This is a genomic window from Acinetobacter sp. 479375, from assembly GCF_000581715.1.
In the GTDB taxonomy this organism is placed as follows: domain Bacteria; phylum Pseudomonadota; class Gammaproteobacteria; order Pseudomonadales; family Moraxellaceae; genus Acinetobacter; species Acinetobacter ursingii.
In genome coordinates this window covers 56,473-171,815 of sequence record NZ_JEZN01000003.1, presented here as the reverse complement: position 1 = coordinate 171,815, position 115,343 = coordinate 56,473, and the positions used below count along the sequence as shown (strand labels likewise).

113 protein-coding genes and 1 other RNA gene (2 of these 114 only partly in view) are annotated in these 115,343 nt (G+C 39.4%); 38 read left to right on the top strand and 76 right to left on the bottom strand.

Annotated elements, in window-relative coordinates; genetic code table 11:
- Positions 1-1,107, bottom strand: partial view of a class II fumarate hydratase gene (gene fumC, locus J500_RS04575; RefSeq protein ID WP_004998003.1) — the 5' portion only. Its footprint begins 288 nt before the window's first position; the window shows 1,107 of its 1,395 coding nt (coding positions 1-1,107); its start codon is at positions 1,105-1,107; the stop codon falls past the left edge of the window.
- A 117-nt stretch (positions 1,108-1,224) separates the two neighbouring features.
- Positions 1,225-2,232, bottom strand: coding sequence for a UDP-glucose 4-epimerase GalE (gene galE, locus J500_RS04570; protein ID WP_004998005.1), 1,008 nt, complete (start codon positions 2,230-2,232; stop codon positions 1,225-1,227).
- Positions 2,233-2,305: 73 nt separating this feature from the next.
- On the opposite strand from galE, the gene tusD reads away from it, so the two are divergent.
- The 4 genes from tusD to J500_RS04550 are packed head-to-tail and all read left to right on the top strand — an operon-like array spanning position 2,306 to position 3,699.
- A complete protein-coding gene (gene tusD / locus J500_RS04565; protein WP_004987820.1) occupies positions 2,306-2,674 on the top strand; it encodes a sulfurtransferase complex subunit TusD in 369 nt (122 codons plus the stop codon).
- A gap of 45 nt (positions 2,675-2,719) precedes the next feature.
- Entirely contained in the window at positions 2,720-3,070 is a 351-nt protein-coding gene (locus tag J500_RS04560; RefSeq protein ID WP_004998009.1) for a hypothetical protein, read from the top strand.
- Positions 3,071-3,082: 12 nt separating this feature from the next.
- Complete coding sequence (locus J500_RS04555) at positions 3,083-3,364, top strand: hypothetical protein (protein ID WP_004998010.1); 282 nt, start codon at positions 3,083-3,085, stop codon at positions 3,362-3,364.
- 23 nt (positions 3,365-3,387) lie between these two features.
- Positions 3,388-3,699 (top strand): TusE/DsrC/DsvC family sulfur relay protein, encoded by a 312-nt coding sequence (locus J500_RS04550; protein ID WP_004987826.1) that lies wholly within the window; start codon positions 3,388-3,390, stop codon positions 3,697-3,699.
- Positions 3,700-3,713: 14 nt separating this feature from the next.
- On the opposite strand, the gene J500_RS04545 is transcribed toward J500_RS04550, so the two are convergent.
- A complete protein-coding gene (locus J500_RS04545) occupies positions 3,714-4,595 on the bottom strand; it encodes a DMT family transporter (RefSeq protein ID WP_004998014.1) in 882 nt (293 codons plus the stop codon).
- A gap of 137 nt (positions 4,596-4,732) precedes the next feature.
- Here J500_RS04545 and J500_RS04540 point away from each other — a divergent pair, with 137 nt between their 5' ends.
- Positions 4,733-6,112, top strand: a complete 1,380-nt coding sequence (locus J500_RS04540; protein WP_034698451.1) for a PLP-dependent aminotransferase family protein — start codon at positions 4,733-4,735, stop codon at positions 6,110-6,112.
- 11 nt (positions 6,113-6,123) lie between these two features.
- Here the strand turns inward: J500_RS04540 and J500_RS04535 are convergent, their stop codons facing one another.
- From J500_RS04535 to J500_RS04480, 12 genes are all read right to left on the bottom strand, one after another.
- Positions 6,124-6,609, bottom strand: a complete 486-nt coding sequence (locus J500_RS04535) for a winged helix-turn-helix transcriptional regulator (protein WP_004987835.1) — start codon at positions 6,607-6,609, stop codon at positions 6,124-6,126.
- 94 nt (positions 6,610-6,703) lie between these two features.
- Positions 6,704-7,465: a molybdate ABC transporter substrate-binding protein gene (gene modA / locus J500_RS04530; RefSeq protein WP_034698449.1), complete on the bottom strand. Its 762-nt coding sequence runs from the start codon at positions 7,463-7,465 to the stop codon at positions 6,704-6,706.
- Positions 7,466-7,480: 15 nt separating this feature from the next.
- Positions 7,481-8,704, bottom strand: coding sequence for a molybdopterin molybdotransferase MoeA (locus J500_RS04525; protein ID WP_004998022.1), 1,224 nt, complete (start codon positions 8,702-8,704; stop codon positions 7,481-7,483).
- Positions 8,704-9,627 carry a bifunctional molybdenum cofactor biosynthesis protein MoaC/MoaB gene (gene moaCB, locus J500_RS04520; RefSeq protein WP_004998023.1) on the bottom strand — a complete coding sequence of 308 codons (924 nt, stop codon included), beginning with the start codon at positions 9,625-9,627 and terminating at the stop codon, positions 8,704-8,706. Before moaCB ends, J500_RS04525 begins: the two co-directional genes overlap by 1 nt.
- Positions 9,628-9,662: 35 nt before the next feature.
- Positions 9,663-10,160 (bottom strand): molybdenum cofactor biosynthesis protein MoaE, encoded by a 498-nt coding sequence (locus tag J500_RS04515; RefSeq protein WP_004998025.1) that lies wholly within the window; start codon positions 10,158-10,160, stop codon positions 9,663-9,665.
- A 1-nt stretch (position 10,161) separates the two neighbouring features.
- The gene (locus J500_RS04510; RefSeq protein ID WP_004987846.1) at positions 10,162-10,413 is read right to left on the bottom strand and encodes a MoaD/ThiS family protein; all 252 of its coding nucleotides are present in this window, start codon (positions 10,411-10,413) and stop codon (positions 10,162-10,164) included.
- Between the two features lie 2 nt (positions 10,414-10,415).
- Positions 10,416-11,456, bottom strand: a complete 1,041-nt coding sequence (moaA, locus tag J500_RS04505) for a GTP 3',8-cyclase MoaA (protein WP_004998027.1) — start codon at positions 11,454-11,456, stop codon at positions 10,416-10,418.
- 113 nt (positions 11,457-11,569) lie between these two features.
- On the bottom strand, positions 11,570-12,178 hold the full coding sequence (gene mobA / locus J500_RS04500) for a molybdenum cofactor guanylyltransferase (RefSeq protein ID WP_004998030.1): 609 nt from the start codon (positions 12,176-12,178) through the stop codon (positions 11,570-11,572).
- Entirely contained in the window at positions 12,175-14,955 is a 2,781-nt protein-coding gene (locus J500_RS04495) for a nitrate reductase (RefSeq protein WP_004998032.1), read from the bottom strand. The genes mobA and J500_RS04495 overlap by 4 nt, the downstream gene beginning before the upstream one ends.
- 82 nt (positions 14,956-15,037) lie before the next feature.
- Complete coding sequence (nirD, locus tag J500_RS04490; RefSeq protein WP_004998035.1) at positions 15,038-16,684, bottom strand: nitrite reductase small subunit NirD; 1,647 nt, start codon at positions 16,682-16,684, stop codon at positions 15,038-15,040.
- 11 nt (positions 16,685-16,695) lie between these two features.
- A complete protein-coding gene (gene nirB / locus J500_RS04485; RefSeq protein WP_004998037.1) occupies positions 16,696-19,242 on the bottom strand; it encodes a nitrite reductase large subunit NirB in 2,547 nt (848 codons plus the stop codon).
- 42 nt (positions 19,243-19,284) lie between these two features.
- On the bottom strand, positions 19,285-20,634 hold the full coding sequence (locus J500_RS04480) for an MFS transporter (RefSeq protein WP_004987861.1): 1,350 nt from the start codon (positions 20,632-20,634) through the stop codon (positions 19,285-19,287).
- Between the two features lie 446 nt (positions 20,635-21,080).
- On the opposite strand from J500_RS04480, the gene J500_RS04475 reads away from it, so the two are divergent.
- Both J500_RS04475 and J500_RS04470 read left to right on the top strand, forming a co-directional pair.
- Positions 21,081-21,671, top strand: coding sequence for an ANTAR domain-containing response regulator (locus J500_RS04475; protein ID WP_004998042.1), 591 nt, complete (start codon positions 21,081-21,083; stop codon positions 21,669-21,671).
- Positions 21,672-22,700: an ABC transporter substrate-binding protein gene (locus J500_RS04470; RefSeq protein WP_004998045.1), complete on the top strand. Its 1,029-nt coding sequence runs from the start codon at positions 21,672-21,674 to the stop codon at positions 22,698-22,700.
- A 3-nt stretch (positions 22,701-22,703) separates the two neighbouring features.
- On the opposite strand, the gene J500_RS04465 is transcribed toward J500_RS04470, so the two are convergent.
- The 7 genes from J500_RS04465 to J500_RS04435 form a co-directional block, all read right to left on the bottom strand.
- On the bottom strand, positions 22,704-24,611 hold the full coding sequence (locus tag J500_RS04465; protein ID WP_004998046.1) for an esterase/lipase family protein: 1,908 nt from the start codon (positions 24,609-24,611) through the stop codon (positions 22,704-22,706).
- Between the two features lie 134 nt (positions 24,612-24,745).
- Positions 24,746-26,017: a D-amino acid dehydrogenase gene (locus tag J500_RS04460; RefSeq protein ID WP_004998048.1), complete on the bottom strand. Its 1,272-nt coding sequence runs from the start codon at positions 26,015-26,017 to the stop codon at positions 24,746-24,748.
- Between the two features lie 186 nt (positions 26,018-26,203).
- Positions 26,204-26,923, bottom strand: coding sequence for a 2-C-methyl-D-erythritol 4-phosphate cytidylyltransferase (gene ispD, locus J500_RS04455; protein ID WP_004998049.1), 720 nt, complete (start codon positions 26,921-26,923; stop codon positions 26,204-26,206).
- Entirely contained in the window at positions 26,889-27,278 is a 390-nt protein-coding gene (gene ftsB, locus J500_RS04450; protein WP_004987880.1) for a cell division protein FtsB, read from the bottom strand. The genes ispD and ftsB overlap by 35 nt, the downstream gene beginning before the upstream one ends.
- Positions 27,279-27,290: 12 nt before the next feature.
- Positions 27,291-28,580 carry a phosphopyruvate hydratase gene (gene eno / locus J500_RS04445; protein WP_004987883.1) on the bottom strand — a complete coding sequence of 430 codons (1,290 nt, stop codon included), beginning with the start codon at positions 28,578-28,580 and terminating at the stop codon, positions 27,291-27,293.
- Between the two features lie 97 nt (positions 28,581-28,677).
- Positions 28,678-29,535: a 3-deoxy-8-phosphooctulonate synthase gene (kdsA, locus tag J500_RS04440; protein ID WP_004998050.1), complete on the bottom strand. Its 858-nt coding sequence runs from the start codon at positions 29,533-29,535 to the stop codon at positions 28,678-28,680.
- Between the two features lie 25 nt (positions 29,536-29,560).
- On the bottom strand, positions 29,561-31,198 hold the full coding sequence (locus tag J500_RS04435; RefSeq protein WP_004987889.1) for a CTP synthase: 1,638 nt from the start codon (positions 31,196-31,198) through the stop codon (positions 29,561-29,563).
- A gap of 226 nt (positions 31,199-31,424) precedes the next feature.
- On the opposite strand from J500_RS04435, the gene J500_RS04430 reads away from it, so the two are divergent.
- Positions 31,425-31,868, top strand: coding sequence for a hypothetical protein (locus tag J500_RS04430; RefSeq protein WP_004987892.1), 444 nt, complete (start codon positions 31,425-31,427; stop codon positions 31,866-31,868).
- Between the two features lie 80 nt (positions 31,869-31,948).
- Here J500_RS04430 and J500_RS04425 read toward each other — a convergent pair whose 3' ends face one another.
- From J500_RS04425 to J500_RS04415, 3 genes are all read right to left on the bottom strand, one after another.
- On the bottom strand, positions 31,949-33,034 hold the full coding sequence (locus J500_RS04425) for a YheT family hydrolase (protein WP_034698440.1): 1,086 nt from the start codon (positions 33,032-33,034) through the stop codon (positions 31,949-31,951).
- A gap of 187 nt (positions 33,035-33,221) precedes the next feature.
- Complete coding sequence (locus tag J500_RS04420; RefSeq protein ID WP_004998058.1) at positions 33,222-33,629, bottom strand: nuclear transport factor 2 family protein; 408 nt, start codon at positions 33,627-33,629, stop codon at positions 33,222-33,224.
- Between the two features lie 63 nt (positions 33,630-33,692).
- The gene (locus tag J500_RS04415) at positions 33,693-35,717 is read right to left on the bottom strand and encodes an NADPH-dependent 2,4-dienoyl-CoA reductase (protein ID WP_004998061.1); all 2,025 of its coding nucleotides are present in this window, start codon (positions 35,715-35,717) and stop codon (positions 33,693-33,695) included.
- Between the two features lie 125 nt (positions 35,718-35,842).
- On the opposite strand from J500_RS04415, the gene J500_RS04410 reads away from it, so the two are divergent.
- The 5 genes from J500_RS04410 to putP all read left to right on the top strand — a co-directional run bounded on the left by J500_RS04410 (position 35,843) and on the right by putP (position 41,698).
- On the top strand, positions 35,843-36,385 hold the full coding sequence (locus J500_RS04410) for a PadR family transcriptional regulator (protein ID WP_004987904.1): 543 nt from the start codon (positions 35,843-35,845) through the stop codon (positions 36,383-36,385).
- A gap of 25 nt (positions 36,386-36,410) precedes the next feature.
- Positions 36,411-37,328: an alpha/beta fold hydrolase gene (locus tag J500_RS04405; protein ID WP_004998063.1), complete on the top strand. Its 918-nt coding sequence runs from the start codon at positions 36,411-36,413 to the stop codon at positions 37,326-37,328.
- A gap of 369 nt (positions 37,329-37,697) precedes the next feature.
- Positions 37,698-38,993 carry an MFS transporter gene (locus tag J500_RS04400; RefSeq protein ID WP_034698437.1) on the top strand — a complete coding sequence of 432 codons (1,296 nt, stop codon included), beginning with the start codon at positions 37,698-37,700 and terminating at the stop codon, positions 38,991-38,993.
- A gap of 114 nt (positions 38,994-39,107) precedes the next feature.
- Positions 39,108-39,824 (top strand): SIR2 family NAD-dependent protein deacylase, encoded by a 717-nt coding sequence (locus J500_RS04395; protein WP_373866498.1) that lies wholly within the window; start codon positions 39,108-39,110, stop codon positions 39,822-39,824.
- A 380-nt stretch (positions 39,825-40,204) separates the two neighbouring features.
- Positions 40,205-41,698, top strand: a complete 1,494-nt coding sequence (gene putP, locus J500_RS04390) for a sodium/proline symporter PutP (protein ID WP_034698431.1) — start codon at positions 40,205-40,207, stop codon at positions 41,696-41,698.
- 32 nt (positions 41,699-41,730) lie between these two features.
- Here the strand turns inward: putP and J500_RS04385 are convergent, their stop codons facing one another.
- Positions 41,731-42,219: an Lrp/AsnC ligand binding domain-containing protein gene (locus tag J500_RS04385; protein WP_034698429.1), complete on the bottom strand. Its 489-nt coding sequence runs from the start codon at positions 42,217-42,219 to the stop codon at positions 41,731-41,733.
- A gap of 134 nt (positions 42,220-42,353) precedes the next feature.
- Here J500_RS04385 and putA point away from each other — a divergent pair, with 134 nt between their 5' ends.
- The 4 genes from putA to J500_RS04365 all read left to right on the top strand — a co-directional run bounded on the left by putA (position 42,354) and on the right by J500_RS04365 (position 48,386).
- The gene (gene putA, locus J500_RS04380) at positions 42,354-46,136 is read left to right on the top strand and encodes a trifunctional transcriptional regulator/proline dehydrogenase/L-glutamate gamma-semialdehyde dehydrogenase (RefSeq protein WP_004998072.1); all 3,783 of its coding nucleotides are present in this window, start codon (positions 42,354-42,356) and stop codon (positions 46,134-46,136) included.
- Between the two features lie 138 nt (positions 46,137-46,274).
- Entirely contained in the window at positions 46,275-46,745 is a 471-nt protein-coding gene (locus J500_RS04375; protein ID WP_004998073.1) for a GrpB family protein, read from the top strand.
- A 76-nt stretch (positions 46,746-46,821) separates the two neighbouring features.
- Positions 46,822-47,907 carry a tRNA (uridine(54)-C5)-methyltransferase TrmA gene (gene trmA / locus J500_RS04370; RefSeq protein ID WP_004998074.1) on the top strand — a complete coding sequence of 362 codons (1,086 nt, stop codon included), beginning with the start codon at positions 46,822-46,824 and terminating at the stop codon, positions 47,905-47,907.
- Between the two features lie 251 nt (positions 47,908-48,158).
- Positions 48,159-48,386 (top strand): hypothetical protein, encoded by a 228-nt coding sequence (locus J500_RS04365; protein WP_004924955.1) that lies wholly within the window; start codon positions 48,159-48,161, stop codon positions 48,384-48,386.
- A gap of 26 nt (positions 48,387-48,412) precedes the next feature.
- On the opposite strand, the gene J500_RS04360 is transcribed toward J500_RS04365, so the two are convergent.
- Complete coding sequence (locus tag J500_RS04360; RefSeq protein ID WP_004998076.1) at positions 48,413-49,183, bottom strand: phosphodiester glycosidase family protein; 771 nt, start codon at positions 49,181-49,183, stop codon at positions 48,413-48,415.
- Positions 49,184-49,354: 171 nt separating this feature from the next.
- Here J500_RS04360 and J500_RS04355 point away from each other — a divergent pair, with 171 nt between their 5' ends.
- On the top strand, positions 49,355-49,885 hold the full coding sequence (locus J500_RS04355) for a lecithin retinol acyltransferase family protein (RefSeq protein WP_004998079.1): 531 nt from the start codon (positions 49,355-49,357) through the stop codon (positions 49,883-49,885).
- 16 nt (positions 49,886-49,901) lie between these two features.
- On the opposite strand, the gene J500_RS04350 is transcribed toward J500_RS04355, so the two are convergent.
- Together J500_RS04350 and J500_RS04345 are read right to left on the bottom strand one after the other, a co-directional pair.
- Positions 49,902-50,672, bottom strand: a complete 771-nt coding sequence (locus tag J500_RS04350) for a hypothetical protein (protein WP_004998080.1) — start codon at positions 50,670-50,672, stop codon at positions 49,902-49,904.
- Positions 50,673-50,822: 150 nt separating this feature from the next.
- Complete coding sequence (locus tag J500_RS04345; protein ID WP_004998083.1) at positions 50,823-52,550, bottom strand: glutamine--tRNA ligase/YqeY domain fusion protein; 1,728 nt, start codon at positions 52,548-52,550, stop codon at positions 50,823-50,825.
- 168 nt (positions 52,551-52,718) lie between these two features.
- Between J500_RS04345 and J500_RS04340 the strand changes: the two genes are divergently transcribed.
- The 3 genes from J500_RS04340 to nfsB all read left to right on the top strand — a co-directional run bounded on the left by J500_RS04340 (position 52,719) and on the right by nfsB (position 54,733).
- A complete protein-coding gene (locus J500_RS04340; protein ID WP_004987932.1) occupies positions 52,719-53,228 on the top strand; it encodes a peptidylprolyl isomerase in 510 nt (169 codons plus the stop codon).
- Positions 53,229-53,246: 18 nt separating this feature from the next.
- Complete coding sequence (locus tag J500_RS04335) at positions 53,247-53,966, top strand: UDP-2,3-diacylglucosamine diphosphatase (protein ID WP_004998086.1); 720 nt, start codon at positions 53,247-53,249, stop codon at positions 53,964-53,966.
- A gap of 113 nt (positions 53,967-54,079) precedes the next feature.
- Positions 54,080-54,733 carry an oxygen-insensitive NAD(P)H nitroreductase gene (gene nfsB / locus J500_RS04330; protein WP_004998088.1) on the top strand — a complete coding sequence of 218 codons (654 nt, stop codon included), beginning with the start codon at positions 54,080-54,082 and terminating at the stop codon, positions 54,731-54,733.
- Positions 54,734-55,289: 556 nt separating this feature from the next.
- Here nfsB and J500_RS04320 read toward each other — a convergent pair.
- The 4 genes from J500_RS04320 to J500_RS04305 form a co-directional block, all read right to left on the bottom strand.
- A complete protein-coding gene (locus J500_RS04320; RefSeq protein WP_004998092.1) occupies positions 55,290-56,144 on the bottom strand; it encodes a DMT family transporter in 855 nt (284 codons plus the stop codon).
- Between the two features lie 89 nt (positions 56,145-56,233).
- Positions 56,234-57,271, bottom strand: a complete 1,038-nt coding sequence (fba, locus tag J500_RS04315) for a class II fructose-bisphosphate aldolase (protein ID WP_004998097.1) — start codon at positions 57,269-57,271, stop codon at positions 56,234-56,236.
- A 137-nt stretch (positions 57,272-57,408) separates the two neighbouring features.
- On the bottom strand, positions 57,409-57,681 hold the full coding sequence (locus J500_RS04310; RefSeq protein WP_034698504.1) for a hypothetical protein: 273 nt from the start codon (positions 57,679-57,681) through the stop codon (positions 57,409-57,411).
- Positions 57,682-57,816: 135 nt separating this feature from the next.
- Positions 57,817-59,004, bottom strand: a complete 1,188-nt coding sequence (locus J500_RS04305) for a phosphoglycerate kinase (RefSeq protein ID WP_004987957.1) — start codon at positions 59,002-59,004, stop codon at positions 57,817-57,819.
- A 138-nt stretch (positions 59,005-59,142) separates the two neighbouring features.
- Between J500_RS04305 and J500_RS04300 the strand changes: the two genes are divergently transcribed.
- The 5 genes from J500_RS04300 to J500_RS04280 all read left to right on the top strand — a co-directional run bounded on the left by J500_RS04300 (position 59,143) and on the right by J500_RS04280 (position 63,801).
- Positions 59,143-59,526, top strand: a complete 384-nt coding sequence (locus J500_RS04300; RefSeq protein ID WP_004987958.1) for a DUF2237 family protein — start codon at positions 59,143-59,145, stop codon at positions 59,524-59,526.
- Positions 59,526-60,119: a Maf family protein gene (locus J500_RS04295; RefSeq protein WP_004998101.1), complete on the top strand. Its 594-nt coding sequence runs from the start codon at positions 59,526-59,528 to the stop codon at positions 60,117-60,119. The genes J500_RS04300 and J500_RS04295 overlap by 1 nt, the downstream gene beginning before the upstream one ends.
- A gap of 24 nt (positions 60,120-60,143) precedes the next feature.
- The gene (locus J500_RS04290; protein ID WP_004998103.1) at positions 60,144-60,740 is read left to right on the top strand and encodes a Type 1 glutamine amidotransferase-like domain-containing protein; all 597 of its coding nucleotides are present in this window, start codon (positions 60,144-60,146) and stop codon (positions 60,738-60,740) included.
- A 103-nt stretch (positions 60,741-60,843) separates the two neighbouring features.
- Entirely contained in the window at positions 60,844-62,016 is a 1,173-nt protein-coding gene (locus J500_RS04285) for a cupin domain-containing protein (protein WP_034698424.1), read from the top strand.
- Between the two features lie 114 nt (positions 62,017-62,130).
- On the top strand, positions 62,131-63,801 hold the full coding sequence (locus J500_RS04280; RefSeq protein WP_004987969.1) for an FMN-binding glutamate synthase family protein: 1,671 nt from the start codon (positions 62,131-62,133) through the stop codon (positions 63,799-63,801).
- Between the two features lie 200 nt (positions 63,802-64,001).
- Here the strand turns inward: J500_RS04280 and J500_RS04275 are convergent, their stop codons facing one another.
- From J500_RS04275 to J500_RS04260, 4 genes are all read right to left on the bottom strand, one after another.
- Positions 64,002-64,943 (bottom strand): Dyp-type peroxidase, encoded by a 942-nt coding sequence (locus J500_RS04275; protein WP_004987972.1) that lies wholly within the window; start codon positions 64,941-64,943, stop codon positions 64,002-64,004.
- 168 nt (positions 64,944-65,111) lie between these two features.
- Positions 65,112-65,894 (bottom strand): glutathione S-transferase N-terminal domain-containing protein, encoded by a 783-nt coding sequence (locus tag J500_RS04270; protein ID WP_034698421.1) that lies wholly within the window; start codon positions 65,892-65,894, stop codon positions 65,112-65,114.
- A gap of 15 nt (positions 65,895-65,909) precedes the next feature.
- Entirely contained in the window at positions 65,910-66,422 is a 513-nt protein-coding gene (gene rraA, locus J500_RS04265) for a ribonuclease E activity regulator RraA (RefSeq protein ID WP_004987975.1), read from the bottom strand.
- 11 nt (positions 66,423-66,433) lie between these two features.
- Positions 66,434-67,099 carry a nucleoside-diphosphate sugar epimerase gene (locus tag J500_RS04260; RefSeq protein WP_034698420.1) on the bottom strand — a complete coding sequence of 222 codons (666 nt, stop codon included), beginning with the start codon at positions 67,097-67,099 and terminating at the stop codon, positions 66,434-66,436.
- Positions 67,100-67,308: 209 nt separating this feature from the next.
- Here J500_RS04260 and rpsT point away from each other — a divergent pair, with 209 nt between their 5' ends.
- Together rpsT and J500_RS04250 are read left to right on the top strand one after the other, a co-directional pair.
- On the top strand, positions 67,309-67,578 hold the full coding sequence (gene rpsT / locus J500_RS04255) for a 30S ribosomal protein S20 (RefSeq protein ID WP_004987979.1): 270 nt from the start codon (positions 67,309-67,311) through the stop codon (positions 67,576-67,578).
- Between the two features lie 79 nt (positions 67,579-67,657).
- A complete protein-coding gene (locus tag J500_RS04250; RefSeq protein WP_004998115.1) occupies positions 67,658-68,650 on the top strand; it encodes an acyltransferase family protein in 993 nt (330 codons plus the stop codon).
- Here J500_RS04250 and J500_RS04245 read toward each other — a convergent pair.
- Positions 68,645-69,388, bottom strand: coding sequence for a histidine phosphatase family protein (locus J500_RS04245; protein WP_004998118.1), 744 nt, complete (start codon positions 69,386-69,388; stop codon positions 68,645-68,647). The genes J500_RS04250 and J500_RS04245 overlap by 6 nt on opposite strands.
- Before the next feature lie 59 nt (positions 69,389-69,447).
- Positions 69,448-70,308, bottom strand: coding sequence for a 3'(2'),5'-bisphosphate nucleotidase CysQ family protein (locus tag J500_RS04240; protein ID WP_004998122.1), 861 nt, complete (start codon positions 70,306-70,308; stop codon positions 69,448-69,450).
- Positions 70,309-70,321: 13 nt separating this feature from the next.
- Between J500_RS04240 and J500_RS04235 the strand changes: the two genes are divergently transcribed.
- The 4 genes from J500_RS04235 (at position 70,322) to J500_RS04220 (ending at position 73,196) form a co-directional block, all read left to right on the top strand.
- Positions 70,322-71,029 (top strand): HAD-IA family hydrolase, encoded by a 708-nt coding sequence (locus J500_RS04235; protein WP_004998123.1) that lies wholly within the window; start codon positions 70,322-70,324, stop codon positions 71,027-71,029.
- Positions 71,013-71,453 carry an RNA-binding S4 domain-containing protein gene (locus J500_RS04230; RefSeq protein ID WP_004987998.1) on the top strand — a complete coding sequence of 147 codons (441 nt, stop codon included), beginning with the start codon at positions 71,013-71,015 and terminating at the stop codon, positions 71,451-71,453. Before J500_RS04235 ends, J500_RS04230 begins: the two co-directional genes overlap by 17 nt.
- Before the next feature lie 159 nt (positions 71,454-71,612).
- Positions 71,613-72,659: a recombinase RecA gene (recA, locus tag J500_RS04225; RefSeq protein WP_004998126.1), complete on the top strand. Its 1,047-nt coding sequence runs from the start codon at positions 71,613-71,615 to the stop codon at positions 72,657-72,659.
- Positions 72,660-72,710: 51 nt separating this feature from the next.
- Positions 72,711-73,196, top strand: coding sequence for a regulatory protein RecX (locus tag J500_RS04220; RefSeq protein WP_004998127.1), 486 nt, complete (start codon positions 72,711-72,713; stop codon positions 73,194-73,196).
- 10 nt (positions 73,197-73,206) lie between these two features.
- On the opposite strand, the gene ffs is transcribed toward J500_RS04220, so the two are convergent.
- Positions 73,207-73,303: signal recognition particle sRNA small type (gene ffs, locus J500_RS16970), an RNA gene on the bottom strand.
- A 376-nt stretch (positions 73,304-73,679) separates the two neighbouring features.
- Between ffs and J500_RS04215 the strand changes: the two genes are divergently transcribed.
- Positions 73,680-74,570 carry a YbgF trimerization domain-containing protein gene (locus J500_RS04215; protein ID WP_004998132.1) on the top strand — a complete coding sequence of 297 codons (891 nt, stop codon included), beginning with the start codon at positions 73,680-73,682 and terminating at the stop codon, positions 74,568-74,570.
- Positions 74,571-74,634: 64 nt separating this feature from the next.
- Here J500_RS04215 and lpxA read toward each other — a convergent pair whose 3' ends face one another.
- The 12 genes from lpxA to rimO all read right to left on the bottom strand — a co-directional run bounded on the left by lpxA (position 74,635) and on the right by rimO (position 87,005).
- Positions 74,635-75,423 carry an acyl-ACP--UDP-N-acetylglucosamine O-acyltransferase gene (lpxA, locus tag J500_RS04210; RefSeq protein WP_004998133.1) on the bottom strand — a complete coding sequence of 263 codons (789 nt, stop codon included), beginning with the start codon at positions 75,421-75,423 and terminating at the stop codon, positions 74,635-74,637.
- Positions 75,420-75,905, bottom strand: coding sequence for a 3-hydroxyacyl-ACP dehydratase FabZ (gene fabZ, locus J500_RS04205; RefSeq protein WP_119686670.1), 486 nt, complete (start codon positions 75,903-75,905; stop codon positions 75,420-75,422). The genes lpxA and fabZ overlap by 4 nt, the downstream gene beginning before the upstream one ends.
- Before the next feature lie 7 nt (positions 75,906-75,912).
- The gene (gene lpxD / locus J500_RS04200) at positions 75,913-76,983 is read right to left on the bottom strand and encodes a UDP-3-O-(3-hydroxymyristoyl)glucosamine N-acyltransferase (protein WP_004998136.1); all 1,071 of its coding nucleotides are present in this window, start codon (positions 76,981-76,983) and stop codon (positions 75,913-75,915) included.
- Between the two features lie 3 nt (positions 76,984-76,986).
- On the bottom strand, positions 76,987-77,487 hold the full coding sequence (locus J500_RS04195; RefSeq protein WP_004998137.1) for an OmpH family outer membrane protein: 501 nt from the start codon (positions 77,485-77,487) through the stop codon (positions 76,987-76,989).
- 56 nt (positions 77,488-77,543) lie between these two features.
- On the bottom strand, positions 77,544-80,066 hold the full coding sequence (gene bamA / locus J500_RS04190; protein WP_004998138.1) for an outer membrane protein assembly factor BamA: 2,523 nt from the start codon (positions 80,064-80,066) through the stop codon (positions 77,544-77,546).
- 39 nt (positions 80,067-80,105) lie between these two features.
- A complete protein-coding gene (gene rseP, locus J500_RS04185) occupies positions 80,106-81,461 on the bottom strand; it encodes an RIP metalloprotease RseP (RefSeq protein WP_004998141.1) in 1,356 nt (451 codons plus the stop codon).
- A gap of 2 nt (positions 81,462-81,463) precedes the next feature.
- Positions 81,464-82,660 (bottom strand): 1-deoxy-D-xylulose-5-phosphate reductoisomerase, encoded by a 1,197-nt coding sequence (gene ispC / locus J500_RS04180; protein ID WP_004998143.1) that lies wholly within the window; start codon positions 82,658-82,660, stop codon positions 81,464-81,466.
- Positions 82,661-83,482 (bottom strand): phosphatidate cytidylyltransferase, encoded by an 822-nt coding sequence (locus tag J500_RS04175; protein ID WP_005004584.1) that lies wholly within the window; start codon positions 83,480-83,482, stop codon positions 82,661-82,663.
- A gap of 3 nt (positions 83,483-83,485) precedes the next feature.
- Complete coding sequence (gene uppS / locus J500_RS04170) at positions 83,486-84,235, bottom strand: polyprenyl diphosphate synthase (protein ID WP_004998147.1); 750 nt, start codon at positions 84,233-84,235, stop codon at positions 83,486-83,488.
- A gap of 4 nt (positions 84,236-84,239) precedes the next feature.
- Positions 84,240-84,794: a ribosome recycling factor gene (gene frr, locus J500_RS04165; protein WP_004988020.1), complete on the bottom strand. Its 555-nt coding sequence runs from the start codon at positions 84,792-84,794 to the stop codon at positions 84,240-84,242.
- Between the two features lie 80 nt (positions 84,795-84,874).
- Positions 84,875-85,603 (bottom strand): UMP kinase, encoded by a 729-nt coding sequence (gene pyrH / locus J500_RS04160; RefSeq protein WP_004988022.1) that lies wholly within the window; start codon positions 85,601-85,603, stop codon positions 84,875-84,877.
- A 58-nt stretch (positions 85,604-85,661) separates the two neighbouring features.
- On the bottom strand, positions 85,662-87,005 hold the full coding sequence (rimO, locus tag J500_RS04155; protein ID WP_004998149.1) for a 30S ribosomal protein S12 methylthiotransferase RimO: 1,344 nt from the start codon (positions 87,003-87,005) through the stop codon (positions 85,662-85,664).
- A 340-nt stretch (positions 87,006-87,345) separates the two neighbouring features.
- Between rimO and glnL the strand changes: the two genes are divergently transcribed.
- Positions 87,346-88,455, top strand: coding sequence for a nitrogen regulation protein NR(II) (glnL, locus tag J500_RS04150; protein ID WP_004998155.1), 1,110 nt, complete (start codon positions 87,346-87,348; stop codon positions 88,453-88,455).
- Positions 88,442-89,917, top strand: coding sequence for a nitrogen regulation protein NR(I) (glnG, locus tag J500_RS04145; RefSeq protein ID WP_004988027.1), 1,476 nt, complete (start codon positions 88,442-88,444; stop codon positions 89,915-89,917). Before glnL ends, glnG begins: the two co-directional genes overlap by 14 nt.
- Positions 89,918-89,985: 68 nt before the next feature.
- Here the strand turns inward: glnG and J500_RS04140 are convergent, their stop codons facing one another.
- Positions 89,986-90,333 carry a hypothetical protein gene (locus J500_RS04140; RefSeq protein ID WP_004988028.1) on the bottom strand — a complete coding sequence of 116 codons (348 nt, stop codon included), beginning with the start codon at positions 90,331-90,333 and terminating at the stop codon, positions 89,986-89,988.
- A gap of 263 nt (positions 90,334-90,596) precedes the next feature.
- Here J500_RS04140 and rbsK point away from each other — a divergent pair, with 263 nt between their 5' ends.
- The 3 genes from rbsK (at position 90,597) to J500_RS04125 (ending at position 92,712) form a co-directional block, all read left to right on the top strand.
- Positions 90,597-91,517 (top strand): ribokinase, encoded by a 921-nt coding sequence (gene rbsK / locus J500_RS04135; protein ID WP_004998159.1) that lies wholly within the window; start codon positions 90,597-90,599, stop codon positions 91,515-91,517.
- A gap of 59 nt (positions 91,518-91,576) precedes the next feature.
- The gene (locus tag J500_RS04130) at positions 91,577-92,002 is read left to right on the top strand and encodes a VOC family protein (protein ID WP_004998161.1); all 426 of its coding nucleotides are present in this window, start codon (positions 91,577-91,579) and stop codon (positions 92,000-92,002) included.
- A 224-nt stretch (positions 92,003-92,226) separates the two neighbouring features.
- Complete coding sequence (locus J500_RS04125; RefSeq protein ID WP_004998162.1) at positions 92,227-92,712, top strand: Lrp/AsnC family transcriptional regulator; 486 nt, start codon at positions 92,227-92,229, stop codon at positions 92,710-92,712.
- Positions 92,713-92,982: 270 nt separating this feature from the next.
- Here the strand turns inward: J500_RS04125 and J500_RS04120 are convergent, their stop codons facing one another.
- Positions 92,983-93,702: a hypothetical protein gene (locus J500_RS04120; protein ID WP_004998164.1), complete on the bottom strand. Its 720-nt coding sequence runs from the start codon at positions 93,700-93,702 to the stop codon at positions 92,983-92,985.
- A 74-nt stretch (positions 93,703-93,776) separates the two neighbouring features.
- The gene (locus tag J500_RS04115; protein ID WP_004998165.1) at positions 93,777-96,416 is read right to left on the bottom strand and encodes a bifunctional aconitate hydratase 2/2-methylisocitrate dehydratase; all 2,640 of its coding nucleotides are present in this window, start codon (positions 96,414-96,416) and stop codon (positions 93,777-93,779) included.
- Between the two features lie 285 nt (positions 96,417-96,701).
- Entirely contained in the window at positions 96,702-96,971 is a 270-nt protein-coding gene (locus J500_RS04110) for a hypothetical protein (RefSeq protein ID WP_004998167.1), read from the bottom strand.
- 146 nt (positions 96,972-97,117) lie between these two features.
- Entirely contained in the window at positions 97,118-97,477 is a 360-nt protein-coding gene (locus tag J500_RS04105) for a hypothetical protein (protein WP_171063837.1), read from the bottom strand.
- Positions 97,478-97,575: 98 nt separating this feature from the next.
- The gene (locus J500_RS04100; RefSeq protein WP_004998177.1) at positions 97,576-98,103 is read right to left on the bottom strand and encodes a DUF4124 domain-containing protein; all 528 of its coding nucleotides are present in this window, start codon (positions 98,101-98,103) and stop codon (positions 97,576-97,578) included.
- A gap of 1,006 nt (positions 98,104-99,109) precedes the next feature.
- Positions 99,110-99,577, bottom strand: a complete 468-nt coding sequence (locus J500_RS04095; RefSeq protein ID WP_034698417.1) for a hypothetical protein — start codon at positions 99,575-99,577, stop codon at positions 99,110-99,112.
- The gene (locus tag J500_RS04090) at positions 99,574-100,014 is read right to left on the bottom strand and encodes a lysozyme (RefSeq protein ID WP_034698415.1); all 441 of its coding nucleotides are present in this window, start codon (positions 100,012-100,014) and stop codon (positions 99,574-99,576) included. Before J500_RS04090 ends, J500_RS04095 begins: the two co-directional genes overlap by 4 nt.
- Positions 100,001-100,219, bottom strand: a complete 219-nt coding sequence (locus tag J500_RS04085; RefSeq protein WP_004724917.1) for a hypothetical protein — start codon at positions 100,217-100,219, stop codon at positions 100,001-100,003. Before J500_RS04085 ends, J500_RS04090 begins: the two co-directional genes overlap by 14 nt.
- On the bottom strand, positions 100,216-100,572 hold the full coding sequence (locus J500_RS04080) for a hypothetical protein (RefSeq protein WP_034698412.1): 357 nt from the start codon (positions 100,570-100,572) through the stop codon (positions 100,216-100,218). The genes J500_RS04085 and J500_RS04080 overlap by 4 nt, the downstream gene beginning before the upstream one ends.
- A gap of 59 nt (positions 100,573-100,631) precedes the next feature.
- Entirely contained in the window at positions 100,632-104,177 is a 3,546-nt protein-coding gene (locus J500_RS16895) for a phage tail protein (protein ID WP_052024126.1), read from the bottom strand.
- Positions 104,143-104,340: a hypothetical protein gene (locus J500_RS04070; RefSeq protein ID WP_228130665.1), complete on the bottom strand. Its 198-nt coding sequence runs from the start codon at positions 104,338-104,340 to the stop codon at positions 104,143-104,145. Before J500_RS04070 ends, J500_RS16895 begins: the two co-directional genes overlap by 35 nt.
- Before the next feature lie 11 nt (positions 104,341-104,351).
- Complete coding sequence (locus J500_RS04065; RefSeq protein ID WP_152877409.1) at positions 104,352-104,600, bottom strand: hypothetical protein; 249 nt, start codon at positions 104,598-104,600, stop codon at positions 104,352-104,354.
- Positions 104,601-104,607: 7 nt separating this feature from the next.
- Positions 104,608-105,597: a phage BR0599 family protein gene (locus tag J500_RS04060; RefSeq protein WP_034698406.1), complete on the bottom strand. Its 990-nt coding sequence runs from the start codon at positions 105,595-105,597 to the stop codon at positions 104,608-104,610.
- Entirely contained in the window at positions 105,594-106,757 is a 1,164-nt protein-coding gene (locus J500_RS04055; RefSeq protein WP_034698403.1) for a hypothetical protein, read from the bottom strand. The genes J500_RS04060 and J500_RS04055 overlap by 4 nt, the downstream gene beginning before the upstream one ends.
- Positions 106,758-106,833: 76 nt before the next feature.
- Entirely contained in the window at positions 106,834-107,520 is a 687-nt protein-coding gene (locus J500_RS04050; protein WP_171071571.1) for a hypothetical protein, read from the bottom strand.
- 83 nt (positions 107,521-107,603) lie between these two features.
- Positions 107,604-111,263: a transglycosylase SLT domain-containing protein gene (locus J500_RS04045; RefSeq protein WP_034698397.1), complete on the bottom strand. Its 3,660-nt coding sequence runs from the start codon at positions 111,261-111,263 to the stop codon at positions 107,604-107,606.
- A gap of 59 nt (positions 111,264-111,322) precedes the next feature.
- A complete protein-coding gene (locus J500_RS04040) occupies positions 111,323-111,739 on the bottom strand; it encodes a hypothetical protein (protein WP_005003638.1) in 417 nt (138 codons plus the stop codon).
- A gap of 200 nt (positions 111,740-111,939) precedes the next feature.
- Positions 111,940-113,265: an STAS-like domain-containing protein gene (locus J500_RS04035; protein ID WP_081402789.1), complete on the bottom strand. Its 1,326-nt coding sequence runs from the start codon at positions 113,263-113,265 to the stop codon at positions 111,940-111,942.
- 127 nt (positions 113,266-113,392) lie between these two features.
- Positions 113,393-113,611 carry a hypothetical protein gene (locus J500_RS04030; protein ID WP_171071570.1) on the bottom strand — a complete coding sequence of 73 codons (219 nt, stop codon included), beginning with the start codon at positions 113,609-113,611 and terminating at the stop codon, positions 113,393-113,395.
- An 11-nt stretch (positions 113,612-113,622) separates the two neighbouring features.
- Positions 113,623-114,156, bottom strand: a complete 534-nt coding sequence (locus tag J500_RS04025) for a phage tail assembly chaperone family protein, TAC (RefSeq protein ID WP_034698393.1) — start codon at positions 114,154-114,156, stop codon at positions 113,623-113,625.
- Between the two features lie 39 nt (positions 114,157-114,195).
- Entirely contained in the window at positions 114,196-114,660 is a 465-nt protein-coding gene (locus J500_RS04020) for a phage tail tube protein (RefSeq protein ID WP_034698392.1), read from the bottom strand.
- A 320-nt stretch (positions 114,661-114,980) separates the two neighbouring features.
- On the bottom strand, positions 114,981-115,343 hold the full coding sequence (locus J500_RS04010; RefSeq protein WP_034698390.1) for a DUF3168 domain-containing protein: 363 nt from the start codon (positions 115,341-115,343) through the stop codon (positions 114,981-114,983).
- A protein-coding gene (locus tag J500_RS04005) for an HK97-gp10 family putative phage morphogenesis protein (RefSeq protein WP_034698389.1) crosses the window boundary here: on the bottom strand, positions 115,340-115,343 show its end. 518 nt of this gene lie beyond the right edge of the window; only the last 4 of its 522 coding nucleotides appear in the window; its start codon lies beyond the right edge, outside the window — the gene reads right to left on this strand; its stop codon occupies positions 115,340-115,342. Before J500_RS04005 ends, J500_RS04010 begins: the two co-directional genes overlap by 4 nt.

Below are 115,343 nucleotides of genomic sequence, written 5' to 3'. Positions count from 1 at the left end.
TAATAAGTTAAATGCAATCACAGGCATAAACACATTCAGTTCAAAGTTACCTGATGCACCTGCGACATTGATGGTGGTATCGTTACCTAATACTTGCGCCACCACCATGGTCATGGCTTCACTTTGAGTAGGATTGACCTTACCCGGCATGATACTTGAACCAGGCTCATTTTCAGGAATGCGAATTTCACCAAAACCACAACGCGGGCCACTGGCTAACCAGCGAATATCGTTAGCAATTTTATTTAAGCTTGCAGCCAGAGTTTTTAATGCCCCTGATGCAAATACAGCAGCATCACGACCCGCCAGAGCTTCAAACTTATTCGGAGCAGTCACAAACGGCAGACCAGTCAAATTCGCTAATTGCGCAGCAGCTTTAACCGCATAATCAGGATGCGCATTTAAGCCTGTACCTACAGCTGTACCACCAAGAGGAAGCTCATAAAGACCTTCGAGTGCTTGTTGTAAACGTTTCAAGCCATGATCCAACTGAGAAACATAACCACCAAATTCCTGCCCCAAAGTCAGAGGCGTCGCATCCTGTAAGTGAGTACGACCAATTTTTACGATATCAGCAAATTCATCTGATTTCTTTTGGAGTGTCTCTCTTAAACTTTTTACTGCTGGAATTAACAGTTCATTGATTTGCAGAGAAGCTGCCACATGAATTGCTGTTGGAAATGAATCATTGGTCGATTGCGCGCGATTGACATGATCATTCGGATGGACAGGTGACTGAGAACCGAGTGCATTTCCCAATTTTTGATTGGCAATATTGGCAATCACTTCATTACAGTTCATATTACTTTGCGTACCAGAACCTGTCTGCCAAACCACTAAGGGGAATTGAGAATCCCACTGCCCTGCAATCACCTCTTCAGCAGCGCCCACAATATATTGACTCAAATCTTGAGGAAGTTGTCCTAATTCTGCATTGGTAATTGCAGCTGCTTTTTTGACTAAGCCCATTGCACGAATCATCGCGCGTGGTAATCGTTCCTGACCAATTTTAAAGTTTTGCAAACTACGTTGCGTCTGGGCACCCCAAAGTGCATCATTTGGGACTTCAACGTCACCCATGGTGTCATGTTCAATTCGAGTTTGCATAAAAACCTCTTTCATGTTGTTTAAGACAATACGGGCTGGAGCAATTACGTTTACATTGCTTGGCTAGTGGCAAGATACTAATCAACCTGTGCATTTTTGTAAATAAGAATCATTTTCTTATTGGCCTTTTAATGTATTTTGATAAAACCGCCATTCATCTTCAATCATTTTTTCCAAATTGCGTTTTGGTTTCCAGTTGAGTATTTGTTCTGCTTTTGAAATATCAACACCTAACTGTGCAAGTTCGTCATAAGTATATGAAGCGTCATACGTTTCGATCGGAGCATGGGTGACTTCACTGATCGCCTTAATTAAAGCTTCAATTGAAGTCAGATGTTCATGACCAATATTGAAACTTTCACAACAATGATCCTGATGATTTAACCAATATAAACTTGCAAATACTGCTTCACAAACATCCAGTACATGAATAAAACTTCGCTCTACCGTTTTGTCTTGTGTCTCGACATTTTTATATAGTTCCAAAGAATCTCGCTGCATGGCAGCCACTTGCAATGCCAAAGGCACAATATTCTTCGGTAATGGTGCTACATTTTCACCCAGAACCCCATGTTCAAATGCACCAACCACATTGCTTAGACGGAGTATGGCAACTTTCCATTCATTATCCGTCTTGATGGTGTCCCGAATGATTTCCTCAATCATTTGCTGCGACTTGATATAAGGATTATCGTAACTGAAATTAAAAAACTCATCCTCAGCTAATACTGTTCCACTTTTGCCGTAGACTGCTGCACTTGAAAGATGAACAAATCTGCGTACACCCGTACGTTGCATGGAACGAAGCAAACTCATAATACAACTAACATTATCATTATAATATTCAAGCGGTTTCAATCTGGACTCTTCCAAAGATTTAAAACCCGCAGTATGAATCACAGCATCTATCGAATATTGCTCAAATACTTTATTTAGTGCAGGTGTATTTCGTACATCCACTTTTACAAAGGGAACATACATTCCTGAAATATATTCCAGCCGTTCTAATGTTTGTAAGGATGCATTGGCCAGATTATCGACTAAAATAACCTCTTGACCTTGTGCCATCAGACTCAAAGCAATATGTGAACCGAGAAAGCCTAAACCACCTGTCACCAAAATCATTGTATACTTACCTACTTATTACGATGTGTATGATTCAATTCCTGACCAGACTCATGACCAAAGTGAAATTTCAATGAGTACATTACTGTTAATTACTTCTGCTCCTACATCTATTCATGCATGGCATGCTTTTGAATTAGCTCAAGCACTCCACACAAAAGGTGAAACACTTCATGTTTTCTTTTACCAAGATGCTGTGCAAGTTGCAAACAGTTTGCAATGGTTTCCCGATGATCAACGCCATTTAACCCATGAATGGCAAAAACTATCGATTCGTTTGCCCGTTTGTGTAAGCGCCGCACTGAACCGCGGGATTACAGATCAAGAAAATGCGAAACGGCATCAATTATCTAACTCCAACCTCGCACAGGGTTTTGAATTGGTTGGGCTTGGTGAACTTGCTGATGCCTTACAATCATCTGCACGTATTGTTCAATTCTAAACACGTTTTGTATTGTTAGAGTGTTGCTTTTAAAAGGTATATTGTGTGAAAACTGTACTCGTGATTTTAACACAGGCAAACTTAGGTGCTTTACAGATTAATGAAAGCCTATCGGCGACGATGGTTTTAGCGACATTTGGCAGCCCAGTAAAAGTACTTTTACAAGATGCTGCTTTAAGTCTGTTAAATTCAAATGTTGTATTTGATCAACTCAAACATGCTTTTAAACCCGCTTCCAATATGGTTGAAAGTTTTGAATTTTATGATCTAAGCCCCATTTTGATTGAGTCCAGATTGCAGAATCATCCTTTAGTTAGGGAAAGCCAACAGGACATTGAATTTATTGAATTTAATGCAGAGTTTATTCAATCTTTTAACTATGTTTTGTATTGGTAAGGAAATGCTGTCATGGATCATACACTTTATTTAATTCAATCTTCTGCCACTGCAACACACAGTATTTTAGCCAAACTTAAGCAGATATACAGTCCACATGACCATGTTGTTTTTTTAGGTGAATCTGTTGCCATTTTAAATCAAACAGATATAGAACTTTTTTCTTCATGTTATTGCCTAGAGACTGAACAAATGTTGTTAAATCCTGATTTAGTTTCCAATTTGACTATATTAGACTATGCGCAATTTGCGGATTTAGTTTTACAGTTTCAACGTTGTATTTCTCTTAAATAATTGATTTTTGCTTAGGCTATTTTATGCAGTTAGAACTTGATCAAGATGGACATCTGCTCGATTATACCATTTGGAATAATCAAGTTGCCCAACAACTCGCGAGCTCTTTGGATTTAGAATTAACAGATTGGCATTTTCAGGTTTTACACGCTGTACGCCAGTTTTATCAACAGTTTGGGCATTCCCCTGCCACTCGTCCTTTGATTAAATACTTAATGAAAACGGTTGGCCCTGAAATTGATAATGCCATGCTGCAACAACGATTTCATACAGGTTTGGTTGCTCGTCATCTAAGTCGGTTAGCTGGCATACCTAAACCTGCAAATTGTTTATAACTTGCTAGCTCTGTTCAGGCAAACTTTTTGGCAAATGCTACACAAGCAATGATGCCAAGCGTAATGATAAGCATGATCCAACTGACAGATTCATGCAATAACAATGCCGCCAGACCCAGTCCAAATAAAGGTTGTAACAGTTGTAATTGACCCACGGTTGCAATCCCACCATGAGCCAAACCATAATACCAAAAGAAAAATCCGATGAGCATACTAAATAGAGATACATAAAGTAATGCAAACAGCGATGATAAAGAAAGATGATTAAGGGTTTCGGTTGAATAACTCAAAATCATAATGATGAGCATAATGGGTAAAGCAATCGCCAAAGCCCAACAGATCACCTGCCAACCGCCTATTTTTCGAGATAACTTTGCTCCTTCTGCATACCCTAATCCACAGAGAATAATTGCTACAAACATAAATAAAATACTAAGCAACTGGCTAGAATGATATTCAGAGTTTGGCGTAGCTTGCAAAAAGATATAAAGGAGTACCAATGTACTTCCCAATAATGAAAAAACCCAAAAAATAGCTTTGGGTTTTTCGCCACCGCGAATCACAGCAAAAATTGCGGTACTTAAAGGCAATAATCCCACAAAAACGATTGAGTAAGATGCATTGATATATTGCAATGCCAGTGCAGTGAACAATGGAAAACCAATCACCACACCTAAAGTCACGTACACGAGTCCGATACTATCCTGTCGATCGGGTCGGTTGACCTTGAGATATTTTAATAAAATGACAGCAATCACACCCGCAATCACAGCACGACTGCCTGTTAAGAACCACGGATTCATATCCATAACAGCAATACGGGTCGCAGGCAATGAGCCAGAAAAAATAATAACGCCAACTAAACCACTGCACCAAGCCAAAACTTGCGGATTCATATCCCAATTACTCTTATTTTCATGACTGTATTTATAATTCTGTGTTATGTTTTTGCATAGAGACAATCCAATACAATTTTAAGTAACTGTATTGGGTAAAATTCCAGTACAGCCGAAATGTAATAGTGTGATAAGCCATGACCAAAATTGAACAGGTAATTGATTACATTGACACACAATTAAAAAGTCGGCGCTTGACACCCGGTATGCGTTTACCATCAGTCAGAACTTTAGCCAAACAGCTTCATTATTCAGTGTCAACGATTGTTGAAGCTTATGAACGTATGGCATCTATGGGCATTATTGAATCTCGGGCGGGTGCTGGTTTTTATGTCTGTGCGCCACTTGAACCGCTTATTCTTTCAAATATTGAACCTGTTCGAGAAAAAAATCTGGATCCGATATGGATTTCTCGTCGGCTACTGGAAGCTCCACCTAACTTGATAAAATTGGGATGTGGTTGGTTACCTGACGACTGGATGCCCCATGAAAGTTTACGCAAAGCCATTCGGGATGCATCTAAAAGCCCAATCTATGAGCTTGTAAATTATTCCTCACCTTTGGGTCTATTAGGTTTACGTGAATTATTGGCAAGGCGCTTATATAGCAAAGGTATTGAAGTTACACCTGATCAAGTTTTATTAACCGACTCTGGTTCATATTCGATCGATTTGATTTGTCGATTTTTATTAAAGCCAGATGATGTGGTATTGGTTTATGACCCATGTTATTTTAATTTTCGGGCTTTACTCAAAGTCCATCAGGTTAAAATTATTGGTATTCCCTATACACCTCAAGGCCCTGATATAGAAGCCTTTAAACAGGCGATTGAGCAACATCATCCGCGCCTTTATATCACTAACTCGGGTATTCACAACCCAACTGGTGCCACTCTATCTCAACCGACTGCACATCAATTGGCTTCTTTAATTGAACAAGCCAATATGATTGTGATTGAAGATGATATATTTTCGGATTTTGAAACAGCACATTCTCCACGGTTTAGTGCTTTAGATGGTCTTAAACACAGTATCTATATTGGCAGTTTTTCTAAAACGTTATCAGCTTCAGTGCGTTGTGGCTATATAGTGGCAAAAGCGGAATGGATTGATCATTTAGTTGATTTAAAAGTTGCGACCAGTTTCAGTCATAGTCATTTCTCAGCACAAATTTTATATAAAGCGTTAACTGATGGTGGTTATCGTAAACATATGGAACAACTCAAAATTAAGTTATCAGAATCTATGCGAATCGCCATCGAAATGCTTGAGAAACTAGAAATAAAGCCGTGGATCATACCTAAAGCAGGTATTTTTCTCTGGTGTGAATTACCTGCTGATGTTGATATAAAAAAAATGGCTGATGATTGCAATGAAAATGGTGTGATACTGGCTTTAGGAAATTCATTTAGTCAATCAGATCGATTCCAGCAATTTTTAAGATTTAATGTTGCACAGTGCATGCACCCAGATGCATTTGCTATTTTAGAAAAAGCGATGAACAATGCCCGTTCTTAACCAGTCTGAGGTTAAGCCTTCTTCTTTTGGGCTTGTCGTAGGTAATCAACATATAATGGACTTGGTTTAGCCAAAACTTGTTTAGCTTGAATTTCTTCGCCACATTCTGAACATGTCAAAATAGGTTTAAAGATTTTCCCGCAATTTTTATGATGATATAACATCGGCGCACCTGCTCCATCATCCATCCATTTATCGGCCCAATTTGCCATAGACAAAAGAACAGGATAAAGCTCCATTCCTTTTTCAGTCAACCGATATTCAAAACGTTCCTGTCGATCAACATAAGGAGTTTTGACTAATATATCGTGTTCAACTAAACGCTTTAAGCGTTCTGATAATACATGTCGGGTCACCCCTAAATGTGACTGAAAATCATCAAAACGGCGAGTCCCTAAAAAGCAGTTACGCAAAATAAGCATCGTCCAACGATCACCCATAATGGATAATGTTCGAGCGATTGAACATGGCTGTTCACCAATATCATCCCATTTCATCACTGCTCCCCAATATATTTAGCGTGTCCTTAATCATACGACTCATTACATAAAAATAGCTAGTCATAATCATATGTTCGATCAATTCACCAGACTATTTTTTGTTGCTAAAACCGTAGTTGAGCAATAATGCTCTTACTTTGGGACTGGTAAAAATAAAACGCTCAAACTGTGTTGCGTTTTTATTTTTTTCACCCTGCGTCGTCAAAGTTATATAGTAATCAATGGGATCATGTGATTTTGCAGGGAAAATCCCTATCATTTTTACTTTTTTGCTGGTTAGGGCATCTGTCTGAAAAGTAATGCCAACCTCGCATTTTCCATTTTGAACGGCATTTAAAAGGCTTGTATTGTCCGTTTTCTGACTAATCCGTTGCTGTAAATTTGAAAACCAACCTAAATAAGTCAAACTTTGTCTGGTATAAAGTCCCAAAGCACTCGTATCTAGTTGAGCTGTACACAAATTTCCTTTGAATACTTGAGCAAAATTAAACTGTTTAGACTGACCAAATGGGATATCCATATTGACAGAAGTGATCGCAACTAATTGATCGCTCATCAAGTATTTGGCACGCTTTTTGGTCACCAGCTTGTTTTGATTTAAAGCCTGCACACTATTTTTATCCGTCGATATATAAAGATCAGCACGACTTGCTTGTTGCATTTGCTTTGCCATTGTCACTGGATCTGCAAATACGGGAGTCACTTTACTGTCAGGATATTGCTGTTGATATAATTTTATAATATCAGTAAGTGCATTTGTTAAACTTGGTGCTGCATACACGTTTACTTCACCCGCCAAAGTGAAGGATGCCGTGGTGCATAAGCAGCAAAATAGACCAAATTGTTTTAACATGATTAACCTTTGTTTTTAAATAAATAGACCATCTACCAACTCACCTGCTTGTATCTGTTTCGCTGCTGGAATACGCACTAAGCAGTTGGTTTGCATAAGATTGCTTAGCATGTGTGATTGTTGCTTGCTTAAAGCACTGACTTCAAGTGTGCTTTGATTAAAAGTTGCAAGCATGCGTAAAAAACGCTCACGGTGATCTGCTTTTAGGTCATGTGTAATCCGTGCTGTAAATCCTGATGGTGATTCACGTTTATTTTGTAAGGCATCCAACAATAGTTTTCCATAGATCTGCATACACACATAGACCGCAGCAGGATTTCCCGGCAATCCCAGTAAGTAGCAGTTGTTTTGCTGATGTTCATATTTAGCAAAAAAAAGTGGTTTACCTGGTTTCTGTTTGACTTTCCAAAAAATTTGCTCAAAGCCGACGTCCATTGAACATGGACGTACAAAGTCATAATCCCCGACTGAGACACCACCTGTGGTAATGATCACATCATATTCAGACTTCAAACGTTCAAACAGCGCTGTCACAGAGCTTGCTTGATCTTCAACATGAATCACATGTGCATCTATTCCATATTGTTTAAGCCAATTTTCCAATAAAGGTCCATTGGCATCAAAGACTTGAGCATTACTTAGGCTATTTGGTGATTGAGCAATCTCATCCCCTGTAACCACCCCTGCAACTTTTGGTTGCTGAAATACTGTTACACTCTGAACACCTGCCATACTGAGCGCAGCAAGACTCCCGATATTCATATAATGCCCAGTATCCGCCAAACATTGCCCTTGCTTAACCTCTTCCCCTTTACGGCGAATATCAACTCCTGTTTGCAGACTTTCTACAATCTGGATATTTTGATCATCAATCTTTTTTACAATTTCCTGTCGAGCAATAGTCGTGGTGCCTTCAGGAATTTTTCCACCCGTAAATATACGAGTTGCTTGTCCCTCAGATAAAGCTAAGCTGCTTTCCTCACCTGCCCTAATTTCACCAATCAGTTTAAAACTCTGATCTTTTGCATCAGTTTGATTTGAACATAAAGCATAACCATCCACGGCGCTTTGATCAAAACTGGGCAAATTCACAGGAGAATAAACGGCTTCAGCCAAATACCTGCTTAGGCTATTTTTTAGTGCAATAGATTCTGTAGGCAAAGTTTTGGGCGTATGCAAAATATATTGAATTGCCTCATCTATGGTGATCAAACCTTGTTCATAACCACATGCCGACATTACTCATAACCTCCAGGATGTGGTAAATCACGGCAAACATCAAAAATATGCACAATTGCCGGTAAAAGTGCTGCCATAGATTCTGAAGCGCCACCACGACTTCCCGGTAAAGTCATGACCAAAGAACGATCGATAAATCCTGCAACGCCACGAGACATTGCAGCATAAGGAGTACGGCGCTGACCAAAGGCACGGGCTGCTTCCATTAGACCATCAAGTTTACGTTCGAGCAGAGGTTCTAAGGTATCTACGGTAATATCTCGTTTTCCAATGCCTGTACCCCCCACTGTAATAATACACGCATAGGATTTGCTTAATTCTAAAACCAAATCTTTGAGCTGATCAGACTCATCGGGCAAAATTTGGTAATGAACTGGGGTAAAGCCTGCCTCTGTCAATGTATCAAAAACAGATTTGCCAGCGGTATCAGGTTTTTTCCCCGCCGCTACGGTATCAGACAATACAATCACAGCAGCAGAAACAGGCTGACGTAATGTCCGTTTGAAATGTGATTTTCCGCCTTTTTTCTTCAGTAACTTACATTGATCTAGCACCAGATCTTCGGGTTCACAATGGGGTTTGAGCATATCGTATAACGTTAAACCCGCGATACTAGCGGCAGTTAATGCTTCCATTTCGACCCCAGTCGGCCCAATGGTTTCAACCGTTGTTAAAATTTCTACAAAGTTTTCATGTAACTCATATTCAACTTCGGCACGATAAATGGGTAACGGATGACATAGCGGAATCAATTCATCGGTACGTTTTGCTGCTAAAATCCCTGCGATACGACCTGTTTTCAGTGCATCGCCCTTTTCAGTATTTCCCTGACGTAATAACTCAATACAGTGTGGTGGCGCATATAGGATCGCTTGAGCTTCGGCAATTCGATAACTTTCAGGTTTCATGCCTACGTTTTTCATTTAAATTTCCGTAAATAACGTTAATGCTAATGTTGTCAATGTGAATGCTGATGATGTTTATGATGTGCTGAATGGGTATGAGTATGCTCGATTGAGTCATGATCTTTACGGATACAACACCCTTCTACAAATTGACTGCTTCCATCTGTATAAAACTCTTCCTTCCAGATGGGGACTTCATGTTTGACTCGCTCTACGGCTTCTTCACAGGCTTGAAAGGCTTCACGGCGATGTGCTGCGTAGGCCACTGCAATAATGGCTGTTCCTCCAATATCCAAAGCACCAATTCGGTGAATGACTCTCACATAAGGCACCCCGTATTTTTGGATAATATCCTGCTCAATCTGACGAATCATCTTTTCCGCAACTGGTGTATAAGATGTGTATTTTAAGGCAGTTACTGCTCGCCCTTCATGATGATTACGCACAGTTCCCTGAAAAATCCCAATTCCGCCACATTCAGGAAACTCGCTAATCGAATCAAAACTGTCCAAACTTAAATCTTGTGACTGTACCCGCTGAAACTCTTTCATCTCAACCTCCAGCCACAGGTGATAAAAGCACTAACGTACAATCATGTTTTAACGTGGTTTGACGCGGAATAATATCCTCACCAATTGCACAGGCACATCGTTCCAAGGCCTTTTCTGCTTGTGGATATTGCTGGCTGATTTGATCTAGCACATCACCGACCAAAATTTCAGTTGGATAATCCAATACTAATTGCGGAGGAAGTTGGCGTTCAATCGCACCATAAGCGTCAATTGTGACCTGAATACCCGACATGGTTATCCTCCTAACATGTGCATACTAATTTTGCGGGGTTGTTGATTTTGTGTTTGCTGGTTGAGGCTATGAAAACCTTTGGCTTTATGCCAGATATAAGTTGAAGTTTGCTGATACAACGCTTGATTCGCTACCTGCCTGATCACTTCATCCTTTTCAGTGACCAATTGATCCAGTAAGGGTTTAAGCATAAGACCCTGCCTTGCAAATAAGCAGTTATATAGCTCCCCTTGAGCCGTTAGACGGATACGATCACATTCACCACAAAAAGAATGGCTAATGGTGGAAATAATTCCGACATCATATTCATCATTTAGGCGATATAATCGGGCGGGCTCATGTTCCTGTTGTAATTCTTGAATTTGAAACTGACTGGATAAGGTATTAAGAATATCCTGTTCGGTAACCACATCGGCTTGTGTCCAGTGTTGATCACCATCTAACGGCATAAACTCAATAAATCGAAGTGGAATCTTATGCTGTTTTGCCCAGTTGACCATCGGTAAAATCTGGTCATCATTTTTACCTTTCATCAACACAGTATTAATTTTAAAGGGTAAACCCACGTCTTGTACCGCAGCAATTCCATCTAACACGGGTTTTAATTTTTTCTTGGTTAAAAATAAGAATTGTTCGGGATCAAGACTGTCCAGACTGATATTGAGATCATCCAGACCTGCAAGTTTTAATTCATGTGCATATTTTTTCAGATAGTGCGCATTGGTCGTGATTGAAATTCGTTTTAAACCTTTAACTCTGAGTTTTTGTAAATCACGGATAAAATGAACCACCCCTAAACGCATAAGGGGTTCTCCCCCTGTGATACGGATTTTTTCGATTCCGTTTTGCACCATAAAATCACAGAATTGATAGAGTGCTTCGAAACTCAGTAAATCTTGTTTTTTCATCCATTCTGGATGTTCAGGCATACAATACACACATTTGAAATTGCAACGATCCGTAACGGAAATTCGAAGTTTCCGTTTATTGCGCCCATATTGATCCTGAAAAATCGATGGGTTTAACGAAACGATTCCATTCATGTATTTATACTCTTGTCATCGTGTGAACGCATTGATTATCTCATGATTGATTAACAAATCAGGTTTATACTTTGTGTCACTTAAACCGCTATAAGTAATAAAGTATTCCATTGTTATGCCAGATAATTCAATTGTTTATATTGCTGTAATTCATCCAATGAATTAATACTATGAAAAAATAATCGATGTTTACGGAAATATGCAACCTGCGCATGTAAATCTTTTCGACATTTATTTAAACTCAGTTGATTTTCAAGTAAATGCTGTTGCAAAACTGTGCAACTTTCTCGTTTCATCAAACAAAACGGATAAAGCGCATCTCCATTGATATTCACATAAGACATCAAGGCATGTTGATCCTGAAGTAAGGTATCATGCAATGTTTGCAGCACTTTAGTGGGAATATAAGTTACATCGCAAGGAATAAACAATACATAATTCGCCTGTACATGCGACCACGCACTTTTCATTCCCATTAATGGCCCTAAAAAACCGGCCTGATCATCTGCATAGCATTGAATATTTGGAATAATCTGCTGATACAGCCGAGTATCTCGGTGGCTATTGATCCAGACTTCACCCACCTGATCTTTAAACGTGTTGTAGATTTTTAAAAGCTGCATTTGATCATCAAAAGTTTGCAATAACTTATTGACGCCATTCATGCGTCTTGCCTGACCACCCGCCAAAATGACCAAGTCTGTAAGAGGATATTTTTTCATATTTCAGCCTCCTGCTGACAACTTTTAATCAAACCACGAATTTCAGGTAAACACGAACCACAGTTTCCACCCGCTTTTAAACAGGCGGTGACTTGTTTTTCATGAGTGATATTTTGCGTTTTAATGGCTTCAATAATCTTGTTTTTACCGACTTTAAAGCAACTACATACCAATGGTCCATCGCTATTGGTAGCTGAAATTGGCGTACCCGCCAATAAAGCCTTACGGTGTAATGCACTCAAACGCTCACGCTTAAACAAACCTGCCACCCAATCTCGATCAGGTAACAAATCTGCTGGTGCGATATATAAACTAGCAATTAAGATGCCATCTTGCAAAATAACACTATGACTAAGTTGTGATGATCGATCTTCAAGGCTTAACCATTCATATGTTTCATCAATAAACGGTAAAAAATTTTTTAAATTATTTTGTGTTTGATCAAAACTTTGACGAGCCGCAATTTCATAACGAAAGGCTTTTGCCGTTTTAATTTTTGCCCACCACGCGCATTGTTGTAAAGAAGTCTGAATATGTTGCTCAATACCTTCACGGACGTATAACACGCCCTGCCAAGTGGTATGGAATGTTTGAATTGCAACTGGGGTATGTTTAAATTCAGGTTCACCAGAGATTGCATCGACCACTGGATTGACGACTTTACCAATACGAGCATCCGAAGCCACTTGTTCTGTCCAATGAATCGGTGCAAAAATTTGGCCACGGCGTACACCTTGATCAAGTGTTACACGCAATACGCAACTGCCCCATTCTGAACGGACTTCAACTAAGGCTTTATCTTGAATACCAAATTTTAGGGCGTCATTGGGATGGATTTCACAAAATGGTTCAGCACGGTGCGTGGTGAGATTGGCAGATAAACCTGTTCGGGTCATGGTATGCCATTGGTCACGAATACGCCCTGTATTCAAAATCAAAGGATAATCTTCTGAAATCGTATGGACAGGATCAATAGCAAGAGTTGCGATCATTTTGGCCTTTTTGTTTTTATGGCTAAAATCACCTCGATCAAATAATTGCTCAACCGCAATACGTTGACTTTTCTCCCAAACAGGCCATTGTGTGGGTGGCAGTTGGTGATATTCCTCTACACTTAAATTCATTAAACCTTTTAAGTTGAAATAACGAAAATGTTCAACTTGATCACGTTGTTCAATACTGGCATTTTGATAAGCTGACAAAGCAGCATGTTCATTAAAAATGTCACAGGCATTGTTAAAATCAAAACCATTAAAGCCGAGTTTCTTGGCAACTTCGCAGACTGCCCACCAATCCGCTTTAGCTTGTTTAGGTGAATCTAAAAATGCACGTTGCCGTGAAATACGGCGTTCCGAATTGGTGACGGTGCCATCTTTTTCGCCCCATCCTAATGCAGGAAGCAAAACATCTGCATATGCTGTGGTATCGGTTTGGGCACAAATATCAGAAATCACCACAAACTCACATTTTTCTAATGCACGTTTAACTTGCTCTGCATCAGGTAAACTTACGACAGGATTGGTTGCCATAATCCAGACGGCTTTGATCTTTCCACTTTCTATGGCCTGAAATAAATCAACCGCTTTTAAACCCGTTTGTGTTGCAATGGTTGGGCTTTTCCAAAAACTTTGTACCAGATGTTGATGTGATGGATTATCAATATCCAGATGTGCCGCCAACATATTTGCAAGACCACCCACTTCGCGCCCGCCCATGGCATTGGGTTGACCTGTCATTGAAAACGGCGCTGCACCTAATTTACCAATTTTTCCAGTGAGTAAATGACAATTGATAATGCTATTGGCTTTATTCACCCCTTGAGAAGATTGATTGACACCCATTGAAAATAGCGTCATGACTTTTTCAGTCTGGGCAAACCTATCAAAAAATAATTGTAATTTTTCTGCTGAAATTCCTGTACGTTTTACTAGTTCATGAATATCTTGTTCGCTTTCACTGGCAGCTAACAGTGCTTCCAGACCTTCGGTATGTTTTTCAACAAATTCATGATCTACATGATTATTTTGATATAAATACTGAAATAAACCATTAAATAACGCTACATCCTGACCAGGTAAAATCGGTAAATGTAAATCCGCTTGCTCACAAGTACTGGTAAAACGAGGATCGACCACCACTACAAATAAATCTGGATTTTTACTTTTGGCATGCATGATGCGTTGATACAACACTGGATGACACCATGCCGTATTGGAACCGACTAAAACCACCATATCGGTATGTTCAAAGTCTTCATAACTGGCGGGAACGATATCTTCACCAAAAGCACGTTTATGTGCAGCTACGGCGGAAGACATGCATAAACGTGAATTGGTATCGATATTGGCGGTGCCTAAATAGCCTTTAACGAATTTATTCACCACATAATAATCTTCTGTCAGTAACTGCCCTGAGACATAGAACGCAATACTGTCACGCCCATATTGATCTATACAGTGTTGGAACTGTGTGGCGATTTTCTCAATTGCGGCCTCCCAAATCGTGACTTGACGATGATCTTTACGACCCAACATAGGCTCCAATACACGAGTTTCTAAACCCAATGTATCGGCCAGATTACTGCCTTTAATGCAAAGACGTCCAAAATTTGAAGGGTGATCGATATCACCTGCCACTTTTACCATAGTGCCGTGCGCTTTATGTTGGACATTGACATCTACACCGCAGCCAACACCGCAATAGGGACATGTTGTTTTTGTAATAATAATTTCTGCTTGATCGGAGCGACTGTGTTCTAAATTTTGAATACTGTTCATGACTGCTCCTTTTACCCAATTTACCTATACCACATACACACTAATTTTGGCTTAGAAGCCATTGATCCTAAGCCAAGTTGAATCAACTCACCTTTTTCATAGCAAAATCCTTACCAAATAACAGCTTGTTTCTAAAGGTAGAAACAGGTGTTTGATCTGCAATGAGCTCGGCATACCACATGCCATCTTCGGTATCACCAAACAGAACTGCTCCAATTACCTTGTCTTTTTGGATGATGATACGCTTATAAATTTGACGTTTATCATCATTCAAAATGATGTCTTCATAATCTTCCTTGCTTATTGCAGATGCATCGTTCTGTTCTAAATCAATACGACCTGCCGAGAATACATCCACACCACTGACTTTTAGCTGAGTGGGAACGGTTGGTGATTTAAAAGTTAAGCTGCCATGTTCAGCCAAATGCGTTGCACAAATAAATGCTTGTCCCCAAAGTGGTTCCACCAAACCAAAAGTTTGACCACGATGCTCGATACATTCACCTACCGCATAAATACTTGGGTCAAAGGTTTGCATGGTGTCATTGACTAAAATCCCGCGATGACAACGTAGTCCCGCACTTTGCGCCAAAGCGATATTAGGACGAATCCCCACCGCAAAAATCACCAAATCTGCATCAAGAATTGTTCCGTCTTTTAAGCGAACCTGATTGACATGACCATCCTTGCCAAGTAAAGCTTCCGTGTTGGCTTGCGTGATGATCTGGATCCCTTTTTGTTCGATGCTATGACGTAACATTTCACTAGCACGTTTATCCAATTGACGATCCATAATTCGATCCATCAAATGTAATACGGTCACATTCATGCCACGTTGTTTCAAACCATAAGCGGCTTCAAGCCCTAACAATCCACCACCAATCACCACTGCATTTTTCTTGGTTTCGCAATATTTAATCATGGTATTTACATCATAAATATCACGGAAGCTGATCACACCGTTCAAATCAGCCCCTGGAACAGGCGGAATAAAAGGTTTCGAACCTGTGGCAATGATCAAACGATCATAATCAACACGCTCACCTTTCTCAGTGTGGACGACTTTTCGGGTACGATCAATCTTGACCGCAGGATCCTGAGCAATAAATTTAATACCCTTATCCTGATACCATGCATGCGGATGTAGCATAATATCTTCGATAGTTTTCTCACCTGATAACACAGGCGATAGCATGATACGGTTATAATTTCCCCATGGTTCTTCACCAATCACGGTCACTTCATAGCGCTCTGGTGCCATGTCCAATAAATCTTCCAGACAACGCATTCCTGCTAAACCATTTCCAATCAATACCAATTTCAGTTTGTCTTGAGAAATACCATTATTGGTAATGTAGGTTTTTTGTGGAACTGTGCCGACCCAAACCCGACCACTTTCAATTTTGGTTGGAAAAACCAGAAGTTTCTGGTCTTTATCTTCCAGACAGCGTCCTGTCGCTAAACTAAAATGTTGTTTGTAAATCGGCGATGCAATCACCCGCTCACCTTGTAAGTCACCAATAATGCCACGACACATGACATTGGCTTGGCTGAATGGGTCTTTGTTGCTGAGTGCATAGATCCGCTTTTCATGACCTACACGAAATAGCGCTACCGATTGACCTTCAACAAGGGCACCTACCCCTGTATTGGGCGTGATATCTTCTAAATTACAAACATCGACCCATTGATTTTCTGGAAGCATATTCATGTCTTTTAGATTTGTCATTTCTATTCTCCTTATGCTTCAACCATTGGAATACGATCTTCTGAACGTTCTGCATCATTCAAAGGGCGAATCTGATCGCGAACGTTAGTAAATTGAATATGTGGATCGGCTTGTTGATCTGCACTGGCATTAATATAAGTTTGGAAGCGTTTACGGATTTCAGGGTCTTCAACTGCGGTACGCCATTCATCCTGATAAGTTCCTACGACGTGGCTCATACGGCGTTCAAGCTCTTCAGCCAATCCTAATGAATCATTGACGATGACCGATTTCAGATAATCCAGACCACCTTCCATATTGTCACGCCACACGCTGGTCCGTTGTAAACGATCTGCGGTTTGGATATAGAACATAAAGAAACGGTCGATATAACGAATCAAGGTTTCGGTATCAAGATCAGAAGCCAATAATTCGGCATGGCGCGGTTTCATCCCACCATTCCCACACACGTACATATTCCAACCTTTTTCTGTGGCAATTACACCCACATCTTTGCCCTGCGCCTCAGCACATTCACGGGTACAACCTGAAACTGCCATTTTTAGCTTATGTGGAGAACGTAAGCCTTTATAACGATTTTCCAGTTCAATCGCCAAACCCACAGAATCATCCACCCCATAGCGGCACCATGTACTACCCACACATGATTTCACAGTACGCAATGATTTGCCGTAAGCATGACCTGACTCAAAACCTGCTGCGTTGAGTTCTTCCCAAATAAACGGTAATTGATGAATTTGCGCACCAAATAAATCAACACGCTGACCGCCTGTGATTTTGGTATACAGGTTGTATTTTTTGGCGATTTGACCGACGGCGATTAAACCATCTGGTGTGACTTCACCGCCTGCCATACGTGGTACGACAGAATAAGAGCCATCTTTTTGTATATTACCCAAGTAGTAATCATTACTGTCCTGTAGACCTGCATGACTTGGTTTTAGTACAAAGTCATTCCAGCACGATGCTAAAATATTTGCAGCCGTTGGTTTACAAATATCACAGCCTAAACCATGACCATGTTGTTGAATGAGATCATCAAAGGTTTTAATTTCATTGACACGAACCAAGTGATATAACTCTTGGCGCGAGTATGGAAAATGTTCACAAATGTGGTTATTGACGGTTACGCCTTGACGCTGTAACTCAGACTTTAACACTTGAGTCACTAGGGGCGCACATCCCCCACAAGCTGTTGCAGCTTTGGTACATTTTTTCAAAGCACCTAAAGACGTTGAACCATCAGCAATTGCCTGACAAATATCGGCTTTAGAGACGTTGTTACATGAACAGATGGTGGCGCTATCTGGCAATAAATCCACACCACTCCCACCTGCTTTTGCACCTGAATCGGCAAAACCCGGCATGATCAAACTTTCAGGCATTTCTGGAAGTGTTAAACCATTCAGCATCATTTGCAGCAGATCATTGTATTCTTTGGCGTCACCAACTAAAACTGCGCCCAACAATTTGCTTTTATCTGCATCAACCACGATTTTTTTATAAATCAAGGCATCTTCGTCAGCATAAAAATAGCTGAGTGAATTAGGCGTCATGCCATGTGCGTCACCCACCGATGCCACATCGACGCCCATTAACTTCAACTTGGTGCTCATATCTGCACCAGCAAAGCAATGAGTTTCTTCCGCCAGAATATGTTTTGCTGCAATGCGTGCCATGTCATAGCCCGGTGCAACTAAACCAAAGATTTTATTGTCCCAAAGCGCACATTCACCAATCGCATAAATATTGTCATCTGAGGTTTGACAATAATCATTGATTTTGATCCCGCCACGTTCGCCAATCGCCAATCCACTTAAACGCGCCAGTTCATCACGCGGACGAATCCCCGCAGAAAATAAAATAATATCGGTTTCAAGCTCGCTCCCATCGGCAAACTTCATGATGTGATGATGTGTTGTACCATCTTCAATACATTGAGTGGCTTTTTGGGTATGGACTTTTACCCCAAGATTTTCAATCTTACGACGTAGAACCTTGCCACCTAAGTCATCAATTTGTACCGCCATCAAACGCGGTGCAAACTCGACCACATGGGTTTCCAAGTTTAAATCTCGTAAGGCTTTGGCAGCTTCTAAACCCAGCAAACCACCACCGATTACCACGCCTGATTTGGCATTTAAGCTTGCAGCACGAATCGCATCCAAATCTTCAATGGTACGATAAACAAAACAGTTTTGACGATCATTGCCCGAAATTGGCGGTACAAAAGCGTATGAGCCAGTTGCTAAAACCAATTTATCGTAGTGAATCACATCACCCAAATTGGTTGTAATGGTTTGTTCAGCAGCATCAATAGCAACAGCTTTAGTATTGAGTCGTAAATCGATACCATGTGCATCAGCAAAGTCAAAACGTGCCAATGATAAGTCTTTCGCTGATTTTCCTGAGAAGTATTCAGTCAAATGTACACGGTCATAGGCAATACGTGGTTCTTCAGCAAGAATAGTAATTTCTAATTCGTCATCTGCTTTTTCTAAAATGGCTTCGATGAATTTGTGGCCGACCATACCGTGACCAATCATAACGAGTTTCATGGGCTGTCTCCTGAGAATGATGTCAAATTTGTTTGAAATGCTTTAAGAAGCAAGGTTGTTACGTTCAAGAACGGCCTGTTCAAATAGGCGTTGTTCTTTGACCTTATGCTCAGTCGAGAAACGAATCAGCATCACAAACCCTGCGGCAATAACCACCAAGCCACCCAGCACCATCAAACAGGTTTGAATATCCAACATTCCTTTAAGTAGAAAACCTGCTGCAACCGCACCCACATTGCCACCTGCACCAATAATTCCAGCTACACCACCTAAAGCGTCACGATCTATAAACGGCACTAACGCATAGGTTGCACCACAAGCCATATGTGTAAATAAAGCAAATACTGTCATCGCGATAATCGCCAGCATTGCACTATTCATTTGAGAGAATAAAATCAGAAATAACCCTTCACCTAAAATCATCACAAATAACACTTTAGTACGACCATCCAGACCTTTTCTAAGGGCAACTTTATCTGAGACAATCCCACCCAAAGCACGTGCAAATAAAGCCAGCAAACCAAAGATCCCTGCGGCAAAACCAGCCTCTTTTAGACTAAAGCTAAAGTTATTGACGTAATACATCGCGATAATGTTATGAATGAAAATTTCAATACCGAAACAAGCAGCGTAGGCACCAAACAAAATCCAGACCCGATAGTTACGTGCTGCATGCATCAAAATTGCCACACCGCCTTTTTTATCACTTCCAATTTGAACACCTTGCGCACGCAGTTCGGCAAAATTACCTTGGGGTGCATCTTGTGTAAGTTTCCAATACAAAATACCGACGATCACCATCATAATGCCAGGTACCAACAGGGCAATTCTCCAGCCCATTGCTTGCTCGACGCCGAACATCACTAAAGCCGAGAGCAATAATGGCATAATCGCTTGAGTTGCACCGCCGCCTGCATTTCCCCAACCCGCAGAAGCCGCATTGGCCGTACCAACAACATTCGGTGCAAACATAATACTGGTATGGTATTGAGTGATGACGAAACTTGCGCCAATGGCACCAATCAGTAAGCGAAAGAATAAAAAGGATTCATAACTATTGGATGCGGCAACCCCAAACACAGGAATACTACCGATCAATAACAAAGCGGTATAGGTTTTACGTGGCCCGTATTTATCACATAAAGGCCCCACAATTAAGCGCACTAAAATCGTAATTGCGACAGCGGCAATATTAATATTGGCAATCTGGTCTTTGGTCAGATGAAATTCACCTGCAATGACTGGCATAAGCGGTGCGCAAGCGAACCACGCAAAAAAGCAGACAAAAAAAGCGAGCCAACTCATATGGAAGGCTCGCATCGCTGGAACACTAAAATTGAATAGATTTATTTTAGTCGCTTTTTTTGCTGTTAAATCTAAATTTGAAGACATCGCCTTCTCTCCTGAACTGAACGTAATATGGGCTGTACAGCTAACGCTGCATTGGCAATCGATCAGAACGGACGTCGTTGGCCGTCTTACAAATTTTCAATTTGAGTCGTCTTTGACTCATTAAAGATACAGCAAGTGTTGTGCCAATTTTTAAAATAAAAGTATAAATAGTTTTAAGAATTTGAAATATATAAACAAAATTTAAATTTTTAAACTATGAATTACGTTAAACTCAAAAGCTTAATAATTTCATTAAGTAGATTGTGTCTCAGATTATTGCATCAAAATGATTCTGTTTTGCGCTATAAAAGGTCAAACTGATTTAAAAACTATATAAAATTGTTTTTAAATCGCTTCTTTTATGTATGGCATCGATTTTGCTAACAATTTTTTAATCTATTTCGCTTACAATATGTTAAGCGATCAATCCTCATATTCGATATCTTATGTCAAAACTAAAAATTGCACTGATTGATGATGATTTTGAACGTGCTGAATTTGTTCAGCAGAATTTACGTGCGCATGATTTTGATGTGGTTGCCTGTTTAACACTTGAACACTTAAACGACTTCCAACTTGAACAATTACAAGCCGATGTGATTCTTCTAGACATGGATCATCCACATCGTGATTTGATCGAGAATTGCGTCAGTCATTTTGATTTGCCTACTGTTCTATTTACCAAAAATACCCATAAAGATACGATCAAACAGGCGATTGCAGCAGGTGTAACCGCATATATTGTAGATGGTATTGATCCTGCTCGTTTAGACACTATTTTAGAAATTTCGATCGAACAATATAAAAAACATAAGCAGCTTGAAAGTGATCTTAAAGAAACCAAACTTAAATTGGCAGATCGCAAAGATATTGAAAAAGCCAAAGTATTATTAATGCAATTACATCATCTTGCTGAAGATACTGCTTTTCAGTTACTCAGGAAAAATGCCATGAGTCATCGTATTACGATGGGCGATATGGCACGACGGTTGATTGATGCGCAACAATTACTTCACCACCCATTGAAGGAGGATTGAATGAACCCGCTTGAAAAAACTAAAATCCAGCTCGGTTATATTCCTCTTTTGGACTGTATTGCACTACTTTGGGCCAAACAACGCGGTTTTTTTGAAGAGTTTGGCTTAGATGTAACACTGGTTAAAGAAGCGTCATGGGCGAGTTTACGGGATCGTCTTGCTTTTGGGGTATTGGATGCAGCACATTGTTTATCAGCCATGTTGCCTGCCGCTGCAATTGCGGATGACCAAATTGGCATACCACTCAAAACGCCTTTGGTTTTAAGTATTAATCGTGCATATATCAGTTTAAGTCAAAGTTTAAGTTATACCCTTTCTATTCAGAGCACTGATTCTGCCAAAATCACGGCGCAAAAGTTAGTAAAGCATATACATCAACAACAATCTATCGCCTTAGCACATGTATTTAAGCACTCGATTCATCATTATTGTCTACGCGAATGGCTGGCTTTAGCTGATGAAAACTTGGCTTATGATATTATGTTGAAAACGCTGCCACCGCCTTATTTGGTAGAAGCGCTTTCATCTGGTCATATTGAAGGTTTCTGCGTTGGAGAACCCTGGAACACACAAGGTGAAATAGAAGGTGTTAGTCAAATTGTCGCATCAAGTCGCGACATTATTCCTGCTATTGCTGATAAAGTTTTAGCCGTGACTGAAGAATGGGCACTTAAATATCCAAATAGCTTAACAGCACTGACTGCCGCCGTGATTAAAGCGCAAAAAGAGTTGGAAACTTTAGAAAATTTTGAACCCGTTTGGCAGTTATTAAACGAATTTAATATTATCCGTTTTGAATGTTCACCACAGGTTCATGTCCATCAGTATTATGCCATTGAATCCATTATTCGACATTTTGTAGAGGACTCAGCTTCACCCAATATTGAACACTTTGTCTGGCTCTTTGAACAAATGTACAAATGGAATCATCCAGTGAATGATTCAACGGTGGATCAGTCATTGATTAAACAATTTAGTCAAAAGTGTATTGATGATGTGACCTTTCAACGAGCACTTACATATATTTAAAATTTAGTCTTGCTCTAAATGCAGTAATAAAATCCGTCGCATTTCATTGATCGCAGAAGTGGTCATTTGTACATAATGATCACCGCGAATAATTTTTTCTGAGCTAGCACCTTCTAGATGTGAACTGCGATACGGCACGATGCCGTCATTCATAAATGAAGGTAATTCTGAATGCGTTACATTACCCATAATAGAATGATACTTGACTGATTGTGCAGGCATTACATTTTGAGTAAGAAGCATAAAATCTGAATTTTCACTGAGATTACTTGCTCCATTTTCAATTAAACCTCGATGCCGTACTGTTTTGGTTTTATCCAGTAAAGAATCCGATTGTACATTTTCAAAAAATTCATTGGGAATTTTAATAATATTCCGTGCTAAACGGGTGAACCAACGATCTGCATAATTTGTCCCACGATGTGGAGCCGCAATAAAAATCGCACGAGAAAAGTTTGGAATTGCTTTAAAAATAAATCGCTCACGAATCACTGGATGTTTATTCAACATAGCAGATTGTGATTTGGACATTTTGGCAATCGCGGCATTCGAAATATCTTGATTACTCACCAGTAATCGACTGATCACGCCGCCCATACTGTGCCCGATCAGCACAGCATGTTGTACAGGAGGATTATTTATCTCAATATTTTGAAAAGCTTGTGTCAATAAAGTATAAATCTGATAGCGACTTTCAAAAATGGGCATATTGGTTGAATAAAAAATCTGCCAGACTTGATAGTGATCACGAAGCTCCTGATCGCCCATAATATCATTAGTTAAAGAAACCCAAGCCTCTGGACTGCTGGCTAAACCATGAATAAAAACAATTACTTTTTTATTTGGATTGTATGGTTCCAGCATGTATAAATGTGGCATTAACAAGTCATTTTCTTTATTAAGTAATGTCCAATAACCCGCTTTGCCCAAATGATTTTGTGCGAGCCAATAGCCAAATGGCGCAGAATAATTTGCTGTTAACGTATAATCTGCCTGATTCACCTCAATTTGATGATAGAGATAAGGATCGATCAAGCGAATTTTAAAGTTAGTATTTTGAGTATCGTAAGCAATACGTTCATCTTCAGGCACCATCAAAGCGCTCAATGGCAATACTTTGGGAGCATGAATATTAGGAGAAAGTGAGTTTTGATAAAACGAGACTGGATCTAAAATAAAACCGTTATTTTTATACTGTTCTGCAAATTCAATCACAAATTCCGCACCTAAACCATCTGTACGGTTTACGGTATGAAAACCTGAAAAATTCATATTATAGCTAGATTTTAGTTTCGCAATACGATGATCTTTTAGATGTGGAAACTGTGAGGTATCAATTTTGTATTGGTGACCTGCAATCGAAATGCTATCAGGAATGTAGCTTTGTGGATGAAGCTCAGAATATCGAGACAATAATCTTGAAAGTGCAACATTGTAAAAAATACGAACCTGATTCTGACGATAGTCAAAAGCACGATGTGAAGGAGTATTTTTTGATGCAAATAAATAATGATAACTATGCCTTAAACTTTGATCAAGATAGCGCAATTCTTGATTACTGCATTGAGATGCTTTTGTCAGCTGACATTGCGACTCTAATTCAAGCGCTTTTGCTAAATAAAGCTCACTTAACGCCGCATGATAGGCATCTTTATCATTCGAGTGAATGCCATCGACTGCTTTTAAGCACTGATCAAATTCCGCCAAACATTTTTTTTGATTAAAATTCGTCAAGTAAATAATGTTCGCCGTTGCCGAACTTAAATGCTGACTGGTTAATATACTCGTCATCTTATCATCTAAAGACTGACTCAGTTGATTTTCACGTAATTGAACCAACTGACAGCCTGAACTTATCATTGTCACTATGACAAAACTTATTTTAGCTAGATGAATCACACAGTCACGCATGCTTTTTTCCCCAAATCAGCACGAGTTTATGAAATGAATGCTGGATTGACGTTGCAAAAACTCGAATCTAAATTGATCATAAAGCTCAACATCAAGATTTGAACTTTTGATTGTCTGACCAAAATTTAAAGGATCTAAATATGCGCAAGTTTTTCATAACGTTCAATACTTAAATCATCTGCCTGAATCTGTGGCGTTCGATTTGAGATCAAATCGGCTAAAAGTTTGGCAGAACCACAAGACATCGTCCAGCCAAGTGTACCGTGCCCAGTATTGGTAAATAAATTGGAATATTTAGTTTTGCCTACAATGGGTGTGCCATCTGGTGTTGCAGGTCGCAGTCCTGTCCAGAAACTTGCCTGATCCAAATCACTGGCATACGGAAATAATTGATGTAAAACCATCTTAAGGGTATCTTCACGCGAAGTATCCAAAGAGCGATCAAAACCATTAATTTCCGCCATGCCACCTACGCGAATACGATCGTCAAAACGGGTTAATGCGATTTTATAACTCTCATCTAAAATGGTCGAGACTGGAGACATAGCTGCATCAATGATGGGCGTCGTAATCGAATAGCCTTTCAGTGGATAAACAGGTGCAAAAATCCCAATCTGTTTTAGCATTTCATGACTATAACTTCCGAGAGCCATCACATAGGCATCGCCTTTGATTCTTTGACCATTTTGCAAAACAACTGCACTAATTTGATCAGCGTCTTTTTCAAGATAATCTATGCTGTGGTTAAACAAAAACTGCACGCCTTGCTTTTGCGCAAGTTCTGCCAGCTCTACAGTGAATTTTTGACAATCACCTGTTTGATCATTAGGTAAACGCAACCCACCAACAAAATCAACGGTTGCTTTGGCTAATGCAGGCTCAGCCTGAATCACGCCTTGTTTATCCAAAAGTTGATAAGGTACACCTTCTTCTTTCAGGACTTGAGTATCTTTTTCAGCCGAATCCAATTGCTGTTGTTTTCTAAAGAGTTGTAATGTTCCCAACTGGCGCTCATCAAAATGGATGCCTGTTTCATGACGTAACTCATCCAAACAGTCACGACTATATTCTGAAATTCTGACCATGCGTTCTTTATTAATTTGATAACGATGAATATTACATTCTGCCAACATACGCACCATCCAGTGATACTGGTACATATCCCCTGTGATTTTAATCGTTAATGGTGCGTGATGCTGAAACATCCATTTAAATGTTTTTAGTGGCACACCCGGCGCCGCCCACGGTGAGGCATAGCCAGGTGAAATTTGTCCTGCATTGGCAAAGCTGGTTTCTAGCGCAACGCCCGGCTGTCGGTCAATCACCGTGACTTCGTTCCCTGCCTGTTTTAAATAATATGCGGAAGTAGTTCCAATAACGCCTGCACCTAACACGATAATATGCATACAAGGCCTGCTTTTTTATCAATTGAATGGAAAATGCTGTTCTATATTTTTAGTAAGAAATAAATAGAAGTTAACAAGTTTTAAAATATAGATAATTAAAATTAATTCTGAATAAAGCGGATGACAAGCCGTGTTGTGTGAACGCTTGTCAATCATGATTACAATTCGGTTTTCTCTTTAGACGACTTACAAGACGTGTTGTGATGCCAGTATTAAACGTGCCAATTCTAGGTCATCTGTATAAGTGATTTTGATATTATCTGAACGTCCTTGTACCACATCGACTGAAATACCTGCATACTCAAGTGCACTGGCTTCATCTGTGATATTGATGCCCTCATTTAATGCTTTTTCAATGGCATCACGAAGCACACCCAGTTTCGCCATTTGTGGTGTTTGGGCTTGCCATAAATGATCACGGCTCACCGTGTTTTGAATATGTTGATCCGTGGCAAATTTTAAAGTGTCACGTACAGGAATTGCCAAGATAGCAGCAGTATCACGCTCAACACAGTAATCTGCCAATTCTTTTAAATTTTCAGCACTTACACATGGACGTGCAGCATCATGCACCAAGACATAATCATCATCCGATGCAATCTGAGCCAAATAACGCAAAGCATTTAAAACGGAATGCACACGCTCAGCACCGCCCAGACAAAAATGTGCTTTTTCAGATGCAGCGAAGTTTAAATTTTTAGCCACTGTATCTTGTGCACCAATCGCCAATACATAACCTTGTAAAGGTAATGCATTCAATCGATCAATCGTATGCTCAAGTACCGTTCGATCTTGAATCGTTTGATATTGTTTAAGCTCAGTTTTAGAAAAACGACTTCCTGAACCCGCAGCAGGAATCACTGCCCACAATTTAATCTGGGACATCTGGATTTGGCGGGGTTTCATTGGTTTCCATGTCGACTTTGGCATTTGGATCAATATAAATCGGTTTGTAATGGGTACTGATGGTACTCATTTGTACAAAAGTCTCACGAGGCTTAATCAGACCTAAATCCAAACGCGCATGTTCCTCAATGGCTTCGCTACCATTTTTAAGATCAAACACTTCTGCCGCTAAAATACGGTTTCTTTCTTTCAATTCTTCGTTTATTTCAGCTTGTTGTGTAATTTGCTGACGTAAAGTTTGGTGAGCAAAGTAACCACCTTCTCCCCACCAGAAACTGTACTGAAAACTCGCCACCAAAACGATGGCGAGTAACAGTATCAATTTGCTCGAAGTCGATTTAAATACTTCTAACATAGCACCCAAAGATTAGTTTAAACCCTTGAACTCAGCTTTACCGCGATATGCAGCATGAGTCAATTCTTCAATACGAAGTAATTGGTTATATTTTGCTACACGGTCAGAACGGCAAAGTGAACCAGTCTTGATTTGACCAGCTGCGGTACCCACTGCCAAATCAGCAATGGTTGAATCTTCTGTTTCACCAGAACGATGTGAAATCACGGTGCTATAACCATTCGCTTTAGCAAGATAGATCGCATCTAAAGTTTCAGTCAAAGTACCAATTTGGTTATATTTGATCAGGATCGAATTACCCACTTTCTCATCAATACCGCGTTGTAAAATCTTTGGATTTGTAACGAATAAATCGTCACCCACCAATTGGATTTTATCACCCAAAATCGAAGTTAAATAGCTCCAACCTTCCCAGTCAGATTCATCTAAACCATCTTCGATCGAAATAATTGGATATTGATTTACAAGTCCTGCTAAATAGTCAGAGAACTGGTTGCTTGTGAATGCTTTATTGCCTTCCCCTGCAAGAATATATTGACCATTTTTGTAGAATTCAGACGATGCACAGTCAAGTGCAAGCATAATGTCAGAACCCGCTTTGTAACCCGTTTGACCAATTGCTTCAAGAATCACCGTGATGGCTTCTTCATTTGAACGCAAGTTCGGAGCAAAACCACCTTCATCACCTACAGCAGTGTTTAAACCTTTTTTGTTTAAAACTGATTTTAAGGAATGGAAGATTTCAGCACCCGCACGTAATGCTTCAGCAAATGAAGTGAAACCCACTGGCTCAATCATAAACTCTTGAATATCAACATTGTTGTCTGCATGTGAACCACCATTAATGATGTTCATCATAGGTACAGGCATAGTCAAAGTGGTTTGACCACGTAAATCTGCGATATATTGGAAAAGAGGAATTTTCTTTTCAGTAGCAGCCGCACGTGCAGCGGCCAAAGAAACTGCTAAAGTTGCGTTAGCACCTAATTTTTCTTTGTTTTCAGTACCATCAAGCGTGATCATCGTGTTATCGATGTCTTTTTGTTCAAATACTGATTTACCCACTAAAGCGTCACGGATAATCGTATTTACGTTATTCACCGCAGTTTTAACGCCTTTGCCTAAATAACGTGCTTTATCACCGTCACGTAGTTCTAAAGCTTCACGAGAACCAGTTGAAGCACCAGATGGTGCACATGCACGGCCAACAACGCCAGATTCTAAAATGACATCAGCCTCGATGGTTGGGTTACCACGAGAGTCCAAAATTTCACGTGCACGAATGTCAACGATTTGGCTCATGAACAATTCCTCGGTTAAATGAATATGAAATAAGTGATTTACAGCTTAAACGATAATAAAAATATGATTGTCATCAATCGATCTAGATGTAAAAAACTTAGTGGGTGTCTAATTTTTTGAAACCTTTTACTAAGGTATCCAATTCTTTAATTTGTGCTAAAAATGGCTCTAGTTGCGATAAATGTAAAGCTGATGGCCCATCACATTTGGCAACGTCTGGATCAGGATGCGCTTCCAAAAACAAACCAGCCAAACCTGTTGCCATGCCTGCACGTGCTAAAGTCGTGATTTGTGCACGACGACCACCCGCAGAATCAGAACGACCACCTGGGGTTTGCAAAGCGTGGGTGACATCGAAAAATACAGGGACATTCATGTCTTTCATGATGTCAAAGCCCAACATATCGACAACCAGATTGTTATAACCAAACGCCGAACCACGTTCACACAAAATCAATTTGTCATTTCCTGCTTCAAGACATTTATGCAGAATATGACGCATTTCATGTGGGGCAAGAAACTGGGCTTTTTTAATATTAATAATGGCTTGAGTTTTTGCCATCGCTTCAACCAGATCAGTTTGACGACTTAAAAATGCAGGCAACTGGATAATATCAGCGACTTCAGCAACTGGTGCAGCCTGATATGGTTCATGCACATCGGTAATAATCGGCACATTAAACTGTTTTTTAATTTCACCTAACCATTCAATGCCTTTCTCTAGTCCTGGACCACGAAATGAATGCAGGCTAGAACGATTGGCTTTATCAAAGCTGGCTTTAAATACATAAGGAATATCAAGACGTTTGCAGATATCGATATAGGTTTCTGCAATTTCAAAGGCTAAGTCTTTTGATTCTAATACGTTCATACCGCCGAATAATACAAATGGCAAATGATTTGCCATTTGTATATCGCCTAAACGTACAATTTCTTGTGGTTTTAATTGTGACATTTAAACTTCCTAGTTCATGCGTCGATTACTTGCTCTTTTGATACTGTTTTTTCGCAGCATCAATAAAGCTTGCAAATAATGGATGTCCATCGCGAGGTGAACTTGTAAACTCCGGATGGAATTGTACAGCAATAAACCAAGGATGTTCAGGAATTTCCACTGTTTCTACCAAATGTTGTGCGGTTGAATAACCCGAAATCTTCATACCTGCTTTTTCAAGTGGCTCAATGAAACGGTTATTCATTTCATAACGATGGCGATGACGTTCAGTAATTTCAGCTTTACCATACACTTCACGTGTTTTAGTGCCTTCAACCAACTCGGATTTTTGTGCGCCTAAACGCATCGTTCCACCCAAATCCGACTCAAGACTACGTTGCTGCAATTCACCACGTTCATCTAACCACTCGGTAATCAAACCAATTACAGGGAATTTAGTGGTGCGATTAAACTCAGTCGAAGTTGCATCGGCCATGCCTGCTACATGGCGGGCATATTCCACCACTGCAAGTTGCATACCCAAACAAATTCCTAAAAATGGAACTTGTTTTTCACGTGCATATTGAATGGCTTTCATTTTGCCTTCAGTTCCACGCTCACCAAAACCACCAGGAACTAATATTGCATCAGCGCTGTCCAATACAGACGCGTCTAAATCTTCAAATTTTTCAGCATCAACATAGTCAATCTGAACTTTGACACGATTTTGAATACCCGCATGCAATAAAGCTTCATTGACCGATTTATAAGCATCTGGAAGCTCAACATATTTACCCACCATTGCTACACGAACTGTGTATTCAGGGTTAAATAATGCTTCACACACCTGATCCCAATCCGTCAGATCTGCTTCAGGTAATTCATTAAAACCAAAACGTTCACAAATTAAATCGTCAACGTTTTGCTCATAGAAATCACGTGGAATCTGGTAAATGGTTTTTGCATCTTTACACACCACAACCGCACGTGCTTCAACATTGGTAAACAATGCGATTTTACGTTTGGTGTCGGCGTCGACATCGTGTTCAGTACGACAGATCAAAATATCTGGCTGAATACCAATAGACAACAGCTCTTTTACAGAATGCTGTGTTGGCTTGGTCTTAAGTTCAGCAGCAGATTTAATATAAGGAAGCAATGTCAAATGCATCAACATCGTGCGCTTATGACCCAGTTCAACCATCAACTGACGTACAGATTCCATAAAAGGAAGTGATTCGATATCACCCACAGTACCGCCAATTTCAACAATGGCGACGTCATAGCCTTCACCTGCGGCTAATACGCGCTCTTTAATATTGTCGGTAATATGTGGAATCACTTGTACCGTACCACCAAGATAATCACCACGACGTTCTTTATTTAAAACATCTTGGTAAACTCGGCCACTGGTAAAATTGTTCAATTTGGTCATTTTCGCACGACGTAGGAAACGTTCGTAATAACCCAAATCTAGGTCAGTTTCGGCACCATCCTCTGTGACAAAAACTTCACCATGCTGGAAGGGACTCATTGTTCCCGGATCGACATTAATGTATGGATCCATTTTTACCATGGTCACTTTTAAACCACGGGCTTCTAAAAGTGCAGCAACTGAAGCAGCTGAAATACCTTTACCTAGTGATGAAACCACACCACCAGTCACGAAAATAAAATGGGTCATTGAGTTTCTCGTACAATCGAGCCTAAATCGGCCTACAATGTTGGGCAATTTTACTTTACTCTGTACCTATAAAGCAAAGTCAATCCGCCGCAATTCATAGAACAATAAACAATTGGCTATTCTATCAGCATTTTCGATAAAAAATTAGGTGGCATGACTAGGATTTTCAATCTTATATTTGCTGTTATAATGACTCCACCTCGATTAAGCATAGATTTGTGCAAGTATGAATAAGAAACTTTTAATTTGTGGCGCGATTGCAACAGGTCTCCTTTTAACTGCATGTGTTAAAAAAGAACCACCTAAAGAAGAAGAGCAAGAACAAGTGGAGACTACCACTCAGGAGCAACAACCTACTGAGTTTAAATCGCTTGATAGCGCAGAAACTCAACAAGACATTCCAACTCAGGTTCAAGTAGAACGTGAAGAAACACCAAATACGACCACAGAAGTGCGCCGTGAGGTTTCTTCTACATCTGCTCAAGGCAATACAGCAGCTCAAGAGACAGTTACACCAGAACCAAAGAAAGAAACCGTGAAAACCGAATCAGTTAAACCAACCACTGAGCAAACGGCTTCAGCTAAATCAAGCAGCAATAATAGCTCTCAAAGTGAAGATGATGCAGTTGCAGCAGCAATTGCAGCAGCTACACCTGCATTAAAAAACTAAGTTTTAATGCCGCATAAAAAAGCAGATAAGTCATGCTTATCTGCTTTTTTATTGTGCTCAATCTAAAAACAATATTGAATCTAATAGTTTTTCAAAAAATCTGCCATGAGTCGTGCCGCCCAAGATCGCGTAGCAAATCCCTCATAAAAACCACAATGACTGCCTTTTTTGGTGGTAATGACGGCAATATTGTCCATTTTCTGAATGACATCTTTATAGGGTTCTAAATTTTTAATTGAACACACAGGATCATCTTCCGCATTTAAAATGATCAATGGGATTTTCACATTTTCAAATACATAAATTGGATTGATAGCCTGACAATAGCTCTGATAATCCTCAAAGCCTGCCATTTCAAAATACTCTTTTTCGAAATCTTCAAGATTCGTGGTCGCCAATACCTTTTTGAGTGAAGCCGTTTGACTCCATGTCTGTTGATAAGGATCAATAAAATATTTAAATAATTTTTTGGTCATTATCTTGCTGTAAAAAGGATGAACATTTTTAAAGCCAATTTCAGTGTTATAACCTGGACACATGGCAAATGCTGCCTTAAATGGCGTATTTAAACCTTGCTCACCCAGATAACGCACCAAAAGCCCTGTCCCTGCGGAAGACCCCACGGCGTATAAGTTTGAGTCTGGAAATAAACGTTGGATATGCAACAGTTGCTCTTTCAAATCAGGGGTTGATCCAAACAATGAAATCTGCGGCACAGGCATAGCTAAACCGGCGTGACCACGTCGTAAACATAGTGCAATTCGCCAGCCTGTATATTCGTGCAAATCTTTGACCAATTCGCGCATGCTTTCAGGTGTTCCTGTAATGGTATGCATGATCACTATTGTCGGGGTTTCAGGTGGAAGATCATAACCGTACCAAGCAATTGCGGTAATGCCGCCATCTTGCATCGTGAGTTGATCAATCCGATCATAATTTAACTTTATAGTTTTCTTTTTAATGAGATCAAAATAAAGTAAATGAACATGGTGGTTACTCAACCACGGCGTAGGTCGATATTTTTGCTTTAGTTGAGGAAGTTTCCCCAAAACATCTTTAATCGTCCCATTCGGGTCATAATAGATTTTAGGTTGTTCAGCGCCAACAACCGAGTCAAATAATTCTGAACCCAAAATTTTGATTCTGTTTAAAATCGATAGACCCATATTCGATAACACCTTTGTCAATGAGTGAAATAGTTGTCGCCGTAACGTACAACCTTAACCATATTGCTTAGATTTTCTCACCCCAATGAACTCAATACTGTGTGGTCAATGATGGTATTGCCTTACAACTTTTAAGCGATATTGATATTAGATCGTTTAAAAATTGCTTTGGCTATTTCATTCTTCTTTAACTGACTTGATACTTGGCAAATCGTTCACCCATTTTTTCCGCCAAAGCGGCCAAACCAGTTTTTGGACGAATCATCACTTCAAAATCAACAATTTGACCTTGTTCATTAAAGCGAATCATATCAATGCCTTTTAATGATTTTCCACTGACATTGGCACTAAACTCAAGTACAACATTTAAACCGTCTTCAGTATAAAACTCTCGGTGATAAGTAAAATCTTCAAAAACCTGAATCACATTGGTCAAAATAAAATAAACCACTTGTTGCCCTTCGTAAGGCTGATAAGCAACAGGTGAACGAAACACGACATTTTCAGCCAATAGGTCATTTAAATCTGATAAATCACCTGACTTGACCATGTGATGCCATTTTTCCAAAGCTTGTTTTGTAGTTTCAATTATCATTGCATTTTCCTTGTCACTTAAAAAAGTAAAGAGCATTTTTCAAAAATGCTCTTTGTGATCCATTTATAGCTTCGCAGCTAACTCCGCTCCTTGACGAATTGCACGTTTAGCATCCAACTCACCCGCCTCTTTGGCACCACCAATGAGATGTACAGTTTTGCCACTTTGATGCAATGCGTCATACATGGCGGTATAAGACTCCTGTCCTGCACAAATCACCACATGATCGACAGCCAAAGTCATTGCTTTGTCACCGACCAAAATGTGTAAACCTTCATCATCTATTTTCTGATAATGCGCACCTGCAATCATTTTGACATTGCGATGTTTTAAACCTGTACGATGAATCCAGCCTGTAGTTTTACCTAAATTTGCACCCACAGAAGAATCCTTACGCTGTAATAAAAAAACTTCGCGTTCAGATGGCTCTAACTCGGGTTGTTTTAAACCACCCACGTGCGCATAAGTGGTGTCGATTCCCCATTCATCATAGAATTTTTCAGGATTCACACTAGCACTTTCACCATGTTGCGTCAGATATTCAGCAGTATCAAAACCAATACCACCAGCTCCTATAATGGCAACACGCTGCCCTACAGCTACTCGCTCACGTAACACTTGAATATAGCTCAACACTTTAGGATGATCGATTCCATCAATTTGGAGTTGACGCGGTGTTACCCCCGTTGCAACCACGATGTCATCAAATTGCGAATTGACCAGTTCATCAAACGTCGCAGTATGATTTAATACCAGTTGAATATTGGGTTGAAGTTCAATTTGACGCTTAAAATAGCGTAGGGTTTCGTAAAATTCTTCTTTGCCAGGAATGGTTTTAGCAATGTTAAATTGTCCACCAATTTGATGACTGGCTTCAAAAACTTTGACCTGATGTCCACGACTGGCGGCATAAACAGCAAAACTTAAACCTGCTGGACCTGCACCAATCACAGCGATTTGTTTTTTGGCTGATGCTTCTTTAAAAATCAGCTCCGTTTCATAGCAAGCACGTGGATTGACCAAACAAGTTGCTGTACGCATAGAAAAAATATGATCCAGACAGGCCTGATTACATCCAATACAAGTATTGATTTCATCACTACGCCCTTCTTTTGCTTTTAACACAAATTCAGAGTCGGCCAGCATTGGACGCGCCATTGAGATCATATCCGCATGACCTTGAGCCAAGATATGCTCTGCCATTTCAGGAGTATTGATACGGTTTGAAGTAATAAGCGGAACTTTAACCACACCTTTTAATTTTTCTGTCACCCATGTAAATGCAGCACGAGGAACTTTGGTCGCAATGGTTGGAATTCGTGCTTCGTGCCAGCCAATACCGGTATTAATAATGGTTGCGCCTGCTTTTTCGATTTCTTTGGCAAGTTGAATCACTTCTTCAAGCGTTGAACCGCCTTCAACCAAATCTAACATTGATAAACGATAAATGATGATAAAATTTTCACCCACTTCCTCGCGAGTACGTTTTACGATTTCGATCGGAAAACGAATACGATTTTCATAGCTTCCGCCCCATTCATCATCACGGTGGTTAGTACGTTGCGCAATAAATTCATTGATGAGATAACCTTCTGAACCCATGATTTCAACACCGTCATAGCCTGCATATTGAGCAAGTTTGGCGCAGTTCACAAAATCAAAAATCGTTTGTTCTACTTCAGCAGAACTCAAAGCTTTAGGTTTAACCGGATTGATTGGAGCCTGCATGGCTGAAGGCGCAACATTTTCTGGCTGATAAGAATAACGACCTGTATGTAAAATCTGCATGGCAATTTTACCACCTGCGTCATGTACCGCCTGTGTAATGACTTTATGATGTTCAGCCTCTTCAATGCTATCTAGCTTAGAACCACCCGCAAAAGTCACACCATCATCATTAGGTGAAATACCGCCCGTCACAATCAAGCCAACTTCGCCTTTGGCACGTTCTGCATAAAATGCCGCCATGCGTTCATATCCACCTGGCACTTCTTCTAAGCCCACATGCATGGAACCCATTAAGACACGATTTTTTAAAGTGGTAAAACCCAAATCCAGTGGGGCTAATAAATGCGGATATGACGACATAAAAACTCCTTCGCTTGCTATTCTGGCTTGCTTTATGCAATTTGTTGCATAAACTTATAATCAAATTTTATTTTTTATGCAACATATTGCATAATCCTATCAGTCACAAAATGTTATGGATTGCCATGTCACTGTCGCACGTTTTACTCACCAGCTTACTGGAAAAACCAAGTACAGGTTTTGAATTGGCACGTCGTTTTGACCGTTCCATGGGTTTTTTCTGGAATGCGAGTCATCAACAAATTTATCGTGAACTCAATAATATGTTAGGAAAAGGCTGGATTTCGACCATTGAGGAAGAAAGTGAACATAGCCGTAAAAAAACCTATCAGGTTGAACAGCCTGGACGAGTTGAACTGGCAGATTGGTTGATTCAAAAAAGTGAGCCTGCCCAACTACGTGAAGATCTGATGGTTCGACTTCGTGCCGAAGCACAATTAGGCGGAAATCAAATTCTGCTAGAACTGGAACGTCATCTATTCTTACATAAAAATAAACTTGAAATTTACCAAAATATGTATGAAAAAGACTTTAAGGATCAGAAGGAACAAGACCGAGTTTTATTTATTCATAAAAAAATACTCGAACTTGGGATAAACTTGGAAAAAGGCTGGATTGACTGGTTGGAGGATGTTATTCCACAGCTTCAACAATTTGAGAACAGTTAAATTATTTTGATACGAGGAATAAAACATGCCTTTTCATACCATGCCTGATCAGGAACAGTTATTTGTACGCCGTATTGGACGTGGAGAACCTGTTGTCGTTTTATCAGGACTCGGTATGGTCAGTTGGCAATGGCTTCCTTTTATTTTCACGAACTTAAATAAATACGAGTTTATTATTCCAGATTGGCGCGGTTTTGGTCGCTCTAAAAACTGTGCGATTCCCCAAGAATTAGATGCTATTTCTAGTCATTGGCGAGATATTGAGACATTAATACAACAATTAAATCTTCAGCAATTTATTCTAATCGGCTACTCAATGGGTGCGACCACAGCAATGCATGGTATGCAACATGGCAATCTGGCACAGCAGCTGAAAGCGTATTTACACATCGATCAGACCCCCAAAATTACAGTCGATAAATCATGGCAATTTGGCCTTTTTGGTGAAAAACATCAAGATTTTAAATTTTTACTGACCGCACTTGATGATTTATTGAATCAATACCCGAATGTGCTTGATTTAAATGACTTACCTTTTTTACAGCGACAGCAATTGGTACAACTGTGGTCAGAATTTATTGAACTACAAAGCAGCAATAAATATAGTCCGATGATCTTTAAACTGGCATTAAACAAACCACCCTTGCAAAAATATCTGCTTCCTATTCAACGGATAGACTACTTACACTGGTATGTAAAAAATTACTTGAATCATCAAGAAGATTATCGTCAAGCAATTGCTCAACTTGAATGTCCAACCACCTTTTTTATTGGTAAAAATTCGTCTTTATATCCTGTAACAGGTCAAACCATTATTGCCAAAAGCGTTAAAAAGTCCCAACCTATTTATTTTAAACGTTCAGGCCATACGCCTTTACTCACTGAACCCAAAAAGTTTAGTCAAGAAATTCGTAAATTTCTAAATCGACTCGAAGCTTTATAAGGAACACTTAGCTTCAAATCTTTCATAAAGCAACAAGCAGCTTGAGCAACCCTGATTAAAATCACTCAAATGATTGATCATGACAGAGTGAGCATTAATTTAAGCAAACAACATGATGCTTTATTATTCAAATAACGATCGATTCAACTAAAGCATTATAATTAACTCAAGATTTTGTTTTATAAAGTTTATTTTTGTGAATATTACCATATTTTTTAGATCACTGGATAAATTGTAATTTATTACTATAGAACCAAGCTTTACAACAGGAGTATCCTAAATCGTCGTTTATATTTTTTAGTTTTATTAAGGGCAAAAGCTTTGGCAACAAAGCAAATGATTAGGAATAAATGGACATAGGATATTTATATGAGCGAAGTCGTTTATACCAAAGAAGAGAAGAAAAAACGTGTACTAGGGATTGTGGGTGCTTCCTCTGGTAATTTAGTTGAATGGTTCGATTTTTATATCTATGCAGTTTTTGCGATGTATTTTCAGCATGCATTAACAGCGCCAGATATGAACTCCACTGCACAGGGAATTTATGTGTGGGGTGTATTCGCAGCAAGTTTCTTTATGCGCCCCATTGGTAGTTGGTTATTTGGGCGGATTGCAGATAAACATGGTCGAAAACAGTCGATGGTAATTTCGATTGCTTTAATGGCTGTCAGTTCCTTTCTTTTTGCATTATTACCCACTTATGAACAAGTCGGTATGGTTGCACCATTTTTATTACTCATGGTTCGGCTCTTACAAGGTTTATCGGTAGGTGGTGAATATGGTGCTGTTGCAACCTACATGAGTGAAATTGCACTCAAAGGTCACCGTGGCTTTTATGCTTCTTTTCAATATGTGACGCTTTCAGGTGGTCAATTATTAGCGAGCTTGGTAGGTGTGATTTTACTGGCCTTTATGAGTGAACAACAACTCATGGACGGTGGCTGGCGTATTCCGTTTGTGATTGGTGGTATTGCTGCCATTATTTCGTTATTAGCTCGAAGTAAACTCGAAGAAACACTTTCCCACGAAGACAGTGAAAAGAAAGAATCAGGTTCTTTACGCGAGTTGTTTAAAAAGCATTGGGCAACATTCTTATTGGTCGTGGGTTATACCTCAGCAGGTTCATTGACTTTTTATGTCCTTACTGTTTATTCAAAAACCTACATTACCAGCTTAGGCATTGACGGCAAAACCGTTGGCTATATGATGACCTGCGCCCTGTTTGTTTATATGATTGCACAACCTTTATTTGGAGCAATCTCAGACCGAATTGGTCGTCGTGCATCGATGTTGGCTTTTAGTGCAGGCAGTGCAATTTTGATCTATCCCGTGATGGTCATTGCCATGCGACACTTTAGTTACTCCCCTGTGATCGTGACCTTACTGCTCATCTTCTTGATGATGTTCCTCAGTTTCTACACCTCGATCAGTGGCTTGATTAAGGCTGAAATGTTCCCGCCGCATGTTCGTGCATTGGGTGTTGGTTTCTCTTATGCAGTGGCCAATGCAATCTTTGGCGGTTCAGCCCCTGCGGTTGCATTACAATTTAAACAGGCTGGCGTTGAAAATGAGTTCTTCATTTATGTAATTGTGATGTTGATTATCTGTTTCTTGTGTAGTTTTAGGCTGCCAAAAGAATCTGAATACTTACATCATGACAAGTAAGTAATTTGATCATTTTAAATATCCGCCAAAAGTGGCGGATTTTTTTCGGTATATCATCTTGTGACTTGTCGATCGATTCATTTGCTTATACCTTTATATAGTGAAGTAAATAAGATGCGGCGAAGCAAAATGAAAAAATTAATGGTTTTCTCTGGTGCAGGCATGAGCGCAGAAAGTGGCATTAGCACTTTTCGTGACAGCAATGGACTCTGGGAAAATTATCGAATCGAAGATGTTGCAACGCCCGAAGCATGGCAACGTCATCCTGAAATCGTTCAACGCTTTTATAATGAGCGACGAAAAACAATCATCTATGCCGAACCCAATATTGCTCATCAATATATTGCGCAACTCGAGCAATATTATGATGTTGAAGTCATTACCCAAAACATAGACGATTTACATGAACGTGCAGGCTCAAGCCAAGTTCTACATTTACATGGCAATATTCGTTTAGCCAAAAGTTCTGGGCCAACCGCACAATTTACTCAAGACTTTTATCCCATAGAAGGTTGGCAACTGGATTTAGAGCGCCATCAATGTCCTGAAGGTTATCCGCTTCGTCCACATGTGGTCTGGTTTGGTGAAGCGGTTCCTGCTTATGATGAAGCAATTCAACTGTTACAGGATGCCGATATTTTTATTGTGATTGGTTCGACTTTAACTGTTTATCCCGTCGCAGGACTGATCCATGAAATTCCAACTCACTGCGACGCTTTTTATATCGATCCACAAGCGGATTACTCAAGAGTACCTTCTCAATATCATTTAATTAAAAAAACTGCGTCTGAAGGGATGAAACAACTTTTTGAACAACTCAAGCAGGATTAATTTTTAGATTTGATTGAAAATTACAGGCCATTTTTACTTTTGAATCATTCATTCGTCTATTTTTTGCGTCACAATAAAATTACAAGATTGATCATTCGCTCAGCATTTTGCTTAAAATATATTCCAATTTTGCTTATTTGATCATCTATTCTAAAAACAGAATCAAGACAAAGTTTCCAATTGATTGAAATATAAAAGATATTAAATAATATTTTTGCACAAGATATTTTTACACAAAATTACATAAAATATACTTAAAATTAACAGTTATTATTTTGGCATCCGTGTTTGAATCAACGCCTTATTTTTAGGCAACCAAATTTTTTGTTTGGACTGGTTGATTACTCGCGTAAATGCACATATGGATATAGGTCCCACACATGAATTCTATCAATCCAACCATTATCACGTTTATATTCTACATCGTGGCAATGGTCTGTATTGGTCTCTACGCTTACAGAGCCACAAGAGACTTTTCAGATTATATTTTAGGTGGACGAAGCCTCGGTAGCTTCGTTACTGCATTATCGGCTGGCGCATCAGACATGAGTGGCTGGTTACTCATGGGCTTACCTGGCGCGATTTATTTGTCTGGGCTTTCAGAAGCCTGGATCGCCATTGGTTTGATTATTGGTGCTTGGCTCAACTGGTTATTTGTTGCGGGTCGTTTACGTGTACATACCGAAGTCCAGTCAAATGCGCTCACACTGCCAGATTATTTTACCAATCGTTTTCATGACACCAAAAAATTATTACGTGTCTCATCTGCCCTCATCATTTTGATTTTCTTCTCAATTTACTGTGCTTCAGGCATGGTCGCAGGTGCGCGTTTATTTGAAACCATTTTTGGTATGGATTATCACACTGCTTTATGGGTCAGTGCGATTGCAACCATCAGCTATGTGTGTATCGGTGGCTTCCTCGCCATTAGCTGGACGGATACCTTTCAGGCTGGCATGATGTTTTTTGCCTTGATGCTCACCCCGATCTTTGCGTATCTGGCGATTGGTGATGGTCAACAACATGTTTCTCAGCTTATCAATGAAGCACGTCCACATGCATACAACATGCTGTCCGGCGTGAGTTTTATTGCTATTATCTCTGCAACTGCATGGGGCTTAGGCTATTTTGGTCAGCCACATATTTTAGTCCGTTTCATGGCTGCCGATTCGGTTAAATCTATTCCCGCCGCACGTCGTATTGGCATGTCATGGATGATTTTATGTCTGGGTGGCGCAGTAGGTGCTGGTTTCTTTGGTATCGCATTCTTCCAATTGCACCCAGAACTTGCAGGCAAAGTTAGCAGCAATTCAGAATTGGTGTTTATGGAACTGGCCCAGATCCTATTTAATCCATGGGTTGCTGGAATTATCATGGCAGGAATTTTATCTGCGGTGATGAGTACCTTGAGCTGCCAGCTTCTGGTCTGTTCAAGTACCCTAACGGAAGATTTTTATAAATCTTTTCTGCGTAAAAATGCATCGCAAAAAGAGCTGGTTTGGGTCGGCCGTTTGATGGTACTTGCCATTTCAGTCTTTGCGATCTGGTTAGCCAGTAATCCTGAAAGTAAGGTGCTGGGCTTGGTTGCCTATGCATGGGCTGGTTTTGGCGCTGCTTTTGGTCCGCTGATTATTTTATCATTGTTCTGGAAACGCATGACCTTAAACGGCGCTTTGGCAGGCATGATCGTCGGTGCAGTCGTCGTCATTGGCTGGAAAAATCTGTTCGCTTCAACAGGGATTTACGAGATTATTCCGGGCTTCGTTTTAGCAACCATCACCATTATCGTGGTAAGCCTGTTAGGTAAAAAACCGGGTAAAGAAGTTACTGATCGTTTTGAAGAAGCAGATCGTTTGTATCATGCATCAAAATAATTGCTAAAAATTTATTTTTAAAATCAGGGACTTTACGAAGTCCCTTTTTTTATATTGCGCTTGGGTAATTTAATTTTTGAGGTTTCTTTTACCACTTGCATCACAGGATAACTCCGCGTTTCCTTCACACCAGGCAGTTGCCATAAAATCTCTCCTGCAAACTTACGGTATTCTTCCATATTGGCGCTACGCACTTTCATCAAGAAATCAAATCCACCACTGGTCATATGACATTCTACAATCTCAGGATACTCCGCTACCGCCTCAATAAATTCATTCAAACCGTTCGCTGTGGTCTTATCGAGCAAAACTTCGACAAAGACCAAAAAACTGGCATGCAGCTTCTCTGCGTTTAATTTTGCCTCGTATCCAATGATAAATTGTTCTTTAGTCAGCTTTTGGACTGGAGCCATAACAGCCGTTGCAGAAAGATTAACTTCCTCAGCCAATTTAGTATTTGAAATCTTTCCATCTTCTTGAAGAATATCAAGAATTTTTAAATCCACACGATCTAGCGACATAAATAAGCCCCAAAACAAAATATTTCACTAAAAAATACCCATATTATAGTGAGTTATTCGGTAATTATTTTGCAATGATAAATTATCTAAACCTATCTCACAAGATTTGAGTGAGATCGTCATTGGAATTTGACATGAACATGATGGATACCGACCCAAATATGGACACAGCAAAACCTCATTTCGGATATATCACTGAATTTAAAGAAAAAAGTGAACTGGAAGAGCGTATAAATACTGCATGGCGTCGTCCAGAACCTGAAGCTGTAGAAACACTGCTTGAAGCGACTGCAATTTCAGATGAACTTGACCATAAAATTTATGAATTGGCATTTGATCTTGCCAATGCTTTACGCGAACGCAAAACCTCTTCGGGCAAAGCAGGGATTGTTCAGGGTTTATTACAAGAGTTTTCGCTTTCGTCTCAGGAAGGCATCGCCCTCATGTGTTTGGCTGAGGCTTTGCTCCGTATTCCTGATGCAGCAACACGCGACTTACTGATTCGTGACAAAATCAATCAAGGCAACTGGAAAGACCATGTGGGTCAAAGTAGCTTGATGTTTGTCAATGCCGCAGCTTGGGGTTTAATGCTGACGGGTAAACTGATGGAAACACCGAAGCAAGGTAGTTTATCTGGTTTACTCACCTCAATTCTTGCACGTAGCGGTCGTGGTGTCATTCGTAAAGCAGTCGACGTTGCGATGCGTATGATGGGCGAGCAGTTTGTGACGGGCGAAACCATCGAAGAAGCACTCGACAACGCCAAATCTCTTGAACACAAAGGCTTTCGTTACTCTTACGATATGTTGGGTGAAGCAGCCCTCACCGATCATGATGCTGAGCGTTATTTTAACGATTATACGCAGGCGATTCATGCGATTGGACGCGCATCCAATGGCAAAGGCGTTTACGATGGTCCGGGTATTTCGATCAAACTCTCGGCATTGCATCCGCGTTACCAGCGTTCGCAAATTGCCCGTGTGCATGACGAACTCTATGGCAAAGTGTTTGAGTTGGCACAGCTTGCAAAAAAATATGATATCGGTTTAAACATTGATGCCGAAGAAGCAGATCGTCTGGAAATTTCACTGGAATTATTAGAGCGTCTTTGCTTTGAACCAGAACTTACAGGATGGAAAGGCATTGGTTTTGTGATTCAGGCTTATCAAAAACGTTGCTTCTATGTGGTTGATTATGTGGTTGATCTAGCCAAACGTAGTCAAAAGCGTTTAATGATTCGTTTGGTCAAAGGTGCGTATTGGGATAGCGAAATTAAAAAAGCTCAAATCGATGGTATGGATGACTACCCTGTCTTTACTCGTAAAGTCCATACTGATTTGTCTTATATTGCTTGTGCCAAAAAACTTTTGGCTGCACCTGAACAAATCTACCCACAGTTTGCGACTCACAATGCACAATCGCTTGCGACCATTTATCAATTGGCCGATCCAAGCAAATACTATGTGGGTCAGTACGAATTTCAGTGCTTACACGGTATGGGCGAACCTCTATACGAACAAGTGGTTGGCTCTCGGAGTGACAATAAACTCGGTATTCCATGTCGCATCTACGCACCTGTAGGTAATCATGAAACGCTACTCGCCTATTTAGTACGTCGTTTATTGGAAAATGGTGCCAATACTTCATTCGTGAATCGTATTGCCGATCAAAATTTAAAGATTGAAGATCTGATTCAATCGCCATTTAAAGACATTCAAAACATTGCGGCACGTGAAGGTCAAGTCGGTTTAAAACATCCTGCTATTCCATTACCGCTTAATATGTATGGAAATTCTCGCCAAAACTCTAAAGGTTTCGATCTTGCCAATGATGCAACTTTGGCAGCGTTAAATGAAACAGCACAGCAGCTTGAACATAAAGTCTGGGAAAGCAAAGCTTTACTTGCTCAAACTCTCAATCAGAGCGTTGATCAAATTGAAGTCAGCCCACAAGCGTTGCTGAATCCAGCCATTCATGCAGATATCGTTGGCTATGTTCAGGAAGCCACGCTTGAACATGTTGAAGTTGCATTAAATTCAGCAATTCAAGCACAGCAAACTTGGGCAAATACCGAAAAAAATCAACGTGCCGCAGCACTGAAAAAAGCGGCGGATGTGATGGAATCACAGGTGCAAGCGTTGATGGTTCTACTGTGCCGTGAAGCAGGTAAAACCTATGCCAATGCCATTGCAGAGGTCCGTGAAGCGGTCGATTTTCTACGTTATTACGCCACGCAGATTGAAAGCCTGAACCCCAACATTCAAATTCAGCCTTTGGGTACGGTGCTGTGTATTAGTCCTTGGAACTTCCCACTGGCAATTTTTACAGGTCAAATCGCAGCAGCCTTAGCTGCAGGCAACTGTGTGATTGCCAAGCCAGCAGAACAAACCCCACTGATCGCGGCACAAGCGGTTCAAATGCTACATGAAGCAGGTATTCCACCCGATGTATTACAGCTATTGCCCGGTCGCGGTGAAACTGTAGGTGCCAAACTGAGTGCTGATGATCGAATTCAAGGCATCATGTTTACAGGATCAACTGAAGTCGCCAAAATTTTGCAAAAAACTGTGGCTAAACGCCTATCACCAACAGGTCAAGCTATTCCCCTGATTGCGGAAACTGGCGGTCAAAATGCCATGATTGTTGATTCATCGGCATTGACGGAACAAGTAGTCATTGATGTAGTCAACTCAGCTTTTGACAGTGCAGGTCAACGTTGCTCTGCCCTACGTATTTTATGCGTACAAGAAGACAATGCCAAAACGCTCGTCACCATGCTTAAGGGTGCAATGCAACAATTGATCATGGGCAATCCATTTATCTTAAAAACAGATATTGGCCCTGTGATTGATTTAGAAGCAAAGCAAAGCATTGATCAGCATATCCAAAAAATGCGCAGCAAAGGCTATCCTGTACATCAGTTGATTTTAAATGATGACGCAACCCAACAATCCGAATTCAATCAGGGAACTTTTGTTGCACCGACATTGATTGAACTTCCAAATCTTGATGATCTTGAGCGTGAAGTATTTGGCCCAGTTTTGCATGTGATTACTTATAAACACGGCGAAGTACAACAGCTTCTTGAACGTATTAATGCCAAAGGTTATGGCTTAACTATGGGCTTGCATACTCGTATCGATGAAACTATCAATACGGTGGTGCAACATGCAGAAGTGGGTAATTTATATATCAACCGCAACATCGTAGGCGCTGTGGTCGGTGTACAGCCTTTTGGTGGTGAAGGTTTATCAGGTACAGGCCCTAAAGCGGGTGGCCCACTCTATCTTTATCGTTTAATGGCCGATTGTTCTGAAAAAGCTTTGCAAATTCCATTTGGCGTGAAGGCAGAGAAAATCTCTGAACCATTACCACAGTTGGCGTTATTCCGTGAATTTTTTGCATGGGTAAAACAACAGTATCCAGAGCAAAAGTTTCCAAATGTCGTGCCGATGAGTGTCGGTCATACTTTTGACTTACAAGGCCCGACAGGTGAAACTAATCGCTATATGATGTTACCGCGAAAACACGTGTTGGCACTTGCGCAAAATGAACTGGATTTGATTCATCAAATGCTGGCGATTTTTGCAGTCAACAGTCAGGTCGCGTTATTGGAGAATCATCCATTCTTGCAAAGATTTGAACAACTGTTACCTAAAGCCGTACGCCAATCGATCATTGAAATTAGTCATGTCGAGCATGGGGATTTTGATGCAGTGCTTCATCATGGTTCGATTGAGGAATTGCAGACATTACAAACGCAAATTGCCAATCGTAAAGGTGCAATTGTAGGCATTACTCATCTGCAAAATTCAGAGCAAGTCATTCCGCTTGAACGTCTTGTGATTGAACACGCCATCAGTGTCAATACTGCTGCCGCAGGCGGTAATGCAAGTTTGATGACCATGTCTGAGTAACTGTATCTGAGTAACTACATCGAAATATCTGGGTCTGAATGAATCAGACCTGTATCATCAATTACGATTAAATGCCCTGAATGTTTAACATTTGGGGCGTTTGCTTTAAGATGATAATTTCTTTTTATAAAAATAAAGATGAAATTCTACAACGCTCAGGATTATCAACTTCAATGTGAAGATCGTTTTCGCCATTATCAAACATGCATTCATGAAATACTTCCTTTAGCCAAAATTGAGCATATTGGTTCATCCTCAATACCTCATGCAATGTCCAAAGGTGATTTGGATATTTATGTAGAAGTGGAACAAGCTCAATTTGATCATGCAATTCTAGCTCTTAAAAAAATTGGATTTGTCGAACAGCAAGATACTTTAAGAACAAATGAACTTTGTATGCTGATTTCACCACATGAAGAAGTTGCATTACAGGTCGTTGTTCAAAACTCTGTATTTCAATTTTTTCTCAGTTTTCGAGATAAATTACGTGCAAATTCTCAATTAATTAAACAATACAATCGATTGAAAATTCATTGTTTAGATTCAGATCCAGAAATCTATCGAAGATACAAATCTGCATTTATTGAACACGTTTTACAAATGGATTAAATCCAAGTTTTCTCGCGGTTCATCGGTTTTTTTGCTACTATTTACGCTTTGACTCATCTTGTTATTTTTCCTATTTATGTCGCAAACTTACCAGCAACAGCTTCAAAGTAAAATTGAAAGGATCACGCAGCAATTTGCAGAATTTAATGCGCCTAAACTTGAAGTATTTGAATCTCCTGAGCAATATTTCCGAATGCGTGCAGAATTTCGGATCTGGCATACCGAAGATGATCTGTTCTATGCCATGTTTGAACGTGCTGAAGAAGGCAAACAAAAAGAAGTCGTGCGGGTAGATGAATTTCCAATTGCAGATACAAGCATCAATGAACTCATGCCAAAATTATTACAGGAATTAAAAGCCAATCCTGTTTTATCGCAACGGATTTTTGAAACTGATTTTTTAGCCACCTTAAGTGGTGAAATGCTGGTGACCCTGATTTATCATCGTAAACTCAATGCTGAATGGGAAATTGCGGCGAAATCACTTGCTGAAAAACTCAATATTAAAATTATGGGTCGTAGTCGTGGCCAAAAAGTCATTATGGGTGATGACTATGTGGTTGAACAACTCGATGTGCATGGTCGTACTTTTAAATACAAACAAATCGAAAGTAGCTTTACCCAGCCCAATGCACACGTCTGCCAAAAAATGCTGAGCTGGGCATGTGATGTCGTCAAAGGGTCAAATCGGGATTTACTCGAGCTGTATTGTGGTAATGGCAACTTTACCCTGCCGTTGTCCTTACATTTTCGTCGAGTACTGGCAACAGAACTGGCTAAAAGTTCAGTCTATGCCGCCCAGTGGAATATTGAACAAAATCAGATTGAGAATATTCAGATTGCTCGACTCTCTGCCGAAGAGTTTACTCAGGCGTATCAAGGCGAACGTGAATTTAGGCGTTTACAAGAAGCCAACATCTATATTCAAAGCTACGAGTTTGATACGATATTTGTTGATCCACCACGTGCAGGCATTGACGATGAAACCCTGAAACTTTTGACCGGTTTTAAGCGGATTCTCTATATTTCCTGTAACCCTGATACGCTGTATGACAATTTAAAAACTTTAAGTAAAACGCATCGTATCACTCGCTTTGCTTTGTTTGATCAGTTCCCTTTTACCCACCATGTTGAATCAGGCGTATTGCTCGAATTAATTTAAACAAATTATTGCAATGTAACTTTTAGAATAAAGGGTGTTTAGATAACCCTTTATTCTTTATACATATTTAAATATAAAAATATGATATAAAACAAAGATCAAGTCATCAATCCTGTCATAATTTCGTTAAACCTGAATGTTATCATCGGAAAATTTAGAGTTTATTTGCTGCTTTTATCACTTTAGTTGACTTGTATTTTATTTTATTTTGGCTATATTTCGAGCTATGTTAAGTTGAATGTGAAGGCTCTATGAGTTTTTGGCAAAAGCTGTTTTCAGCAGATGAAATCAATAACGAGCATAAGAACCAGATTGCTTGTGTTGAAAATGATTGTTCATGTAAAACCAACGAGCAGTTAGTCTCTGCGTTAGCAAAAGCGACTGATGAAGATATCATCAAAGGGATTAAGAAAGTACTGGTATCTCGTGGGTACAGCCGCAAAGAGTTGAACGAGATTAACCATCATCCCGTACAGTAAAATGAAACCGCCATTAGGCGGTTTTTTTATGATCTGCAAACTTTAGAATTAAGTAACCCTATCATCGGCCCCAAACTATAACGACGATCTTCTCGGTAAATTTTAGGTAAATATAAACTTGAGATTGAACCATCCAAATACAGCGCATTGTCGATATTCAACTCATCCTTAAAAAACTGGGCAAATTGATAAAAATTAACGCGATTTCGGGTAATCACAAAATACAGCGTATTATCTTTTACACCGACACCATTTCTGATTTTTAACGAATCAGAATCGGCTAAAAACTTCGGATTGATTTTTCCATCAATGATTAACATTGGTCCAGATTGGGTGGCATAATTGGCGTTAAAATGGCTGATTTTAAAATCTTGCGTGGTTTTGATTACAGCCTGCTGATCATTCCATGCCAACACCCCATTGGGCTGCATAAAAAAGTTTCCAAAACCTTGTTGTTCATTCAGCGCTATCAGTTGTTTTCGATTTTCAATATACAATCCGACGGGAGCATAATCTGGATGATACATGCCTGCATTCATGGCAAATTCTAAGCGCTGACAGGAATGAAGCTGTTTTTTAATATTTTCAAATTTCAATAAGGGCTGCTGTGATGAATCATTTAAAAATAATTGAAGATCGGATAATTTTTTGATGTGTATAACATCCGCATCGACCCCTTGAGCAAGCTGCATCCGTTGATAACTGATCGCGTCATTTGCAAAGCTAGATTGAGCAAATAAAGCCGATAAGATGGGTAAAATCACTCCAGATTTGACTCTTTTTATCCACTTGGACATATCGCTACTCTTTTTTATTGCTCGATTACTGGGAAACCATAATAGGCAAAATATGCTCAATATAAGTATATTTGCACTTTTATAGAACACTTTTACACGATTATCGCTATAATCAGACCAGTATCATCGCAATACAATGCTGTTTTGTTTATTTTATTGGATCTGGTGGATATGCAGCATTCAATCAAACGCTTTCCGATCGGCTCTCATCTTATTGTGAAACATCTAGGTTATAGCCACCACGGAATTTACGCAGGTCGTGGACGTGTCATCCATTATTCAGGATTGGCACATCTTTTTAAAAAGAAACCGATTGAGATCACCACGCTCGAACAGTTTTCTCACGGCAAAAAAATCCATGTCCGTTATTACCATCATCCAAAATATAAAGGACGTGTCGTGGTACGGCGTATGCGTTCGCGTATGCACGAAAATTATTATCACTTGATTATCAATAACTGTGAACATCTCTGTAGTTGGGCAATCACGGGGATTGAAAGCAGTCCTCAAGTAGTGAAAATGATGAATCGACTGACCACATTGGGTTATATCAGTTCAATGATGAGTTATATGAATAGTTTTTACCTGACCATTGCCACCACATGCTTTGCTCTGGTTTTATACATCAAGAAAAAACTACGTGATAAAGCGAAAATGCAAATGCCCACTTATTTATTTTATAAACAAGATCATAAAGAATGAATGATCAATACTGATATTAGGTTTTGATCATAATTGTTGATATTCGAGCGATACCATAAAAAACCAATTGAACCAAAATCGCCATAAAAACACCCACTGCAACCACTTGCCAAAAATCAAAAGATGCCCAGCCAGCAGCTAAAACGATAAAGAAGACTGTTAAGGAATATAACCCCCTTACTGTTCCATGATAAAGCATGGTAACGGCTTCACTTCCCTGCATGATATGCGTGAAAATAGCCATGACAGAACCAATAATAGGAAATACCGCAAGCAGCCCACTCCATTGAGTACTGAGAACATAGGCCAATGCGGTCACCACTAGGGTAAATAGACCACCAGCCAACATTCTTAAAGGTAAATCATTAAACTGACGTGCAGGGACAACAATAGTGGTTAATGCAGGTAAAAGAAATGGAGCAAGCATTAACCCCAGTATCGCCACCAAACTCACCACATAAAGGTTCTGAGGTAAAAAAGTCAGTAAAGTCGCAGTGATTGTCCATACAAGGATACCTCCCAGAAATGAAACACTCCAGTGACAAGATCGACTGAGCCAACAATAGGCAATACCAAAACTTAGTAAAGAGACAACACCTGAAATACCCGCTATCGCTGCATTTAAACCAAATACCATCCCTTGATCAATTGCCATGAGTACCACGATGGGACCTGCAACTACAGGCATTCCACTCAAAATACCAGCGACTTTAGTTCCCCAGCTCCGCCCCGCTAGACTCACCAAAAGAATAAAAAAAGGAACAATCAGTAATTTTGCAATAAACATTTGATAACCATAAAAAAGCCTCTACATGTAGAGGCTTGATTGAACTGTAAAAATAAACACTATTTTTGACGATCTAGCACTAACAACATCATAAATCATGAAAAACTAGCGTTCATCTACTTGGAGTCTGACGAAAAATAAGGCGTTGCCTTATTTTTTCTCAGCTTTAAAGCTATCTTTAAGGTCTAAGATACGGTTAAACACAGGTTTTGCTGAAGTATGATCATATTGATCTGCCACAAAATAACCTTCGCGCTCAAACTGAAAACGATCTTCAGGTTTTGCTTGAGCCAATGCAGGTTCAATATAAGCTTGAACCACGTTTAAAGATTCAGGGTTTAGATGTGCCAAAAAGTCATCATCTGCATCTGGAGCCGCTTCGGTAAATAAACGCTCATAAATACGGACTTCAGCAGGAACACCTTTAGTTGCAGAAACCCAATGAATCACACCTTTGACTTTACGGCCTTCTGGATTTTTGCCTAAAGTTTCAGGATCAATTGAACATTTCAGCTCAATCACTTCACCATTGGCATCCTTGATCACTTCGTCACATTTAATGACATAGGCATGGCGCAAGCGCACTTCTCCGTCAGGAATCAAACGTTTAAAGCCTTTAGGCGGTACTTCTTCAAAATCCTTACGGTCAATATAGATTTCGCGTGTCAAAGGAATCACACGTTCACCCATGTCTACATTCGGATGACGCGCATGTTTTAAATCCAGTTCTTCTGGCAAATTGGTCAAGGTGACTTTAAGTGGATTTAGTACAGCCATACCACGCGCTGCGGTATTTTCCAAAGACTGACGGATACAAAACTCAAGCATCGCTACATCGACAATACCATCGGTTTTAGACACGCCAACACGGCGGCTAAAGTCACGCAATCCTTCTGGTGTAAAGCCACGACGACGCATTCCGACCACAGTTGGCATACGTGGATCATTCCAACCATTGACATAACCACCTTCAACCAAACGGCGTAATTTACGTTTAGAGGTGATGGTGTAATCAATATTTAAACGTGAAGATTCGTATTGACGTGGCACATCTGGTGAATGTACTTTTTCAATGACCCAGTCATAAAACGGACGATGATCCTGAAACTCTAGTGTACACAGTGAATGTGTGACTCCTTCAATGGCATCTGACAATGGATGCGCATAGTCATACATCGGGTACATTTTCCATTTATCACCCGTTTGGTGATGTTCAGAATGCAAGACACGATACAAAATCGGATCGCGCATATGTACATTGGTACTTGTCATATCAATCTTGGCACGAAGAACAGCTTCACCTTCTTTAAACTCACCATTACGCATTTTTTCAAAACGCGCAAGGTTTTCAGCAATGCTTGTATCGCGATACGGAGAGTTTTTACCAGGTTCAACAAAATTGCCACGATTCAGCTTAATTTCTTCAGGGCTTTGCAAATCGACATAAGCATCGCCTTGTTCAATCAGTTGAACTGCCCACGCATACAGTTGATCAAAATATCCCGATGCATAACGTGGCTCGCCTTGCCATTCGAAGCCAAGCCATTTCACATCATTTTCAATACCATCGACATATTCTTGTTCTTCTGCATCTGGGTTGGTATCGTCAAAACGCAGATTACAATACCCATCAAATTCTTCTGCAACACCAAAATTTAAACAAATCGCTTTGACGTGACCAATATGTAAATAACCATTTGGCTCTGGCGGGAAACGAGTCACCACTGTTTTAGTTTTGCCACTGGCTAAATCATCAGTAATCACCTGACGTACAAAATCTAAGCCCGCCTGTTGTTCTTGCTGCGCAGAATCGACAGATGCATGAGTATTCGATGTCGGAGAATTGGGCACAGTTGAAACAACATCATTTGGCTTCATATAAATATTTCACTTCTTTACAGTTAAAATTTGACTGAATGAAACGCAATCTTTGTTTTTTAACAAAGAAATTTACGTTTTTTACTTGCTATGTAGTTTACAGTTTGCTTATGCTTCTCTCAACCAAAAAACCCATGGCTTTCATGTCCATGATTAGGAGATTATGTAATGAGTTTTCCTCAAGTCGAATTAAACACCAACAAAGGTCGTATTGTTCTTGAGCTTAACACTGAAAAAGCGCCTAAAACAGTTGCTAACTTCTTGGAATATGTTCGTGATGGTTTCTATGATGGCGTAATTTTCCATCGTGTGATTGATGGTTTTATGATCCAAGGCGGCGGCATGGATGAAAACTTCAAAGAAAAAGCCACTCGTGACTCAATTGAAAACGAAGCGGATAACGGTCTAAGCAATGACGAAGGTACCATTGCGATGGCGCGTACTCAAGCACCTCACTCTGCATCTGCTCAATTCTTCATTAATGTGAAAAACAACTCATTCCTTAACCATACCGGCAAAACAGCTCAAGGTTGGGGTTATGCAGTGTTCGGTAAAGTTGTTGAAGGAATGGATGTGGTAAGCGACATTAAAAATGTTCGTACAGGTAACCGTGGCTATCACGCTGATGTTCCTTTAGAAAATGTTGTGATCGAATCTGCTAAAATTATTTCTGAATAATTTTAAACGGCATTTTTTGTGACTTATCTGTTTATCTCAGATTTACATTTGTCACCTGAACACCCTCGATTGATTCGGGGGTTTTTAGATTTGTTACGCCATTATCAGTATAAAAATACCCAACTCTATATCTTAGGTGATTGGTTTAATGCCTGGATTGGTGATGACTATACTGCCCCATGGTTAGATGAAATTATTGATGCATTAAAAAAATTTGATGATTCAGGTAATCAAATTTATTTCCAAGTAGGCAATCGTGATTTTGCCTTAGGTCAGGATTTTTTAAAGCAATTTCATGGAATTTTACTTCCAGATATTTACACGCTTGAAATTGCAGGTCAACAGTATCGGCTCGAACATGGCGATGCCTTATGTACCGATGATCTAGCCTATCAACGCTTTAAAAAAATTATTCGCAATCCTTATCTGGTCGCATTTTTGAAGAAAACGCCACTCAGTTTTAGACAAAAGCTCGCCAATGGCTTTCGAAAAAAAAGTCGAGAAAATAAGCAACAAAAATCTTATGAAATCATGGATGTGAATGATCAGGCGGTTATCGAAGCTTTAGAAAATATTAATTATCTGATTCATGGGCACACCCATCGTCCTGCAATTCATCCAGTACAAAACAAACTTAGAATTGTGTTAGGCGACTGGCGCGAACAAACCAGTGAAGCCATGATTTTAGAAGTCGATGAGTACGGACAACCACACTTTATCAAATGGCAAATCGCTTAAGTTTTATTCATTTTTTTTGTTCCGTTGATTTTTATTGAAAAATATTTCATCTGTTTAAATTTCGATTTATGATCATCAGCTATGTATATCCCTTACAAATTAGGTGAATGATCATGAACTTATTAGATACCGCAAAAAGTCGCTATACCACCAAAGCTTATGATCCATCAAAAAAAATACCGAGCGAACAGTTTGAGCGTTTATTGGAAGTTCTACGCCTAACCCCATCTTCAGTCAATATTCAACCTTGGCATTTTTTAATTGCTGAAAGCACAGAAGCGAAGCAACGTGTTGCTAAGGCCATGACTGGACGCTATGCCTATAATACTCCCAAAGTTTTGGATTCATCCCATACGATTGTATTTTGTACCCTTATTGATGCAACACCTGAACATTTAGAACAACTACTTGAACAGGATGATCTCAACGGTCGTTTTAAGGATGAAAAAGCCAAACAAGGTCAACGTGAAACACGTGCAGGTTATGTCGATTTTTATCGTAACGAACAAAAAAATCTGTTTGGCTGGATGGAAAATCAAACTTTTATTGCTCTCGGCCAGTTACTCCTCGCAGCGGGACTCGAAGGCATTGATGCCACACCAATGGGTGGTTTTGATGAAGATGTGCTAAATGAAGAGTTTGGCTTAACAGAAAAAGGCTTTCGTGCTTCAGTGGTCGTTGCCTTAGGTTATCGAAGTGAAACTGACTTTAATGCCAAATTACCAAAATCGCGTTTAAGTGATGATGTTATTTTTACTCAACTTTAATATTTTATAATTCTGTCATCATTGGCTTAATAAACGCTAATGATGACATTTAATAAATGTATAATAATGAAATATCGTCTTAAAATTATTAAATAATCATCCCAACTCCACTTTTAGTTTTTCTGTTCATTTATTTTACTTCAGTCAACTCTCCATATACACTACAAAATATTGGATTTTTTTGATGGGTACAATTATTGTTTACTTCATTTATTGTATTATCGTCGCGCCGATTGCTTTTTTGATTTCCGTCATTTTAAATCATTATCATATTTTAAACTTATTCACGATTTTTATCAGTGCTTTCGTTATAGCTACACCCTTTTATTTATTCATCAACTTTTTGCATGCAGCGAGCATTCCAGATCCGTGGTGGAAAATGTATAGTCAATTTTCCACCATTTTACTGACTATTAGACTTTTTTCATAATTGTTTGCACCCTCTTTATTTTTCTCCCATAGGGAGAAATAAAAAGGACTTATGAAAGAAGTCTATTCTTCCTGCACTTTTCTACTGCATTTGTTTGAAATGGTTTGTAAGAAAAATATGAGATTATTACATCGCTTGCGCTAAACAAACCACACCAGCAACCCCTAAAACCAAACCTAGCACTGTCATCCAGTTTGTTTTTTCTCTAAATAGAATCAAGCCACTCAAAATACCAAATACCACGACTAAAATATTCATTCCTGCAAAAACAATCGCAGGAGAATCTTTCAGTAACATATGTGCCTTAACGTATAGCGCAATATTACTAAAGTTTAAAACACCTAAGACTAAACCAGCCATCATATTCTTGGTCAACCATGGCTGTTTTAAGATAAAACCCACATAAATAAATGAAAATATAAATGATGTAATAAAAATCAAATTTAACGTGACTGAAAATTGTAGACCTAAACTACTGGTATATTTAAGCAGAATATCGACCAGTGCATAACCTAACCATACACCGATTAAAGCCATGATCGATTTATGATAATGACTGGAATTTTGGGTTTTCACTTTTGCCAAAATAATACTTAGAACTGCGGCTAAACCTAAACCAATACCCACAATTTTTAAGGTATTAAAATTTTCATGAAAAATAAAATATGCAGCCAACAAAGACCATACCACGGATAAACGCTGTGCCAGTTCTGTTTTTATAATTCCTGCAAATTGTAGAGATTTTGCCAAACATAAAAATATACTGGGTAAAATTAAACCCAAGATAATAATTAACCACCACGGCGTATGCTGTAAAGATAAATGACTCAGATCAGGCTTAAACCAGAAAAAGCAAAGTAGACTTGCACTAAGGTAGTTCCAGACAATTATCTGAATCGGCTCAAATCCTTTTTCTTTGAGCCATTTCAGTAAAATAGAAACAGATACACTACATAATGCTGATAATGCAATTAATTCCATCTTGCTCTCGCGTGGTTTTTATCTTTTTTGTGGATAAAAGAAAAGCCCACGTATGGGCTTTTTCCAGAATCGAATCATTAAATAATCAATTATTTATAACGATCGACCATGACTTCTAAAGAAATTGGACGAATCTTATCGGCATTACCCGCTGTACCAAATGCTTCGTAACGATCGATACAAATTTGTTTCATTGCATCAACTGTTTTAGCGAAGTATTTACGTGGATCAAATTCGGCTGGATTTTCCGCCATAAAGCGACGAATTGCACCAGTCGAAGCTAAACGTAAATCGGTATCAATATTGATCTTACGTACACCGTGCTTGATCGCTTCTACAAGCTGATCAACTGGTACACCATAAGTTTCCCCGATATTACCGCCGTATTCATTAATGATTTTTAACCATTCCTGAGGTACAGAGCTTGAACCATGCATCACCAAATGTGTATTTGGTAGTGCAGCATGGATTTCTTTAATACGATCAATCGCAAGAATATCGCCTGTCGGTGGACGAGTAAACTTGTATGCACCGTGAGAAGTCCCCACAGCAATTGCTAGAGCATCGACATTGGTATCTGCAACGAATTGTGTTGCTTCTTCAACAGAAGTCAAAAGCTGAGAATGATCAAGGACACCTTCCGCACCCACACCATCTTCTTCACCAGCCAAACCAGTCTCAAGACTACCTAAACAGCCGATTTCACCTTCTACGGATACACCACAAGCATGTGCCATTTGTACCACACGGCGAGTGACATCGACGTTGTAGTCATACTCCATTGGGGTTTTACCATCTGAACCCAATGAACCGTCCATCATCACCGAGCTAAAGCCCAACTGAATAGAACGTTGGCAGACATCTGGGCTTGTACCATGATCCTGATGCATCACCACTGGAATGTGTGGCCATTCTTCAACTGCCGCCAAAATAAGATGACGCAAGAATGGTGCACCTGCGTATTTACGCGCACCTGCCGAAGCTTGCACAATAACAGGTGAATTGGTTGCATCCGCGGCCAACATGATTGCGCGCATTTGTTCTAAGTTGTTTACGTTAAACGCTGGTACGCCATAGGTATGTTCTGCGGCGTGATCCAAGAGCTGGCGCAATGAAATAAGTGCCATAATATCCTCCCAGGTAGTGCGACATATTCTACCTTGTCATTTGTTTCAAATCAGCAACAAATCACAGGATTTCAAAAAAAATCCCTGCATAGGCAGGGACTTTTAACAAAAGCCTACATAACTTACTGTGCTTTGTCTTATTTTTGTTCAACAGCGGCTGCTTCTTCTTCAGTTGCTGGTGTTGCAGCATCCGCAGGAGCATTAGCAACAGATTCAGGAATATCTGTATTTTTTTCATCCATCACAGGTTTGTCGAGTGCATCAATAGCCGCTTGTTGTTCTGGAGTGACTTTTTCTTCAACAGGTGCAGCTTGACCTTCATGCGATGCAGGTGCATCATTTTTTTTAGCACAAGCCGTTAAAGTTAAAGGGATAACAACGATTGCTGCTAAAACTAATTTCAATTTCATCATGTTTTCTCACAACTGATTACTAATCGCGTTTAGTTTATTGCAACTTTGTGACAGTTATATGAATCTAAAATGAAAAAACAGGCCGATATCAATCGACCTATTTCAAATTTATGACAGTAAATCTATATGTGCTTAAGCACGTTCAAGCAATACAGCAACCGCAGGAAGCGTTTTACCTTCTACAAACTCAAGGAAAGCACCACCGCCTGTGGAGATATAACCAATTTTATCTGCAACTTCATACTTATCAATTGCAGCCAAGGTATCACCGCCACCTGCGATAGAGAATCCTTCAGATTCAGCAATTGCCAATGACAGTGTTTTGGTTCCTTCGCCAAACTGATCGACTTCAAACACACCCACTGGGCCATTCCAAAGAATGGTTTTAGCCGTTTTTAAGATTTCAGCAAAGGCTTTCGCCGTTTCAGGACCAACATCTAAAATCATGTCATTGTCTGCAATATCTTCAACTTTCTTCACAACAGCTTTTGCTTTAGCTAATGAGCCGAGGAAGTCAGCAAAATCAATTTCTGCTACATCAGCAACCACCACATCTGTTGGAAGTGGAACGGATACTTTGGCTGCGATTGCTTTGGCTGTATCGATTAGATCATTTTCGCACAATGATTTGCCCACATTGAAACCAGCGGCTGCCAAAAAGGTATTGGCAATCCCACCACCGACGATCAATTGACCGCAAATATCAGAAAGTGAAGTTAAAACATCCAGTTTTGTGGAAACTTTAGAACCTGCAACAATCGCAACCATTGGCTTTTCAGGAGTTTGAAGTGCGCGACCTAAAGCATCTAATTCAGCTGCAAGTAATGGCCCCGCCGCAGCTACTTTTGCGTAACGCGCTGCACCTTCGGTGGAAGCTTCTGCACGGTGTGCAGTACCAAATGCATCCATCACGAATACATCACAAAGCGCAGCGTATTTTTGTGCCAATTCTGCGTTGTTTTTCTTTTCGCCGTGGTTAAAACGTACATTTTCAAGTAAAACCACCTGACCTGCGTCGACGTCAACGCCATCTAGATAGTCTGTATAGAGTTTTACTTCTTGACCCAATGCTTTGCTTAAATATGCTGCAACGGGTGCAAGAGATTGTTCTGGTTTTGGCTCACCTTCCACTGGACGGCCTAAATGAGAGAACACCATGACCGCAGCGCCTTTTTCTAAAGCAGCCTGAATCGTTGGTAATGCAGCACGTAAACGTGCATCGCTGGTAATTTCCCCATTTTTGACAGGTACGTTTAAATCTTCACGAATAAGGACACGTTTGCCTGCTAAATCTAGGTCAGTCATGCGCTGAAAATTCATGTATTGCTCTCTTTATAGATTTAAAAACGCGCCAATTTTAAATGATTGCACTAAAAAAAGTTAGTTTTTTTGTAGAAAAGCTGTAGAAAGATAAACTTTTGATTATGATAGGTTCAGTTGTTTTTATGACGAAGGCCTATGTCTATTCATCCAGATCCAAAAATTAATCGCTTGAATGTTTTAGGCGAACCACTTGCAAGCTGTTGTTTTGATCCGATAACAGGATATTTTCGTAATGGTTTTTGCCATACTGCGGTGAGTGATCTTGGGCAACATACCGTATGTGCAGAAATGACTTCAGAGTTTTTAAGTTACTCACAAAAAGTGGGCAATGATTTAACTACGCCACTTCCAGAAGTGGATTTCCCTGGGGTGAAGCCAGGTGATTTTTGGTGTATTTGTGTGACCCGTTGGGTCGAAGCCTATCAGGCAGGTTTTGCACCGCCGATTAAGTTACAGGCATGTCATCAATCGGTTTTAAGCTATGTACCTTTAGATGTCCTGATGGAATACGCGGTTTAATGAGTCATTCTGAACTTATATTGGCCTCTGGTAGCCAAACACGTAAAGCATTAATGGATCGGCTAGGTCTTGTTTATCGCTGTATTTCACCAGATATTGATGAATCAGCAAAAGGCGAAACACATGCCGATGCGCTTGCACGACGTTTGTCTTTTGAAAAGGCTAAAGTGATTTCAGAACAATATCCAGATGCGATTGTACTTGGTTCTGATCAGGTCGCTTGGCGAAGCCATACACCACAGGATTTTATAGGCAAACCCTTAACTACTGAAAATGCCATTACACAGCTTATCGCGAACTCTGGTCAAAGCCTATGTTTTAGTACTGGACTTAGTATTCAGCATTTACATAGTGGTTTTGAACACACTCTGGTTGAACATTATCAGGTTAAATTTCGTGAGCTTACACTGGATGAAATTCAGCGTTATGTCGCGATTGAACAACCTTTGCAATGTGCAGGAAGTTTTCGCTGCGAAGGTTTGGGCATTAGTTTATTTGAGTCAATGTCGGGCAATGATCAAACGACACTGATGGGACTACCTTTAATTCAGCTATGCTATTATTTGAGGCAATTAAATATTGTGATTCCATAACTTTAACTAAAATGGGAACGAATCATGAAAAAAATATTTTTAGCTGCATCATTTGCTGATGTTTCATCACATTTAGCTGTCTTTTTAAATGAATCATTACAGGATAGATCTGTCGCATTTATTGCAACCGCATCTTTAGTCGAAGACTATCGTGGATACGTTGAAAATGACAGACTTGCCTTTAAAAACTTAGGTTTAAATATTAACGAACTTGATATAAGTTGTTCTACATTTGAATCAATGAAAACCATATTGTCAGAAAGTGACTACATCTTCATCTCTGGAGGCAATACATTTTATTTGTTGCAAGAGCTGAGACGTACGGGTGCAGATCAGCTTATCTCTGATTGGATTAATCGAGGAAAACCCTATATTGGAAGTTCGGCAGGGAGTATTGTTTTAGCCCCAGATATTGATTATATCCAGTTGATGGATGATATAAAAAAAGCACCACAGCTTAGTGATACACAAGGTTTGAATTTAATCGATTTCTATCCGCTTCCTCATTTCAACAATGAACCTTTTATTGAGGTTGCTCATCAAATTTACACCAACTATTTCTCACAATTAAGCTTAAAACCAATAGATAACGATCAATTTATTATCGTTGACGACCAATAAATACTTTAAAAAATTGATATCTGTTTACCCACTCAATCTTGCATCATCTTGTAACTTGATAACGATTATTGAACAATATACAAAATATTTTGGTTTTTGTGTTATGTCCAAATCTCTTGATGTCTTAGGCGGAATTACCGCAGAACAATTTTTAACTGAATACTGGCAAAAAAAACCATTACTGGTTCGTAATGCTATGCCAGAAATTATCCATATTCTTGAGCCTGATGATGTTAAAGAACTGGCTTTAGAGGAAATGGTTTCTGCGCGTCTACTTAAACAAAAAGATAAAGACCCAAATCAATGGACTGTCAAATCCTCCCCATTGATCAAAGGTGATTTTCAGAAGATGCCAAAACTGTGGACTTTATTGGTTCAGGCGGTCGATCACTATTCTTTTGATCTGGCAGAACTCTGGAACAAGTTTCCATTTATCCCCCAATGGCGACGTGACGACATTATGGTGTCTTATGCCCCGAAAGGCGGTTCTGTAGGCCAACATTTTGACTTTTATGATGTTTTTCTAGTTCAAGGTTATGGTCATCGTCGTTGGCAACTCGGGCAAATGTGTGATGCTTCAACTGAGTTTGTGCCAAATCAGCCGTTAAAACTCCTTCCAGAGATGGAAATTGATTTTGATGAGGTGTTGGCTCCAGGCGATTTACTCTATGTGCCGCCCGGTTTGTCACATTACGGTGTCGCAGAGGATGATTGTTTAACCTTTTCCTTTGGCTTTCGTATGCCAAATATCGCGACCATGATGGATCGTGTCAGTGACAAATTTGCCGATAATAGTTTATTAAAAAATCCATTATTGGATATTGTTCGCGATCAAAGCTCTGCTATTGGAGAAATCACGGCAAATGAGCTGGCTTATCTCAAAGCCAAAGTACTGGAGCAATTACAACATTCCAGTGACTTTGAACATGCGCTGATGTCGCTCATGTCTGAACCTAAATATCCAGACAATATTCCAGAAGCAGATGAAATTGAAGCCGATGATTTGCTTGAAATTCTGGATACTGGATATGAGCTGCGACTGGAACCCGCTTCACGGCTTTTATATACTGAAGAAGATGGACAATTATTATTTTGGGCAAATGGTGAAGAATGCTGTATTTCAGAAGTCTTTGAACAAAGCTTAAAACGATTGGCCGACGGTGAAATTCTGAATTTTGATCAATCTTTGAATCAACAAGAGATACTTGAGGATATTATCCAGTTACTCAATGACTCAGTTTTAATGTTGCTGCCACCCGAAGAAGAAACAGAGTAAGTTATTTTTTGAGCTGGGAGTTTAGAATAATTCTCAGCTCTAACAATTCGTTACTTGAGCTTAAGCTGGCTTGTTGGCTAATTTAGATAACAATAAAAAAGGAATATTGTTTTAATGGCCAATCTCACCCAAAGTATTCGACATAAGTTTTTAAATACTTTTTTTTCGCGGCATTCAGTCTGGTTTCTATGCATCATTGTTGCCATCAGCATTAGTTGGTTTCGCATCTCTTATGCACCGCATTATATTTATTATTTTGTTTCTGATACTTTTCTAAATGGATTGTGGCTCATTACAGGTTTACTCAGTCTGCTGGGGCTTTATGATGTTTTGCAAAATAAACATTCAATTCTAAGAAACTACCCGATCATGGGGCATTTTCGGTTTTTCTTTGAAGATTTTCGTCCTGAAATTCGCCAATATTTTATTGAATCTGATCAGGATGCCCTACCTTTCTCACGCATGCAGCGCAGTTTAGTGTATCAACGCGCCAAAAATGAAAATGCTGACAAACCTTTTGGTTCAATCATCAATGTCTATCAAGATGATTATCGCTTCATGGTACATTCAATCACCCCATGTGAACCTGCTGATCCTAAGACATTTCGGATTGAAATTGGCAATCACCAGTGTACGCAGCCTTATAGCGCATCGATCATGAATATTTCAGCCATGAGCTTTGGTAGCTTGAGTGCCAATGCGATCCGTGCACTGAATAAAGGTGCCAAAATGGGAAATTTTTATCATGACACGGGCGAAGGTAGTTTAAGTCCTTATCATTTGGAAAATGGCGGCGATATCGTCTGGGAAATTGCCAGTGGTTATTTTGGTTGCCGCACGCTGGACGGAAAGTTTGATCCTGAAAAATTTAAAAAACAGGCAGCCCTTCCGCAAATCAAAATGATTGAAATCAAACTTTCGCAAGGCGCTAAACCAGGACACGGCGGAATCTTGCCGAAGAATAAAATCACTGAGGAAATTGCTGAAATTCGGGGAGTTCCGCGCGACCGCGATTGTATTTCTCCACCAAAGCATTCTGCGTTTAACACGCCAATCGAGATGATGCATTTTATTCAGCAATTACGTGAACTCTCTGGTGGAAAACCTGTCGGTTTTAAACTGTGTATTGGTCAGCCATGGCAATTTATGGGCATTGTCAAAGCCATGCTTGCTACCCAAATTATTCCAGATTTTATCGTGGTGGATGGCTCTGAAGGTGGTACGGGGGCTGCGCCTGTCGAATTTAGTGATTTCATCGGAACACCGCTGCGCGAAGGCTTACAGTTTGTGCATAACACTTTAATTGGAGCGGGCTTACGAGATCAGATTAAATTAGGTGCCAGTGGTAAGATTATTAGTGCTTTTGATATTGCAAGTACCTTTGCATTGGGTGCAGATTGGGTCAATTCTGCACGTGGCTTTATGTTTGCAGTAGGTTGTATTCAAGCGCAAAGTTGTCATACCAATCAATGTCCAGTTGGTGTCGCGACCCAAGATAAAGACCGCCAAAAGGCGATTGACGTTCCAACCAAAGCCGATCGTGTATTTCATTTCCAAAAAAATACACTGCATGCACTCTCTGAAATGATTGCAGCAGCAGGTTTGCAGCATCCTTCGGAAATTAAGGCGCATCATTTGGCACAACGCTTGAATGATCGTGAAATTAAGAACTACGCGCAATTGCACTTTTTCTTTAAAGGCGGTGAACTTTTAGACTGCCATGAAAAAGATGATGAAAACTTTTATTATCGGATGTGGAACATGGCCATGGCTGAACGATTTTAATGTTTAGCTCATTAAATATTAGACTTCTTTCATAAGCCCCTTTTATTTCTCCTTATGGGAGAAAAATAAAGAGGCTTTAAACAATGAGGAAAGAAGTCTATTTAACCACCCTAATTAAAAACCCTGACTAAGAGCCTTAATTAAAAACCCAAGGAGATGACTCTCTTGGGTTTTATTTTTACAAGTATCAATGAATTAAGTTATTCATCGCCTAAATCATCCAGAAAATCGACTGTAGGAACGAAGAATAGTGTTCCCGTTTGCGCAGTACTAAAATCCAGTAAACGATCTAAATGCCCTTCAGCATTACCTTGAAACATATGCTCTAACATTTGGCGAGTCGTACTAAATTTATTGGCATAACCAATAAAGTAAGTTCCATATTCACCTTTGCTTGGATTAGAAAATGGCATATTAGCGCGCATAATTTTCAGTTCATTGCCTTCATCATCATAGGCTTTGCTGACATTATTATGTGCTGTACCCGGTTTTACATCATCGCCCAGTTCAACATCATTAAACTTTTTACGACCAATCACTTTTTCCTGTTCTTCATCACTTAGGCTTCGCCATTTATCCATGTCATGCACATATTTTTGGACAAAAGCGTAGCTTCCGCCCGTAAATAATGGATCTTCTGTAGCTACCAGTGCATATTCAGCCGCAATTTCAGGCTCAGGATTTTCAGTACCATCCACAAATCCAATAATGGCACGACCATCAAAATAACGGAAACCATGAACTTCATCAACAGGATGAGTTAAATCTTTGAGTTGCTCATGAATAATGCTGGCAAGCTCATAGCACAAGGCCTGACGATCAGCGCGAATATGAAAAAATAAATCGCCGGGCGTTGAAACAGCCGTATATTTGGGCCCTTTAATTTCTTTAAAAGTGGTTAATTCGTGTGGTTTAGGCTGACCCGCAAATAACATGTCCCATGCGTTAGAACTAAAGCCTAAAACAGCATTAAAGTTATCATCAGGATAACGCGCTCTTAAACTACGGGTTAATGCTGAAAAATTTGCAGCAAAATCGATTACTTTTTCTTTTACACCATCTGTTAAAGATAGCCCCAATACAATAAATAAAGCATTTTCACCTGGACGACTGGTAACAGGCTGAACTCGAGTCAATGTCATAAACCTCTGCCTTGTCTGAGCATTTTGTTCTTCTACTAATTTAACATATTGTATATAAAAGTATAAAAAAGCTTGCAGCTACTTCGTTTAAAATATTCCGCCTGCACAAAATACAAACAAAAACACGCATAGCTTTAAAGTTATACGTGTTTGATAGATTCAGGTAACTTATGCTTTGCCATATTGTTTTTTTAGATATTTCACAATTTGAGCGGATTCAAACATTTTAACCCCTGTATTGGGATCAACCAAATAAGGCACCTGCATCTTTCCTTGCATTTCAGGCAACATTTTTTCACGCTTACCACCCGCCAAAGGCTCATATTTACCGGGTTTTAAACGTAAGACCGCAGGTCCCATATCTTGCCAGCGTTCCTTTGGTACATTATGTAAAATGTAAGGAATTTCTAACTCTGTCAACGTCGCACGAACAATACGTGAGTATGGACTTGCCTCAAAACTCCATAACTCAAGCAATTGTTCTGGCGCAGCACGATGAATGATCTTCTTATTCACCCAGACTCCACGTGCCATGTTTAGAAGTGTTCCTGCAAACTCAGGCATAGGGATTTTTGGATAGTGGCTATATGTCGCTGGCGTTTTTCCAGTTTTCCCATAATATTTAAAAAGATGATGAATAATGTCCTGAGACTCAAAAAGCTGATCTCCTGTATTTTCATCAATCAGAAAAGGAAATTGTAATTTTCCTCCCTTTTCTTTCACAATTTGACGGTACTTTTGTCCACCTTTGGGACAAGGATAAATTTCGACATCAAGATTCAATAAGGTAATCGCTTCACGAACACGACGGCAAAATGGTGATCCTTCAAACTCATACAATTTAAGTGGCTTTGCAGGCTGAATTGGAAATGGCGTACCACTAACTCCACGACCGCCCTCTGCCAGACTTGATGCAAGCGATTGCAAGACTTTTATTTGATGAATCACCATAAAGGTATCCTATTATTATAAATTGACGAGTTGCTCTGTAGCGACCACGATGCCATTATTATCCGCATAAATAAAGTCGCCAGACTTAAATGTTACGCCACCAAAATAAAGATTTACATCAACTTCGCCTATGCCTTTGCGGTTACTTTTTTGTGGAATCGCAGCCAATGCATGTACGCCTAGATCAAGTTCAGCTATTGCATCAACATCACGTACACAGCCATAAATGACCACACCGTTCCAGTGATTTTTTACTGCTGACTCAGCAATCATATCGCCCATCAAAGCACAGCGCATCGACGCACCGCCATCCACCACCAGCACTTTTCCTGTTCCATCCGTTGCCAGCAACTCTTTAACACGTGAATTATCTTCAAAACATTTTACTGTCACAATTTGACCACCAAATGTTTTACGTGCTCCGTAACTCTTAAAAAAACGTCCATCCAGTGAAGGGGTTACAACCTGAATGTCTTTATCAGGATGATCATCAAGTAAATCACAGGTTACGAAAGGCACTAGACTCATGTTGTTCTCCATTATGAAGTAGTTTGTATGGCTAAATTATCATAAATTTTAAAGCTTTCCATTTGTGTATTTGCAGCGATGATCATGATATGCGCCAATTGCTCCGCAGTCACAGGCTTATACATCAATGGTTTTTTAATGGTGTCTTTGAGCAGCAAAAATATCTTCTGCGCCGCGCCTTCAAGGAGTCTTTGTTCATCTCGCTCACCAATCAATAATGAAGGATGAAAGATTGAAAGTTTGTTGAGTGTGAGTGTCTTCAAATAATCTTCAAGCAGCCCTTTGACCCGATTATAAAAGAATATTGAAGATGAATTTGCACCCATCGCACTCACCAAAAGCAAATGTGTTTCTTTATCTTGCAGTAAATCTGCAAAATGTGCATTGATTTCATAATCAATCGCATAAAATTTTTGTTTAGAGCCTGCTTTTTTAATGGTCGATCCCAAACAACTAAAAGCATGTGTATAGCCACTGACATCCTGATCATTGAGTAACAAAAAGTCTTCGACTACAAACTGACTGACTTTGGAAAATACTTTAAATTCATCTAACTCTTTTCGCACCACTACAGTGACAGATTCAAACTCTGACGCTACTTGTAATTGTTTTACCAATGCTTTTCCGACCAATCCAGTCGCACCAATCACCAATGCTTTTTTGTTCATATTTGTCATATTTTAACCAGCCTACTTATTTTCGCTTTAATTTAGCCTGTTCCTGAAAATTTATCACCATCAAAAACGTTGCAAAAACGTCTCAAGACTTGACTTAGCCGCACCAATTCATCAAAATATGGCACTTGTTTACGGGCTGGTGATAGTTTTAACTATAACCAGTGAAACTTCAGCCCGCCCAGACCAATCAAATTTCAAGGAGTGCAAGAGTGGCAAACTCTGCTCAGGCAAAAAAACGTGCGCGTCAAAACGTTAAAGCGCGTAAACACAACGCAAGCTTGCGTTCTATGGTTCGTACTTACATCAAACGTACTGTAAGTGCAATCGCATCTGGTGATTATGCTGTTGCTACAGAAGCTTATAAAAAAGCTGTTCCTGTAATCGACCGTATGGCTGATAAAGGCATCATCCACAAAAACAAAGCTGCTCGTCATAAGAGCCGTTTAAACGCTCAAGTTAAAGCATTAGCTTCTAACTAAGCAGCAAATAAAGAAAGCCCTACTGGGCTTTTTTTATTGCCATGAAAATAATAAATTTAAAACTCATTCCTTATTTTATATGCGTAATCCCCATTTAGACAAAGTCAAAGGTTTACTCATCTTTCTGGTGGTGTTGGGTCACGGCTTAGAACGTTTCATTGGCTGGATTAATCCAAACAGCGCATTACTTGCATTTATCTACAGTTTCCACATGCCTGCTTTTATTTTTGTCTCAGGCTTATTGTTTAAAAATCATAAATTATTTGAAAAAATCTTATTTTTTGCTGTGCTGGCAGTGTTGTTTCAAATTCTTTATTTTTGCTTTGAATCCTTTTGGCAACACACTCAAAACTGGCTGCATTGGGTGATCAAACCGTATTGGATTTTGTGGTATCTATGGGGAATGGTGGCTTGGAGTCTGATCACACCGTTACTCATGAAAACGCACTATCCTTTGCTTATTGCCATTTTCGCAAGTTTAGGTATCGGACTATCTCCATTCAATAATTATCTGTTTTCCATCGGACGGATTTTTGTGTTCCTGCCATTTTTTGTAGCTGGCGCGCTTTATGGCAAATCTTTTTTACACTGCATACAAAATACCAAGTACTCACTCTGGATTACGGCTGCAAGCATAATAATATCAATCACTTTGCTAGCTTTACTCAGACCCAATCCTTACTGGTTATATGGAAGTTTGTCTTATCAACAGTTACAAGTAGAGGCTGTTCACGGAGTTTTAACGCGCTTATGGCTATTAATTATCGCAAGTTGCGGAATAATTGCTTCACTTACGTATGCATCTAAACTCCCAGATATTTTGAGGAGCATGGGTGAAAATACTCTAGCCATTTACTTACTGCACGGTTTTTTTATCATTATCTTAACCAAATTGATCACATTCACATCAATGAATTGGATGCTCAATCTGGCATTTTGTTTATTCATCAGCATCTTATTATGCGTCATTTTAAAAGCAAGATTTTTATCCAGATCGATTCAATACACTGCGATGCATATCACCCAGTTTTTACTGAAACTCATGCAATATTTTTATACGCGGTTTTTATAAACGCTGATTTGGCTGAATAAAATCACTGACATTCAACTGATGTACTTCGCCACGCCAAATCCATTTCAATTGACTATTGAGAAAGTCATCACCCTCAAACCAGACAAATAAGCCTTCCATCATTGCAGGCCAATCTTCTTTATCAATCTGACTACGACCCGAAATCACCGCAACAATCGCGGCAATAATCGTGTCGTGACTTACCGCCAGACTTAAACCATTTGAAGCATTTGGATGAGTATTATAAATCAGCTCTAGTACATCAAAGACACCCGTAATTGGATGCTTCATCCCCGGTAAGGCGTTATTGACAAAACTATTAATAAACCCTAGCGCGCCTTGTTCTCGAAAATAAGGCGCGGCTTTTTTTATATCCAGTACAAAACTACCCGGTTCAACCAATAAGCCTTGCTCAACAATCTCAATGGTATGGGTATTACTGGTGGGAGTTACCCGATCAGCTCCCTCAATCATCAAAGCAGCAGTATCAATACAGCGCTGAATAGGGCTTGAAATACAGTGCTGAATCATTCGACCTGTATTTTGTATCAAACAGGCACCCCACTCCTCTGCCAATACCCGACCAGATTCAGTAAGTTGTAAATCATAACCAGCCAAGCCTTGTCCATTGACAATTTCACGAATCGAATGCCGTGTAAAAAGTGTCACAGGAATATTGCCATGAGGCAATAAATCAATCGCCTGTAGCATACTAGGAGGTAATAGCTTAAGTGCCATATATCATCTTATGTTGTCATTTTCATTACCTGCTCACTATAACATGCAGGCTAAAACTCTCAATCTGTAATCTGCACATGCTTTAGCGCATTTAATGCTAAATCTTTTATTTCTGGAGTGGTAAATGCTAAAAAGCCTGCATTGAGCACCGTATCACGCTGGTTATATTCAAATGGCCGCCCATGTAATGAGACTAAACCACCACCAATACTTTCCAGTAAACCCTGACCTGCGCTGGTATCCCATTCCGAAGTCGGATGGAATCTAGGATAAAGATCAATCTCACCTTCAAGCATCATACAAAATTTATAAGCGCTGCCTGCTTCACGACGAATTACGGCATGATTCTGTTGCTCAATAAACCCAATAAACTGCTGATACTTCGGATTTTTACTGCTATGACTTAAACCAATTTGTAAGGTCTGAGATGGAGAGCTTTTGGCATTTTGATAACGCCACCATTGTCCATGATTAAACTGATATTTATACGGGAGATCATCGAGATAACCCAAATACATTTGTTGTTCACAAGGCACGACAATGACCGAAAAAATAGTTTTCGAGTTTTCAATTAAACTTAAATTAATGGTAAATTCATCACGTTTATGAATAAACTCTTTGGTTCCATCCAAAGGATCAAGCATCCAGCAGGTTGACCATTCGTGTCGACCAACATTATCACTTTCTTCAGATAACACAGGATATACAGACTGAACTTGAGCCAAGGCTTGCATTAAAAAATGATTAACTCTTAAATCTGCCTGCGTCACAGGTGATTGATCACTTTTCTGATGAATATTAAACTCGCTTCCTGTGGTATAACTTTGGTATTCTTCAAAGAGAATTTGACTCGCTTGCTGCAACACAGGCAACAATTGCATAATCAATGTATCTTGTGGCGCATGAGTTTTAATAAACATAGATTATCCTGTTATGCCAAATTGTAATTCTTCAACTTTACCTATTGTCCTATTTGATATGGACGGCACGCTACTCGACTTAAGTTTTGATGACTTTATCTGGAATCAATGTCTGCCTGAACGTCATGCACAAGTTCATCAATGTACCTTGCAACAAAGTCACGAGACCTTATCTAAGTTTTACCAACAGCACAAGCATACATTATCTTGGTATTCATCAGACTATTGGACAGCAAAAGTCGGCGTAGATGTCCTGAAATTACAACAGGAATTTCAACACAAGATTCAACCAAGATCAGGTTGTTTTGAACTTTTGCAACAGCTTCAGGATCAAGGTTATCGCTGTTGGCTGGTCACCAATGCCGATCAGGCAAGTTTAAAGCTTAAACTTGAAAATGTTGCACTTCGCCCTTATTTTGAACTCATGGTCAGTAGCCAGCAATTGGGTCATGCCAAAGAAGATATTGGCTTTTGGCAGGCTTTACAACAATTGCAGCCGTTTGATCCAACCCAAGTCATTTTGGTTGATGACACAGCACAGGTGCTCCAAGGTGCCAAAGAATTTGGAATCGAACAACTGATTACGATTACACAGCCTTCCAGTTTAAAACCTGCGCGAGATTCGTCCAGTTTAGACTATCCTGCCATCCATCATTTAATGGAATTAATTTCTTTTTTACCTCAATCTCAAGTTAAGGATATTGATGTCAAAACAGCTTGAACAACATGCCAATGACTCAATGCGAGTCGATAAATGGCTTTGGGCCGCACGTTTTTTTAAAACTCGCTCCATTGCCAAAGCCGCCATTGAAGGTGGTAAAGTCCACCATGACAGTGAACGCGTCAAAGTTTCTAAAGAAATCCGTGTCGGAATGGAACTTACCATCATGCAAGGATTTGAAAAGAAAACCGTGGTGATTAAAGCACTCTCAGCAACACGTGGTCCTGCGCCTGTGGCTCAATTATTATATGAAGAAACAGAGGTCAGTTTAGCGCGTCGGGAGTTGATTGCAGCACAAAGAAAATTGCATAATCTAGCGCGACCTGATCATCGTCCATCCAAAAAAGATCGTCGACAAATCAGCAAGTTTAAACAAGAAAATGATCAACAATTTGACCAGTCATGGTCTTATCATGATGATTAATTGAATGGCTTTTTATACACGTCATATTATGTCGTACTGACATCATCTTGACATGGAATATTAAAAATAAATCTGTCACTATACACAGGTGGAACGAGGTTAAAATTCGATACATCCACTTTGAATGATAGTGATATTACACAGTTTTGAGGTTGTGAGATGGATGATAATAAAAGCAAGGCATTAAACGCGGCCTTGAGCCAGATTGAAAAACAATTTGGTAAAAATACAGTGATGCGCTTAGGTGACAACACGGTACAAGCAGTTGAAGCGGTGTCCACAGGCTCACTGACACTGGATATTGCACTCGGTATTGGTGGTTTGCCAAAAGGCCGTATTGTTGAGATTTATGGTCCTGAATCATCAGGTAAAACCACAATGACCTTACAAGCCATTGCTCAATGTCAAAAAGCGGGCGGTACGTGCGCGTTTATTGATGCTGAACATGCACTTGATCCACAATATGCACGTAAGCTTGGCGTGGACATCGACAATCTATTGGTTTCACAGCCTGACCATGGTGAACAGGCACTTGAAATTGCGGACATGCTAGTGCGCTCAGGGGCAATTGATCTGATTGTTGTCGACTCTGTTGCGGCACTGACTCCTCGCGCTGAAATTGAAGGCGAAATGGGCGATTCACACATGGGCTTACAAGCTCGTCTTATGAGTCAGGCATTGCGTAAAATCACGGGGAATGCCAAACGTTCGAACTGTATGGTGATTTTCATTAACCAGATTCGTATGAAGATTGGGGTCATGTTCGGTAGCCCAGAAACCACGACTGGTGGTAATGCACTTAAGTTCTATGCTTCTGTACGTTTGGATATTCGTCGTGTTGGACAGGTCAAAGAAGGTGACGAGATTGTTGGTTCTGAAACCAAAGTCAAAGTTGTCAAAAACAAAATGGCGCCTCCATTTAAAGAAGCACTTTTCCAAATCCTTTATGGCAAAGGCACCAATCAACTGGGTGAAGTCGTGGATTTAGCGGTGCAACAGGAAATCGTGCAAAAAGCAGGTGCATGGTATTCTTATCAAGGCAACAAAATTGGTCAGGGTAAAAATAACGTGATTCGTTATTTTGAAGAAAATCCAGCGATTGCGCAGGAAATTGAAAAACAGATTCGCGATCAATTACTGACCAGTACACCAGTTGCAAATAGCACTGAAGTTGAAGAAGAAGAACCTGACTTTTTAGAAAGCTAATTCAGCTATCATCAAACGCCCTGCGGGGCGTTTTTCATTTGGAATGACCTGATGTATTCAAATTCAGATGATCAAGCAAATAAACCGCTTCTTACAGGCACACGTTTGCGTTCTTACGCTTTTGCACTGCTAACACGTAAGGAATATGCAAAGGCAGAGTTGATCGAAAAACTCAGTCTATATGCGCAGGATCGCGATGAAGTTCTAGCCTTGGTTGAAGAGCTATCAGAGCGTCAATACCAGAGCGATCAACGTGTAGCTGAAATGGTATTGTCTAGCCAAATACGCAAAGGCAAAGGCCCAAATCGAATTAAACAGGCACTCAAGCACAAACAACTGGATAGCAATTTAATTTTAGAAGATATTCAAGACGTTGATTGGTTTGAGCAGGCTTATCAGCTAAAAGTTAAGAAATTTGGAACTCAGATAGAAAAAGATCCGAAACAAAAAGCCAAACAAATTCGATTTTTGCAATATCGCGGTTTTGATATGAATGTGATTATGAAAGCGATTAGTCGAACGACTGAAGAAGAGTAATTGGTGGTAACCCTACTAGCAAAACCTCGGCACATCATAGATCTGCTACCGTTGCTACCTTCCGGTCCTGGCGGGGTTCACAGAGTACAATTGCGAAGCCACCAGCAGGGCTACCATTGCAAGAACAGAGTATAGAGATTTTTAAATGTGTTGCAAGTGCTATCTCAAATTTTCCTGCGGTTTTCGTTTCAATTGACTAAATCATCAACAAATTTAAGGATTTGTTTATTTTTCATCTTTCTACTTGGCTATAAAAGCATTCTTTTCAAACTCAAAGCCAATACCATTTCATCGCTTTATTTCTTGAGTGAAATTAATTTTGTCAAACAGCATCAAAAATGAAAATGCTAAAATATTGTAATTACTTATTGCAATTCTATGGCGGGGGGTTTTTAATGGCATTTGCTTTCAATTTGTTTTTTATGACTGAATGAATAAAAAACAACTGCTTGACGTTCTATTTAAAATTATGGATTGTGGCTTATGCTAAAAAAGCATTCTTTATTCGCGATTACCCTACTTTGTGGTTCTTCTATTTACGCTAATGTTCCGATTGAATCCCGTGGATTAAGCCAATCTAACTCTGGATCAACGTCAGTTGTAAATGATCAACCTGTCGCGACCAATCTTAACTGGCAGTTGATGCAAAAAAATCAACAACTTGAAAATGATATCCGTACATTGCGAGGACAACTGGAAGAACAAGCTCATTCGATTGATCAGCTAAAAAAAGACTTGGCTAACCGCTATACTGATCTGGATCAACGTCTGGAGCTACTCCATCAAAAAGTAGATCCGGATAGTGCTGCAACTGATGAAAATGCAACAACTGATGCAAATGGTGCCGCACCAGTAGCCAGTGAAAATACACAAGCTCCTATAAATGCAACTCCTCAACAAACACCTGTCGCACCAGTGGCTCAAACGAATCAGCAGCCCGCTCCTGCTACAAGCTCAACAAGCAATACAAATTCAGCATCAGCATCGTCAGAAAATAAAGACTCAACAGAATTAGACAAAGCAGCATATACCGTTGCGCTTGATGCGTATAAACAAGGCGGTGCTAAAAAAGCAATTGCACCAATGGAAAACTTCATTAAGAATCATCCAAATAGTATCTACACACCAAATGCTTATTTTTGGCTGGCTGAGTTTCATTTAGCAACAGATCCTGTCAATTATGCTCAAGCCAAAAAGAATTATCAGATTGTCGCTGATAAATATCCAACATCAAGCAAAGCACCGCGTTCTTTATATCAGTTATATAGCATTGCAAAAGATGTAGATCACAAAGCTGCTGTAGCTACACAATACAAAAACAAACTACTTGCCAGCTATCCACAGTCTGAAGAAGCCGGTTTTGTTAGAAAATAGCATCACTTAAAAACGAAAAAGACACATTTCAAATGTGTCTTTTTTATTTCAATAAGATACTTAACTAACGAATAATACCGCGTTTGGATGATTCAACTGAATCAATCAACAATTGAACTTCAGATATTTCTGGCAAAATTTCAGTACGAATTTTATCTAGTGCTTGTTCGGTGGTTAGACCCGATTTATAGATAATTTTGAAAGAATCACGTAAGCCATTGATCACATTTTTTGACCAACCTTTGCGACGCATACCTTCAACATTCATCCCAAACGCATGCGCTGGATTACCTGAAACCATCACATAAGCAGGCACATCTTTTAAAATTAAAGATGCCCCACCCACCATACTATAAGAATCAATCTTACAAAACTGATGAATTCCTGAGTTTCCACCCACGACCACATAGTCACCGATGTGCACATGGCCAGCCACACCGACATTGTTGGCAAAAATATTATGATCACCCACCACGCAGTCATGAGCAATATGTGTATTCACCATCAGTAAATTATGGCTACCCAATTTGGTCAGACTATTATCCTGAATGGTGCCACGATGCAAACTACAATGTTCACGAATGCGGTTATGATTACCAATTTCAAGCCAAGTTTCTTCGCCGTTATATTTTAGATCTTGGCAAATCTCACCCACACTCGCGAACTGAAAAATTTCATTATGTTCACCAATCCGTGTGAAACCACCAATCACGACATGTGAATGAAGCTTAGTCCCTGCACCGATGCTCACATTAGGCCCAATGACACAATAAGGTCCAATTTGAACATCTGAAGCAATTACTGCAGATGAGTCAATAATAGCGGTTGAATGAATGAAGTCGTTATTACTCATGCCTGCTCTGTTATCTGGTGCGAAATCATAATTTCAGCGGTCGTTGCTACAATACCATCCACTGTGGCTGTACAATTATATTTGTAAATGCCACGTTTTTGCATCACCAACTCAGACTTTAAGACGAGCTGATCTCCTGCAACAACCTGTTTTTTAAACCGTACTTTCTCCGCTCCAGCAAAAAGGAACAAAGAACCCGCTTTTGGTTTTTGATTATTCATGATAAAACCAAGAACACCTGAAACTTGAGCCAAAGCCTCTACAATAAGTACGCCTGGCATAATTGGATATTCAGGAAAATGTCCTTGTAAAAATTCTTCATTGATTGAAACGTTTTTATAACCAACAATAGAATTTTCAGTTACTTCAACCACACGGTCAACCAGTAAAAATGGATAACGATGTGGCAGATATTCACGAATAGTTTGAATATGCATTGGCAATTCAGGGATCGTAAACGCGGGAGTGTTGGACTCAGTCATCATATTTCTATTTACGCAATTTAAAGGTTGATTCAAGAGACTCTATTTGAGCCTGCATATGATCGAGTCGTTTGAGTATTTGGGTCAATGGCACATCTGCTAATTGTCTAAAGCGAACAATCGTGCGTTTCCACTGACTATTTTCAAAAAGTCCTGTTCCTGAAGAATAGGTTCCTGCTTCAAAAATACTTTTTGTGACCATTGACATTCCTGTAAGTGTCACATTATCAGCAATGTTTAAATGCCCTGCAAGTCCACACGCCCCACCAATGATACAGTTTTTGCCAATAGTGGTACTCCCTGCAATTCCCGTTTTTGCAGCAATCGCCGTATTTGTGCCAATGTGAACGTTATGCGCGATTTGCACAAGGTTATCAATAATGACGCCGTCTTCTAAAATTGTATCGTCCAAAGCCCCGCGATCGATACTACAATTTGAACCAATTCGAACATCATTTCCAATTTGAACTGAACCTAGTTGAGCAATACGATGCCATTTTCCCTGATAGGGTGCAAAACCAAAACCTTCACCACCGACCACTGAATTGGCATGAATTCGAACACGATCCTTAATTTTGGTCTCACCTGTTAAAGTTACGTTCGAATCTATAAAGCAATCTTTACCAACTTCAACGAAATCATTCAACGTAGAGTTTGCCAAAATAACGCTACCATCACCAACCACACAGTTCTCACCAATCACCACATAATGACCAATATAAGCACGATCTGAAATAATGGCAGACGGATGGATTTGTGCAGTACTTTCAATTCCAATGGATTCAATTTTCTTTTCAAAAACATGAGTCAATTGAGCAAAAGCAAGGTAGGGATTTTGAACTACAATAAAATTTTGATGTTGCGCTAACTGTTGTTTTAATTCAGCTGGAACAATCAATGCACCTGCTTTCGAGACTTGTGCTGCTTCGAGATATTTGTCGCCATTCACAAATGAAATCTGGTTTGGATGTGCGTGTTCGAGACTTGCAAGTCCAGTCAGAGAAAGGTCTTTATGACCAAAAGACTCACCTTGAACAAGATGAGCCAAGTCTTCTAAACGATAACTACGTGCTTTCATTGATTATTTAATTGCATTAACCTTTTGAATCATTTTATCAGTTAAATCGTTCTTAGCGTCATAGGCAACCGCAGCATTTTTATTCAAAATGAAGTCTAAATTGTTTTCTTGACGAAGTTGTTCACCCGCTTGTTTCACACGAGTTTCAAAAGTGTTGTTCATGGTTTGTAAAGTACCTTGAACACGAGTCTGCAAACCTTGCTGGGTCGAGTTGAATTCGCTTAATTTGGTCTGATATTGCTGATTAAGTTTTTGAACATCAGCTTCTTTCATATTACGACCTTCAGTTTCCGCTTTTTGACGTAATGCATCTAGCTCTTTACCAAGCTGTTCTAGTTTGGTTGTCGTCGGTTTAACTGACTGATTTAAGCTTGCATTTTGTTGCTTAAGATAGCTACTGCTATCGACAACTTTTGCTAAATCAACAAAACCCACACCTGCGGCTTGTGTCAATCCAGAAATAGACAAACCCATACCCAATAAAACTGCTGTTAATTTATTCATTTTGATTTCCTTATACAGGAGTATTTCAACAATTAATTATTTGAACAAAGACCGTACTAGAAAGTACGGCCGATTTCAAACTGAATTTCCTTGGTTTCATCACCATCTTTATCATTTAATGGGAATGCATAACTTAATGACAGAGGACCAATCATGGTAATCCACGTAAAGCCAACACCCACACTATAACGAAGATTACTTAAATCCAGATTATAGTTATCTTTACAGTATTGTTTTGCGTCTACAGGCGTTTTAGAACCATCTAAATATAAGTTACCTGAGGCAGTCTTACATTGAGTATCAAAAACCTGACCACCTTCTGCAAATATTACAGGTCGTACCTGACGTGCCCAGTCCCCTTTAAATGGAATAGGTAAAGCAAGCTCAGTACCAAATTGTACTAAAGCATTGCCACCGACTTCCTCAGGATCCCAATCACGCGTTTTACTCTCGTTATAAGTCACACCTGGATATTTAGGTCCCAGTGTATTGACATCATAACCACGTACCGAACCGTAACCACCTGCAAAGAAGTTTTTATAAAACGGCAAATCATTACCATAACCGAATTTACCGTAGCCACGAAGTACAAAATCATGACCTAATGGGAAATAAGCCTGAGTATCAAACGTGGCTTTTTGATAATCAACGTCGCCACCTGGTAAACCAACTTCAAGATTTAAACGATGATACATACCCGATGTCGGGAAGATTGGGCGGTTAAGTGTATTATAAGACCAACCTAAATTCAGGTTGTAAGTAAAGAATTCACCTTCAAACTCATTATCGTATGGTAGCATCTGACCAGTACTGCCATTGGATGCTTTACATTCGTATTCGTTTGTATCTGCATTAAGTACATAATCACCATCACAGTATGACCCCTGACCTGTTGCCTTACCGCCATTTTTAAGCAAGTAATCTCGAACATAGGTTGACACATAAGGGCCTGTGGTAACTTTGGTATTATCCACACCAATCGATGCACTCACATTCTGGTTTTCATCAATTGGATAACCAAAACTTAAACTACCACCGATACTGTCAGTCACATAGTTACTGACGTTATAGTCATCATTCAGTTTGGTTTTACGATAATAGACGTTATAACCACGACTCACACCGTCAATAGTGAAATACGGGTCAGTCACACTCAGGTTATAGTAATCCTGTGTTTCAGAGCGTGATAAATCAATTGCAACACGGTTACCTGTACCCAAGAAGTTCGTCTGACTTAAGCCTGCCTGAAATGTTACACCGCCACTTTGAGAGTAACCAACTGCAAGTGTAGTCGTTCCAGAATGTTGCTCTTCAACATTGACATTCAAATCAACTTGATCAGGCGAATTGGGCACACGAACAGGTTTCACATCAACAGTTTTAAAGAAACCTGTACGCTCTAAACGCACTTTTGAAAGATCAATTTTTTCATTACTTGCAAGTGCGCCTTCCATTTGACGCATTTCACGACGTAGAACCTCATCAGCAGTTTTACTGTTTCCAGAGAAGTTGATGCGTCGTACTGTCACCTGCTGCCCTGGATTGATATAGTAATTCATATCAACCGTGCGGGTTTCGTTATTAATTTGCGGAACCACGTTTACATCAGCAAAGTAATAGCCAGCATTTCCGTATTTACGCAACAATAACTGCTTCACCGCATTTACTTTTTCTTGTGAATAAGTGTCGCCATCTTTATAAATTTTTAATGCCTGTAATTCTTCTGGCTTATACAGCGCATCACCTAAAAATTTAGTTTCACCAAACTTGAACTGCTGACCTTCATCAACAGAAACTTCAATAAAGATATGCTTTTTATCTTCACTAATATTGAGCTGTGAATTATTGATATTAAAGTTGATGTAGCCTTTATTCAAATACAAAGCACGTAATGCTTCAAGACTGGCCGCCATTTTCTCGCGGGCATAGCGATCATTACGAGTAACAATAGAAGCCCAGCCAGATTCTTTGACTGCAAAAGCTTGTTTAATGTCATCATCACTAAATACAGTATTGCCAATAATATTAATATCAAAGACTTTTGCAGGCTTACCTTCATAAAATTCGATGGTTAAATCTACACGGTTATTTGGGCGAGCTGTCGTAGTGACCTTGATGTCCGCATCATAACGACCTTGCTGTGTATATTGTTGCTCAAGTTCTGTTTCAAGAGTTTGCAAAGAAGATTTTTTAAGAACTTCTCCTTCGGCAACGCCCATTTTCTTTAAGCCGTCTTGCAGAGCTTCTTTGGGAATGAGCTTGTTGCCTTTAAATTCAATTTTTGAAATAACAGGACGCTCTACAACCTTAAAGACCAAAATATCATTTTGCTTATAAGTTTGAATATCATCAAAAAGACCAGTCGCATAAAGCGTACGAATGGCATCAGCAATGGTTGGATCGTCGACACGATCGCCACTGTTTATCGGCAACATGGTATAAACATTTGCAGGAGTGAGGCGAACTAAACCTTCGACTTTGATATCTCGTGCAATGAAGTCATTCGCTGCATATGCTTGTTGTACTGCCGCCATAGCACTAACAAGTGCCAAAGGCATTAATAAATGTGTGTGCCGCATGCCAGATTTTTCCAGTAAGTTAATTTTTCCATCTAAACGTTATAAACGCATAAAATCATTAAAGAGAGCCAAGAGCATCATACTGCCGAGCAGTACCATACCAATTTTTAAGCCCATCATTTGTATTTGTTCGGAAACAGGTTTACCGCGAATTGCTTCGATAAAATAATAAACCAAATGTCCACCATCCAACATAGGGATCGGCAATAAATTTAAAATTCCAAGACTTACACTCATCAATGCCATAAACGAGATAAACGTTTGCCATCCCATTTCAGCACTTTGTCCAGCAACTTTAGCAATAGTAATTGGGCCTGATAAATTTTCAAGTCCAATTAAACCTCTAAACATTTTAACGATCGAGTTTAAAATCATGCCAGAAATTTGAGTGGTTTTATCCACTGCCATCACTAAGGCCTGAGCTGGATTATATTGAATCGTTTGTTTGTAGTCGTTAGGAATATTGACTTTAGCAGGGTTACTTTGCACACCAAGCATACCAGTGGTATTGCCCATATTGTCACGTTTACCTTGCGGCATGACTTGCAAATGAACCATTTGCCCATTACGAAGCACATCAATATTCAGCAGTTTTTCAGGGGACTTCTGCACGACATCAACCACATCAAACCAGTCATTCATTTTAATGCCATTGATAGAAAGGATTTGATCGCCAACCTTCATCCCTTGACGAATAGCAGCACCATCCTCACTGAGCTGATGAATCACCGCAGGCATTTGAGGACGATAGGGTAAAAATCCAAGAATATCTAAAGCAGACTGTGATTGATCTTTGAGAAAATTATGAATAGGAAGCGCAACACTCTTTTGAGTGCCGTCACGATCTACGGTCATCAAAATTTGACCTGTTTCACCCGCTCGGTCAACCAGAGCAAAATTTAACTTTTCCCATGTAGGTGTTTGCTCTCCATCTACAGTTAACACTTTATCACCCACATGCAAATCGACTTGCGCGGCAGGTGTATTAGGCAAAACTTTGCCTATACGTGTATTTAACTGTTCTTGAGATGGAAGAAATAAAATCCAGAATAAAACGATAGCAAACAATAAATTAATCAGCGGCCCTGCTGCGACGATCGCAATTCTTTTCCACGGAGATTGGCGATTAAACGCATAAGGTAAATCAGCTTCAGCAACATTACCTTCACGTTCATCCAGCATCTTGACATAACCACCCAGTGGCAATGCTGAAAGTTGATACTGAATCTCTGATTTTTTCGATGTCCATTTTAGCAAAGTTGGACCAAAACCAATCGAATAAACCAAAACCTTGACACCCAGCTTACGTGCCACCCAATAATGTCCAAACTCATGTATGGCAATCAGAGGCCCCAGCAACAGAATTGCTGCAACAATGATAAATAAAATATTCATGTTCAGCCTCCTGCGCTAGCCACAAACTGATGCGCAACATCACGGGCTAATCGATCTGTATCCAAAATAGCTTCTATACTCTGTGCCGAACCATTTTGCACGTGATTAAGCGTATGCTCAACCACTTCTGGAATCGTAGTAAACTTTATTTTCAAATTTAAAAATGCCGCAACCGCAATTTCATTTGCCGCATTTAAAATCGTCGGTGCGAGACCACCATCACGCATGGCTTGACGAGCCAAATTTAATGCAGGAAATTTTTGAGTATCGGGTTGCTGAAAATTAAGATGTGAATGTGTAAACAAATCAAGTGCAGGAACATGCGTGTCCAATCGCTCAGGCCATGCTAATGCATGTGCGATCGGCGTACACATATCAGGATTTCCCATTTGCGCCAAAGTTGAACCATCAATATATTGAACCATTGAATGAATAATACTTTGTGGGTGGATTACAACTGTAACAAAATGTTCAGATATTGAAAACAAATGACACGCTTCAATCAACTCCAAACCTTTATTCATTAAAGTTGCAGAATCAACAGAAATTTTTTGTCCCATAGACCAATTTGGATGCTTACACGCCTGCTGTGGCGTCACCGCATGTAATTGTTCAAGCGTATGATTTAAAAATGGACCACCTGAGGCCGTCAGTAAAATCTGCCACACCCCCAACTGGGGCTGACCATTACGCTCAATATTTAAATAATTCTGCGGTAAAGACTGAAAAATTGCATTGTGCTCAGAGTCGACGGGTAACAATAATGCATGATGATCTCGTGCCGCTTGCATCATGATTTCACCAGACATCACCAATGCTTCTTTATTGGCAAGCAACACTCTTTTACCTGTTTTGATTGCAGCCAGTGTAGGCAACAACCCTGCTGCTCCAACAATTGCAGCCATGACAATATCAACCTGAGAACTTTCAGCAACAGTAATTAAGCCTTGTTCCCCAGCCAATATCTCAATATCAAAAACACCCAATGCAAGCAATTCGGCACGCAGTTCATCAACTTTTGATTCAGGTACAACTGCAATTTTAGGCTGATACTGTTTGCATATTTGAGCCAGTTCTTTGATACGACTATAAGCTGTTACAGCAAAAAGTGTATATTTATCTGGATGACGATCCAATATTTTTAACGTACTTTGACCAATTGAACCCGTCACACCAAATATACAAACAGATTGAGTCATTTATAGATCTACGCCAATAAGTTTTAATAGATACATGCCCGCTGCAAAGATAGGCGCTGCTGCAAGTAGAGAGTCGATACGATCTAACACACCACCATGGCCCGGCAAAATACGCCCAGAATCCTTAATACCAGCACGACGCTTAATCATAGACTCGAACAAATCACCCAACACTGAAGCAAAAACAGTCACCACAGACAAAATTAGAAACAGCAAATGCTGGGCAAATGTTAAGTTAAGATAATTGACCTGCACCACAATAATAATAATGATCGCAAGCCCTATCCCACCAATCAATCCTTCAACCGATTTATTTGGACTCACTGTTGGTGCTAGCTTATTTTGACCAAACTTACGCCCAACAAAATAAGCACCTGAGTCCGCTCCCCATACCAACAGGAACAAATACATCAACCACCATGGCGAACTTTGCCAAACTTCAAAAATTGCCGTAACTGCCGCACTGACCAGTATCAGCCCAAGAAGATAAAGCGAAGCGTTGTACCAGCCATCGTATTCAGGATAAGCCTTGACCCAAAAACTGCTCACCAGCCAAGTGAGTATTGATGCACACCATAATAGGATTGCAACTTCATTATAATAAAGCGCCAGCGCAGATATTAGCGCGACGATCAGTCCATAAGCCCACGCTTTCGGTTTAAATAATGCCGTATCTCTAGGCATGAGTTTAAACCATTCATAGCCAGCCACCCCTGCGGCTACAATCATTAAGCCAAACATTGGATAGTGAGAACTGGTTGCAAACATACAAGTAAGTACTACCGCTACCAATACCAATGCGGTAATTATCCGCTCTAACATTTATTAATTCTCAATTTTCTCTTGGTGGATTTGTTCAGAAGTCTTACCAAAACGACGTTCGCGTCCTGCAAACACATCTAAAGCACGATCAAATTCTTTTACAGAAAACTCAGGCCAGAGTGTCTCGGTAAAATACAATTCAGCATAAGCAGCCTGCCAAAGCAGGAAGTTGGACAAACGATAATCACCGCCTGTACGAATCAGCAAATCAACAGCCGGCAGATTATTTAAACTAATCCGCTGATTAAAAAGTGCAGCATCTATTTGATCTACACCTAATACGCCTGCTTTTACGTCTTGTGCAATGTGCTTTGCTGTATGGGCAATATCCCACATCCCACCATAACTGATCGCAATAGTCAGCGTCATGCTGTCAAAACTAGCAGTCTGCTGTTCTGCATGCAACATCAATTCACGTAAATGTGGAGATAGACGAGAACGATCACCAATAAACTGCAAGGCAATATTAAATTTTTCCATTCGTGGTAACTGTTCATGAATCGTCTCTTCCAGCAATTTCATCAATAAATCGACTTCATACTGTGGACGATTCCAGTTTTCGCTGGAAAATGCAAATACGGTTAATGCCTGAATCCCTTTGTTACGACAATGCTCAACAATTGGATCTAGACTATTTTTGCCTTCACGATGCCCATCTCCTTTTTGCATTTGATTTTTTTTAGCAAAACGGTTGTTGCCATCCATAATGATAGCAACATGTTGCGGAAGATGAAGCTCTTCTGAAGCGGTCATAAAATTAGACCTTCATCAATTCAGCTTCTTTTGCTGCCAAACGTTTATCAACTTCGGCAACATATTTATCGGTGATTTTTTGAATATCATCACCTGCACGACGCTCATCATCTTCAGAAATTTCTTTGTCTTTTAGCAGTGATTTGATATCACCTAATACATCACGACGGATGTTACGAATGGCAACTTTGGCATTTTCAGCTTCTGAACGCGCCACTTTTTGCATATCACGGCGTGTTTCTTCAGTTAAAGCTGGTAAAGGTACACGGATTGCATCTGCTGTAATCGGGTTTAAACCCAAATCACTTTCACGAATTGCTTTATCAATTGCCGAAACCATTGTACGTTCAAATGGCTGAACAATAAGAGTACGTGAGTCTTCAATACCCACGTTTGCCACCTGATTCAATGGAACATCCGAACCATAATAAGAAACCATTACACCGTTTAGAATGGATGGATGAGCACGGCCAGTACGCACTTTCGCAAAACCTTGCTCTAAAGATTCAAGGGTTTTTTGCATGCGTTGTTCGCTGTCTTGTTTGAGATCGTTAATCATATGATCTTCCTTACTTATTCATTCAAGGTGTAATTGCTAAATTAGTCGAGTAGTATAAAGAGCTTTCTAGGTTACGTACATTAATTCGTAACATGAGTTCCTTCTTTTTCGCCCATCACCACAGATAATAGTGCGCCGGCTTTATTCATATCGAAAACTTGCAACGGTACATTATGGTCACGACACAGACAAATGGCAGTTAAATCCATCACACCCAACTTTTCATCAAGCACTTGATCAAAAGTTAAATGATCATATTTTACCGCATCATCATATTTGCTTGGGTCTTTGTTATATACGCCATCAACTTTGGTGGCTTTCAAAATCAAATTGGCTTCAATTTCAATCCCACGTAAGCAAGCCGCTGTATCTGTGGTGAAGAATGGGTTACCTGTACCTGCCACGAATACACATACTTCGCCCTGACTTAAATGGCGAATCGCATCACGGCTCGAATAAGATTCAACCACTGTGCCGATTGAGAGTGCAGACATCAAACGTGTCTTGATATTACGACGAACCAGAGCATCGCGTAGTGCCAAGCCATTCATCACCGTTGCCAGCATACCCATCTGATCGCCCGTTACACGACCCACCAGACCATCTTTTTGTAATTGGCTACCACGGTACAAGTTTCCACCACCAACAACGATACCCACTTGCACACCCAAGCCAACCAAGTGAGCAATTGACAATGACATTTGATCAAGCACTTGTGCATCGATTCCCATGTCTTTATTGCCCGACAATGCCTCACCAGAAAGTTTAAGTAGAATACGTGAGTAACGGGGGCTATTAGAATCCGCCATGGTAAGCTCCAAAAAACAATGTGTTAAAAATAAATTTTGTTTGTTGCAACATCAATCATCAAGCTGATTTGATTGTAATCAACTTTGCAAATAAATCGTATTCATCTGCATCAGTAATTTCGACTTCAAGTAAATCACCTGACTGGATTTTTGATTTATCAATATCTTCCACAAAGACGTTGCCATCAATTTCAGGCGCATCAGCATAAGAACGTGCAACCGCAACAGGATATTCATCTTCCAGACTATCGACTAAAACAGTCATGGTTTGACCAATCCGTTTTTGCAATTTAGCCGCCGAGATGGTCTGCTGAACCTGCATGAAACGTTCATAACGCTCTTGCTTAATTTCTTCAGGTACATGATCTGGCAAGTCATTGGCTGTTGCACCTTCTACTGGTGAATAAGTAAAACAACCGACTCGATCAAGCTGTGCTTCTTGCAACCAATCTAAAAGAATTTGAAAATCTTCTTCGGTCTCACCTGGAAAACCCACTACAAAAGTTGAGCGAATCACCAAATCTGGACATTTTTCACGCCATGTTTTGATACGTTCAAGGGTATTTTCACTATGAGCTGGTCGCTTCATCAATTTTAAGACGCGCGGACTGGCATGCTGAAAAGGAATATCAAGATAAGGAAGAATTTTACCCTGAGCCATCAAGTCGATGACTGCATCGACGTGTGGATATGGATAAACATAATGCAAACGCACCCAGATTCCTAATTGACCGAGTGCCTCACACATATCATAAAACTTGGTTTTTACAGGCTGACCATTCCAGAAATCAAGCTTGTACTTGGTGTCTACACCATAAGCAGAAGTATCCTGAGAAATGACTAAAACTTCTTTAACACCCGCGCGCTTAAGCGCTGCTGCTTCTTCAAGCACTGAACCGACAGGACGTGAAACTAAATCACCCCGCATACTTGGAATGATGCAGAAGGTACAGCGATGATTACAGCCTTCCGAAATTTTTAAATAAGCATAATGTTTTGGAGTGAGTCGAATGCCTTGTTCAGGTACCAGATCGACAAAAGGATTATGTTTCGGTGGCGCAGGCACATATTCATGTACCGCTTCCATCACATCCTGATAGGCCGCCGCACCTGTGACTTTTAAAACATTGGGATGCATTTGACGAATTTTATCTTCATCTTTACCCAAACATCCCGTCACAATCACACGACCATTTTCACTCATGGCTTCGCCAATCGCATCTAATGATTCTTGTACCGCAGATTCAATAAAACCGCAGGTATTGACTACAACCAGATCAGCACCATCATAATCTGATGCGACCTGATAACCTTCAGTACGTAACTGAGTTAAAATTCGTTCAGAATCTACCAATGCCTTAGGACAACCTAAAGATACAAAACCGACTTTGGGGGACTTCATGAATCTGCGCTCCACTAGAATCCGCGTATTGTATGACGTTTCTCGCAATAAAAACAGGTGGAATATGCACAGTTCGCTTAATGCACCAAAATACAACCAATATTTTTATTAAAAACAACTATTGCACCATTATGATTCAATTTAAGATGCCATCTAACCCAACTTGTTTTTAAATCGATCATAATTTGTCTATTTTGCTCATTTTTAATACAAGCTTAAGAACAAGTTCTTTTACGCAAAAAGTTGGCTTACATTTTGCTTAACTTATGTCCCATTACAGGGAAAAACTGGATTAAATGAAAATGTCATTGCGCTATTTTAAGACAGGAAACATTTTCTAATGGATCAAAGAGAGACCATTGACTATCGGCTTTTGGTCGATAACCTTACTACTGCCATATTATTGGTCGATAGCGACCTGAATATTTTTTATCTCAATTCTTCTTGTGAAGCGTTGTTTGATATTAGCTTATTACGTGCATCAGGTTTGCCTGTGCTTAACTTATTACATTCACCGAATGATAGCTTCAATACTCATGAAGCACTCATCAATACACTACACTCAGGGCAACATTACACACGACGCGAAGCAATAATCAGTGTGAATTTTAAGGATATTCATGTCGATTATTCAGTTTCAGCGCTCAATACAGGCAAAAATTATCATCCGCTACTATTAATAGAACTCAATCCAATTGATCGGATGCTTAAAATTTCTAAAGAAGAAAATTTGATACAACAACATCAGGTTGCCCGTCAGCTCATTCGTGGTATTGCCCATGAAGTCAAAAATCCCTTAGGTGGGATTCGTGGTGCAACTCAATTACTGGCACGTAGCTTAAATGATCCAAAATACGAAGAATTTACCGATATCATTATCAATGAAGTCGATCGCTTAAGAAATCTGGCCGATACCATGCTCGGTTCACGACAGTTGCCAAGCTATGAAGATGTCAATGTACATGAACCTTTGGAACGGGTGCGCTCTCTGGTGGCCAATCAAACCAAGAAAAAAATTAAAATCACTCGTGATTATGATTTATCACTGCCAGATGTCAAAGCAGACCGTGATCAACTGATTCAGGTCATGCTCAATATTAGCGTGAATGCTATTCAAGCGATGACAGAAAATAAAGAATTTTTTGTGGATCATGAACCTGAGCTGATTTTAAGAACCCGTATTCAACGCCTTGTCACCATTAATGGTTTATTAAACCGATCCGCAGTTCGTGTCGACATTGAGGATAATGGTCCTGGTGTGCCACAGGATATTTTAGAGTCTGTGTTCTATCCTTTAGTCACAGGACGAGCCAAAGGCACAGGACTTGGCTTAAGTATTGCACAGAACATTATGCATCAACACAACGGAATGATTGAATGTCAGTCCGTGGCTGGAAAAACTACATTTAGCTTATATTTACCTTGGGAGTCAGACCGTGTCGCGAAATAAAATATGGGTAATTGATGATGACCGCGCCATGCGCTGGGTACTGGAAAAAACATTCAAGGAAGAAGGTTTGGATGTGACCAGTTTTGAAGAAGCGCAGACGGCATTAGACCAATTGGCTGAAGATGCGCCTGATGTAATCCTCACTGACATTCGTATGCCCGGTATTGATGGTTTGACCTTCTTAGGGAAAGTCAAAAATAATTATCCAGATCTACCTGTCATTATTATGACGGCACATTCCGATCTTGAGTCTGCGGTATCAAGCTATCAGACAGGTGCTTTTGAATATTTGCCAAAACCGTTTGATATTGATGAAGCGTTGGCATTGGTTCATCGCGCCATCTTGCATGTCAATAAACTCCAGCAGCAAGAAGCAGCTAAAACCACGACACCAGTTCAATCCACCGAAATTATTGGTGAATCCCCTGCGATGCAGGAAGTGTTTCGTGCCATTGGACGCTTATCACAATCCCACATTACAGTATTAATTAATGGTGAATCAGGTACAGGTAAAGAACTGGTTGCACATGCACTACATAAGCATTCACCACGTAGTAGCAAACCTTTTATTGCGCTAAATATGGCTGCAATTCCAAAAGATCTAATTGAAACTGAACTTTTTGGTCATGAAAAAGGTGCTTTTACTGGCGCGAACACCCAACGCCAAGGTCGTTTTGAGCAAGCTAATGGCGGTACGCTGTTCCTTGATGAAATTGGGGATATGCCGTTTGAAACGCAAACACGTTTACTACGTGTACTTGCTGATGGCGAATTTTACCGTGTTGGTGGGCATATTCCGGTACGGGTTGATGTCCGTATTGTCGCTGCAACTCATCAGGATCTGGAAAAACTGGTGAATGAAGGACGTTTCCGCGAAGACTTGTATCATCGCCTAAATGTCATTCGCATTCATATTCCAAAACTGGCACATCGTAGCGAAGATATCCCCATGCTGGCACAGCACTTTTTGGCACGTGCGGGTAAAGAACTCGGTGTTAGCCCTAAAATTTTACGTCCAGAAACTACAGATTATATGCAGCAGCTGCCATGGCCAGGTAATGTTCGTCAACTCGAAAACACCTGTCGCTGGCTGACGGTGATGATTACTGGACGTGATGTTTATCCAGAAGACCTCCCTTCTGAGCTCAAACAAATTCCAATTCAAAAATCAGGCGAACAGGCCACAACCGCAGCGGGTGTAGATCGCATTTCATTGCACCACTGGGATGAGTTATTGGGTCAATGGGCGATTCAAAAACTAAAAAATGGCGAAATGAAAATTTTAGATATCGCCACCCCAATGTTTGAACGCACTCTGATCAATGCTGCGTTACAACAAACCCGTGGTCGTAAACGCCATGCAGCCGAGTTACTCGGTTGGGGACGTAATACGCTTACACGCAAATTAAAAGAACTCGGTATCGCGGCTGAAGATGATGCCGAAGAGGAAGCTGAAATATAAAATAGCAATCTTAAATATAGTAAAGGGCAGCTAAATGGCTACCCTTTACTATGGGAGAAAATATGACATTACGCCACTTGAGGATAATGAATCGATTTACCTGCAATCAATTCATTAATAGCGTTGCTATTAAAATCAAGCTCAAGAATATGATTTTCAGCAATGATGCGATATTTTGAAATCAAAGGTTGTGCACCATAAGCTGTTTCAATGACATATTCATCTGCAATATTTAAGATCCCTTCAAGATTTGTACTGGTCGAAGCAAAGTCATGGTTAAACAAATCATAGATTTCATGAAGATTGTAAGTTTCACGCAAATGTTCTGGATGTTTTCTTACTTCACCTTCAAGAAACAACACGAGCTTATGCGCAAAAAAATAATAATTTGGTTTATGGCTATACTCGAGATTCATCTTGATCTACTCCTTAAAGGTTTATCATTCATTTTTATGTCACCATTTATTTTTAAAAATTTTAGCTTAATTTTTTCTTAAGAATCATGATTAATTATACAAATTCTCACAATATGAAAAATCGATAAATATAAACCAACTCTTTTAGTTGGATTAAATTCATTAAAAAACAAAAAGATAATTTTCCTCTTACATATTTGTAATTTAATCAAAATTTTCATTTGTTACAATTCAGCAATAATTATCAAAATTGAATTTGAAAAATGAAGAATCAATATGCCGACTTAGTGATTGTAGGAAGTGCAAATGTTGACCAGATTTTAAATGTTGATGATTTTCCTGTGGCTGGACAAACCCTTACAGCTAAAAATTATAAAGTTGCTTTTGGTGGGAAAGGAGCAAATCAAGCAGTAGCTGCTGGCCGCAGCGGTGCTAATGTTGCCTTCATTGGCTGTGTTGGTGATGACGAGTTTGGCAATAATATAAAAACCCAACTTCAAAAAGATCATGTCAATGTACAGGCGCTGCAAAATGTCGTTCATCAAAATACTGGCGTTGCTTTAATTTTTGTTAATCAACATGCCGATAATTTTATTGGTATCCATGCTGGAGCAAATGCAGCGCTCAGCGTGGATTATGTCAATCAACATAAAAACCTGATTCAACATGCCAAAATATTATTATTACAACTGGAAACACCTATCGAAAGCGTGATCACCGCAGCAACTATTGCTAAACATTCTGGCATAAAGGTTATTCTGAATCCCGCGCCTGCTCAAGCCTTAGCGCCAGAATTTTTAAACCTGATTGATATCATTACACCCAATGAAACAGAAGCAGAACAATTAACAGGCGTGAAGATTAACAATCTGGATGACGTACAAAATGCTGCACATATTCTTCACCAATACGGAATTAAAACGGTTGTCATCACCTTAGGTGCTCAAGGTGTTTGGTTAAGTGAGTTTGATCAAGGACAATTAATTCCTGCTTTTAAAGTAGATGCCGTCGATAGCATTGCAGCTGGAGACACTTTTAATGGCGCGTTTGCAACAGCATTGCTGGAAGGTCAATCAAATCAGCAAGCTGCCAAATTTGCCAATGCAGCAGCTGCAATTGCTGTGACTCGATATGGCGCACAACCTTCTATTCCCTACCGCTCTGAGATTGAAGCATTCTTATAAATCCAATTAAAAAACTTAAAAAGTAAAATCGATTTTTATACACAGGATAAAATTAATCCATGAAAACTCAATTACATCGTGGGCGACTCATTGATCACATCCAACTTGTTGTTCATGACTTAGAATTAAGCCAAAATTTTTATAGTGCTATCATGAAAGTTTTGGATATTCCAATCATCACAACATCTGAAGATTTCTTTTGGGCTGATGAACTGGTGGTATCTTCAATAAATAGCCCTGCTGCCCAAGGCATATTGACTGGGCGACATCATCTAGCTTTTCAAGTGAAAGATCGTACTACTGTAGATAATTGTTATCAAGCTGCCCTTGCTCATAAAGGCAAAGACAATGGCAAACCAGCTGAACGGACTTACCATCCAGAATATTATGCAGCGTTTGTCATTGATCCAGATGGGAATAACATAGAATTTGTGTATCACGGAGAAGCTCAACGCAGTACATCTTCTGTCATCATTGAATTTTAAAATTTAAAATAAATAAAAAGCAATGAGCATGCTTAAAGTCACCCTTACTTGAAACATACTCATTGCCTCATCAAAGCCATCACCCTAATGCCTTTGATTTATAAAATAATTTTACCTTTAACTAATAAGAAATAATTCCTTAATTGTTTCAAATTTTCTATGTCAGTCGGCATAAAATTCCTTTATATTGGACTTTAATAGAATATTTTCCTTTGGTTTAAGTTTTGAACAGTACAGAACACACACTAGACCGTATTGATCGGAAAATTTTATCTGCGTTACGTCAAAATGGCAGACTGACGATTGCACAACTTTCAGAACAGGTTGATTTATCTTCCTCTCCTTGTTGGACACGTTTAAAACGGCTAGAAACTTTAAAAATCATCGATGGATATACGGCTAATATTAATCCAAAGGCAATTGGGATTAAGGATTTATTTTTTATTGAAATTACGCTAGAACGCCATGATGATGAGATGCTTGAACAGTTTAGTCAGGCGTTGGCAGATATTCCCGAAGTGATTGAAGCGCATTTGGTAACAGGTGAATATGATTATCTGGTCAAAGTCGCCGTGAAGGATGCTGAACACTATGAGCGTTTTTTAAGAAAGAAACTTTACTCAATCAAAGAAATACGTCATACCCGCTCTACCTTTGCCTTACGTCCGCTTAAATCTGCAAACTCGGCAGATTTTATGATGATTGAATAAGTTTAAGATATTTACTGCAATGCTATCAAAGTTATGATTTAATACACCCAGTTTGAGATGAGCCTCATACAGTATATGACTTGATTCATATACGACTAGCCCCTTTAATTAGGGGCTTTTTATTAGACCTGTTTGCAAGAGTAGTTTTAAAATCCATCCTTTTGATCAGTCTATAGCTAAGTACTAAGAAGGCTAACAAACAGACTCCTCTGTAAAATATCATTTCATAAGCTTTTAAATGTAGTAGTAAGTTACGTAATCAGCCATATTTCATTCATGCTTAAGCCGAGCAAGTGAAGAATGCGTACTTCCAAAGGCAGGGTTAAACTTACTAGCTTGCTCTAGATTAAGTAAATTAATTTTTAGCTTATTAGAATGAGATTTTCCAAAGACATCAAAAACTTTTACTTTAATCTTTACTTTCCCATTTAAATATAAAGGATACTGCGCCCCCCAACTTTCAGGCTGCTCAAAATAAACAATACCATTTACTGCTTTACCAATATTTAAAAATTTATCAACTTGCATAGGTAATAAACTATTCTTCTGTGTCAAAAAAGGGAATATTTTTACGTTATCATTTCCTATATCTACACGAAAATCCTCACTTATTACTGTTTCATGCTTAAGCCAGAACCAGCCAATTTTATATTTAAGCCAATTGATACTAAATGGTTCTAAATCCCAATGATAACCTATATATATTTTTTGTATGCTAGATGGTGCCGAACCGATATTTGATATATTCAGATAAAGTGAAAATGCTGTTGTATGCACATCATGACCAAAACACTCTTTCCCTGTATTAAAGGTACAGCAAAACGAAGGCCCATCTATTAAATCAATTTTAAATTTTGGCTTTTTCTGTAATGCACTAAATATTCCAGATATCCAACCTAATAAAAGTGTAATTATAAAAATAGCTATACTAATAATACCTTGATTATCATTTAGAAGCTTTATTACATCTACTATTTTAAAATTAAACATCAAATCAAGTCCAAAAGATAAGGGCCGATTACTCGACCCTTATCTTTACTCATTTAAACTTAATAATCAAATTATTAAGTTAACTGAGCCGCAGCAATTTTCTTGGTATCTACAGTGTTTGCAGCATCTGTATATTCGCCCATCTTGTCGAAGTTCAAATATTTATAGATGTCAGCCGACATGCTGTCGATTTGAGCAGCATACTGTTGATATTCTTCTGGGCTTGGAAGTTTACCAAGTACAGCAGCAACAGAAGCAAGCTCAGCAGAAGCAAGATAAACATTTGCACCCTGACCTAGACGGTTCGGGAAGTTACGAGTAGAAGTCGATACACAAGTGGTATTTGGTGCTACACGTGCCTGGTTACCCATGCAAAGTGAACAACCTGGCATTTCTGTACGTGCGCCAGCTTTACCATAGATGTTATATAGACCTTCTTCCATCAATTGGTGTTCATCCATACGTGTTGGAGGAGCTAACCAAAGACGAGTTGAAAGTGAACCACCCGGTACTTTATCTAAAAGCTGACCCGCTGCACGGAAGTGACCAATGTTAGTCATACAAGAACCGATGAATACTTCATCAATCTTGTCACCTTGAACTTCAGAAAGAAGTTTTGCATCGTCTGGATCGTTCGGACAGCAAAGAACAGGTTCTTTAATGTCAGCAAGATCGATTTCATAGACTTTGGTGTATTCAGCATCAGCATCAGCTTTAAGAAGTGATGGATTAGCCAACCATTTTTCCATGTTTTCGATACGACGCGCCATCGTACGAGCATCGCCATAACCTTGTGAAATCATCCATTTCAACATGGTAATGTTAGAACGCAAGTATTCAGCAACTTTCTCCTCAGAAAGTGTAATCGCACAGCCCGCAGCAGAACGTTCAGCAGATGCATCAGACAATTCAAATGCTTGCTCAACAGTCAGGTCAGTTTCCATTTCAGTCAAATCGATCTCAAGGATACGACCAGAGAAAATGTTTTTCTTACCTTTTTTCTCAACAGTAAGATCGCCTTCCTTGATTGCATAGTAAGGAATCGCATGTACAAGGTCACGTAAAGTGATACCCGGTTGCATTTTACCTTTGAACTTCACAAGGACAGATTCAGGCATATCCAGTGGCATTACACCAGTCGCTGCTGCAAACGCAACAAGACCAGAACCTGCTGGGAATGAAATACCAATTGGGAAACGTGTATGCGAGTCACCACCAGTACCAACGGTATCAGGCATTAACATACGGTTTAACCAAGAGTGAATAATACCATCACCCGGACGAAGCGACACACCACCACGGTTCATGATGAAGTCTGGTAGTGAATGTTGCATTTGTACGTCAACTGGCTTTGGATATGCAGCCGTGTGACAGAAAGACTGCATCACTAGATCAGCTGAGAAGCCTAAGCACGCTAAGTCTTTCAACTCATCACGTGTCATTGGACCAGTCGTATCTTGAGAACCAACAGTTGTCATTTTAGGTTCACAGTAAGTACCCGGACGAATCCCTTGACCTTCTGCAAGACCACAAGCGCGACCTACCATTTTTTGAGCTAGAGTAAAACCTTTACCCGTGTCAGCAGGTTGTACTGGTGTACGGAATAATTCAGAAGCAGGAAGACCAAGAGCTTCACGTGCTTTAGTCGTCAAACCGCGACCGATGATGAGGTTGATACGACCACCCGCACGTACTTCATCAAGAAGAACAGGTGTTTTAAGTTCAGATTCAGCGATTTGCTGGCCGTTTTTGAACGCTGTAACTTTCGCAGCAGCATGGTCAATTTTCAGTGTAATTTCATCGCCCATGTTCATGTCAGAAACATCGATTTCAACAGGAAGTGCGCCTGCATCTTCCATAGTGTTGAAGAAAATCGGTGCGATTTTTGAACCTAAGCAGTAACCACCGTCTTTTTTGTTCGGGATGTGTGCAATTTCATCACCAAAGAACCAAAGCACAGAATTCGTTGCAGACTTACGAGAAGAACCTGTACCAACAACGTCACCCACATAAGCAACTTGGTTGCCTTTTGCGATAAGGTCTTTAATTTGGTTAAGTGGCCCAACTTCACCTGGTTTTTCTGGGTTAATCCCATCACGCTCGTTTTTCAACATTGCATTTGCGTGTAATGGGATATCTGGACGGCTCCATGCGTCTTGGGCTGGAGACAAGTCATCAGTGTTGGTTTCACCAGTAACTTTGAAAACAGTTAGCTTGATTTCTTCAGGAACATCTTTGCGGCTAGTGAACCATTCAGCATCTGCCCAAGATTGTAAAACAGCTTTTGCATTGGCATTGCCCGATTTTGCTTTATCAGCAACGTCATGGAACGCATCAAATACAAGAAGAGTCTTTTTCAATGCTTCAGCCGCTAAACCACCAAGTTCAGCGCTATCAAGCAAATCAACTAAAGGAGCGACGTTATAACCACCAAGCATTGTGCCAAGTAAGTAAACTGCACGTTCTTTAGAAACTAATGGAGATGTCGCTTCACCTTTTGCAACTGCTGACAAAAATGCCGCTTTTACATAAGCAGCTTGGTCAACACCCGCTGGAACGCGGTTTTCAAGCAAGTCCACAAGAAAAGCTTCTTCACCTGCTGGTGGATTTTTTAGCAATTCAACCAAATCAGCAGTTTGCGCATCATCAAGTGGCTTCGGTGGGACTCCGAGTGCGGCACGTTCTGCAACGTGTTGGCGGTAAGCTTCTAGCACAGTGTTATTCCTCTTTTTTAAAAAATTATTTGCAATTCCTGCCTAGCAAAGCTTTGCAAATAATATGGACAGCAAAATTTTACTAAAAATCAAGTCAAAAGTTAATGCAAGCGCCGTGTTTCTTCGTGATTCTCATTATTTTATAGCGAAATAGTACTTGACAGTTCGCTATAGAAAAACGAGGGAAAGACAGGCGATAACTGAGTCACTTGGCTTTGCCATGATTTAGATCAATAAAAAAGGCAACCCATGTTGCCTGATTTTGTTGAGAAAAACTATAAAACCTTAGTGGACTGTGGTGGTTTGTAAATATTGATTTAATGCGTCCCGATTTCCCTCAAATTTAATCTGGACTTCGTCTTCGTGTAACATTGCATGATCAGCGCTCGCAAATGAGATCGTAACCTCATAAAGTCTAGCCTTTTCATCAATGACTTCCTTGATATAAACTTTATCGCCTACACTTAAGACGTAACTACTACCGCCGATGACCGCAACACCTTTGGTGTCTTCGAGCAACAAATCAGCATTATGCAGATAAGCAACAACTTCCATCTTTGCTCTCCTATCGTATAATTATTCGTCAATTTATTATTCTTTATTTTTATACAATTATCTATATCAAGCTTTTAAAAATACTCAATAACTTTGTAACTGCTCAATATTGATTATGAATCCATCAATTAAAAAAAACCGCTCACTTAGAACGGTTTATAATGGGGCATTTTGTCATGCGGTGTTGCGATACACTGCTCTGTAGTTTGCTTACGAATATTTTCTCGTGCTTCATCTGGATTATTTTGAAGTTGTGCAATTGGTAATGCATAAACTTCATCAATAATTTTTAAGATAAATGTACGAGTAATTTCATCTTCAATTTTCTTTGCGTGTTCAACAGCTTGGTTTTTTTCGATTGCATTTTGACGATCAAGCATAATTGAACGCGCCGCATTGCCCATACTCGTACAATAGCCATGCCATTGTTCTTCAGGCGTTAAGGGTTTCTTTTCACTACAGCCTGCAAGTACAACACCTAAAACAAGAAACAGAACTTTTTTCATCATTAGACTGAACTTAATCTGATGGCATCATCATACTGAATATTGTCATATTTTCCAAAAGCTATTCGGTTAAAATCTTTGGTGAAATTTTTAGTTTTTTATTTGTTACATTCCATTCGAGTTCCGTTCATTTGACAGACACCGCCACGAGATGACAAATAAGTATTGCCTGTGACTTTATTATAATTATGTCCTTTATGATCACTACAGCGCACACCATTACAGTCTTTGATTACATAACTTTGTTTCTTTGTTGAAACTGTATTCTGAGCGGCACTTTGACTGCTTCGTGCTTTATTTACTGTAACTGCATTTTCTTTTTCAACGGTAACAGGTTTCGCAGTTTGCTTGTTATTTTGTTTGTAGGGGCTGTAATATTCATCAGCGATAGCTGCATTGGATTTAAAATTGTCTGGTTTAGCCTTATCGTGATCAGACGCAGTGTTTTTTTGCGATGTAAGTTGTGGTTCATTTGAGCGTTGTGTAGGCGGCGGCGTTGCTGAATACGTGGTTACGCCATTCGCATCTACCCATTTATAATATTGCTGAGCGTTTGTGTGTAACGTACAACCTAATAGCATTAAACTAATGACTGCCCAAAATCGTCCATAAATGACAGAATTCATCTCTACTTTCCCTAATTTGTCACAATTTTATTAAAATTAATCTTTTAAATTCAATACTTTATCTTAATATTATTCAGAAAAATGCACAATAATGTAGCTCAAAAATAAATACTTGCGCTTAAATTCTTGAATAGATATCCAAGCTCAAGTCGAATGGAAAAATTTTTATTTGATGATACTTTTTTTAATTCAAAACATAGATGTTATTAAGGCATGTTAAATACAACTATTATTTTATTTGCCTAGAAAAAGCCGCTCGAAAGCGGCTTATTCAGTTCTTAAAAACGCCAGTTCTGAGAATGTTACTTTGCAATAAGTGTGTTTAACTGTAAATCACTATAAGTATCTGTATATTAATGCATTGCATTTCAATAACACTTCGCACTAACAATATATAGTAGTCTACATTTATAGTTCAACAGTCTACAAATCAGTCTACATTTTTATTACTAACTATAAGCTTGCTAAAATTGAGAAATAAATTGATGCTTAAATTATTACGACATAAATTTTCTGATGATTTTTTTGAATTGATTGAGCTTGATAAAAAAGATTATTTGAGAGAATGACTATGCCCTACTACATCAAAAAGAATAATCGATATCTCACACTCGAAGATGTCTCAAATGAACATTATGATGATGAATACAATATCGTGAATGAAAGGTGGAATTTTGCTTACTTTTGAGCTAACTTATCACTTGCACCAAAACTTAGGTTGTTAAAGGCTTATTTGTGATCGTTTTGGTGCAACCAATTTTTTTTACATTTTTATAATATAAATTAATCTTTAAGAATGTGTAAATTTGAGTTGCAGGAAATACTAAACCCCATTTCCTATTTCCTGCGGTTTAGTGATTCCAGCCACACTCTAAATTAGCCATTCCTGAGTGTGGCTTTTTTTTGCATTTTTAGTAGTTTTTTATTCCAAAATTATTCCTAAACCAAAAAACTGTACATGATACGAAAAAATATTGATCAGTTCTGATAAACTCAACTTAAATAGTTATGGCCACGCCTCGCTCAATCTTTCCGCATCAGCTGCGTGTTCATCAGCTTTTTGTGCCACATTTCGATATTCTGTGATGCAACTTTCGAGTATGTCACTGCTGGTATTTGTGTATTCAATGATGGTTTCTCTGGAAGCTGCGGACAAACGCTGCTTTGCACTGGCAAGTTGCTTTGACAAGCTGTCAGCGCTGGACTGAGCAATATCAGCATCAGACTCAATTTGTTTAATTTTGGCATTATAGTTTTGCTCCGCTTTTAACTGTTGTTCTGACCATAGTTTTTCTTTGATTGCTGAGTCTGCTTTGGCCTTTGCATTTTCAGCTTGCAGAATAATTTCAGTCTGCTTGAATTTATCGATCTGCCCTGCTTTCAGGTTCAACAAGGCAAGGCAAACAATCAATAAAAAAGCGAGAAGTCCGATTAAGATTTCTCGCCATTTTGAGATGATTAGGAATAATGTCATTTTAAAAATAACTCCATTTCAGCTTTGCGACGTTTTACCAGCCCAGCTAGAACACGACCACCAGCCTTATTCCACTTTGGAAATTCAGCAGCTGCACCTTTGTAATCTTTGGCATTAAGCTTTTTAAGCAAAGTCGATTTGCTAAGATTGCCTTCGCCAAGGTTATAGGTGAATGAAGCCAAAGCATCAAATTGGTTTTGATTAAGAGGTACTTTCACCAATCGATTGATAGCATTTTCAAATACAACTAGGTCATTGCGAAGATATTCTTCTGCTTGAGGCTCAGTGCATGTATCGCCTTTTTTGACTCGTACACCATTGGGATATTTAATTGTGCCAAATCCAATGGTCCAAATGCCTACACCATCGTCATAGGCTTTCAAACGTTTACCTTCGAAACCTTTGATTAAGTCCACTCCTGGATTACTTGTTTTCATTGCTATCACCTTTCTTTTCTTGTTCAGAACTACCAAAATAAAATCCGCACGCTGTTGTCATCGCACCTGCAATAAAACCCAGTGCTGTGTTAATCAAATTGCTATTTTCCCGTGGCATATCCACAAAAAACAAAGCAATGATCAGAACAAACATCAACGCAACCAATGAGAAAGCTAGATAGGCTCTTGTGTTGTCATTATTCATCGTCCTGCTTCCTCTAGCCGAGAAACCTTCTCTTTTATCAAGGATTGATCTTGGCTCATCTGAATAATTGAAGATCCCACCCAAGCGCATAGAGAAAACACGACACCAGCAAAAATCCCGAGTAATACACGCAGCACAGAAAGCCCACCATCTTGAGAGGCTGTCCGATTTTCTAAATTGGCAACCTTGATATCCAATGTATCGATATCCTTTTTGTTTTGTTCGCTAGTTTCTTTGTGCGCTTCATTAATGAACGTCAGTCGTGTAACGTGATCTGACAACATGCGAATATCACTTTGAATTGAATCAATTTTCTTTTCAAATCTAATCCCATAGGATTCGTTTTCAGACATGTAACCCCCTATTTTTGGCAATAAAAAAGCACCCGAAGGTGCTGTGTGATTTGTAAATTTTAAACTAAAGGAGGTTCATTCTTATATGGATGATCCGCTGGTAAATTTGCTGTCAAGCTGTACTTGTGTGCAGCCCAACCAAACAATCTATCGATATCATTTATATTTTCAGAACCCATAACTATCAAAGGCATGAGATAAGAAAATGTATTGCTTGATCCTCCAATACTTAAAAATTGGTCTGTGGAGCAAAAATCAGGAGATTTGCTCCTTTCAATATTAAGAATCCCATCTATATAAATTTTAGACTTACCAGATTCAAAATCATACTTCAGCATGCACATAGACCATTTATTACCCAAATCAACAGTTGCCGCGTCTGTCACCCAAACACCACTTCCTGTTTTGAAATAAAAACAAGGTTTAAACAAAGAATAGTCATAAAATCTAGCAAATCCAAGACCGTTATTACCCGATTTCATAATAAAAGAATCGCCATTAGTCCCATTTGTCGAGGTTGTCTTTATAATAAAAAATAACCAATGATATTTTTTATTATTAAAAGCACTAGCAGCAGTACTGTTTTTACACCCCCTACCATTACTGCTATTAAAACATTTAGAATTTATTTGACTATTATGCTCAATACCGAACCCAGCAGCACCATAAGAATCAAATATGTATTCATTAGAAGACTTATCTGTAATCTGTTCAAGATTATTATTAAAATCAAATATAGCATCATTTGCATCAAGCCATATTGCTAAGCCATCTATGAAATTAGGAGTCCATGGCTCCAACGCTGATTTTTTAAAATTAAAAATAAATCTTTGAAATGAATCATATCCATTTCTTTTAGCATACAGCTCAAGCCGATTATTTACAGCCATCTTCGATTTTAAAACAATCGCTGGGCTATTCACATTCTCAATACTTTCAACTAGCGTGTCTGTATCCGTATCATATAATTCAATATTATATTTGACATCAGATTCAATCGTAACACCTGCATCTGTGAAACCGAGTATCCCGCCTCCAGTTTGCTGAACTCTATTTCGATCAACCCATTCAACAGTTAAATCTGCGTTTATTTCGTCTTGTGGCCAATATTCTCCATTGATTTTGACATTTGCCGGTGCATAAGGACGAATTGCACGTGCATTCATTTCAAGTGAAATGACATTTGCAAGATTGAGTTGCTCTACTGAACTCGGTGTAGTTGTTAAAACTTGAGCTTGAACGACTTCACTTTGAGCGTATTGAGTTGAATCATAAGCAATGGCTTCACCCCAAAACACTAGACTACCGCCTGTGTGCTTATGTGGCACAGTATCAAGCACACCACGTTTCACAGTAATAATCTTTGTTTCGGTGTCATAAGAAACAAAAGCCATCAATTCATCATTCATCTGAATGATTGTGTCTACAGCGGTGTCAACAAACTTTGGCGTATTCCTTTGCTCAACAAAATCTATGTCTTTGACTGCAAATGATGTATCCAAATAATCAATTGGCTGATCAAGATACAGTGCTTGACAGTAACTTAACGAAGAAACGCGTTCAAAATCAGTATAAATACCTGTTGCACCATCTGTATAAAGCAGCGCATTGAGAGAATTATTTTGCGGCTTCGGTGCTGCTACTGCTAAATAACCCATTTCAGGGTTATTCGATAATTCCAAATCTACTTGCGATTGTCCGAATTGTTGAATAGCCTCAAAATAAGGCATTTCAAAAACTATAGGCTGCGTCGGCTGCGGTGATAAAGAGTTTTCAACAGGCGGATCAACAGTAATGGTCGTAAAACTTTGACCCGAATATGGCACAACTTCAACAAAATCAATTGAAACAGTATTATCACGCCCGTTTCCGAGCTTGATATTCATCACACGAGCTGGTAAGTCAACAATCCCGCGTTTTGCAAATGAGATTTTGATCATATCATAGCGATTGATCTTGCGAGCCTCATATTTACCTGTTGTAAATGTGCCTCTCCACGCTCCAGTTGAGAGTTGTTTTAGCTTCCAATTCCCCACCATTTCAGCATTACGTCTATTCATGAAATATGGAAAATCAACAGTTTGAGATATTTCACCGCCGATCGTATGAATTGAGCCAATATCAGCCAAATTAAAAGATGAATTTTTAATATTCGCACGATCGTAATAGTTAATATTTAAGACATTCACCGGTCCGTCAGTATTGGTTATTTCAGCCTCAAATGTCTTAATTGATTTTTCGTCAAAACTATGTGCCTGATCCAAATCAAACCAATCATCACGAAATAATACGACTTGATATTTTCCAGTTTGTCGATTAATACGAACAGCGCCTTCAATATGTGAACAAATATCATTTAATACATCAATGCATTTTACTTCTTGAATTGCATATGAAATACCTAACCCCTCTTCATAAATTCGGTCTGCTGCAATCTTAAAATTATCCTCATCAATATCAGACTCGGGCTTATTTAGAGCTGTATAGTCAGTTAATATTTCTCTTATTTTATGAATAGGATTAATATCTGCTGATGGTAAATCATATCCACTATTAACTTTATATTTAACAAGCAAATGCACAAAAGGCCTTGGCGTGTTTTCAAGAAGATATCTATACCCAATATCAACTATAATTTTATAAAGACCTGCCTCAAGAAATTGCTCGCTTTCAATATAAGAATAATCATTACTTAATATGCTTGAAATAGTTAGCGAGCTGACCCACGTGCCATTTATACTTCTGTATAAAGAAATTGCTGCGTTGTTCTGAGATAAAATCGCAATATATCTGAAGTTTCCACCTTCCCACCTAAAAAATCCCTCGTAACCAAAATATCTTGTAACAGCACCGTTCCAAAACCCGTCAGATTCAGGAGGGTAATACTCCCAATTGCATGGCGGAATAATTGTTCCATCGCTGATTTCAATGCCATGCTCTGTGAGTATTTTTTGCGCGGCTTGAAAACTTGGTTTAACTTTAAGTGCTGGGCCATTACCTGATACTGCTGCTTCATAGCTTTGGTCAACATCAAAAAATGGAAAAGTTCCAGAACTCCAAGGTGCAACATGACTTCCGTTTGGATCGTTCCACGAGACTTGGCCAGACATTGAAACTGGAAAAGTTAGATACTTATATCCCGCTCCACCCTCTCCAAAAATCCGACCTATTTCCGCTTTTTCATCATACCACTGGCCACTACCATCAAATTTCTTATGAATACGTTTTGGCCAAATCAAAATCTCTTTCATATACGGGTTATTACCCCAATAGAAATCTTCATAAACCAGATAAGACAAATAGCGATAAGCCACGGGCGGTAAATCATTTTGAGCCAAATATGCAGCGTAGATGTCATTTGATGTTTGATTTGGGTCGCCATCTTTAATATCAATGAAACCAGAAATACCACCTTCGGTTTCTCCGTACAAATCCTGACGATCGATGTTGAATTTTCCAGCCTTAATCAATTCGCCCTTGGGATGTCTGATCCAGCCGCGATTGTCAAAATTCCAACCCCATATTCCTTCAATACAATTCCCGATCATACCCACAAAAGTTGCAAAATATTTATGACCCGTGACTTGCTTGCTGCTTCCGCCCATTTTCAAATACCTCTACAACTTGTTGTGCCATTGCATCATTCGATGCTTTTACAATTTCAAGATCGATTCCATTCTTGAGAAAATCTTGCCAATCCCAACCTTGCGCCAAAAAAAATGCCCGCGATCCGCGAGCACACATATTGGCTTTTCGTATGTCTGACATATAGATTCGCATTACTTGCCACCTTTGGTCTTAATGTCTTCGACACGTTCGCCAAATTTATCGACATAATTTACGTACATGTGTGGGCTGCCTGCAATATCACTAAATGATTGCCCTTCATCTGCGAGTGAACCATCCAACTGTGAAGCTGCTGCGCCATTTTTCTTTTGCATCTTACGCATTTGGTAGACAGAATATATCGCAGATGCCAATGCTATAGCGATTGTTGCATATATAAGCCAAACAGGTATTGCAACCATAACCACCTCATTTAATAATTGTGTCGTTTACGGGATTTGTGGATGGGATATTTGGAAAACCATGATGATTCAAACTATTCTCAAAACGCGCATGACAAAGTGAAAGCGACTGATCACAACCGGGTGCAATCAAAACAATATCGCCTACAGCCAAATCAATATGCGGTCGATATAACCAGACTTGATTTGAATTGCTGTTATCTATGATGAATGTATAAACTCCATCTTTAAACAATAAACCCCGTGCAAACATATTGTTCTGCGCAATCGTCCACAGCACTTCCTCTTCTGTCGTTGTGGTGCTTTCTTCGGTTTCATGATCAACAACCGTGATTTCAGTGATGATCTTTTTGCTGATATACGGCACATTATCTATGATTTCACCATAACCAGTACTCGTCGTTACAACGGTCGTTACCAAATCTCCATCGTCATTCGTTTCTTCAGTTGTGACAATATTAGGTTCAAAACTGAATGATACAGACAGTCCAGATATTGCTGTGACTTTCGCATATGATGCCCATTTCTGAAAATCCAGACTGCAAAACATGTCGTAAATCTTGTTCGCACAAGGTTTTTGAAACTTGCGAGTTAAAATATTACGGTTTTGCAATGATTCGGCAGTCGAGCAAACAAGTGTTAATGTGTTGGCATCTTCATCATATTTGGGTTGTGTAACGCGACCCTTAAATAAAACCAGCGTTTCACCTTTGTACAGCTCCAAAATCGTCAGATAAACTGTTTCTAGATAGATTTTATTATTAAAAATCTGCTGAAAGTTATCACCCGCATCATTCAAAATCTGGTACTGAAACATGGATACTTCAGTTTCACATTTATCAATATCTGCATCTTCAATATCACCACGCTGCAAGCCTTTTACTGGCTTATACGTGATTTCATCATGAATAACTTCTTTTTCAGCACTGGTGAAGTACCATGTTTTAGAACCAAAGCTAAATTGGAATAAATCCTTTTTTGATTTAAATAGTATCATGGGGATAACTCCAAAATGGGTACAACCGCCTCTACGATATCAGCCCCAAGAAAGCTGAATTCCACCGAATCCGAATTCAGTCGGTATAAACCTAAGTAGCTTATTCGCTGGATGTTTGATGGTGGTGCGGGGTTAAGACTTAAAATCCTATTGGTTCCACTAGTTCCAACATAGGTAATTTCATGTGCAGACCAAACATCATTCGCTTTGATTGCAATATGTTTGCGTGAAACCACATAATTATCATCTCTAACCGTTAATGTTGAGCCTGCCAGTGACACAAGATTAAGGTTCTGCTCATAGGTGGGGAGCCAAAATTGATTTAACTTGCCACGCCTACGAAAAAACCATTGTTTATAATCATTAAACTCTTGTCTGGATTTGATAATTACGCGAAGGTTTTTCGTAATTTGAGGATTCAACCAAGGCGTATATTGTCCAAAAATCCCTGTATCGCCATCGACCACGCTCTGTAGTTGAGTAAATGTGATATCCAGAAAATCGCCATCCAAGAGTAATGGCATAAAGTACAAATCATCACCCTTAAACTGCTCTGGATCTGGCGAGTTTGAATACTCAGGATTATCAATCACCCTAAAACTCACTGTGGGCTTCATCATCATCCCATTGATCTGACTACCCACATCACCATCGATAATGCATCTGCGGATTGGAGTGATAGATGCATTGGTTGCGGTAATGTTTTGATTTAGCCGATAACCGTCTATAAAAACAGTCTCACCATCTACAACCTCATAACGCCCTATTTCAGTTATTTCAATAACCTTGTTCCCTTCATTTGATGAAATAAGTGCAAGGCTTTTTTCAGGCATATATCCCAGTTTATTTGACGTATTAAACTCGATGAAGTTTTTATTCAGAATGTTGGGTATCGTCTCTTTTTCAAGTATTTGTGGAATAGCAAACTCACTCCTCAAGCCAGCATATAGACTGTTGTAGAGAGGAGCTATCTGATCGTAAACCACTACATAAGGCATCGTAAAAGACTGGCGCGCATGATCTCTCAAAGGGATGCGTTCTTCTGAACTTCCATCGTAAGATAGGTGGACATCGGTCTTAAATTCCAAACGCTCTTTGGTTTCAAGCAAAGGACAATTCGTGAGCAAGATCAGCTCACCAAAACTTGTAGTGATTTTCATAGTTTGCTCACAAAAAAACCGACCTGAAAAGGTCGGTTCCAAGAATTAATTTATCTATTAAGAATATATTCTGCTTTTAAAAGTTGTACTTTAATCCGACTTTATAAGTCACACCATCAACATCAAGCTCAGAATCACTACCAGATGCACAGTAGCTTTCAATACATGCTTCGGAGTCATTGTTAAATAGCCACTCGTAACCCACATTACCAAATACTGAAAAATTCGGATTGAGTTTGTACCCAACTTCAAATGCAATTGGGAGTGTTACATATCTCAAGTCAAGACTGCCATTTAAGTCATACTCTGAATCATAAGCAGACTCTTTTAACCATGCGTAGCCAACACCTGTAGATGCCGAGCTATAGATTTTCTCATCCCCATAAAGATTATACTTTAACCCAATTGAAACTTGGTTAAAGTCTATATCAGATGCATCTTGATAAGCATATTCCAGCCATGCACTTAGTTTGGGATAGAACTCGTAGTCACCATTAATAAAAAATCCATTGAATTTTTCATCTCCTCCTAAATCGTTAGATCCGATTTTTGAACCCATATAACCTAAACTAACTGAATATTGTCCAGTTCCATTCTGGTTACCTTCAGACCACGATCGATTTGATGATGACTGAGTATCAGCTTTAACAGACTCACCCATTTCGGGTGGATTGGTATAAGTTGGTAACTGTCGCCAATCGTTCGCAAAAACTGTCGAAGAAATCACCCCGAACGCCAAGGTTAAAACAATATTTTTCATCATTAAGTCTCTTATTATAAGAAACCACAATATAATCAATTCAATAAACTTAAAGCAAGCTTAAATCAACCACCCGAAGGTGCTGACTATCGATTACCTAATACCGTTTTATTTCGCTTTATTACATTCAAGACCAACTTTTCACCCGCTGGGGTTGCTAGATAATCTCCAACCAGCGAAGGGTCTAGAACATTAATAACGTTGGTTATTGGCTGAACATTAGTTACTGGACTAGAGTTACTCTCCTGCCTCTCATTCAAATACCGCGTCAAATCTTGGTTTTGCTGTGGGTTTAGAACACGCTCACCACCATCTAACAACCATGTTCCCTCTTTTGGAATATTGTCTATACCGTTGTGGGCCATGCCAGTAATACTAGGCGTAAATGCCTGCAAGGCGGCTTGTAGGACACCTGTTTGTGCTGTAGCCATTCCTACTGCGGGTAGGTTGTAGGGGAATGGTGCTGAAGCCCATGCTGCCGAAATTGCAGTATAGCCATTCATAATCACACTTGCCAAATTTGCACTTTTTTGAATTGCAACCATTGCAATATAAGCATCTGAGCTTTCCTCTGCATAACCTTTAATCAAATCCCCCATTGATCCAAAAACAGAACTCATAGCTGATAAATTGCTAGAGTAAAGTTGGGTGTTTAACTCAATCTCCTTTTGATTGTAGTCTGTAGTTAATTCGGATTTGGCTTTAAGATACTGCTCGTGAGCTGCAAGCAATTGGGCGTTTTTTTGATCCTCATCATCAATCAAATTTATACTTGAAACTTGATTGCTATAAGCATCATTAAGACCACCAAGATCAGTTGAATATTGATTTTGCAAATTCCATTTAACATATTCGTTTGGATAATTTCTTTGAAGCATTGATTGAACGGAGTACTGTCCAAATTGCATCACATTATCCGATGCTTGATTCATAGTTTTGAAAATATCCATATCCTTGGCTTGAAGCAACTTTTTGCGGTTTTCATCAAGCAGCTCACCATTTGCGAGAATTTCTTCACGTTCACGCTGATAACGCTTAACAACAATCTCAGTTTCATTCAGATATGCTTCAAATGCAGATTGAACTTGCTCATCTTGCTCCCGTCGAACAGCCGCAATTTCAAAATCACGTTTACGTTGCAATCCAGATATTTCCTTAGCCCGTTCCTGCTCGTTGATTTTTGTACTGGTTTTAGCTAGCTCAATTTGACGCGCATAATAGTCTTCAAGCTGTTTAACACGATCTGTTTCAAATGCAGTCAGATTCGCGTAGTCTTCCTCACGCTGAACTCTAATCTGTGTGGATTGCTCTTGATATAACGCGCTCTCTTGAGCCAAACGAGTTTTTAGCTCCCTTGTGCCAGTGTAAGCTTGAGTGATTTTCTCAATCCGATCTTGATGTTCTTTAGCAAGTTTTTCTGATTCAGTATAGTACTGAGCATCAATCTCCTTGCGTTTGTCACTCAAATCTTTCTGAGCTTGAGCTGCTAAAGTTTGTTGAGCAAGAATATCTGCTTGAGTCGGCATGAGAATTGAATTATCAACTGCGGTTTTCCCGTTTACACCAGCAAACCATTTTTGAAATCCTGGTACATACCCCGCAACCTCTTTCCGCTTATCTGAGGATAATCCTCCGTTCAAATAGGAATTTAAGCCATCAGAACCTGCGTTATATGCCATCAACGCATAATCTTGTGTACCAAATTTGGCTCTCTTTTTTGCTAAGTCTTTAGCTGCTGCCGTAGCTTGAGCTTCAATTGAACTATTTGCATTTAATCCATATTCACGTCTAAAAATAGATGTTGTCTGAAATAAGCCTTTGGCACCTGTAGGGCTAACAGCATTAGGATTTCCACCTGATTCCTGAAGAACTAGAGCCGCTAAAGTACCAACTGGCAACCCATATAAACCTTCAATTTGGGCAAAATTATTTGCCTTAGCGATGCCTTGAACTTTAGCAATCGCAGCCAATTCTGATTTATTAAAACTATAATTTTTGAGATTAAAGTTTTTCATTGTTGCATCAACAACTGACTGCGGCAACCCAACTTTAAATGCGTTTTCACCATTGGCGCTAGATTGAGCATCAGCTAAAGCATTAGCTTTATCAACTCCCATGCCACGCCCAACCAAGCTTTTTATATACAAGTCACGTGAAGCATCCTTCCTTAGTTGAGTGATATATTCTCGTTGTTTTTGAGTTAGCTTTTCCCAAGCACCTGCTGATTCATTTACAAGTTTTGTTTGCTCTCTCTGTGAGTTATTTGCTTCATCTGTTGCCACTTTTAATGAAGATACTACACTTTTTTGAGCATCCAGTTTAGCTTTGGCAGAAGTGGCGGCACTAGAGTATTTGACCATATTTGCATTATAAACATCAGTCACATCAGATAATGAGCCGATACGATTTGCTAAATCTTCTGCGGTAATCGCGCCTTGAATAAACTCTCGTCGCCATGCGCGGATTTTATCTGCCGATTCTCCTTGTTTTAATACCGTTTCTGCCAAGCCACTTGCATAAGACGCAACCTGATTTTTTGCCGCCTCATAAGCCTCGGTGTCTGCCTCTAGGTCTTTTGCCGCATCATAAGCGAATGCTCGTTGCTTAGCTTGACTTAAGCTATTGTAATGATCCACTAGCTCACTGATAGATTTACCCTGCATATCAAACGCATCAGTAGCATCTTCTGTTTTGCGAGTCATTGCATAGTATGTGCCACCTGCAATAGCCACTTGCACGCCTAAAGCAATCAAACCCAATGGACCACCAACAAGGCTCAACATTGCCCCACCTAAGCCGCGAGTAACTGTAGTTAGAGTGATGGTTTCTCCTGCCATTCGTGCCAGAGCAACTTGGTAACGAGTATATTGAATAAGACTTGCAGCAGCCTGAGCGCCCGCAATACCGAATGCGGCAGCCAAACGAACACCAACCACCGTTGCTAAAGCAGTAGCACCCGCTTCAACTTTATCCCAGTTTTCAGCTATGGCCTCTATAACCGGAATAGCATCGTTAATTAATGTCGCCTGCAAGCCCTGCCACTGCAAATCTAAAAGTTGTAAATTAACTTTTGCTTCAGCAAGGCTTTTAACCATGTCGTCAGACATGATTGCGCCCGCATTTTTTGCGGCATCACCCCAGAACTTAAAGCCCTGACCATTCTTTTCTAACAATGGAATCAGTAGCGAAGAATCACTAATAATCTGTTCCATATAAAATTTCATGTCATTAGTTGATGCGCCTGCTTTTTCTAATGAATTATAGAAAAGCTGTAGCGCCTCTGGCCCTGATAATTTTTGGAATTGTTGTATGGTTACACCTATTCGTGGTGCAATGTTGGTGAAGAAGTCGGCTAATGGCCCACCATTTGTTTGTTGGAAATCGCCAATTCTGTCCTGCATATCTTTCATCTTGTCTGCAAAGGATTCAAGCGAAATCCCTGCTGTTTCAGCCCCCTTGGCGTAATACTGAAATTGACTAACAGATGCATTGGCAAGCTTAGAGAATCTTTGAATATCATTGCCCGCATTAATCACCTTTTCACTATAAGCAACCATACCCGCAACAGATAGGCCGCCAACGGCAAGGCTCAATCCTTTTACCGCTATGGATGCAACATCCATTGATTCGGCTATGCCTTTTCCAGAATTTCTAGCCTGACGCTCTGCTTTGCTTAGTGGTTCGCTAAAACTTGCTGTTCTGGCAACAAGATCAAGTGTTAGGCGGCCTAATGATGCTGTTGCCATATCTACTTTCCTCTAGGCAATAAAAAACCCCGACTAGCGGGGTTTTACAAGTGATTATATCATTTCAACTTTTTATACATTAAATCCATCTCATTTAGTTTTTTATTAAAACCATTTAGGTTAATTGTATTATCTAAATAAGCTAAACTCGGCCATCGTTGAAATCTGGTCTTAATATTTTTACTACGCTTCATTGAATAGATAATAAAGTCTGGCACATCAAATATACCATCTTGGTTAGATGTGTATATATGATTTAAATATTCTGTTTTAAGAATAGCTTGCGTTCCAGGATAATTATTATCACCTATTTTGATAAAATACATATTTTCATTGCGAAACAACCAAAAACTATCTTTTTGTAGAATGCATAGTTTTTTATCGGTAATGTGGTCTATTTTGCATTCAACATGCCATTCATCAGCTAAAGCAGGCTTGCATAGGAAAATTAAAAAAATTAATAATACTTTTTTCACACCAAAACCCCATTAAGTAGACTTAATGAGGTTAGCTTAAAAAGGGGCCTGTTGCCATATTACACTCACTAAAAAACCACCCGAAGGTGGCTTGGTTTGCGTTTCTAGCAAGAAAACTATCGTATCAAGCATCGCAGTCGAGAACTTTAGCTTAACTTAATAGCCTTTTTCTTTTTTCATAGGTCTTCTACTCCATCTTATTAGTTGGTGTTATCTTCAAAAATAAAATCGATTGTTTCTCTTATATCTGGCTCAGCATTGATAACTTTTATTCTTTTATACGCAGACATTCCTAAGCGCGTTATAGGCGTCGCTAAAAGAGCATTCAAAAAGCTATGCGGAGCCCTTTTGATATTTTTACAATCTATAATTACTTTTTTACCACTTTCGATAGCAGGAAGTAAATATTTATCTCTTATATTTATTGCTTCAGATTTCAACTCAGCATGATCACCAAAATAATTTGTCATGTATAAAACAAATTGTTGATCAACTTCCTCATTTCTTAAAAAACTTCGTTCTTGTTCAGCATTCTGCCTCAATTCTTGAAGTATTGCGGTTAAATTATTACTATCTTCTTTACTTATTTTTATAGATAGAAATGCAATTGTACCTTTCCACTGGTGCGAAAGTGTTGTTGATGTTACATCTCGAGGTGAAATATGTACCAATCCATCATTTGATAAAACATACATATCGCCTTTAAGGCGCCTGATAATATTTGATGTTAAATACAAGCCCATTCCAGCATTATTTTTCGCGTTATAAGGGTCAGAGTTAGCGAACGTGCCTGATTTTTCTGGCTGAATTGCTAATCTTATCGCAGATTCATTGGAGTCTTGTCCCGGATATGTTTGCTCTATATGAGCTTTGATACCTATTCCTAAGTCTGCAATGATAAAATTCATTTCTCCTTTATTCCGATACCAGCTCATCTGCACAAGAGCTGGCAAGTTGATGTTTGTTAGTGGAGAAAATGACGGACCATGCTCTAAAGCATTATACATTAATTCACTTAGTACATAGCTCAAAGTATCCGTATAAGAAATATCAAATTCACCCGTGTAACGCTCAATGGCAGAAAGAATATCCTTGAAATCTTTACCATTAGATTCTTTTCTTAATGCAAATAGTGGTTTGTAATTATCCCCTTTAAATTGCTGGTAGGTATGAAAAAGAACATTAAAGCTACCCAGAGCCCCTAATCTTTTCCACATTACACTAGCGTCACGATATGCAGATTTATCAATAACATGATCTACAGTGCAACCTCTACTTTTCAAGTACCAAGAGTAAATAACAATCAAAGATATTGCTTGATAGTCAGCTGATGTACACTCTGTAAAATCAATCCTTACCTGAATATTTTCTAAACTCCAATCAAAGTACTTCAATATCCCATCAAAATCCATAATGCCATGATTTTTAAAACCAAAGCGTTTTGGCAGATTAATAGTAACACCACCAAATTTTTTAATTTCTTTCTTAATGGGCATTAAAGCCCTCTTCATTGCTTGGTTGCGCATAATAAATATAACTTAAACGATGAGCACGATATCAATCTATCAATTAAATCAAAAAATTTCTATTTTTTTATAAAATTCATCAATCTATTTATTAATTCAACAATCAGGTTTATGACATGGTGGCAGACTAACGCCCCACCATGCTATTCAAATAATCCTCAGCATCCATTTCAATGACTTTTGGCTTTTGTTCGTGGGGCATAAAAGCGTAGGGTGAAATCTCTTTACCATTTTTACCGCGATTTGAATTGGCATAAAATGCAAGTGCATTACCAATCGCTTGCTCGATCCGACGACCAATGTTTAGGCTGCCATGCTTCAGGCGATACGCTTTCCATATCGCCATTTCAGACAGACTTATTTTTTGCTCGGCTTCTGCGATGCTTCTTCCGCCAATTCCGTTGAGGACAAGTTCACAGAGGAGTTCGTTTCGTTCGAGGTCTTCGTCCGTGACTTTCCCATAAAGTTATTCACATCATCGGCGAGCTTGTGTAAGGCAATAATGAACGCTGGATCAGAGTCGTAGACTTCCTGAAGTGAATCAAAAAACGGGGTTCCTTTCTCATCAATACAGATACTTCCTAGCAATTGACTTGCTTGAAGCCGCTCAGAGTCAATGGATTTTAATTTCGATTTTTCAGGATCATCATAGTTAATATCCCAATCGAATGCCTTTGCAGCGTCACGACCCGCTTTAAAGGTCATGCGCTTAATGAAAACTTCACCATCAAGATCAGCATTGTCACCAACTGCCAAATCTGGTGATTCCGTCAATTGGCGCATTTCTTCAAGATTATGTTCTGTCACAATGACAGACCAATTAACCTGTCGTGCTATTGGTGCGCCAACTTTTGTGACATTTTTCGATTTTTTAAAATCAACTTTAGCCATTTTAATTCTCAAAAGTAAAAGCCCCTTCCGGGGCGTGAATTAGGTTTTTGGTGTACGGATTACTTCAGTTGATCGTTCCAATGTAATGGTGTATGCAACCAGTGCATCGGCTTCAAATGTTGGTGCAGGGCTTGATAAACCACCCATAAACGACCACCAAGTACGAGTTTCAGGTAAAGTAACACTACCACCTGTTAGTGTTGGCGCATCATTGCTATCTCTAGAGCCGATATAGAATTGTAGGTTTTGTTTTTTGTCTCTGGCCCATTCTTCTAGTTTGTCGTGTGATGTATTTTCATCATCGAAATCATAGCCAATTGAGCCTTGACCCGGATCAGACAACCCTGATACATAGGATTTTGTATTCGGCTCGTCGAGACACGTATTTTCAATACGAGTCGTTGAGTCAGAACCAAAGTCGATAGTCTTGATACAGTTAATTTTTGTGATGGCTGTGCCATCGTATACATAAATTCCCATACCGTTTACACGTACGTTCGCCATGAGTAGTACTCCTCAATTTTTGGCATTAAAAAAGCACCCTGTTGGGTGCATTGGTTTATTCTCTTTTCAGTAAAATACAGCGAGCAATTCTGCTAATGCCTTGATGATTTGAGCTATTGGAAACAGAGCAACAACGAAGATAATCCAATAGCAAAAAATTCTTACTGATTTATGCGTTTGTACGAGTTCTAGTGCTTTCACTATCCAGTCCCCGATGTTAAAATTCATATATGGTTTGCTTCCTTCTGCATCAAGGTTGTAGACAACAAAAAAGCCCATGATTACGAGTCACGGGCTTTTTGCTTTTTTGGAGTTAATTTCTACCGACTCAAAAACCAATTCGCATCAAATCCACGTGCATAAAGCTTCGTGTCATTTTCGTAATGGCTGATTCTCGGATTTAAGATAAAGCTTTGTGTTTCTAGTGCTTTGCGTATCGCTTCACGTGCTTCATATGCTCGTTTTTGATTGGTGTCATATACAATCACTTGGTACATGACGTGATCAGCCCTAGCGGGGCAATCAAGACTATTTTCAGCACTTCCACCCACTTCTTGCCAGACAGCATAGGGCACAGCAGTATTCAGTGGTGCAATATCTTCATAAACACGCAAGTCATTGCCGAGTAATGTCTTTACTGCACTGTCTGCATTAAGTGTTCGGAATATGGGTAAGAAACTCAT

Bases quoted from the DNA above. Each gene is read 5' to 3' on its own strand.
- galE (WP_004998005.1), bottom strand. From the start codon at position 2,232: ATGATTTTGGTGACAGGTGGTTTAGGCTTTCTCGGTTCACATATTGCT.
- tusD (WP_004987820.1), top strand. From the start codon at position 2,306: ATGAGTACATTACTGTTAATTACTTCTGCTCCTACATCTATTCATGCA.
- J500_RS04555 (WP_004998010.1), top strand. From the start codon at position 3,083: ATGGATCATACACTTTATTTAATTCAATCTTCTGCCACTGCAACACAC.
- J500_RS04550 (WP_004987826.1), top strand. From the start codon at position 3,388: ATGCAGTTAGAACTTGATCAAGATGGACATCTGCTCGATTATACCATT.
- J500_RS04545 (WP_004998014.1), bottom strand. From the start codon at position 4,595: ATGAATCCGCAAGTTTTGGCTTGGTGCAGTGGTTTAGTTGGCGTTATT.
- J500_RS04540 (WP_034698451.1), top strand. From the start codon at position 4,733: ATGACCAAAATTGAACAGGTAATTGATTACATTGACACACAATTAAAA.
- J500_RS04535 (WP_004987835.1), bottom strand. From the start codon at position 6,609: ATGAAATGGGATGATATTGGTGAACAGCCATGTTCAATCGCTCGAACA.
- modA (WP_034698449.1), bottom strand. From the start codon at position 7,465: ATGTTAAAACAATTTGGTCTATTTTGCTGCTTATGCACCACGGCATCC.
- J500_RS04525 (WP_004998022.1), bottom strand. From the start codon at position 8,704: ATGTCGGCATGTGGTTATGAACAAGGTTTGATCACCATAGATGAGGCA.
- moaCB (WP_004998023.1), bottom strand. From the start codon at position 9,627: ATGAAAAACGTAGGCATGAAACCTGAAAGTTATCGAATTGCCGAAGCT.
- J500_RS04515 (WP_004998025.1), bottom strand. From the start codon at position 10,160: ATGAAAGAGTTTCAGCGGGTACAGTCACAAGATTTAAGTTTGGACAGT.
- J500_RS04510 (WP_004987846.1), bottom strand. From the start codon at position 10,413: ATGTCGGGTATTCAGGTCACAATTGACGCTTATGGTGCGATTGAACGC.
- moaA (WP_004998027.1), bottom strand. From the start codon at position 11,456: ATGAATGGAATCGTTTCGTTAAACCCATCGATTTTTCAGGATCAATAT.
- mobA (WP_004998030.1), bottom strand. From the start codon at position 12,178: ATGAAAAAATATCCTCTTACAGACTTGGTCATTTTGGCGGGTGGTCAG.
- J500_RS04495 (WP_004998032.1), bottom strand. From the start codon at position 14,955: ATGAACAGTATTCAAAATTTAGAACACAGTCGCTCCGATCAAGCAGAA.
- nirD (WP_004998035.1), bottom strand. From the start codon at position 16,684: ATGACAAATCTAAAAGACATGAATATGCTTCCAGAAAATCAATGGGTC.
- nirB (WP_004998037.1), bottom strand. From the start codon at position 19,242: ATGAAACTCGTTATGATTGGTCACGGTATGGTCGGCCACAAATTCATC.
- J500_RS04480 (WP_004987861.1), bottom strand. From the start codon at position 20,634: ATGTCTTCAAATTTAGATTTAACAGCAAAAAAAGCGACTAAAATAAAT.
- J500_RS04475 (WP_004998042.1), top strand. From the start codon at position 21,081: ATGTCAAAACTAAAAATTGCACTGATTGATGATGATTTTGAACGTGCT.
- J500_RS04470 (WP_004998045.1), top strand. From the start codon at position 21,672: ATGAACCCGCTTGAAAAAACTAAAATCCAGCTCGGTTATATTCCTCTT.
- J500_RS04465 (WP_004998046.1), bottom strand. From the start codon at position 24,611: ATGCGTGACTGTGTGATTCATCTAGCTAAAATAAGTTTTGTCATAGTG.
- J500_RS04460 (WP_004998048.1), bottom strand. From the start codon at position 26,017: ATGCATATTATCGTGTTAGGTGCAGGCGTTATTGGAACTACTTCCGCA.
- ispD (WP_004998049.1), bottom strand. From the start codon at position 26,923: ATGAAACCCCGCCAAATCCAGATGTCCCAGATTAAATTGTGGGCAGTG.
- ftsB (WP_004987880.1), bottom strand. From the start codon at position 27,278: ATGTTAGAAGTATTTAAATCGACTTCGAGCAAATTGATACTGTTACTC.
- eno (WP_004987883.1), bottom strand. From the start codon at position 28,580: ATGAGCCAAATCGTTGACATTCGTGCACGTGAAATTTTGGACTCTCGT.
- kdsA (WP_004998050.1), bottom strand. From the start codon at position 29,535: ATGTCACAATTAAAACCACAAGAAATTGTACGTTTAGGCGATATACAA.
- J500_RS04435 (WP_004987889.1), bottom strand. From the start codon at position 31,198: ATGACCCATTTTATTTTCGTGACTGGTGGTGTGGTTTCATCACTAGGT.
- J500_RS04430 (WP_004987892.1), top strand. From the start codon at position 31,425: ATGAATAAGAAACTTTTAATTTGTGGCGCGATTGCAACAGGTCTCCTT.
- J500_RS04425 (WP_034698440.1), bottom strand. From the start codon at position 33,034: ATGGGTCTATCGATTTTAAACAGAATCAAAATTTTGGGTTCAGAATTA.
- J500_RS04420 (WP_004998058.1), bottom strand. From the start codon at position 33,629: ATGATAATTGAAACTACAAAACAAGCTTTGGAAAAATGGCATCACATG.
- J500_RS04415 (WP_004998061.1), bottom strand. From the start codon at position 35,717: ATGTCGTCATATCCGCATTTATTAGCCCCACTGGATTTGGGTTTTACC.
- J500_RS04410 (WP_004987904.1), top strand. From the start codon at position 35,843: ATGTCACTGTCGCACGTTTTACTCACCAGCTTACTGGAAAAACCAAGT.
- J500_RS04405 (WP_004998063.1), top strand. From the start codon at position 36,411: ATGCCTTTTCATACCATGCCTGATCAGGAACAGTTATTTGTACGCCGT.
- J500_RS04400 (WP_034698437.1), top strand. From the start codon at position 37,698: ATGAGCGAAGTCGTTTATACCAAAGAAGAGAAGAAAAAACGTGTACTA.
- J500_RS04395 (WP_373866498.1), top strand. From the start codon at position 39,108: ATGCGGCGAAGCAAAATGAAAAAATTAATGGTTTTCTCTGGTGCAGGC.
- putP (WP_034698431.1), top strand. From the start codon at position 40,205: ATGAATTCTATCAATCCAACCATTATCACGTTTATATTCTACATCGTG.
- J500_RS04385 (WP_034698429.1), bottom strand. From the start codon at position 42,219: ATGTCGCTAGATCGTGTGGATTTAAAAATTCTTGATATTCTTCAAGAA.
- putA (WP_004998072.1), top strand. From the start codon at position 42,354: ATGAACATGATGGATACCGACCCAAATATGGACACAGCAAAACCTCAT.
- J500_RS04375 (WP_004998073.1), top strand. From the start codon at position 46,275: ATGAAATTCTACAACGCTCAGGATTATCAACTTCAATGTGAAGATCGT.
- trmA (WP_004998074.1), top strand. From the start codon at position 46,822: ATGTCGCAAACTTACCAGCAACAGCTTCAAAGTAAAATTGAAAGGATC.
- J500_RS04365 (WP_004924955.1), top strand. From the start codon at position 48,159: ATGAGTTTTTGGCAAAAGCTGTTTTCAGCAGATGAAATCAATAACGAG.
- J500_RS04360 (WP_004998076.1), bottom strand. From the start codon at position 49,183: ATGTCCAAGTGGATAAAAAGAGTCAAATCTGGAGTGATTTTACCCATC.
- J500_RS04355 (WP_004998079.1), top strand. From the start codon at position 49,355: ATGCAGCATTCAATCAAACGCTTTCCGATCGGCTCTCATCTTATTGTG.
- J500_RS04350 (WP_004998080.1), bottom strand. From the start codon at position 50,672: ATGTTTATTGCAAAATTACTGATTGTTCCTTTTTTTATTCTTTTGGTG.
- J500_RS04345 (WP_004998083.1), bottom strand. From the start codon at position 52,550: ATGAAGCCAAATGATGTTGTTTCAACTGTGCCCAATTCTCCGACATCG.
- J500_RS04340 (WP_004987932.1), top strand. From the start codon at position 52,719: ATGAGTTTTCCTCAAGTCGAATTAAACACCAACAAAGGTCGTATTGTT.
- nfsB (WP_004998088.1), top strand. From the start codon at position 54,080: ATGAACTTATTAGATACCGCAAAAAGTCGCTATACCACCAAAGCTTAT.
- J500_RS04320 (WP_004998092.1), bottom strand. From the start codon at position 56,144: ATGGAATTAATTGCATTATCAGCATTATGTAGTGTATCTGTTTCTATT.
- fba (WP_004998097.1), bottom strand. From the start codon at position 57,271: ATGGCACTTATTTCATTGCGCCAGCTCTTGGATCACGCCGCAGAACAT.
- J500_RS04310 (WP_034698504.1), bottom strand. From the start codon at position 57,681: ATGAAATTGAAATTAGTTTTAGCAGCAATCGTTGTTATCCCTTTAACT.
- J500_RS04305 (WP_004987957.1), bottom strand. From the start codon at position 59,004: ATGAATTTTCAGCGCATGACTGACCTAGATTTAGCAGGCAAACGTGTC.
- J500_RS04300 (WP_004987958.1), top strand. From the start codon at position 59,143: ATGTCTATTCATCCAGATCCAAAAATTAATCGCTTGAATGTTTTAGGC.
- J500_RS04295 (WP_004998101.1), top strand. From the start codon at position 59,526: ATGAGTCATTCTGAACTTATATTGGCCTCTGGTAGCCAAACACGTAAA.
- J500_RS04290 (WP_004998103.1), top strand. From the start codon at position 60,144: ATGAAAAAAATATTTTTAGCTGCATCATTTGCTGATGTTTCATCACAT.
- J500_RS04285 (WP_034698424.1), top strand. From the start codon at position 60,844: ATGTCCAAATCTCTTGATGTCTTAGGCGGAATTACCGCAGAACAATTT.
- J500_RS04280 (WP_004987969.1), top strand. From the start codon at position 62,131: ATGGCCAATCTCACCCAAAGTATTCGACATAAGTTTTTAAATACTTTT.
- J500_RS04275 (WP_004987972.1), bottom strand. From the start codon at position 64,943: ATGACATTGACTCGAGTTCAGCCTGTTACCAGTCGTCCAGGTGAAAAT.
- J500_RS04270 (WP_034698421.1), bottom strand. From the start codon at position 65,894: ATGGTGATTCATCAAATAAAAGTCTTGCAATCGCTTGCATCAAGTCTG.
- rraA (WP_004987975.1), bottom strand. From the start codon at position 66,422: ATGAGTCTAGTGCCTTTCGTAACCTGTGATTTACTTGATGATCATCCT.
- J500_RS04260 (WP_034698420.1), bottom strand. From the start codon at position 67,099: ATGACAAATATGAACAAAAAAGCATTGGTGATTGGTGCGACTGGATTG.
- J500_RS04250 (WP_004998115.1), top strand. From the start codon at position 67,658: ATGCGTAATCCCCATTTAGACAAAGTCAAAGGTTTACTCATCTTTCTG.
- J500_RS04245 (WP_004998118.1), bottom strand. From the start codon at position 69,388: ATGGCACTTAAGCTATTACCTCCTAGTATGCTACAGGCGATTGATTTA.
- J500_RS04240 (WP_004998122.1), bottom strand. From the start codon at position 70,308: ATGTTTATTAAAACTCATGCGCCACAAGATACATTGATTATGCAATTG.
- J500_RS04235 (WP_004998123.1), top strand. From the start codon at position 70,322: ATGCCAAATTGTAATTCTTCAACTTTACCTATTGTCCTATTTGATATG.
- J500_RS04230 (WP_004987998.1), top strand. From the start codon at position 71,013: ATGTCAAAACAGCTTGAACAACATGCCAATGACTCAATGCGAGTCGAT.
- recA (WP_004998126.1), top strand. From the start codon at position 71,613: ATGGATGATAATAAAAGCAAGGCATTAAACGCGGCCTTGAGCCAGATT.
- J500_RS04220 (WP_004998127.1), top strand. From the start codon at position 72,711: ATGTATTCAAATTCAGATGATCAAGCAAATAAACCGCTTCTTACAGGC.
- J500_RS04215 (WP_004998132.1), top strand. From the start codon at position 73,680: ATGCTAAAAAAGCATTCTTTATTCGCGATTACCCTACTTTGTGGTTCT.
- lpxA (WP_004998133.1), bottom strand. From the start codon at position 75,423: ATGAGTAATAACGACTTCATTCATTCAACCGCTATTATTGACTCATCT.
- fabZ (WP_119686670.1), bottom strand. From the start codon at position 75,905: ATGACTGAGTCCAACACTCCCGCGTTTACGATCCCTGAATTGCCAATG.
- lpxD (WP_004998136.1), bottom strand. From the start codon at position 76,983: ATGAAAGCACGTAGTTATCGTTTAGAAGACTTGGCTCATCTTGTTCAA.
- J500_RS04195 (WP_004998137.1), bottom strand. From the start codon at position 77,487: ATGAATAAATTAACAGCAGTTTTATTGGGTATGGGTTTGTCTATTTCT.
- bamA (WP_004998138.1), bottom strand. From the start codon at position 80,066: ATGCGGCACACACATTTATTAATGCCTTTGGCACTTGTTAGTGCTATG.
- rseP (WP_004998141.1), bottom strand. From the start codon at position 81,461: ATGAATATTTTATTTATCATTGTTGCAGCAATTCTGTTGCTGGGGCCT.
- ispC (WP_004998143.1), bottom strand. From the start codon at position 82,660: ATGACTCAATCTGTTTGTATATTTGGTGTGACGGGTTCAATTGGTCAA.
- J500_RS04175 (WP_005004584.1), bottom strand. From the start codon at position 83,482: ATGTTAGAGCGGATAATTACCGCATTGGTATTGGTAGCGGTAGTACTT.
- uppS (WP_004998147.1), bottom strand. From the start codon at position 84,235: ATGACCGCTTCAGAAGAGCTTCATCTTCCGCAACATGTTGCTATCATT.
- frr (WP_004988020.1), bottom strand. From the start codon at position 84,794: ATGATTAACGATCTCAAACAAGACAGCGAACAACGCATGCAAAAAACC.
- pyrH (WP_004988022.1), bottom strand. From the start codon at position 85,603: ATGGCGGATTCTAATAGCCCCCGTTACTCACGTATTCTACTTAAACTT.
- rimO (WP_004998149.1), bottom strand. From the start codon at position 87,005: ATGAAGTCCCCCAAAGTCGGTTTTGTATCTTTAGGTTGTCCTAAGGCA.
- glnL (WP_004998155.1), top strand. From the start codon at position 87,346: ATGGATCAAAGAGAGACCATTGACTATCGGCTTTTGGTCGATAACCTT.
- J500_RS04140 (WP_004988028.1), bottom strand. From the start codon at position 90,333: ATGAATCTCGAGTATAGCCATAAACCAAATTATTATTTTTTTGCGCAT.
- rbsK (WP_004998159.1), top strand. From the start codon at position 90,597: ATGAAGAATCAATATGCCGACTTAGTGATTGTAGGAAGTGCAAATGTT.
- J500_RS04130 (WP_004998161.1), top strand. From the start codon at position 91,577: ATGAAAACTCAATTACATCGTGGGCGACTCATTGATCACATCCAACTT.
- J500_RS04120 (WP_004998164.1), bottom strand. From the start codon at position 93,702: ATGTTTAATTTTAAAATAGTAGATGTAATAAAGCTTCTAAATGATAAT.
- J500_RS04110 (WP_004998167.1), bottom strand. From the start codon at position 96,971: ATGGAAGTTGTTGCTTATCTGCATAATGCTGATTTGTTGCTCGAAGAC.
- J500_RS04105 (WP_171063837.1), bottom strand. From the start codon at position 97,477: ATGAAAAAAGTTCTGTTTCTTGTTTTAGGTGTTGTACTTGCAGGCTGT.
- J500_RS04100 (WP_004998177.1), bottom strand. From the start codon at position 98,103: ATGAATTCTGTCATTTATGGACGATTTTGGGCAGTCATTAGTTTAATG.
- J500_RS04095 (WP_034698417.1), bottom strand. From the start codon at position 99,577: ATGACATTATTCCTAATCATCTCAAAATGGCGAGAAATCTTAATCGGA.
- J500_RS04090 (WP_034698415.1), bottom strand. From the start codon at position 100,014: ATGAAAACAAGTAATCCAGGAGTGGACTTAATCAAAGGTTTCGAAGGT.
- J500_RS04085 (WP_004724917.1), bottom strand. From the start codon at position 100,219: ATGAATAATGACAACACAAGAGCCTATCTAGCTTTCTCATTGGTTGCG.
- J500_RS04080 (WP_034698412.1), bottom strand. From the start codon at position 100,572: ATGTCTGAAAACGAATCCTATGGGATTAGATTTGAAAAGAAAATTGAT.
- J500_RS16895 (WP_052024126.1), bottom strand. From the start codon at position 104,177: ATGGGCGGAAGCAGCAAGCAAGTCACGGGTCATAAATATTTTGCAACT.
- J500_RS04070 (WP_228130665.1), bottom strand. From the start codon at position 104,340: ATGTCAGACATACGAAAAGCCAATATGTGTGCTCGCGGATCGCGGGCA.
- J500_RS04065 (WP_152877409.1), bottom strand. From the start codon at position 104,600: ATGGTTGCAATACCTGTTTGGCTTATATATGCAACAATCGCTATAGCA.
- J500_RS04060 (WP_034698406.1), bottom strand. From the start codon at position 105,597: ATGATACTATTTAAATCAAAAAAGGATTTATTCCAATTTAGCTTTGGT.
- J500_RS04055 (WP_034698403.1), bottom strand. From the start codon at position 106,757: ATGAAAATCACTACAAGTTTTGGTGAGCTGATCTTGCTCACGAATTGT.
- J500_RS04050 (WP_171071571.1), bottom strand. From the start codon at position 107,520: ATGATGAAAAATATTGTTTTAACCTTGGCGTTCGGGGTGATTTCTTCG.
- J500_RS04045 (WP_034698397.1), bottom strand. From the start codon at position 111,263: ATGGCAACAGCATCATTAGGCCGCCTAACACTTGATCTTGTTGCCAGA.
- J500_RS04035 (WP_081402789.1), bottom strand. From the start codon at position 113,265: ATGCGCAACCAAGCAATGAAGAGGGCTTTAATGCCCATTAAGAAAGAA.
- J500_RS04030 (WP_171071570.1), bottom strand. From the start codon at position 113,611: ATGGCGATATGGAAAGCGTATCGCCTGAAGCATGGCAGCCTAAACATT.
- J500_RS04025 (WP_034698393.1), bottom strand. From the start codon at position 114,156: ATGGCTAAAGTTGATTTTAAAAAATCGAAAAATGTCACAAAAGTTGGC.
- J500_RS04020 (WP_034698392.1), bottom strand. From the start codon at position 114,660: ATGGCGAACGTACGTGTAAACGGTATGGGAATTTATGTATACGATGGC.
- J500_RS04010 (WP_034698390.1), bottom strand. From the start codon at position 115,343: ATGAGTTTCTTACCCATATTCCGAACACTTAATGCAGACAGTGCAGTA.